Origin of the sequence: Micromonospora luteifusca (assembly GCF_016907275.1) — a bacterium.
Taxonomy (GTDB): Bacteria; Actinomycetota; Actinomycetes; order Mycobacteriales; family Micromonosporaceae; genus Micromonospora; species Micromonospora luteifusca.
The window spans coordinates 2304963-2420305 of the sequence record NZ_JAFBBP010000001.1; the positions used below are offsets into that span (position 1 = coordinate 2304963).

At 71.4% G+C, this 115343-nt stretch carries 104 protein-coding genes and 1 pseudogene (2 of these 105 cut by a window edge); 42 read left to right on the forward strand and 63 right to left on the reverse strand.

Features of this window, described 5'->3' with window-relative positions:
• Positions 1-473 carry the end of an ABC transporter ATP-binding protein gene (locus tag JOD64_RS10045; protein ID WP_204941994.1) on the forward strand. Its footprint begins 562 nt before the window's first position, so 473 of the gene's 1035 nt are visible here — the last part of the coding sequence; its start codon lies off the left edge, out of view; the stop codon is at positions 471-473.
• A 133-nt stretch (positions 474-606) separates the two neighbouring features.
• Here the strand turns inward: JOD64_RS10045 and purH are convergent, their stop codons facing one another.
• From purH to JOD64_RS10060, 3 genes are all read right to left on the reverse strand, one after another.
• Positions 607-2178 (reverse strand): bifunctional phosphoribosylaminoimidazolecarboxamide formyltransferase/IMP cyclohydrolase, encoded by a 1572-nt coding sequence (gene purH / locus JOD64_RS10050; protein WP_204941995.1) that lies wholly within the window; start codon positions 2176-2178, stop codon positions 607-609.
• Entirely contained in the window at positions 2175-2795 is a 621-nt protein-coding gene (gene purN, locus JOD64_RS10055; RefSeq protein WP_204941996.1) for a phosphoribosylglycinamide formyltransferase, read from the reverse strand. Before purN ends, purH begins: the two co-directional genes overlap by 4 nt.
• A gap of 130 nt (positions 2796-2925) precedes the next feature.
• Positions 2926-3114, reverse strand: coding sequence for a hypothetical protein (locus JOD64_RS10060; protein WP_204941997.1), 189 nt, complete (start codon positions 3112-3114; stop codon positions 2926-2928).
• A 12-nt stretch (positions 3115-3126) separates the two neighbouring features.
• Between JOD64_RS10060 and JOD64_RS10065 the strand changes: the two genes are divergently transcribed.
• On the forward strand, positions 3127-3678 hold the full coding sequence (locus JOD64_RS10065) for a DUF4190 domain-containing protein (protein ID WP_204941998.1): 552 nt from the start codon (positions 3127-3129) through the stop codon (positions 3676-3678).
• 55 nt (positions 3679-3733) lie between these two features.
• Here JOD64_RS10065 and JOD64_RS10070 read toward each other — a convergent pair whose 3' ends face one another.
• Positions 3734-5023, reverse strand: a complete 1290-nt coding sequence (locus tag JOD64_RS10070) for a cell division protein PerM (protein WP_204941999.1) — start codon at positions 5021-5023, stop codon at positions 3734-3736.
• Between the two features lie 200 nt (positions 5024-5223).
• Between JOD64_RS10070 and JOD64_RS10075 the strand changes: the two genes are divergently transcribed.
• Positions 5224-5490: a DUF4190 domain-containing protein gene (locus tag JOD64_RS10075; RefSeq protein ID WP_204942000.1), complete on the forward strand. Its 267-nt coding sequence runs from the start codon at positions 5224-5226 to the stop codon at positions 5488-5490.
• A gap of 99 nt (positions 5491-5589) precedes the next feature.
• Here the strand turns inward: JOD64_RS10075 and sucD are convergent, their stop codons facing one another.
• From sucD to icmB, 3 genes are all read right to left on the reverse strand, one after another.
• Positions 5590-6477: a succinate--CoA ligase subunit alpha gene (sucD, locus tag JOD64_RS10080; RefSeq protein WP_204942001.1), complete on the reverse strand. Its 888-nt coding sequence runs from the start codon at positions 6475-6477 to the stop codon at positions 5590-5592.
• A 2-nt stretch (positions 6478-6479) separates the two neighbouring features.
• Positions 6480-7658, reverse strand: a complete 1179-nt coding sequence (gene sucC / locus JOD64_RS10085; protein WP_204942002.1) for an ADP-forming succinate--CoA ligase subunit beta — start codon at positions 7656-7658, stop codon at positions 6480-6482.
• Positions 7659-8119: 461 nt separating this feature from the next.
• Positions 8120-8524, reverse strand: coding sequence for a coenzyme B12-dependent isobutyryl CoA mutase small subunit (icmB, locus tag JOD64_RS10090; RefSeq protein ID WP_030491849.1), 405 nt, complete (start codon positions 8522-8524; stop codon positions 8120-8122).
• Between the two features lie 447 nt (positions 8525-8971).
• Between icmB and JOD64_RS10095 the strand changes: the two genes are divergently transcribed.
• Both JOD64_RS10095 and JOD64_RS10100 read left to right on the forward strand, forming a co-directional pair.
• Positions 8972-9679 carry a M23 family metallopeptidase gene (locus tag JOD64_RS10095; protein ID WP_204942003.1) on the forward strand — a complete coding sequence of 236 codons (708 nt, stop codon included), beginning with the start codon at positions 8972-8974 and terminating at the stop codon, positions 9677-9679.
• Positions 9680-9952: 273 nt separating this feature from the next.
• The gene (locus JOD64_RS10100) at positions 9953-10726 is read left to right on the forward strand and encodes a M23 family metallopeptidase (protein WP_204942004.1); all 774 of its coding nucleotides are present in this window, start codon (positions 9953-9955) and stop codon (positions 10724-10726) included.
• Between the two features lie 145 nt (positions 10727-10871).
• Here the strand turns inward: JOD64_RS10100 and pcrA are convergent, their stop codons facing one another.
• Positions 10872-13277 carry a DNA helicase PcrA gene (gene pcrA / locus JOD64_RS10105; protein ID WP_204942005.1) on the reverse strand — a complete coding sequence of 802 codons (2406 nt, stop codon included), beginning with the start codon at positions 13275-13277 and terminating at the stop codon, positions 10872-10874.
• 266 nt (positions 13278-13543) lie between these two features.
• On the opposite strand from pcrA, the gene JOD64_RS10110 reads away from it, so the two are divergent.
• Complete coding sequence (locus tag JOD64_RS10110) at positions 13544-13939, forward strand: chorismate mutase (RefSeq protein ID WP_204942006.1); 396 nt, start codon at positions 13544-13546, stop codon at positions 13937-13939.
• A 131-nt stretch (positions 13940-14070) separates the two neighbouring features.
• On the opposite strand, the gene JOD64_RS10115 is transcribed toward JOD64_RS10110, so the two are convergent.
• The 7 genes from JOD64_RS10115 to JOD64_RS10145 all read right to left on the reverse strand — a co-directional run bounded on the left by JOD64_RS10115 (position 14071) and on the right by JOD64_RS10145 (position 22321).
• A complete protein-coding gene (locus JOD64_RS10115) occupies positions 14071-15084 on the reverse strand; it encodes an ABC transporter ATP-binding protein (RefSeq protein ID WP_204942007.1) in 1014 nt (337 codons plus the stop codon).
• Entirely contained in the window at positions 15077-16105 is a 1029-nt protein-coding gene (locus JOD64_RS10120) for an ABC transporter ATP-binding protein (RefSeq protein WP_204946003.1), read from the reverse strand. Before JOD64_RS10120 ends, JOD64_RS10115 begins: the two co-directional genes overlap by 8 nt.
• A gap of 25 nt (positions 16106-16130) precedes the next feature.
• Complete coding sequence (locus JOD64_RS10125) at positions 16131-17096, reverse strand: ABC transporter permease (protein WP_204942008.1); 966 nt, start codon at positions 17094-17096, stop codon at positions 16131-16133.
• On the reverse strand, positions 17089-18015 hold the full coding sequence (locus JOD64_RS10130; RefSeq protein WP_204942009.1) for an ABC transporter permease: 927 nt from the start codon (positions 18013-18015) through the stop codon (positions 17089-17091). Before JOD64_RS10130 ends, JOD64_RS10125 begins: the two co-directional genes overlap by 8 nt.
• Before the next feature lie 148 nt (positions 18016-18163).
• Entirely contained in the window at positions 18164-19801 is a 1638-nt protein-coding gene (locus JOD64_RS10135; protein ID WP_204942010.1) for a peptide ABC transporter substrate-binding protein, read from the reverse strand.
• A gap of 592 nt (positions 19802-20393) precedes the next feature.
• Positions 20394-21080, reverse strand: a complete 687-nt coding sequence (locus tag JOD64_RS10140; protein WP_204946004.1) for a response regulator — start codon at positions 21078-21080, stop codon at positions 20394-20396.
• 2 nt (positions 21081-21082) lie between these two features.
• A complete protein-coding gene (locus tag JOD64_RS10145) occupies positions 21083-22321 on the reverse strand; it encodes an ATP-binding protein (RefSeq protein ID WP_204942011.1) in 1239 nt (412 codons plus the stop codon).
• A gap of 182 nt (positions 22322-22503) precedes the next feature.
• Between JOD64_RS10145 and JOD64_RS10150 the strand changes: the two genes are divergently transcribed.
• From JOD64_RS10150 to JOD64_RS10160, 3 genes and pseudogenes are all read left to right on the forward strand, one after another.
• Positions 22504-24330, forward strand: a complete 1827-nt coding sequence (locus tag JOD64_RS10150; protein ID WP_204942012.1) for a PspC domain-containing protein — start codon at positions 22504-22506, stop codon at positions 24328-24330.
• A pseudogene (locus JOD64_RS33755) lies at positions 24327-24584 on the forward strand (hypothetical protein); the annotation flags it as partial. The gene JOD64_RS10150 and the pseudogene JOD64_RS33755, both read left to right, overlap by 4 nt.
• Before the next feature lie 511 nt (positions 24585-25095).
• A complete protein-coding gene (locus JOD64_RS10160; RefSeq protein WP_204942013.1) occupies positions 25096-26355 on the forward strand; it encodes a phosphatidylserine decarboxylase in 1260 nt (419 codons plus the stop codon).
• Between the two features lie 57 nt (positions 26356-26412).
• Here JOD64_RS10160 and JOD64_RS10165 read toward each other — a convergent pair whose 3' ends face one another.
• The 3 genes from JOD64_RS10165 to JOD64_RS10175 form a co-directional block, all read right to left on the reverse strand.
• Positions 26413-27351, reverse strand: coding sequence for a CDP-alcohol phosphatidyltransferase family protein (locus tag JOD64_RS10165; RefSeq protein ID WP_204942014.1), 939 nt, complete (start codon positions 27349-27351; stop codon positions 26413-26415).
• Between the two features lie 349 nt (positions 27352-27700).
• Positions 27701-28768 (reverse strand): NUDIX hydrolase, encoded by a 1068-nt coding sequence (locus JOD64_RS10170; protein ID WP_204942015.1) that lies wholly within the window; start codon positions 28766-28768, stop codon positions 27701-27703.
• Between the two features lie 1023 nt (positions 28769-29791).
• Positions 29792-30742 (reverse strand): NUDIX hydrolase, encoded by a 951-nt coding sequence (locus tag JOD64_RS10175; RefSeq protein ID WP_184178561.1) that lies wholly within the window; start codon positions 30740-30742, stop codon positions 29792-29794.
• Positions 30743-30885: 143 nt separating this feature from the next.
• Here JOD64_RS10175 and JOD64_RS10180 point away from each other — a divergent pair, with 143 nt between their 5' ends.
• Entirely contained in the window at positions 30886-31254 is a 369-nt protein-coding gene (locus tag JOD64_RS10180) for a PspC domain-containing protein (RefSeq protein ID WP_204942016.1), read from the forward strand.
• Between the two features lie 7 nt (positions 31255-31261).
• Here JOD64_RS10180 and guaA read toward each other — a convergent pair whose 3' ends face one another.
• Together guaA and JOD64_RS10190 are read right to left on the reverse strand one after the other, a co-directional pair.
• A complete protein-coding gene (gene guaA, locus JOD64_RS10185) occupies positions 31262-32818 on the reverse strand; it encodes a glutamine-hydrolyzing GMP synthase (protein WP_204942017.1) in 1557 nt (518 codons plus the stop codon).
• Positions 32819-32968: 150 nt separating this feature from the next.
• Positions 32969-34666, reverse strand: coding sequence for an FAD-dependent oxidoreductase (locus tag JOD64_RS10190; protein ID WP_204942018.1), 1698 nt, complete (start codon positions 34664-34666; stop codon positions 32969-32971).
• Positions 34667-34812: 146 nt separating this feature from the next.
• On the opposite strand from JOD64_RS10190, the gene JOD64_RS10195 reads away from it, so the two are divergent.
• Entirely contained in the window at positions 34813-35931 is a 1119-nt protein-coding gene (locus tag JOD64_RS10195) for an LCP family protein (RefSeq protein ID WP_204942019.1), read from the forward strand.
• 6 nt (positions 35932-35937) lie between these two features.
• Here JOD64_RS10195 and JOD64_RS10200 read toward each other — a convergent pair whose 3' ends face one another.
• On the reverse strand, positions 35938-37392 hold the full coding sequence (locus tag JOD64_RS10200) for a M1 family metallopeptidase (RefSeq protein WP_204942020.1): 1455 nt from the start codon (positions 37390-37392) through the stop codon (positions 35938-35940).
• A 109-nt stretch (positions 37393-37501) separates the two neighbouring features.
• Positions 37502-38917 (reverse strand): M1 family metallopeptidase, encoded by a 1416-nt coding sequence (locus JOD64_RS10205; protein ID WP_204942021.1) that lies wholly within the window; start codon positions 38915-38917, stop codon positions 37502-37504.
• Positions 38918-39250: 333 nt separating this feature from the next.
• Here JOD64_RS10205 and JOD64_RS10210 point away from each other — a divergent pair, with 333 nt between their 5' ends.
• Positions 39251-40360 carry a sugar phosphate isomerase/epimerase family protein gene (locus tag JOD64_RS10210; protein ID WP_204942022.1) on the forward strand — a complete coding sequence of 370 codons (1110 nt, stop codon included), beginning with the start codon at positions 39251-39253 and terminating at the stop codon, positions 40358-40360.
• Between the two features lie 222 nt (positions 40361-40582).
• On the opposite strand, the gene JOD64_RS10215 is transcribed toward JOD64_RS10210, so the two are convergent.
• Together JOD64_RS10215 and guaB are read right to left on the reverse strand one after the other, a co-directional pair.
• A complete protein-coding gene (locus JOD64_RS10215; RefSeq protein ID WP_110563027.1) occupies positions 40583-41701 on the reverse strand; it encodes a GuaB3 family IMP dehydrogenase-related protein in 1119 nt (372 codons plus the stop codon).
• Positions 41702-41731: 30 nt separating this feature from the next.
• A complete protein-coding gene (gene guaB, locus JOD64_RS10220; protein WP_204942023.1) occupies positions 41732-43294 on the reverse strand; it encodes an IMP dehydrogenase in 1563 nt (520 codons plus the stop codon).
• Between the two features lie 184 nt (positions 43295-43478).
• Here guaB and JOD64_RS10225 point away from each other — a divergent pair, with 184 nt between their 5' ends.
• Entirely contained in the window at positions 43479-43898 is a 420-nt protein-coding gene (locus tag JOD64_RS10225) for a DUF5319 domain-containing protein (protein ID WP_204942024.1), read from the forward strand.
• A 12-nt stretch (positions 43899-43910) separates the two neighbouring features.
• Here JOD64_RS10225 and JOD64_RS10230 read toward each other — a convergent pair whose 3' ends face one another.
• Positions 43911-44729, reverse strand: coding sequence for a helix-turn-helix transcriptional regulator (locus JOD64_RS10230; protein WP_204942025.1), 819 nt, complete (start codon positions 44727-44729; stop codon positions 43911-43913).
• A gap of 256 nt (positions 44730-44985) precedes the next feature.
• Between JOD64_RS10230 and JOD64_RS10235 the strand changes: the two genes are divergently transcribed.
• The 3 genes from JOD64_RS10235 to JOD64_RS10245 all read left to right on the forward strand — a co-directional run bounded on the left by JOD64_RS10235 (position 44986) and on the right by JOD64_RS10245 (position 47286).
• Entirely contained in the window at positions 44986-45369 is a 384-nt protein-coding gene (locus JOD64_RS10235) for a WhiB family transcriptional regulator (protein ID WP_110563279.1), read from the forward strand.
• A 132-nt stretch (positions 45370-45501) separates the two neighbouring features.
• On the forward strand, positions 45502-46386 hold the full coding sequence (locus JOD64_RS10240) for a LysR family transcriptional regulator (RefSeq protein WP_239559473.1): 885 nt from the start codon (positions 45502-45504) through the stop codon (positions 46384-46386).
• A gap of 156 nt (positions 46387-46542) precedes the next feature.
• Positions 46543-47286: an SDR family NAD(P)-dependent oxidoreductase gene (locus JOD64_RS10245; RefSeq protein ID WP_204942027.1), complete on the forward strand. Its 744-nt coding sequence runs from the start codon at positions 46543-46545 to the stop codon at positions 47284-47286.
• Positions 47287-47404: 118 nt separating this feature from the next.
• On the opposite strand, the gene JOD64_RS10250 is transcribed toward JOD64_RS10245, so the two are convergent.
• From JOD64_RS10250 to groES, 4 genes are all read right to left on the reverse strand, one after another.
• Complete coding sequence (locus tag JOD64_RS10250) at positions 47405-48574, reverse strand: low temperature requirement protein A (RefSeq protein ID WP_204942028.1); 1170 nt, start codon at positions 48572-48574, stop codon at positions 47405-47407.
• A gap of 57 nt (positions 48575-48631) precedes the next feature.
• Entirely contained in the window at positions 48632-50305 is a 1674-nt protein-coding gene (locus JOD64_RS10255) for a molybdopterin-dependent oxidoreductase (RefSeq protein ID WP_204942029.1), read from the reverse strand.
• A gap of 126 nt (positions 50306-50431) precedes the next feature.
• Positions 50432-52072: a chaperonin GroEL gene (groL, locus tag JOD64_RS10260; protein ID WP_204942030.1), complete on the reverse strand. Its 1641-nt coding sequence runs from the start codon at positions 52070-52072 to the stop codon at positions 50432-50434.
• Positions 52073-52142: 70 nt separating this feature from the next.
• The gene (groES, locus tag JOD64_RS10265) at positions 52143-52451 is read right to left on the reverse strand and encodes a co-chaperone GroES (protein WP_007465101.1); all 309 of its coding nucleotides are present in this window, start codon (positions 52449-52451) and stop codon (positions 52143-52145) included.
• A gap of 265 nt (positions 52452-52716) precedes the next feature.
• Between groES and JOD64_RS10270 the strand changes: the two genes are divergently transcribed.
• The 7 genes from JOD64_RS10270 (at position 52717) to JOD64_RS10300 (ending at position 59841) form a co-directional block, all read left to right on the forward strand.
• Positions 52717-53913 (forward strand): THUMP-like domain-containing protein, encoded by a 1197-nt coding sequence (locus JOD64_RS10270; RefSeq protein ID WP_204942031.1) that lies wholly within the window; start codon positions 52717-52719, stop codon positions 53911-53913.
• 251 nt (positions 53914-54164) lie between these two features.
• Positions 54165-55259, forward strand: a complete 1095-nt coding sequence (locus tag JOD64_RS10275) for a sugar ABC transporter substrate-binding protein (protein WP_204942032.1) — start codon at positions 54165-54167, stop codon at positions 55257-55259.
• A 113-nt stretch (positions 55260-55372) separates the two neighbouring features.
• Positions 55373-56191: an ATP-binding cassette domain-containing protein gene (locus JOD64_RS10280; protein ID WP_204942033.1), complete on the forward strand. Its 819-nt coding sequence runs from the start codon at positions 55373-55375 to the stop codon at positions 56189-56191.
• Positions 56188-57450, forward strand: coding sequence for a sugar ABC transporter permease (locus JOD64_RS10285; RefSeq protein WP_204942034.1), 1263 nt, complete (start codon positions 56188-56190; stop codon positions 57448-57450). The genes JOD64_RS10280 and JOD64_RS10285 overlap by 4 nt, the downstream gene beginning before the upstream one ends.
• A 22-nt stretch (positions 57451-57472) precedes the next feature.
• A complete protein-coding gene (locus tag JOD64_RS10290; protein ID WP_204942035.1) occupies positions 57473-58654 on the forward strand; it encodes an ROK family protein in 1182 nt (393 codons plus the stop codon).
• 19 nt (positions 58655-58673) lie between these two features.
• Entirely contained in the window at positions 58674-58973 is a 300-nt protein-coding gene (locus JOD64_RS10295; protein WP_204942036.1) for a DUF1707 SHOCT-like domain-containing protein, read from the forward strand.
• 124 nt (positions 58974-59097) lie between these two features.
• Positions 59098-59841 (forward strand): DUF4142 domain-containing protein, encoded by a 744-nt coding sequence (locus JOD64_RS10300; RefSeq protein WP_204942037.1) that lies wholly within the window; start codon positions 59098-59100, stop codon positions 59839-59841.
• 31 nt (positions 59842-59872) lie between these two features.
• Here JOD64_RS10300 and JOD64_RS10305 read toward each other — a convergent pair whose 3' ends face one another.
• Genes JOD64_RS10305 through tsaB form a run of 4 tightly spaced genes read right to left on the reverse strand, consistent with a single transcriptional unit; the run spans position 59873 to position 62337 of the window.
• Positions 59873-60127, reverse strand: coding sequence for a hypothetical protein (locus JOD64_RS10305; protein ID WP_088987640.1), 255 nt, complete (start codon positions 60125-60127; stop codon positions 59873-59875).
• Between the two features lie 14 nt (positions 60128-60141).
• Positions 60142-61188, reverse strand: a complete 1047-nt coding sequence (gene tsaD, locus JOD64_RS10310) for a tRNA (adenosine(37)-N6)-threonylcarbamoyltransferase complex transferase subunit TsaD (protein WP_204942038.1) — start codon at positions 61186-61188, stop codon at positions 60142-60144.
• Positions 61181-61663, reverse strand: a complete 483-nt coding sequence (gene rimI / locus JOD64_RS10315) for a ribosomal protein S18-alanine N-acetyltransferase (protein WP_204942039.1) — start codon at positions 61661-61663, stop codon at positions 61181-61183. The genes tsaD and rimI overlap by 8 nt, the downstream gene beginning before the upstream one ends.
• Positions 61660-62337: a tRNA (adenosine(37)-N6)-threonylcarbamoyltransferase complex dimerization subunit type 1 TsaB gene (gene tsaB, locus JOD64_RS10320; protein ID WP_204942040.1), complete on the reverse strand. Its 678-nt coding sequence runs from the start codon at positions 62335-62337 to the stop codon at positions 61660-61662. Before tsaB ends, rimI begins: the two co-directional genes overlap by 4 nt.
• 587 nt (positions 62338-62924) lie before the next feature.
• Between tsaB and JOD64_RS10325 the strand changes: the two genes are divergently transcribed.
• Positions 62925-63629 (forward strand): helix-turn-helix domain-containing protein, encoded by a 705-nt coding sequence (locus JOD64_RS10325; protein ID WP_204942041.1) that lies wholly within the window; start codon positions 62925-62927, stop codon positions 63627-63629.
• A gap of 229 nt (positions 63630-63858) precedes the next feature.
• On the opposite strand, the gene JOD64_RS10330 is transcribed toward JOD64_RS10325, so the two are convergent.
• The 6 genes from JOD64_RS10330 to JOD64_RS10355 form a co-directional block, all read right to left on the reverse strand.
• On the reverse strand, positions 63859-64560 hold the full coding sequence (locus tag JOD64_RS10330; protein ID WP_204942042.1) for a uracil-DNA glycosylase: 702 nt from the start codon (positions 64558-64560) through the stop codon (positions 63859-63861).
• Positions 64561-64625: 65 nt separating this feature from the next.
• Positions 64626-65108 (reverse strand): tRNA (adenosine(37)-N6)-threonylcarbamoyltransferase complex ATPase subunit type 1 TsaE, encoded by a 483-nt coding sequence (tsaE, locus tag JOD64_RS10335; RefSeq protein WP_204942043.1) that lies wholly within the window; start codon positions 65106-65108, stop codon positions 64626-64628.
• On the reverse strand, positions 65105-66208 hold the full coding sequence (locus JOD64_RS10340; protein ID WP_204942044.1) for an alpha/beta fold hydrolase: 1104 nt from the start codon (positions 66206-66208) through the stop codon (positions 65105-65107). Before JOD64_RS10340 ends, tsaE begins: the two co-directional genes overlap by 4 nt.
• A 55-nt stretch (positions 66209-66263) precedes the next feature.
• Entirely contained in the window at positions 66264-67382 is a 1119-nt protein-coding gene (alr, locus tag JOD64_RS10345) for an alanine racemase (RefSeq protein WP_204942045.1), read from the reverse strand.
• Positions 67383-67472: 90 nt separating this feature from the next.
• Positions 67473-68942: an NAD(P)H-hydrate dehydratase gene (locus JOD64_RS10350; RefSeq protein ID WP_204942046.1), complete on the reverse strand. Its 1470-nt coding sequence runs from the start codon at positions 68940-68942 to the stop codon at positions 67473-67475.
• 55 nt (positions 68943-68997) lie between these two features.
• Complete coding sequence (locus JOD64_RS10355; RefSeq protein ID WP_204942047.1) at positions 68998-69366, reverse strand: holo-ACP synthase; 369 nt, start codon at positions 69364-69366, stop codon at positions 68998-69000.
• A 174-nt stretch (positions 69367-69540) separates the two neighbouring features.
• Between JOD64_RS10355 and JOD64_RS10360 the strand changes: the two genes are divergently transcribed.
• Both JOD64_RS10360 and JOD64_RS10365 read left to right on the forward strand, forming a co-directional pair.
• On the forward strand, positions 69541-69837 hold the full coding sequence (locus JOD64_RS10360; RefSeq protein WP_204942048.1) for a hypothetical protein: 297 nt from the start codon (positions 69541-69543) through the stop codon (positions 69835-69837).
• Positions 69834-71423 carry an alpha/beta hydrolase gene (locus tag JOD64_RS10365; RefSeq protein WP_204942049.1) on the forward strand — a complete coding sequence of 530 codons (1590 nt, stop codon included), beginning with the start codon at positions 69834-69836 and terminating at the stop codon, positions 71421-71423. Before JOD64_RS10360 ends, JOD64_RS10365 begins: the two co-directional genes overlap by 4 nt.
• A 15-nt stretch (positions 71424-71438) precedes the next feature.
• On the opposite strand, the gene glmS is transcribed toward JOD64_RS10365, so the two are convergent.
• On the reverse strand, positions 71439-73352 hold the full coding sequence (glmS, locus tag JOD64_RS10370) for a glutamine--fructose-6-phosphate transaminase (isomerizing) (RefSeq protein ID WP_204942050.1): 1914 nt from the start codon (positions 73350-73352) through the stop codon (positions 71439-71441).
• Between the two features lie 767 nt (positions 73353-74119).
• Here glmS and JOD64_RS10375 point away from each other — a divergent pair.
• The gene (locus JOD64_RS10375) at positions 74120-74614 is read left to right on the forward strand and encodes an MmpS family transport accessory protein (protein ID WP_204942051.1); all 495 of its coding nucleotides are present in this window, start codon (positions 74120-74122) and stop codon (positions 74612-74614) included.
• 78 nt (positions 74615-74692) lie between these two features.
• Entirely contained in the window at positions 74693-75850 is a 1158-nt protein-coding gene (locus tag JOD64_RS10380) for a pyridoxal phosphate-dependent aminotransferase (protein WP_239560501.1), read from the forward strand.
• On the opposite strand, the gene JOD64_RS10385 is transcribed toward JOD64_RS10380, so the two are convergent.
• Positions 75816-76448, reverse strand: a complete 633-nt coding sequence (locus JOD64_RS10385) for a PadR family transcriptional regulator (protein ID WP_204942053.1) — start codon at positions 76446-76448, stop codon at positions 75816-75818. The two genes, JOD64_RS10380 and JOD64_RS10385, sit on opposite strands and share 35 nt — an antisense overlap.
• Positions 76449-76522: 74 nt before the next feature.
• On the opposite strand from JOD64_RS10385, the gene JOD64_RS10390 reads away from it, so the two are divergent.
• Both JOD64_RS10390 and JOD64_RS10395 read left to right on the forward strand, forming a co-directional pair.
• Positions 76523-79345, forward strand: a complete 2823-nt coding sequence (locus JOD64_RS10390) for an FtsX-like permease family protein (protein WP_204942054.1) — start codon at positions 76523-76525, stop codon at positions 79343-79345.
• A 5-nt stretch (positions 79346-79350) separates the two neighbouring features.
• Positions 79351-80097: an ABC transporter ATP-binding protein gene (locus JOD64_RS10395; protein WP_204942055.1), complete on the forward strand. Its 747-nt coding sequence runs from the start codon at positions 79351-79353 to the stop codon at positions 80095-80097.
• Positions 80098-80143: 46 nt separating this feature from the next.
• Here the strand turns inward: JOD64_RS10395 and glmM are convergent, their stop codons facing one another.
• The 9 genes from glmM to JOD64_RS10440 form a co-directional block, all read right to left on the reverse strand.
• On the reverse strand, positions 80144-81499 hold the full coding sequence (gene glmM / locus JOD64_RS10400) for a phosphoglucosamine mutase (RefSeq protein ID WP_204942056.1): 1356 nt from the start codon (positions 81497-81499) through the stop codon (positions 80144-80146).
• 116 nt (positions 81500-81615) lie between these two features.
• The gene (gene rpsI / locus JOD64_RS10405) at positions 81616-82092 is read right to left on the reverse strand and encodes a 30S ribosomal protein S9 (protein WP_204942057.1); all 477 of its coding nucleotides are present in this window, start codon (positions 82090-82092) and stop codon (positions 81616-81618) included.
• Positions 82093-82112: 20 nt separating this feature from the next.
• Complete coding sequence (gene rplM, locus JOD64_RS10410; RefSeq protein WP_053653864.1) at positions 82113-82556, reverse strand: 50S ribosomal protein L13; 444 nt, start codon at positions 82554-82556, stop codon at positions 82113-82115.
• A gap of 209 nt (positions 82557-82765) precedes the next feature.
• A complete protein-coding gene (locus JOD64_RS10415) occupies positions 82766-84148 on the reverse strand; it encodes an MFS transporter (RefSeq protein ID WP_204942058.1) in 1383 nt (460 codons plus the stop codon).
• Between the two features lie 140 nt (positions 84149-84288).
• Positions 84289-84582: a hypothetical protein gene (locus JOD64_RS10420; RefSeq protein WP_110563057.1), complete on the reverse strand. Its 294-nt coding sequence runs from the start codon at positions 84580-84582 to the stop codon at positions 84289-84291.
• Positions 84572-84859, reverse strand: a complete 288-nt coding sequence (locus JOD64_RS10425) for a DUF6364 family protein (protein ID WP_204942059.1) — start codon at positions 84857-84859, stop codon at positions 84572-84574. Before JOD64_RS10425 ends, JOD64_RS10420 begins: the two co-directional genes overlap by 11 nt.
• A gap of 60 nt (positions 84860-84919) precedes the next feature.
• Positions 84920-85615, reverse strand: coding sequence for a class I SAM-dependent methyltransferase (locus JOD64_RS10430; RefSeq protein WP_204942060.1), 696 nt, complete (start codon positions 85613-85615; stop codon positions 84920-84922).
• Between the two features lie 378 nt (positions 85616-85993).
• Positions 85994-86188: a DUF397 domain-containing protein gene (locus JOD64_RS10435; protein WP_204942061.1), complete on the reverse strand. Its 195-nt coding sequence runs from the start codon at positions 86186-86188 to the stop codon at positions 85994-85996.
• The gene (locus JOD64_RS10440) at positions 86185-86952 is read right to left on the reverse strand and encodes a DUF5753 domain-containing protein (RefSeq protein WP_204942062.1); all 768 of its coding nucleotides are present in this window, start codon (positions 86950-86952) and stop codon (positions 86185-86187) included. Before JOD64_RS10440 ends, JOD64_RS10435 begins: the two co-directional genes overlap by 4 nt.
• Before the next feature lie 339 nt (positions 86953-87291).
• Between JOD64_RS10440 and JOD64_RS10445 the strand changes: the two genes are divergently transcribed.
• From JOD64_RS10445 to JOD64_RS10475, 7 genes are all read left to right on the forward strand, one after another.
• Positions 87292-87588, forward strand: coding sequence for a hypothetical protein (locus tag JOD64_RS10445; protein WP_204942063.1), 297 nt, complete (start codon positions 87292-87294; stop codon positions 87586-87588).
• A complete protein-coding gene (locus JOD64_RS10450) occupies positions 87585-87860 on the forward strand; it encodes a hypothetical protein (RefSeq protein ID WP_204942064.1) in 276 nt (91 codons plus the stop codon). The genes JOD64_RS10445 and JOD64_RS10450 overlap by 4 nt, the downstream gene beginning before the upstream one ends.
• A gap of 144 nt (positions 87861-88004) precedes the next feature.
• Positions 88005-90137, forward strand: a complete 2133-nt coding sequence (locus JOD64_RS10455; RefSeq protein WP_204942065.1) for a molybdopterin oxidoreductase family protein — start codon at positions 88005-88007, stop codon at positions 90135-90137.
• Positions 90134-91573, forward strand: a complete 1440-nt coding sequence (locus JOD64_RS10460) for an FAD-dependent oxidoreductase (RefSeq protein WP_204942066.1) — start codon at positions 90134-90136, stop codon at positions 91571-91573. Before JOD64_RS10455 ends, JOD64_RS10460 begins: the two co-directional genes overlap by 4 nt.
• Positions 91570-94107, forward strand: a complete 2538-nt coding sequence (gene nirB, locus JOD64_RS10465; protein ID WP_204942067.1) for a nitrite reductase large subunit NirB — start codon at positions 91570-91572, stop codon at positions 94105-94107. Before JOD64_RS10460 ends, nirB begins: the two co-directional genes overlap by 4 nt.
• Positions 94104-94451, forward strand: a complete 348-nt coding sequence (gene nirD / locus JOD64_RS10470) for a nitrite reductase small subunit NirD (protein WP_204942068.1) — start codon at positions 94104-94106, stop codon at positions 94449-94451. The genes nirB and nirD overlap by 4 nt, the downstream gene beginning before the upstream one ends.
• Positions 94451-95539, forward strand: coding sequence for a uroporphyrinogen-III synthase (locus JOD64_RS10475; RefSeq protein ID WP_204942069.1), 1089 nt, complete (start codon positions 94451-94453; stop codon positions 95537-95539). The genes nirD and JOD64_RS10475 overlap by 1 nt, the downstream gene beginning before the upstream one ends.
• 45 nt (positions 95540-95584) lie before the next feature.
• On the opposite strand, the gene JOD64_RS10480 is transcribed toward JOD64_RS10475, so the two are convergent.
• The 4 genes from JOD64_RS10480 to JOD64_RS10495 form a co-directional block, all read right to left on the reverse strand.
• The gene (locus JOD64_RS10480) at positions 95585-96208 is read right to left on the reverse strand and encodes a GTP-binding protein (protein WP_204942070.1); all 624 of its coding nucleotides are present in this window, start codon (positions 96206-96208) and stop codon (positions 95585-95587) included.
• On the reverse strand, positions 96189-96554 hold the full coding sequence (locus JOD64_RS10485; protein WP_204942071.1) for a DUF742 domain-containing protein: 366 nt from the start codon (positions 96552-96554) through the stop codon (positions 96189-96191). Before JOD64_RS10485 ends, JOD64_RS10480 begins: the two co-directional genes overlap by 20 nt.
• A gap of 89 nt (positions 96555-96643) precedes the next feature.
• Entirely contained in the window at positions 96644-97051 is a 408-nt protein-coding gene (locus JOD64_RS10490; protein ID WP_007465177.1) for a roadblock/LC7 domain-containing protein, read from the reverse strand.
• Positions 97048-100179, reverse strand: coding sequence for a sensor histidine kinase (locus JOD64_RS10495; RefSeq protein ID WP_204942072.1), 3132 nt, complete (start codon positions 100177-100179; stop codon positions 97048-97050). The genes JOD64_RS10490 and JOD64_RS10495 overlap by 4 nt, the downstream gene beginning before the upstream one ends.
• Before the next feature lie 444 nt (positions 100180-100623).
• Here JOD64_RS10495 and JOD64_RS10500 point away from each other — a divergent pair, with 444 nt between their 5' ends.
• On the forward strand, positions 100624-101802 hold the full coding sequence (locus JOD64_RS10500; protein WP_204942073.1) for an ABC transporter substrate-binding protein: 1179 nt from the start codon (positions 100624-100626) through the stop codon (positions 101800-101802).
• A gap of 200 nt (positions 101803-102002) precedes the next feature.
• Here JOD64_RS10500 and JOD64_RS10505 read toward each other — a convergent pair whose 3' ends face one another.
• Together JOD64_RS10505 and JOD64_RS10510 are read right to left on the reverse strand one after the other, a co-directional pair.
• Positions 102003-102863, reverse strand: a complete 861-nt coding sequence (locus tag JOD64_RS10505) for an ABC transporter permease (RefSeq protein ID WP_204942074.1) — start codon at positions 102861-102863, stop codon at positions 102003-102005.
• A 100-nt stretch (positions 102864-102963) separates the two neighbouring features.
• Complete coding sequence (locus JOD64_RS10510; protein WP_204942075.1) at positions 102964-103995, reverse strand: ABC transporter substrate-binding protein; 1032 nt, start codon at positions 103993-103995, stop codon at positions 102964-102966.
• A gap of 270 nt (positions 103996-104265) precedes the next feature.
• On the opposite strand from JOD64_RS10510, the gene JOD64_RS10515 reads away from it, so the two are divergent.
• The 4 genes from JOD64_RS10515 (at position 104266) to JOD64_RS10530 (ending at position 109272) form a co-directional block, all read left to right on the forward strand.
• Complete coding sequence (locus JOD64_RS10515; RefSeq protein WP_204942076.1) at positions 104266-105051, forward strand: ABC transporter ATP-binding protein; 786 nt, start codon at positions 104266-104268, stop codon at positions 105049-105051.
• A gap of 2 nt (positions 105052-105053) precedes the next feature.
• Positions 105054-106004 carry an LLM class F420-dependent oxidoreductase gene (locus JOD64_RS10520; RefSeq protein WP_204946005.1) on the forward strand — a complete coding sequence of 317 codons (951 nt, stop codon included), beginning with the start codon at positions 105054-105056 and terminating at the stop codon, positions 106002-106004.
• On the forward strand, positions 106001-106312 hold the full coding sequence (locus JOD64_RS10525; protein WP_204942077.1) for a cupin domain-containing protein: 312 nt from the start codon (positions 106001-106003) through the stop codon (positions 106310-106312). Before JOD64_RS10520 ends, JOD64_RS10525 begins: the two co-directional genes overlap by 4 nt.
• Positions 106313-106389: 77 nt before the next feature.
• Complete coding sequence (locus tag JOD64_RS10530) at positions 106390-109272, forward strand: hypothetical protein (protein WP_204942078.1); 2883 nt, start codon at positions 106390-106392, stop codon at positions 109270-109272.
• Positions 109273-109533: 261 nt separating this feature from the next.
• Here JOD64_RS10530 and thiC read toward each other — a convergent pair whose 3' ends face one another.
• The 7 genes in view from thiC to thiE are tightly spaced (at most 17 nt apart) and all read right to left on the reverse strand, a layout consistent with a single transcriptional unit that may run on beyond the window.
• The gene (thiC, locus tag JOD64_RS10535; protein ID WP_204942079.1) at positions 109534-111126 is read right to left on the reverse strand and encodes a phosphomethylpyrimidine synthase ThiC; all 1593 of its coding nucleotides are present in this window, start codon (positions 111124-111126) and stop codon (positions 109534-109536) included.
• Positions 111127-111143: 17 nt separating this feature from the next.
• Entirely contained in the window at positions 111144-111929 is a 786-nt protein-coding gene (gene thiD, locus JOD64_RS10540) for a bifunctional hydroxymethylpyrimidine kinase/phosphomethylpyrimidine kinase (RefSeq protein WP_204942080.1), read from the reverse strand.
• Entirely contained in the window at positions 111926-112669 is a 744-nt protein-coding gene (locus tag JOD64_RS10545; RefSeq protein ID WP_204942081.1) for a thiamine phosphate synthase, read from the reverse strand. Before JOD64_RS10545 ends, thiD begins: the two co-directional genes overlap by 4 nt.
• Positions 112666-113445 carry a thiazole synthase gene (locus tag JOD64_RS10550; protein ID WP_204942082.1) on the reverse strand — a complete coding sequence of 260 codons (780 nt, stop codon included), beginning with the start codon at positions 113443-113445 and terminating at the stop codon, positions 112666-112668. The genes JOD64_RS10545 and JOD64_RS10550 overlap by 4 nt, the downstream gene beginning before the upstream one ends.
• Positions 113442-113642, reverse strand: coding sequence for a sulfur carrier protein ThiS (thiS, locus tag JOD64_RS10555; RefSeq protein WP_204942083.1), 201 nt, complete (start codon positions 113640-113642; stop codon positions 113442-113444). The genes JOD64_RS10550 and thiS overlap by 4 nt, the downstream gene beginning before the upstream one ends.
• On the reverse strand, positions 113633-114793 hold the full coding sequence (thiO, locus tag JOD64_RS10560) for a glycine oxidase ThiO (protein ID WP_372434132.1): 1161 nt from the start codon (positions 114791-114793) through the stop codon (positions 113633-113635). Before thiO ends, thiS begins: the two co-directional genes overlap by 10 nt.
• A protein-coding gene (gene thiE / locus JOD64_RS10565) for a thiamine phosphate synthase (RefSeq protein WP_204942084.1) crosses the window boundary here: on the reverse strand, positions 114787-115343 show its 3' portion. It continues 70 nt past the right edge of the window; the window shows 557 of its 627 coding nt (coding positions 71-627); its start codon lies off the right edge, out of view; its stop codon occupies positions 114787-114789. The genes thiO and thiE overlap by 7 nt, the downstream gene beginning before the upstream one ends.

The window sequence follows — 115343 nt, forward strand, 5'->3', positions numbered from 1 at the left end:
AGATCATCGTCTGTGACGAGCCGGTGTCGGCCCTGGACGTCTCCATCCAGGCCCAGGTGATCAACCTGCTGAAGCAACTGCAGGACGAGCTCGGGCTCTCGTACATCTTCATCGCCCACGACCTGTCCGTGGTGCGGCACATCGCCGACCGGGTCGCGGTGATGTACCTCGGCCGGATCGTGGAGATCGGCACCGATGACGAGATCTACGAGCGGGCCACCCATCCGTACACCCAGGCTCTGCTCTCCGCAGTGCCGGTGCCGGACCCGGAGGCCCGCGAGCAGCGCAACATGATCCGGCTGGTCGGCGACGTGCCCAGCCCGGCCGACCCGCCGAGCGGTTGCCACTTCCGGACCCGCTGCTGGAAGGCCCAGGACATCTGCGCCATCGAGGACCCGGCAACGGTCCCCCGCGCAGCGGATCCGCACCCCTCCGCCTGCCACTTCGCCGAGCTCCGCCCCGCAACCCCCTAACCCCGCCCGCCCCCTGCCGGCCGCACCCCGCCACCCCCGTTGATCATGAGGTTATTGTCCCGACACTCCGAGTGGCCGGGCAATAACCTCATGATCAACGAGGCAGGGTAGGGCAGGGCAGGGCAGGACGCGGTCAGTGGAAGAAGTGCCGGGTCTTCGTCAGGTACATCGTGACGTTGGCCTTCTTGGCTGCTTCGATGACCTCTTCGTCGCGGATTGAGCCACCAGGCTGGACGATGGCGCGGACGCCCGCGTCGATGAGGATCTGCGGACCGTCGGCGAACGGGAAGAACGCGTCCGAAGCGGCGACCGAGCCGCGCGCCCGATCGGCACCCGCGCGGCTGACCGCGAGCTGTGCCGAGTCGACCCGGTTGACCTGACCCATGCCGACGCCGACGGTGGCGCCGTCCTTGGCGAGCAGGATCGCGTTGCTCTTCACCGCGCGGACCGCCCGCCACGCGAACGCGAGGTCGCGCAGCAGCTCCTCATCGGCCGCCTCGCCGGTCGCCAACTGCCAGCTCGCCGGGTCGTCACCGGGTGCGTCCACGCGGTCGGCGACCTGGGTCAGCACGCCACCGGTCACCGGCCGCCACTCGACCTTCGCCGGGCTCCAGGCCGGCGCGCGCAGCAGCCGGATGTTCTTCTTGCCCTGCAGCACCTCGACCGCACCCTCGTCGAAGCCGGGGGCGACCACCACCTCGGTGAAGATGTCGGCGACCTGCCGGGCCAGCTCGACCGAGACCGGCCGGTTGACCGCGATCACGCCCCCGTACGCCGACACCGGGTCGCAGGCGTGCGCCTTGCGGTGCGCCTCGGCCACGTCCGCGCCCACCGCGATGCCGCACGGGTTGGCGTGCTTGATGATCGCCACGGCGGGCTGGTCGGCGAAATCGTTCGCGGCCCGCCACGCGGCGTCCGCGTCGACGTAGTTGTTGTACGACATCTCCTTGCCGTGCAGCTGCTCGGCCTGGGCCAGCCCCGCCGGGGCGTCCGGGTCCGTGTAGAGCGCGGCCGGCTGGTGCGGGTTCTCCCCGTAGCGCAGCACCGTCGACTTGCGCAGCGCCGACCCGGTGAACGCCGGCCACGAGTCGTCGGCCGGGGCCAGCTCCTGGGCGCACCACTGGGCAACCGCCACGTCGTACTCGGCGATGTCGGCGAACGCCCGCGCTGCCAACGCGCGACGCTGGGCCAGGGTGAAGCCGCCCTCGTCGAGCGCGCCGATCAGCGCCGGGTAACCGGTCGGGTCGGTGAGCACGGCGACCGAAGCGTGGTTCTTGGCGGCGGCCCGCACCATGGCCGGGCCACCGATGTCGATCTGCTCCACGCACTCCTCGACACCGGCGCCGGAGGCGACGGTCGCCTGGAAGGGGTAGAGGTTGGAGACCAACAGGTCGAACGCCGCCACCCCCAGCTCGTCGAGCTGCACGACGTGCGTGTCCTTGCGCAGGTCGGCGAGGAGACCCGCGTGCACCTTCGGGTGCAGGGTCTTCACCCGGCCGTCGAGCACCTCGGGGAACCCGGTCACCGTCTCCACCGGCGTCACCGGCACACCGGCGGCGGCGATGGTGCCCGCCGTGCTGCCGGTGGACACGATCTCCACGCCGGCGGCGTGCAGGGCCTGGGCGAGCTCGACCAGCCCGGTCTTGTCGTAGACGCTGACCAGCGCCCGCCTGATCGGGCGACGCCCGTCCTGAGTGGGACTCACGGAACCGTGACCTTCCTTCCGGTGATGGTCCAGCCTTCGCGGACCAGGCGACCGACCTGCTCGACGAGCTGGCGCCGCTCAGCTTCCTTGATGCGCTCGGTGAGCGTGTCCACGTCGTCGTCGTCGAGCACCGGCACCGCGACCTGCGCGACGATCGGCCCGGTGTCCATGCCGGCGTCGACGAAGAAGAGGGTGGCCCCGGTGAGCTTCACGCCGTAGGCGAGGGCGTCACGCGGGCCGTGGATGCCGGGGAACGCCGGCAGCAGGGTGTTGTGGGTGTTCAGGTAGCGGTCGCCGAAGGCAGCGAGGAACTGCGGCCCGACCAGCTTGAGGAAACCGGCGGAGATGACCAGGTCGGGTTGGTGCTTCGCGACGTGCGCGGTGAGCGCGGCGTCCCAGTCCGCCCGGGTGTCGTGGTCACGGACCCGCTCGACGAAGGTCGGCACCCCGGCCGCGGCGGCCCGGTCCAGGCCGGCGATGCCGTCGCGGTCCGCGCCGACCGCGACGACCTGCGCGCCGTACGCGGGATCGACGGAGGCATCCAACAGCGACTGAAGGTTGCTTCCGGAGCCGGAGACGAGGACGACGATGCGGGCGACAGACGCGGGCTCGGTCACCGGGCCACCCTATCGGGCAGGTCAGCCCGCCCTTCGGCTGGGCGGCGCGCCGATCTTGATAGTGCCGACGAGCATCGACCCGGTACGCTGCCGCTCGCCTGGGGCCGAACGCCGCGCCGACCCGCCCCCGTCACTGACCCGGCACGCCAGCCGGTTCGCTGAACTGAGGAGCGCCGATGCCGCCCGGTCCCCACTCCCAACGACAGCCGTCGATCGAGGGCAATATGGCGATGTCGTCGTGTTGCTGTGCTGTCCATTCGGAGGACTGGCAGCGATCATGGTTGGAAACAAACAGCAGCAACTGACGGAACCAGTTCAAGGAGCTTCTCGAATGCAACCCGGTAACCCCGGCCAGGACCCGTACGGCCAGCAGCCCAATCAGGACCCGACCGCTCCCCAGCCGCCGCACGACCCGTACGCCCCGCCGCCCGGCGCCCCGTACGGCCAGCAGCCGGCCGCCCCGTACGGCCAACAGCCGGCGGCCCCGTACGGCCAGCCGCCGGTCTCCGGTCAGCCCTACGGCCAGCAGCAGCCGTACCAGGACCCGTACGGCCAGCAGCAGCCTCCGTACAGCGGCGGCCCGACGTACCCGAACGCCGGATACCCGCAGGCGCAGGGGCAGAACAACACCCTCGGCCTGGTGGCGCTGATCCTCGGTATCGCGTCGATCCCGCTGTCGTGCTGCCCCTTCCTGGGCATCCCGGTCGGCATTGGTGGCCTGGTGACCGGCTACCTCGCCCGCCAGAAGGTCGCCCAGGGTCAGGCCAGCAACGCCGGGCAGGCCAAGGCTGGCCTGATCTGTGGTGCGGTCGGCGTCGCGCTCGGCATCATCGGGATCATCCTGAGCGTCGCGCTGAACGTCGGCCTGCCGACCCAGCCCTGACGGATCCAGCACACCTGGGGCGCTCCGGATTCGTCTGGGGCGCCCCGCGCTCGATCTACTGAGCGGAGGCGCGGGTAAGCGCTCGGGTGGCGGCGGCGCCGAGCAGTGCGCCGACCGCGATGACACCGGCCGCCACCGCCCCGACCTGCCAGCCCACCGGCCCGACCTGCGCCAACCGACCGGCACCGAGCGGCCCGCCGGACACTGCCGCGGCCACGCCGAGCAGCACGCCGGCCACCGGCCCGGCCAGCGCCGCCGACGCCAGCAACTCGGCCCAGCGCTGCGGGGCACGCTCCGGCCCGGCGAGTCGAGCCACCCGGCGTGCGAGCAACCAGCCGGCGATCATCCCGGCCAACACCGGCACCGCGAGCAGCAGGGCGCCGAAGCCGTCCACCGGGCCGCGCGGCAGGCCGGCGAGCAATGGCACGGCCGGCAGCGCGCCAACCGACACCTCACTGGTGCGAACCACGGTGTCGGTGCCGACCGCGAAGCCCGGCCCGAGCAGGTAGCTGGCGGACCAGATCGCCGCGTTCGGCGCGTACGCGACGCTGACCAGGGTGATGCCGGCCTGCCCGGCAACCCCGGTCCGGTACGCGCCGATCATGTCCGCCGCGTCGCCGCCGCCGGTTGCCACGGCCAGGCCGGCCGCGCCGGCGCCCGCGCCGAGCAGCAGCAGCCCAGCCACCAGACCGGTGCGAATGCCGTCGCGCACCGGTCCCGGTATCCGAGTGACGAGTAGCCGGGTCACGGCGGTGATGCGGGTCGCGCCGACCAGCGCGGCGAGTGTGCCGATCACCGCGAAGGTGGCTCCCGCCCGGAGCACGGACGCATCCGGCCCGCCGGTGCCGACCAGCACGGCCGCGAGCGCGCCGAGCAGCGCGTACGCGATGCCGACCGCGCCCGCGGCGAGCAGGGCCCGGCGCGGTGAGCGGGTGTCGCGGGCGCCGATCGCGCGGCTGACGTGCACACCGGCCCGGGTCAGTCGCCAGAGCGCGAGCACGGTCAGCGCCAGCGGGGCGAGCCCGAGTGGGCCGGACTCGGTGTGCAGTGGCACGCCGTGCCCGAGCAGCCAGCCGGCCAGCGCGGTGCGCAGGGTGCTGGTCAGGGTGGTGGAATCCGTGCCGAGCTGGACCAGGCCGAGCACGATGGCGACCGGCAGGTAGGAGGTGAGGGCAGCCCAGCCGGCAGCCACCCCGGCGGCGACGGGCAGCGGTGCACGCCCGCGTGGTGACCCACCCGCGCGGGGCGCGGGCACCCGTCGGGCCGGCGCGGCACGGTCGACCGGCCGGTCGTCGGCGCGCACACCGCCGGGACGGCTGGGACGGTCAGGGGTGACGGGGGACATCCGCTCTACTCTGGCACGTCGTGCGGGCGGTGGCAGTCCGTTAACCCGTCCGGAGGGCGGCGAGTTGACCGAACCTGAGTCCAGACCGCCTGGTCGGGTCTAGCCTCGGCCCTGAAGGGGGCGCGAATCGCCGCCACCGGGTCGGGTCCGCCGGTCACGGTCCGGGTCGGCACGCCGCCCACGACCACCCGGAGGAAGCCGTGACGACGCCATACCCGCCACCACCGCCGCCACCGGCCCAGGGACGGGACCGGACCACGCTCTGGGGCGTGCTGGGCATCGTGTTGGGGCTGATCTGCTGCGGCATCCTCGGCATCATCTTCGGGTACCTGTCCATCCGGGATGCGCGGCGGTACGGGCAGTCACCGTTGCTCGGCTACCTCGCCGTCGTCTTCGGCGTGATCAACATCATCGGCGGGGCGATCCTGCGCGCGACCGGCAACTACCCGTTCTGGAACAACGACTGAGCGGGCTGGCCGACCACCGACGAGACGCGCCGGCAACGCGGGTACGCCGAAGGGGGCCGACCGGCTGCGGTCGACCCCCTTCGGTGTTGCCTGGCCGGCTCAGCTGCCGGACATGATCTCCCGCATGAGGCGGGCGGTCTCGGTCGGCGTCTTGCCGACCTTGACTCCGACCGCCTCCAGCGCCGCCTGCTTCGCCTCGGCGGTGCCGGCCGAGCCGGAGATGATCGCCCCGGCGTGACCCATGGTCTTGCCGGGAGGAGCGGTGAAGCCGGCGATGTAGCCGACCACCGGCTTGGTGACGTTGGCCTTGATGAACTCGGCGGCCCGCTCCTCGGCGTCGCCACCGATCTCACCGATCATGACGATGGCGTCGGTCTCCGGGTCGGCCTCGAACGCCGCGAGCGCGTCGATGTGGGTGGTCCCGATGATCGGGTCACCGCCGATGCCGACGCAGGTGGAGAAGCCGATGTCGCGCAGCTCGTACATCATCTGGTAGGTCAGCGTGCCGCTCTTGCTGACCAGGCCGATCCGGCCGGAGCCGGTGATGTCGGCCGGGATGATGCCGGCGTTGGACGCGCCGGGCGAGGCGATGCCGGGGCAGTTCGGCCCGATGATCCGGGTCTGCTCACCCTTCGCCACGTTGTACGCCCAGAACGACGCGGTGTCGTGCACCGGGACGCCCTCGGTGATCACCACGGCCAGGCCGATCGCGGCGTCGATCGCCTCGACCACGGCGGCCTTGGTGAACTGCGGCGGCACGAAGATGACCGTGACGTCGGCTCCGGTCTCGGCCATCGCGTCCGTGACGGACGCGAAGACCGGCAGCTCGGTGCCGTCGAAGTCGACCTTCTGGCCCGCCTTGCGCGGGTTGACGCCGCCCACCACGTTCGTGCCGGCGGCGAGCATCCGCCGGGTGTGCTTGGAACCCTCGGAACCGGTCATCCCCTGGACGATGACCTTCGAGTCCTTGGTCAGCCAGATAGCCATGATCAGACCCCCGCAGCTGCCAGCTCGGCGGCCCGCTCGGCCGCACCGTCCATGGTGTCCACCCGCTGCACGAGCGGGTTGTTCGCGCTGTCCAGGATCGCCCGGCCAGCCTCGGCGTTGTTGCCGTCGAGACGGACGACGAGCGGCTTGGTGACCTGCTCGCCGCGCTGCTCCAGCAGGGCCAGCGCCTGGATGATCCCGTTGGCGACCTCGTCGCAGGCGGTGATGCCGCCGAAGACGTTGACGAAGACGCTCTTCACGGCCGGGTCGGAGAGCACGATCTCCAGCCCGTTCGCCATCACCGCGGCGCTCGCGCCGCCGCCGATGTCGAGGAAGTTGGCCGGCTTGACGTTGCCGTGCCGCTCACCGGCGTACGCGACCACGTCGAGGGTCGACATGACCAGACCCGCGCCGTTGCCGATGATGCCGACCTCGCCGTCGAGCTTGACGTAGTTGAGGTCCTTGGCCTTGGCGGCCTGCTCCAGCGGATCCACCGCGGCCTGGTCGACCAGCGCCTCGTGGTCCGGGTGCCGGAACGCCGCGTTCTCGTCCAGGCTGATCTTGGCGTCGAGCAGGAGCATCCGGCCGTCGCCGTTCTTGGCGAGCGGGTTGACCTCGACCAGGGTGGCGTCCTCGGCGACGAACGCCTGCCACAGGCCGACGGCGATCTCGACCACCTGGTCGGCGACCTCGGCCGGGAAGCCGGCAGCGGTCACGATCTCGCGGGCCTTGGCCTCGTCCACGCCCTTCACGGCGTCGATCGGGGCCTTCACGACCTTGTCGGGGGTGTCGGCGGCGACCTGCTCGATGTCCATGCCGCCGGCGACGCTGGCGATGCAGAGGAAGGTGCGGTTCGCTCGGTCGAGCAGGTACGAGAAGTAGTACTCCTCGGCCACGTCCGCGGTCACCGTGATCATGACCTTGTGGACGGTGTGGCCCTTGATGTCCATGCCAAGGATGTCGGTGGCGCGGGCCACCGTCTCCTCGGCGCCCTCGGCGAGCTTGACGCCGCCGGCTTTACCTCGGCCGCCGACCTTCACCTGCGCCTTGACGACCACGCGACCGCCGAGGCGTTCGGCGATCGCACGGGCCTCTTCCGGGGTAGTGGCGACGCCGCCGGCCAGCACGGGCAAGCCGTGCCGCTCGAACAGGTCCCGCCCCTGGTACTCGTACAGGTCCACGATTGCGCGTCCCGTCCCGTCTCCGCGGCGCGCCGTCGCGCCGCCACCAGCGTTCAGAAAACAGTTTGACGCCTGTCATCAGTTGAAACAGGCCATTGGCCGCAGCCTAGCGAGGTCGGCACCACCGGCAACCGAGCGGGTGCACGGTGTGCGGTAATGCACAACCGGGCATCGAATGCGACAGGTTTCCGGCCATGACTCGGCCGACATCCACCGTCCGGACGATGTTGACAGGGTTGCGTAACCCGGCCGTGGGGGCGTCGTTGAGTCAGGTGTCGGAGCGCTGAGAAGCGTGACGACGGGAGACGGCCGATGCCCTGTCGGTCGAGGGGTGGCGGCGGGGCATCGTGCATAGAGGGGCCGGACGTGTGAGGGGTGCGTCCGGCCCCTCCCCCGTGCCCGGAACCCGGTCGCCGACGCCCGTTTACGGCCTGCCGTGGCAAAGCCCTTGGCGGCCCGCCTCAGGAAACCGGCTGCGCGACGTTCTGTCGGACCCACTCGACAATCGCCTGGGTGGTGGCGCCCGGCGTGAAGATCTTTGCGACGCCCAGCTTTTCCAACTCGGGAATGTCGCCGTTCGGAATGATGCCGCCACCGAACACGACGATGTCGCGGGCGTCGCGCTCACCGAGCAGTTCCAGCACCCGGCGGAAGAGCGTCATGTGCGCGCCGGAGAGGACGGACAGGCCGACGGCGTCGGCGTCCTCCTGGATGGCGGTTTCCACGATCTGCTCGGGGGTCTGGTGCAGGCCGGTGTAGACGACCTCCATCCCGGCGTCCCGCAGAGCGCGCGCGACCACCTTCGCGCCCCGGTCGTGGCCGTCCAGGCCGGGCTTGGCGACGACGACCCGAATACGAGAGCTCATCAGCGCACACCTTTCACCGGCTTCACGGCCTTCACCTGAACGAACGGTAACCCGGCCGAGCGAGCGCAGGAAATCCGGGCCGGGAAACGGGTCCTCGTGCCGGTCAGTGCGCGGGGCGACCAGCAGGCAGCCGGGGGAGTCCTTGCCGCTGCTCCCGGCACCGCCCGCAGTCAAGCCGGACGACTCCGCCGGACCGGTCACGCTCGGCGACGAACGGGCAGCAACGGGGGCACCGTTCAGCGCCGCGATGCATGACAATCATGGACGCAAACGGACAGATCGACACGCCAATTTGGCGGTCTAGCTTGTGGCTGGCCTGGTGGTTGGCTAACGTGTCCACGGTTGTCATCAGGTCCATGGACGGGTGACGACGCGGTCAGCGGACGTTCATCGCAGCTTCGCGAACGTCCACCGGCCGCTTCGGAACCCCGACAACGGAGGGTGTGCGTGCGCCAGCGCCTGTCGTCTGAGCCCGATAGATATCGCGGTCGTCGCCGCGTGCCCACCCCGCCGCGTAGCCGTTACGCCGCTGTCGTCACCACCGCGTTCGTCGGGGCCGGCATCGTCGCACTCGGCGCGAGCGCCCTGCCGGATGCCAAGGACGTCAGCCCGACGGTGCTCGACGAGCTCAAGCAGGCGTCGGTCACCAGTCAGGAAGCGGCGGAACGCGCGGACCACGCCGACCGCGCCTCCCGGGACAGCCGCAGCAAGGACAGCGCCGAGCCCGAGGTGTGGCTGCTGCCGCTGCAGGGCTACGACTTCAACTCCCCCTACGGGATGCGCTGGGGCAAGCTGCACACCGGCGTGGATCTGGTCGCCGGCGAGGGCACCCCCTATGTGGCGATCCACGACGGCCTGGTCACCAAGGCCGGCTGGTTCGGCGGGTACGGCAACGCCGTGATCGTCCAGCACGCCGACGGCAGTGAGGCCATCTACGGCCACTCCTCCGCGGTGAGCGTCAAGGAAGGCCAGCAGATCAAGGCGGGCGACCAACTCGGCCTGGTGGGCCAGACCGGCCACGCCTACGGCACCCACCTGCACCTGGAGATCCATGTCAAGGGCCAGCCGGTCGACCCGGTGCCTTACCTCCAGCAGCGCGGAGTGGACATCAAGCTGCAAGTCGAGGCAATTTACAGCGAGGTAGCCGCGTCCTGACGCTACGTACCGACCGTTGACCGCCCGGATCTGTCGATCCGGGCGGTTTTTCGTTGCCCGACTCGGCCCGATGTCTGCCAGGTCACAACCGGGATTGTGACCGGCGACACCCAACAGCATGATCGCTTTTCCGGATGGAGCATCGCAGAGCGGGTCATATTCGGGCACGCGGCCCACCGCCCATCGCCCGGCCGCTCGGTCCCCCTACCGGCCTCCGCTCGGCCCGACACCAGTATTTCGAGGTCAAGTGCCCCTCGACTGTGAAGGCCCGCCGTGCAGGAAGACAGCCCCGTCCAGAACGAGAACACCCCCGACACCACCACCCGGATCGAGCAGCTGCAGCGCGCCGGCCGGCGCAACCGCCTCATCGTGCTCGCGGCCGCCGCTCTGGTGGCGCTCGGTATCGGCGGCGTCGCCGTCGCCACCACCGGCAACAACCACCCGGCCCCCACCGCCGTCTCCCTCGACGCGCAGTCCCGGGTCGAGGCCGCCAGCCGGGCAGACCGTTCCGCTCGCGAGTCGAGCACCCCGGTCACCCCCTCGGCGAGCCCGACGACGAGCCCGTCAGCGGCAAGCGCCAGCCCGACACCCACGAAGACGGCCGCCGCGAAGGCCAAGCCGAAGCCGAAGAAGACCACCAAGCCCACGCCCGCCTGGGTCGACCCGATGCCGGGCGCCTCGGTCACCTCCTGCTACGGGCAGCGCTGGGGCGCCCTGCACGCCGGCATCGACCTGGCGCTGCCCTCCGGCACGCCGATCCGCGCCGCAGCCGCCGGCACCGTGACCCAGGCCGGCGACGCCTCCGACGGGTACGGCAACTCCGTCTTCATCGACCACGGCAACGGATACCTGACCCACTACGCCCACCAGAGCCGCATCGCGGTCACCGTCGGCCAGAAGGTCAAGGCCGGCCAGGTCATCGGCTACGAAGGCGCCACCGGCGACGCCACCGGCCCGCACCTGCACTTCGAGGTGCACCAGGGCATGTGGAACCAGATCGACCCCGCCCCGTTCATGCGGTCGCACGGCGTGGATCTGGGCTGCTGAGGCAGAGCGCAACAACGCCGCGCGACCGCCCCCGCGTGGTCCGCGCGCAACATCAAGGTAAGAGTGGCCTCGGCGTTGCCGGAGGCCATTCTTACCTTGATTCAGTGCGATCTCGCGGGCGGCGGCGCCGACCCAGCCGGTCGGGTCAGAGCTTGTCGACCGGGGCGTGCCGCAACACCAGCCACATGGTCTGGTCACCGAAGTCGATCTGCGCGCGGGCGCCCGGGCCGTGCCCCTCGACGGCGAGCACCCGCCCCAGCCCGTACCGCTGGTGATTGACCCGGTCGCCGGCAGACACCTTCGGCCCCTGCGGCAGCTCGCTGGCCGTGGTCAGCCGGCTGGCGTCCACGCCGAGCCGCTGGGCCAACTGGGCCGCCTTCGGCGTGCCCCCGGTGAAGGTGCCCCGCCCGCCGGGCGCCCGGTCCGCACGACCGCCGACGCCGCCGCCTCCGCCGGCCCACGAGGTGTACGACCCTTCGGTGCGCTCCCAGTGCACCAACTCGGTCGGCAGCTCCTCCAGGAACCGCGACGGCGGGTTGTAGGACGGCTGCCCCCAGGCCGAGCGGGTCACCGCCCGGGAGAGGTAGAGCCGCTGCCGGGCGCGGGTGATGCCGACGTACGCCAGCCGGCGCTCCTCCTCCAACTCGCGGGTGTCGCCCAGCGAGCGCAGGTGCGGGAAGACGCCGTCCTCCAGCCCGGTCAGGAAGACCACCGGGAATTCCAGCCCCTTCGCGGTGTGCAACGTCATCAGGGTGACCACGCCCTGGTGGTCGGGGTCGTCGGAGGGGATCTGGTCGGCGTCGGCGACCAGCGCCACCTGCTCCAGGAAGCCGGCCAGGGTGGCCCGCTCCCCCTCCTCGCCCAGTGCCTCGATCCGCTCGGTGTACTCCCGGGCCACACTGACCAGCTCCTGGAGGTTGTCCACGCGGCCGGCGTCCTGCGGGTCCAGGCTCTCCTCCAGCTCGGTGAGGTAGCCCGAGCGGGTCAGCAGCGCCTCCAGCACCTCCTCCGGGGTGCCGGTCTCGGCCAGCTCCCGGGCACCGTCGAGCAGCGCCACGAAGTCGGCGATGCCGTTGGCCGCCCGGCTCGAGATGCCCGGTGCCTCCCGGGCCCGGCGCAGCGCCGCGCCGAACGAGATCCGGTCCCGGCCTGAGAGCGCCTCGACACACGCCTCGGCGCGGTCGCCGATCCCCCGGCGAGGGGTGTTGAGGACCCGCCGCAGGCTCACCGTGTCGTCGTCGTTGACCACCGAACGCAGGTACGCCAGGGCGTCGCGAACCTCCTTGCGCTCGTAGAAGCGCACACCGCCGACCACCTTGTAGGGCAGGCCGACGCGGATGAACACCTCTTCGAAGACACGCGACTGGGCGTTGGTGCGATAGAAGACCGCGACGTCGCCGGGACGGGTCTCGTCGGCGTCGACCAGCCGGTCGATCTCGCGGGCCACCCAGTCGGCCTCGGCGTGCTCGGTGTCGGCCACATAGCCGACGATCTGCTCACCGGCGCCGGCCTCGCTCCACAGCCGCTTGGGCTTGCGGGAGGTGTTCCGGTCGATGACTGCGTTGGCCGCGTTGAGGATGGTCTGCGTGGAGCGGTAGTTCTGCTCCAGCAGAATCGTCCGCGCGTCGGTGAAGTCCCGTTCGAATTCCAGGATGTTGCGGATCGTCGCACCACGGAACGCGTAGATCGACTGGTCGGCGTCGCCGACCACGCACAGCTCGGCGGGGTCCAGCCCGTCGGTGCCGGAGACCAGCTCCTTGATCAGCGTGTACTGCGCGTGGTTGGTGTCCTGGTATTCGTCCACCAGCACGTGCCGGAACCGCCGACGGTAGCTCTCCGCGACGTGCGGGTGGGACTGGAGCAGGTGCACCGTGGTCATGATCAGGTCGTCGAAGTCCAGTGCGTGCGCCTCACGCAGCCGGCGCTGGTAGAGCGTGTAGGCCTCGGCCAACGCCCGCTCGTTGGGCCCGGTGGCCCGCGCCGCGAACTGCTCCGGGTCGACCAGCTCGTTCTTGAGATTGGAGACCTGGGCGGCCAGCCCGCGCGCCGGGTAGCGCTTCGGGTCGAGATCGAGCTCGCGGGTGACCAACTGCATCAGCCGGCGGGAGTCGTCCGCGTCGTAGATCGAGAACGTCGACTTGAGGCCGGCGTGCTCGTGCTCGGCGCGCAGAATCCGGACGCACGCGGAGTGGAACGTCGACACCCACATCAGGCGGGCCCGAGGGCCCACCAGCGCGGCGACACGCTCTTTCATCTCGCCGGCAGCCTTGTTGGTGAAGGTGATCGCGATGATCTCCCCCGGATGAACGTCCCGTGCGGCGAGCAGGTAGGCGATCCGGTGGGTGAGCACCCGGGTCTTGCCGGACCCGGCGCCTGCCACGATCAACAACGGGGAGCCGGCGTGGCTGACGGCGTCGCGCTGTGGCCCGTTCAGCCCAGCGAGCAGCTGCTGCGGATCGAGGCGCGCAGCGGCCGGCCCAGGTCGGTGCGGGCGGGCCGGCGCGGACTCCGGCGCAGGCGGGGACGCGGGAATGTCGAAGAGAGGATGCATCGCCCGACAAGTCTATGCCGCCGGCCAGACACTTCCCCTTTCGCTGCGCCGGGGTATGGGGAAGGCCTTGCGCGCCCGATGCCGACGTGGGCATACTCGACAGCGTGATCGCTGCGCGCTACTACTTTTACTATGGCACCGGGAGTCCGGCTGCCGTAGGTCGCGCCTGATCGATTCAGACCTGCTAAAGCCCCGGGCTCCTGGAGTCCGGGGCTTTTTCCGTCCCGGGTTTCGGGCACCGGGCACCCCAGTGCGAGAGGTACCCGATGATGACAGACGTGATGGAGCAGAGCGGCGGCCCGATCCGACCGAAGGCTGAGCAGCCCGGGGCGAACGGGAGCGAGCCGGCGGTGTCCGCGTCGCCCGCGGTCCAGAACGCGGGGCCGGCCGAGCCACCGACCGGCACCGAGGAGCCAGCCGCGTCCGCGCGGATCCTGCAGATCAGGGAACGGATCAACGAGATCGACCACGCGCTGATCGCGCTGTGGCAGGAGCGGGCCGGGTTGTCCCAGGAGGTCGGGGCCACCCGGATGGCGTCCGGCGGGACACGTCTCGTGCTCTCCCGGGAACGGGAGGTCCTGGAGCGGTTCCGGGTCGCGCTCGGCGCCGACGGTACCCAGTTGGCCCTGCTGCTGCTCCGAGCCGGCCGCGGCCCGCTGTGAGGCTACACCGCTAGCAGTGGGCCGCACGGCCGCTGAAGCCACGTGCGGCCCGCTGTAAGCCCGCTCCAGGTCCTGGACAGACGAAACCGCCTGCCGTCGTCGTGGTGACGGCGGCAGGCGGTTCGGTTGACTCAGGCCTCGTGGCTGGCGACGATCTCGCGCCGCTCCGCGAAGTGGCAGGCGCTCGGGTGGTCCGAGTCCCGCCGGATCTCCAGCAACGGGACCTGCTCGGCGCAGATGTCCTGCGCCTTCCAGCAGCGGGTCCGGAACCGGCAGCCCGAGGGCGGGCTGATCGGCGACGGCACGTCACCCGTGAGCCGGATGATCGTCTTGTTGTTCCGCTGCGTCGGGTCCGGCACCGGCACCGCGGAGAGCAGAGCCTGGGTGTACGGGTGCGTCGGCCGCTCGTAGATCTCGTCCTCGGTGCCGATCTCTACGATCTTGCCGAGGTACATCACCGCGACCCGGTCCGACAGGTGGCGGACCACCGACAGGTCGTGCGCGATGAAGACGTACGAGAGCCCGAACTCGCCCTGCAGCTGCTCCAGCAGGTTCATCACCTGGGCCTGGATGGAGACGTCCAGCGCCGACACCGGCTCGTCACAGACGATGATCTCGGGCCGCAGCGCGAGCGCGCGGGCGATGCCGATGCGCTGACGCTGACCGCCGGAGAACTGGTGCGGGTACCTGTTGATGTGCTCCGGGTTGAGCCCGACCAGGTCGAGCAGCTCCCTGACCTTGGCCCGACGGCTGCCCTTCGGCGCCACCTCCGGGTGAATCTCGAACGGCTCACCAAGCAGGTCACCGACGGTCATCCGCGGGTTCAGCGAGGTGTACGGGTCCTGCATGACCAGCTGGATCTGCCGGCGAAGGCGCCGCAGCGCCCCGCCGGACAGCTTCGAGGTGTCCTGGCCCTTGTAGACCACGCTGCCGGCGGTCGGCTTCTCCAGGTTCATCAGCACCCGGGCGAGGGTCGACTTGCCGCAGCCGGACTCGCCGACCACGCCGAGCGTCTCACCGGCGCGCAGGCCGAACGAGACCCCGTCGACCGCTTTGACCTGACCGACGGTCTTCTTGAACACCACACCCTGGGTGACGGGGTAGTGCTTGACCAGGTCACGGACCTCGAGGATGTTCTCAGTCACGGTTCACCAGCTCCTCGGCGAAGTGGCAGGCGCTGGCCCGGCCGCTGCCCACCTGCAGCAGCGGCGGGACCTTCTCCCGGCACACCGGCTGAGCCATGGGGCAGCGCGGGTTGAACGGGCAGCCCGGTGGGATGTTCATCAGGTTCGGCGGGAGGCCCTTGATCGTCCGGAGCTGCTGCCCCTTCTCATCCATACGCGGGATCGAGTCGATCAAGCCCATCGTGTACGGGTGCGCCGGCTTGGCGTACAGGTCGTAGACGTCGGCTTCCTCGACGATCCGGCCCGCGTACATGACCGCGATCCGGTCCGCGACGTCGGCGACAACACCGAGGTCGTGGGTGATCAGGATCATGCCCATCTGCCGCTCACGCTGAAGCTCCGCCAGCAGGTCCATGATCTGGGCCTGCACGGTGACGTCGAGCGCGGTGGTCGGCTCGTCCGCGATCAGCACCTCCGGGTCGAGCGCCAGCGACATCGCGATCATCGCGCGCTGCCGCATACCGCCGGAGAACTGGTGCGGGTAGTTGTTGAACCGACCCTTGGCGTTCGGGATCTTGACCTGGTCGAGCATGTCGATCGCGCGCTTCTTGGCCTCCGCGCGACCCATGCCCCGCCGGACCCGGAACTGCTCGGCGATCTGGAACCCGACGGTGAAGACCGGGTTCAGCGCGGAGAGCGCGTCCTGGAAGATCATCGCGATGCCCTCACCGCGGATGCGGCGGCGCTCCTCGCTGGACATGCCGAGCATGTCCTTGCCGTGGAAGCGGACCTGCCCACCGGTGACGAAGCCGGGTGGCGTGTCGAGGATGCCCATGATGGTCTGCGCCGTGACGCTCTTACCGGAGCCGGACTCGCCGAGCACGGCGAGGGTCTCCCCCGCGTCGACGTGATACGTGACCCCGTTGATGACCTTTGCGACGCCGTCCCGGGTGCGGAACTCCACCCGCAGGTCGTCGACCTCGAGCAGCCGACCGGAGGGACGTCCGGACCCGCCGGATCCCGGCGCGGACTGCTCAGACACGAGAATGTCGGACACTGGATATCCCCTAGCGGAGTTTCGGATCGAGGGCCTCGCGGACCGCCTCACCGAGCATCACGAAGCTCAGCACTGCGGTGACGAGGAACGCGGCGGGGAAGAAGACCAGCCCTGGCGCAACCCGGATGAAATCCTTACCGCCGCTGATCATGATGCCCCAGGACACCACCGGCGACTTCAGGCCGACGCCCAGGAACGACAGGGTGGCCTCGGCGCCGATGAACGAGCCGACCATGATCGTGCCGTAGACCAGCAGCGGGGCCAGGCAGTTCGGCAGCAGGTGCTTCAGGATGATCCGGCCGGTGCCGGCACCCAGGGCGCGGGCCGCGACGATGTAGTCGGCCTCCTTGGTGGCGAGCACCGAGGAGCGCATCAGCCGCATGACGACCGGCCAGCTCAGCACGATCAGCGAGACGATCACCAGGCTCATGATCTGGGCCTTGCTGTTGCCGGAGCCCGAATTGTTGAACGTGGTCAGGATGACGATCGCGCCGAGCACGAAGGGCAGACCGAAGAAGACATCGGCGATCCGGCTCAGCAGACCGTCCACCCAGCCACCGCGGTAGCCGGCGATGATGCCCATGGCTCCACCGACGAGCAGGGTGCCGATCACGGAGAGCACGGCGACGATGATGGAGGCCCGCGCACCGTAGATGGTCCGGGCGTAGACATCGCGGCCCTGCACGTCGTAGCCGAACCAGCCATCGGCGGACGGCTTCTTGAGGCTGTTCGTCAGCGATCCGTTGACGGCGTCGCCGGGCGCGAACAGCGACGGGAAGGCCGCCATCAGAAGGAAGATCACGATCAGGGTGACCGAGATCCAGAACAGCGGCTTGCGCCGCAGGTCCCGCCAGGCGTCACCGAGCAGGCCACGCGGCTTCTCGTTGCTCTGCGGCTGGCCTGCGGCGGGGGCGGCGGATTCCGTCGGCTGCGCGGCAGGGGTACTGACGATCGATGCGGTACTCGGGTCACTCATAACGAATCCTCGGGTCCAAGGCGGCGTAGAGCAGGTCAACCAGCAGGTTCATCACGAGATAGACCAGCACTAGGACGACCACGATGCCCACCACGGTGGCGCTTTCCTTGGTCACGATCGCGCGATACACCGAGCGGCCGATCCCGTTGATGCCGAAGATCCCCTCGGTGACGATCGCGCCGCCCATCAGGGCGCCGAGGTCGGTGCCGAGCAGGGTCACCACCGGGATGAGCGAGTTGCGCAGCAGGTGAACGCCTACCACCCGGCGCATCGGCAGGCCCTTGGCGATGGCAGTACGCACGTAGTCCGCGCGACGGTTCTCCGCGATGCTCGTACGTGCCACCCGGGCTATGTACGCCACTGACGCGCTGCCGAGCACGAAGCCCGGCACGATCAGCTCGGACCACCGCATCTCGGAGGAGACGGTCGGCTTGACGATGTGCCACTGCACACCCAGCAGCCACTGGAGCACGAAGCCGACCACGAAGACCGGAAGCGCGATCAGGAAGAGGGTGGAGACCAGGACCAGGTTGTCCAGGAAGCCGTTGCGCCGCAGACCGGTCAGCACGCCGGCGCCGAGGCCGATCACGGCCTCGATGGCGAGCGCCACCAGGGCCAGCTTCAGCGTGTTCGGGTACGCGGTCGCGATGATGTCGCTGATCTCTTGCTGCGAGAAGGTCTGACCGAAGTCACCCTGGACCAGGTTCTTCATGTAGTTGGCGTATTGCACGAAGACGTTCTGGTCCAGGTGGTACTTCTCGGTCATGAAGGCGATGTACTGGTCCGGGCAGCGACGCTCGCCGCACTTTCCTGCAAACGGGTCGCCGGGGACAGCCCAGACGAGCCAGTAGATCAGGAACGTCGTACCGATGAAGACCGGCACGAGTTGCAGCAGCCGTCTCAACAGATAACGGCCCATGGGGTGGTCCTCCAGACAGGGGGCGCGTCGGACGGCCGACACGGTGGTGACAACGTGCGAGTGGAGTGTTGTAACACCCCCTCGCGGAACGGCCCCGGGTCGGGCTCACCGGATATGGCGAGCCCGACCCGGGGTCAGACCGTTCGGATCAGAGCTCGACCGAGGTGATGTCGAGCTCGCCGACGTTGTTCAGCTCGAGCTTCTTGATCTTCTCCGAGTGGCCAGACTGCTGACCGTAGAAGTAGATCGGGATGCTCGGAACGTCCTGGTCGACCTTCTCGACGGCCTTGGAGAACGCCTCGTGCGAGGCCTCCAGGCTCGGCGCGGCGCTGGCTTCCTTCGCCAGGGCGTCGACCTCCTTGTTGCTGTACAGGCCGTCGTTCGAGGAGCCACCCGTGACGTAGAGCGGGTTGATCCAGTTCTCGACGTCCGGGTAGTCCTGCTGCCAGGCAGCGCGGTACGGGCCCTTCATCGCGTGGGCGTTGACGTTCTGGCGGAAGACCGCGAAGGTCGGCACACCCTCGGCCCGAGCGTTGATGTTGAGGTTGGTCTTGATCTGCTGCGCAACGGCGTCCATCCAGTCCCCGTGGCTGGAGTCGGCGTTGTAGTAGAAGACCATCTCACCGGTGAAGCCGCCGGCCTCGGCCAGCAGCGTCTTGGCCGTGGCCGGGTCGAACTTGCAGGCGGTGCAGTTGCCCGGCTTGGCGCCCGGGGTCAGCGGGTTCGCCCAGCTGTCGGCCGGCTTGCGGGTGCCGAAGAAGATCTTGTCCGAGATCTCCTGCCGGTTGATCGCCAGCGACACGGCACGACGCAGCTTCGCGTTCTGGAAGCGCTTGTCGTAGAACGGGAACGCGATCAGCGCGGTCGACGGCGTGACGGTCGACAGGCCCCGCTCACCGAGGTCGGTCTTCCACTTGTCACCGGCGAGCGCCGAGGTGGGGACAACCTCCATGAAGTCGAGGTTGTTCGCCAGCAGGTCGGCGTAGGCGGCCGTCTCGTCCTGGTACAGCTTGAGGTCGACGTCCTTGATCTTCATCTTGTCGCGCAGGTTGTAGTCGTCGAAGCGCGTCAGCTTGATGAGGACGTTGTCGCTCCACGACACGAACTTCACCGGGCCGTTGCCGATCGGCTTCTTGCCGAACTCCTCGGGCTTCATGGTGAAGAAGGCGTCCGGCAGCGGCATGAAGGCGCTGTAGCCGAGCTTGGTCGGGAAGACCGCGGTCGGCGCTGCCAGGGTGACCTCGAAGGTCTGGTCGTCGACGACCTTCAGGCCGGACAGCTTCTCAGCCGTCGGCGCCGGGGCCTTCTTCGGGCCGTCCGGGCCGTCCGGGTCAGACGTGTAGGTCTGGTCGAAGCCCGCGATGTCCGCGAAGAAGGTGCCGTTCTGCGCGCCGTTCGGCGAGTAGGCGGCCCAGTTCCAGGCGTCGACGAAGTTCTTCGCCTTCACCTCGGTACCGTCGTGGAACTTGGTACCCTTCTTGATCTTGATGGTGAAGACCTTGGAGTCCGTCGTGGTGATGGACTCGGCCAGCGCGTTGCGCGGGGCCCCACCGTCGTTCGGGTACTCGACCAGGCCGGTCCACAGCCAGTCGACGACCTTGCCACCGCCGGTCTCCGTGGTGTTCGACGGAACCAGCGGGTTCTCCGGCTGGACACCGTGGACGACAATCGCGCCGTCCGCGCCGGCGCCAGTTTCGCCGTCGCCACCGCTCGAGCAACCGCTCGCGACAAGCGCGGCAGCCGCGCTGAGCGCGATCGCGCTCGTCGCCCGCTTCGAGACTCTCATTCCGAGGGGCCTCCTCTTTCTAACCAGGTTCCGTCGTGGGTTTCACGCACGTTTGGGGGTGACACCGCCCGACCACCCCGGGGCGCGGGTCGCCGGGACCACAGGGAAGTTGGGGACACCCCTGATGTTCCGATCCGCCGGGCTCCCCCGCCAACGAGGCGCGACACGACGCAGAAGGCACGGCCACGAACCGTCGTGATCGACGAGGACATGGGCATGGGCCGTACGGAGTGCCACACACCGATGGTGAGGTGCTGCCACTGTGACACCCACTGGCCGCTTCCGTGAAGGTGCCGTTATCAAGCCGTTAGTTGCCCGCCACGTTGCCGATACTTGAAAAATGATCATAAAGCGGTCGAGGTGGGCAGCTCTGACCAGGAAATACGTTTGCGCACCCGAGCACCCAGGCTCCGCCCGGACTCAAGCCCGGTGCGCCACCCGGGTCCCACTCCTGTCCAATAAGACGTCCGTCAGCGTTCGCGTTTCGACCCATCCGGACAGGTCGACTACGGCCCTACGGGCACGATCACCGACTGGGTGGGGGAGGGTGCGGAGATCACTTGTCTGATCACTCAGCCAGCGCGACGCGACGTCACACGAGCCGGCGATCGGCCGCCCAGCGGGAAAGCTCGTAACGGTTGGACATCTGAAGCTTGCGCAGGACGTTCGACACGTGCGTCTCCACCGTCTTGATGGAGATGAACAGCTCCTTGGCGATCTCCTTGTACGCGTACCCCCGGGCCAGCAGCCGCAGCACCTCCCGCTCACGGTTGGTGAGCTGATCCAGCTCGGGGTCTGCCACCGGGGCGTCCGGTCGGGCTGCGAAGGCGTCCAACACGAACCCGGCCAGCCGTGGGCTGAACACCGCGTCCCCGTCCGCCACCCGGCGGATCGCCGCGGCGAGCTCATCCGGGGAAATGGTCTTGGTGACGTAACCCCGGGCACCGGCACGGATCAACCCGATCACGTCCTCGGCCGCATCGGAGACGCTCAGCGCCAGGAACTTGACCTGCGGGTGGGTACGCCGCATCGCCTCCAGCACCGCGCGTCCGCCGCCGTCGGGCATGTGCACGTCGAGCAGCACCACGTCGGGTCCGACAGCGGCGATCCGGGTGACCGCCTCGGCCACGGTGCTCGCCTCGCCCACCACCTCGACGTGGGCGCCCAACTCCGCGCGCACCCCCGCCCGGAACATGGCGTGATCGTCCACCAGGAACACCCGCAGCCGCTCGGGGCGGGCATCCGCCTGGTCGAGGTGCTCGGTCGACTGCTCGGCCATGGTCATCTGTTCCTCTCCGCTGCGGACGAGTCCCGGGAGATCGGCAGGATCAACCGGACCTCGGTCCCCTCCCCCGGGCCGGACCGGATTTCGGCCCGTCCGCCGTGCCGCTTCATCCGCCCGATGATCGAGCCGCGTACGCCGTGCCGGTGGTCCTCCACGGTATCCGGATCGAAGCCCTTCCCCCGGTCCCGGACGAAGACGCTGACCTGATCGGGCTCCACCTCGGCGTAGAGCGACACGGTCTGCACGCCGGCATGGCGTGCCGCGTTCACCAGTGCCTCCCGCGCGGCCGCGACCAACGCCCCGACCTTCTCGTCGGTCTCCCGGTCTCCCACCACCACCGCCTCCACCGTGATGGCGTAGGTGTCCTCGACCTCGGCGGCGGCCTGCTCCAGCGCGGCGGCGAAACGTTCGCTCGGCGACGCGGTGGGCTTGTAGAGCCAGTTGCGCAGCGACCGTTCCTGCCCTCGGGCCAGCCGCTGCACCATCTTGACGTCGCCAGCGTTGCGTTGGATCAGTGCCAACGTGTGCAGCACCTGGTCGTGCACCATCGCGGCCAACTCGGCGCGCTCCTGCTCACGGATGCGCCCCTCGCGCTCCGAGCGGAGCTGGCTGTACGTCCGCCAGAGCACTGGCGCGGCGACCACGCCGACGCCTGCCAGCCCGACCAGCGCGAAGATCACGCCGTTGATCACCGCATCGAAGTTCTGCGCTGGCGAGTAGACGGCCGCGACGCCGATGATGCCGACCGCGACCAGCACTCCCCCGCCGATGAAGCGGAGCACGAACGCCCGCCGGTCGCTCTCCTCGACGACCGCGCCGAGCCAGGGCACCGGCATCGCCTCACCCCACTGCCGCCGCCGCTCCGGCGCGGACTGGTGCCAGATGACCCCGGCGCCGACCGCGATGATGGCCACCAGCCAACCCGCGGTGCCGGCCGCACCCACCGAATCGAAGACCATCACCTGGATCAACAGGACACCGAGCCCGATCCCGACGAACGGCAGGAGTTGGGCGACGTCACGCCGGGGCGGCACCCCGGTGTCACCGGGCCGCAGCGGCACCACCGCCCAGAAGGCCGCGTAGAGCAGCAGGCCGAGCCCGCTCAGACCGAGCAGCACCATGAACGCGACGCGCACCCGCAGCACCGAAATGCCGAGATGGTCGGCGATGCCGGCGGCGACGCCGGCGGCCATCCGGTGCTCGGGGGCGCGGTAGAGGCGCGGGGGCGGAGTCACGGTGCTGATCGGAGGCTCCCAGGTGACGGTGGCGGGTTGGTCGAGGTCGGTGATCCGATCGTCACACGCTGCGCCGCCCACGACCACGGGGAGGCCCCCGACATTCCGGCCGCCGTATCTCAGGGTGGGGTCAGGGTCGGGTCCTGAGGTCGCTCGGGTTCACCTGGCAGCAGTATCGAAGCATGACCGAGGAAGCTGCCCCGCCGCCCCGACCGGGGTCGGCACAGTCGGGCGGTTCGACACCGCCCCCGCCAGCCGCGACGCCCACCCAATGGACCGAGCCCACCACGTTCGGCCCGCACACCGGCCCCGGCCCGGCCGCCGACGGCACACCAGCCGCCGGCTACGGTCCGCCCGCCCACGGCCCGGCTGCGGGATTCGCGGCCGGCACCGGCTACGGCGCCGGCGGGGCTGGGGGCACACCACCTGGGCAGGGTGGTCCCGGTCCGTCCGTGCCGCCACCGCCGCTGGGCGGCGCTGGTTTCACCTCGCGGTACGGGCTGGTCCGACCGCGTGAGGGGCGGTATCTGGCCGGCGTCTGCGCGGCGATCGGACGAGCCACCAACACCGATCCGGTCCTCTGGCGGGTGCTGCTCGCGGTGCTCGGGTTCTTCGGGGGCATCGGCATCCTGGTGTACGTCGCCGCCTGGTTGATCATCCCGAACGAGGGCGACACCGCGTCCCCGGTCGAGTCCATGCTCGGGCGAGGCCGCTCCAGCATGTCGCCGGTGACCGTGATCGTGCTCGGCATCCTGGTCGCGGCCAGCTTCGGCTACATCGTCACCGACGCCTTCCGCGCGGTGCTGCTCGGCGCGGCCATCCTGGTCGCCGGCGCGCTGCTGCTCAACCGGGACAGCCGCAACAACCCACAGGCGGGCCCCCCGGGTGGGCCGGCACCGTCCGCACCGTCCGGCACCCCGCCGGGTCCGGTACCGCCGGTGACCTGGCCCGCACCGTCGTACGGCGCGGTCCCATCGACCGGTCCGCTGCCGACCGCGCCGATGGCCAGCGGTGGTCCGGCGTACGCCACCGCGACGACGGGGGCGCCGCCCACCCTCACCACCCCGGCGTACGACGTGCCGCCGACCGCCGTGCCGCAACCGTCCGCCACGACGCAGCCGATGTCCGACATGGGCCGGGTGTCCGGGCAACCGGCCGGCTCGACGACTGTCGGGGCAGGCTGGCCGGCACCCACCACGGGCTGGCCGAGCACCAACACGCCCAGCGCCGGGTGGCCGTCGGCACCGGTGACCGGTCCACCCGCTGCCCCGCCCAGCTATCCGACCGCCGCGCCGTCATCCGGATACCGTCCCCCGTTCGCGCCGCACGGCCCGTACGCCTCGCCGGCCCCGGCCGCCGCCCCGCCGCCCAAGCCACCGAAGCCGCCGAAGCGCCCCCGGGAGCGTTCGCCACTCGGCGCGGTGACCTTCTCGCTGATCTTCCTGGTCCTCGGTGTGGTCGCCCTGCTCGACCTGCTGGACGTCTTCGCCATCAGCGCCTCGGCGTACTTCGCGGCCGCGTTGGCCACGATCGGGCTGGGACTGCTGGTCGGCACCTGGTTCGGGCGGGCCCGCTGGCTCATCGCGCTTGGCCTGGTGACCGCAGCGGCGCTGGGCACGGCCACGGTCGCCGAGTCCTACGACCGGATCCGCGGGGTCGACGGCGCGGTGACCTGGGCACCGACGGACTACCGCGACCTCGCCGACCGGTACGAGAACAGCTTCGGTGACGCCGTGCTCGACCTGCGGGGGATCGACTTCGCGAAGCGGGAGAGCCAGGTGACGGTCGCGGTCAACTTCGGCAAGGCGACCGTGGTCGTGCCGCCGAACGTGGACGTCACCACGGTGGCCGACGTCAACGCTGGCGACGCCACCATCTTCGGCAACCGATCCGGCGGGCTGGACGGCCGCCTGCAGGAGAGCACCGACCTCGGCGTCGACGGTGCCGGCGGCGGGAAGCTGCGCCTGTACATCCATGTCAATGCTGGCAACCTGGAGGTGACCCGGTGAAGGCTCACCGCACGGATCTGGTGTCGTTCGCCTTCGGGCTCGTGTTCCTGGCGCTGTCCGCCTGGTGGTTGCTCGGCCAGATACTCGGGCTCGCGCTACCTGCGGTCGGCTGGTTCCTGGCCAGCGCACTGATCCTGATCGGCGTCTTCGGGCTGGTCGGTGCGCTGCGCTCCGGTCGATCGGGCCGGCCGGAGCAGACCGCCGAGGCCGGCGCCGCCGAGGCCGTCACGCCGGTTTCCGCTGCGTCCGCGCCGACCTCCGGTGCCGCCGCGCCGACCTCCGGTGCGGCTCTGCCAGCCTGGGAGGCCCAACAGTCCACCTGGGACGCTCCCCTGCCGGGATCGACACCCGAGACGTCGACCACGGAGGTACGAGCGCCGGAGGCACCGACCGACGTGATCCACCCGGCCTGGCTCGCTCACCCGCCGTCGGAGCCGCAGACCGCCCCGGTCCCCGGCCAGCCCGACGAGCCGACCATCGGAACTTTCCGAGCGACGCCGGTGGAGGGGGATGAACCGACCCGGTCCGATCATCCGGTCGAGGCGGTCGACGACGAACCGGGCAACGAGCGGGAGGGTCGGCGCGGGGAGGTCTGACGTCGAGCGCCCGGCCCGCGTCGGCCTACTCCACCGCCACGGCGGTGCGGCTGGCGCGGACGGGCGCATATGCTGGCCGGTGGAGATCTCGCCTCCGCCGGCCGGTCCGTCCCGCCATGGCGGTCCCGCCGCGATTCCCGTCTCTACCCCCGTCAGGAGCCCGCCCGACATGACCCAGTCCCCCGCCGTGCGTACCACCGGTCGGTCCGGTCCGGTCCGCATCGGCGAGCGAGCCGCCCGTACCCTCGTCTCCGAACTGGCCCGGATCAACGACCCCAAGGCCGCCCTGCTGGTCGGGGTGGGCCCGGAGTCCGCGGTGCTGGCCGCGGCGATCGAGGCGCTGCTCCCCGGTGACCGGCTCACCGTGGTGCCCGCCGAGCCGCTCGGCGCTGCCGCGCTCCGCGCGCACGTCACCGCCCAGGGCGGCTGGGTGGCCGACCGGGTGAGCGTCATCGACTCCCTGGCCGAGGCCAAGGCCGAGGCCGCCGAGGTCGTCATCGCCGGCGAGGTGTTCAGCGGCACCACCGAGGAGACCCGCAGCGGCATCGAGGGCCTGGCCAAACACCTGTCCGACGGTGCCGTGCTGAGCGTGGCGACCATCGCCACGCCCGGCCGGACCACCGGTGCCGCCGCCGAGCTGGCCCGGCAGGACGCCCTCTACGGCGTGGGCGCCGACCTGGTGCTGCGCAACAACCCACCGGTACGGGTCTACCGACTGCGCTTCACCCCCGCCAGCCCCGCCACGGCCGACAGGTTGACCCCCGCGCACCGGCCGTCGAGCGTGCCGCTGACCCGCGGCATGCACATCGACTCCAACGGCGTGGCCGCCGCCGGCATCGCGCTGGGCCTCGCGGCACTGACTCGGGTGGCGCGTCCCTCCTCCAAGCTCTGGCTACTGCCGGCGCTGGCCGCCGGGCCGGTCGCCGCGTTCTTCCGGGATCCAGAGCGGGACGTGCCGGAAGACCCGACCGCCGTCGTCGCCAGCGCGGACGGAAAGGTCCTGTCGGTGCAGCGCCTGCACGACGAGCGTTTCGGCGACGGCGAGTGGCTGCGGGTCGCGGTCTTCCTGTCGGTGCTGGACGTGCACGTCAACCGTGCCCCGGTCGCCGGCAAGGTGGTGGACTACTTCGTCGCCGACGGCGGATTCGTCAACGCCATGAAGCCGGACGCCGAGCACAACGTGGCGGCGTACACCGTGCTGGACACCGCTCGTGGCACCGTGGTGGTCGCGCAGCGCACCGGGCTGATCGCCCGCCGGATCGTCCAGCGCGCGCCGATAGGCGCACTGCTGGCCAAAGGCGAGCGCTTCGGGTTGATCCGATTCGGCTCACGGACCGACGTCTACCTCCCGGCCGAGGCTGCGGACCCGCTGGTCGGGCCGGGCGACAAGGTGGTCGGCGGGTCCACGGTCATCGCCCGCTGGCGCTGACCCACAAACGCAGAACGGGGCGCCGCTGTCCGCGACGCCCCGTTCTGACTGCTGAAATCAGGCGGTACGACGCTGCCGCAGCCAGAGCACCGGCCCGCTGACGAGGTAGCCCACCACGATCAGTGCGAACGTGAGCCGGATGTCGACCAGCGCGCCGATCACCGGGGCCAGCCACAGCCACGGCGGCAGCTTCACCAGGCGGGCGAGCTTGGCGTACGGGAAACTCGAGACCATCGCGAAGGCGAGCAGCGCGACCCCGGCGACCAGCACGGCACCGGGAACGGGCAGGCCGATCGCCACGGTCACGGCGAGCACCGCGGCGGCCATGGTGGTGGGCACGCCGCAGAAGAAGCGGCCGTCCTTCGGCGAGACGTTGAAGCGGGCCAGTCGAATCGCGGCACACGCCGCGACCAGGGCGCACGCCACCGCCGCGGCGGCCGTGGAGACGGAGCCAGCGAGCGAGGCGTAGACCACGACCGGTGCCGCGAGGCCGAAAGAGCACATGTCGGCCAGTGAGTCCATCTGCGCGCCGAACGGGCTGGCCACGCCGAGCCGGCGGGCCAGTGCGCCGTCCAGCCCGTCGAAGCCGACGCAGGCGATCAGGCAGAGCGCGGCGATCCGCACCTCGCCCTGCATGGCCAGGAAGATGGCCAGCATGCCGAGCATCAGGCTGGCCAGCGTGCAGGCGTTGACCAGGCCGAACTTCATCCGGCGGGCGATGGTCCGCTCGCCGGGGAGCAGCGGGATCGACCGCGATGAAGCCTCGTCGGCATGCGCCATCGGCGGCATCGCCGGGCTGATCGGCATGACCGCCTCGATCTCCGTTCGGCCGACGCCCAGTGTCGGTCGGCTGAGCCGGTCCAGGCCGTAGCGACGGCGCTGCCGGTCGGCGTACCGACGCTCGGGCTGGGCCACGTCGGTCGCGTGCAGGTCGCCGTCACGGCGACCGACCCGGACCAACAGCACCTGGCGGGCGAACGTGCTGCTGCGGCGCAACCGGCCCGCCCAGCGTCGCCCTGCGGGGCGCGGACTGTCAGTAGTACGACGCCGGCGCCATGGGGCTCTCGGCACGTTTCCTCCATCACCGGATCGGCTGGCCGCCGTGGGGCGGGGTGTCCGGCTGTCTCGTGCCGGACCCTGCGTGGCCCGGCAGCCGTTTTGCGGAGTACACCATCGCATAGGGGAACGTGGCTTGGCGATAGCTGCCGGCGGTACTTCCAACTGGTTGAAACCGCTCGAACCGCTCGCTTATTCCCATCCCGGGCTTCATCGCCCGTTTCCTCCATCATTCCCGCCTTTGACTGTACCGGAGGGTCACCATCCCGGCTCGTCGGGCGACGTGCTATCAACCACTCTGTCCGATTGCCAAGGCAGCGATGTCGCTCAACGGCAGGTCAAGCGCCTGGGCGCGGGTGAACCAGCCAGCCCGCGCCGTCGAACCCCCGGCGGATTCGGTGACCACCGCATCCGTAGGTACGTCCACCAGCATCCGATAGATCACCCGAACGCCATGCCAGTCCAACGGCCGACCCTCCGGGCCCAACGCGGCCGGATTGTGCAGATTGTCCACACCGAGAAGCTCCACCACCCGGCCCAGTTGCCCACCCTCCTCGACCAACTCTCGGAGCAGCCCAACCGTCGGCTGCTCGCCATGATCGGTGCCACCGCCGGGGAGGTGCCACTGGCCCGCACCCGGATAACCGGCCGCGATCTGCGTGAGCAGGATCCGCCCGGCCGGGTCGGTCACCAGCCCGTACGCCCCGAAGCGCAGCCTGCGGTCGGGATGCGGCGGCGGAAACGGCTCGTACGACCGGTGCGTACCGGAGGGTAGCGGGGTGACCGGCAGGCCGAGCGCCTCGGCACTGAACGGCGCCAACGGCAGCCGCGCCACCTCCGGCAGGGTGAGCCATTGAGCCTGGTCCACCGAGCCACCGCCACCCTTGCCCGACGCGCCGTCACCCAGTGCGCCGCCCCCCAGTGCGCCGTCCCCCACTACGCCATCGCCCGACGCGCCGTGGCGCAATGCACCGTCGCCCGATGCGCCGTCCCCCTGCGCGCCGTCCCCCGATGCGCCGTCCCCCTGTGCGTCGTCCCCCTGTGCGCCATCGCCCGATGCGCCGTCGCGGGCGCTGAGTTCGAAGAGCAGCCGGTCGGTGTGCTGCGCGACATCGTCCTCCGGGTAGGTGGTCACGTCGGCTAGCACTGCCCGCAGCGGGCCCACGGTCACAATCAGCCCGGCCTGTCTGGCGACCTCACGGACCACAGCGCGCTCCGGGTGCTCGGCGTGCGCGACGGCACCACCTGGCAGCCGCCAAACCCCCGGGAACTCACCCTCGACCCCGTCCCGAACCACCAGAACCCGGCCCGATTCCCACAAGATCCCGTAAGCCCCGACGCGCCGCACAAGTTCCATCCCAGCCCACTCCGCTTCCCCCGTCGAACTGCCCGTCGACCTGCCCGTCGACCTGCCCGTCGACCTGCCCTGTCGAACTGCCCGTCGATCATGAAGTTATCGCCGTCCATCTCGGCGTGTCCTGACAATAACTTCATGATCAACCCCGAGTGGGGAGCGGGCGGGCCGAGGAGGGAGGCGGAAGGGGGACGGGAAGGCAGGGGCCGGGGCCGGGCGGAGGACCAAGCGGGGCGGGGCGAGGACCAAGCGGGGCGGGGCGGGGCGAGGACCAGGCGGGGCGGGGCGGGGCGAGGACCAGGCGGGGCGGGGCGGAGGCCGGGCGGGGGCGAGGCGGAGGCCGGACGGGGGCGGAGCGGGGGCGGGGGCGGGGCGGGGCTGACTTGGCCGGCCGGCCGACCTGGTTGGGTTCGGCTCGTGCCAGACGAAGGCGCAAGGAACGTTGATCGACTCCATTTCGCCGATGTTGCGGTATGCCGGCGCTGGGATACCGCAATGTCGGCGAAATGGAGTGGATCAGTCGGCCGCGCCGCTTTTCCGCGGGCTTCCTGCCGATCGCACCCCCGATAGGCCACGACCCAGACCGTCCGGGAGCGCGACCGCCCGCACATCGGCACCCCAGCGCACGACCACACGCGCGGATCACCGCCCGCTGAACGACACCCCGACGCACGGCCGCCCGCATGCACGAGCCCCGACAACCAACGCAAGACCACACGCAGCCACGACCACACACAGCCACGACCAACACACAGCCACGACCAACACAGCCACGACCACACACAGCCACGACCACACACAGCCACGACCACACGCAGCCACGACCACACACAGCCACGACCAACACACAGCCACGACCAACACAGCCACGACCACACACAGCCACGACCACACACAGCCACGACCGCACGCAGGCAGGGGCACCCCGACCATCGACCCGTCCACGCACCAACGCCGGGCCGCCCGCCCGGGCCCGCCCCCATTCGGAGCCGAGCGGCCGAGCGGCGAAGCGGGGAACGGCCCGGGTCAGGTGAGCTGGGCGGCTTGGACTGCTTCGGCGGTCACCTCGGTGAGGTGATGGGTGGGTAGTGCACCCAACTCCTCGCGGGCGAACCAGCGGGCTTCGCAGGTGGACCCGCCCACGTCGGCCACGGTCAGCGGGTTGGGCTGGTCGACCACGACCCGGTAGAAGGCGCGGACGCCGTGCCAGTCGATCGGGTAGCCCTCTGGGCCGAGCGAGGCGGCGTCGCGGTGGCTGGCCACCCCGAGCAGTTCGACGAGGCGACCAGCTTGGCCGGTCTCCTCGATCAGTTCCCGGATCAGCGCGGCGCCGGGCTGCTCGCCGTAGTCGGTGCCGCCGCCGGGCAGGTGCCAGCAGCCGGCGCCCGGGTAGCCGTCGGAGATTCGGGTGAGCAGCACGCGACCGGCCGGGTCGGTGCACACCGCGTACGCGGCGAATCGCTGTGCGCGGTGCAGCCCGTCGGGGCCGGGCACCGCGTAGAAGGAGGGGAATTCGGGTGCTTCGTCGGGCACCACGTCGGCCGAGGAGGCGGGTAACCCGAGGGCGCGTGCGGTGAACGAGCGCAGCGGCAGCTCGCGCGCCTCGTCGAGGGTGTACCAGCGGGCCAGGTCGGTGGGGCGCTCGCCGACCCGGTCTGCGAGGGTGCCGCCGCGCACCGCCACGCGGTAGATCAGCCGGTCGGTGTGGATGGTGATGCCGCGCTCCGGCAGCGCCCGCATGTCGGCGAGCACGTCGGCCAGGCCGGAGACGGCGACGGAGAGGCCGGTTTCGGCGGCGGTTTCGCGGACCACTGTGTGGTTCGGGTCCTCGCCGTGGTCGACCGCCCCGCCGGGCAGGGACCACGTGCCGGGGGTGCCGGAGCGCTCGGACGCGCGGACCAGCAAGACTCGGCCCTTTGAATCAGCACAGACTGCGTATGCCGCGATCCTGCGGAGCGGCTCCAGCAAGGTGGTCACGGAAGCAAATTCTCCCCGCGCCGCGTTACCGGAACGGAAAAGAGTCGGATTCCTGACTATCTGACCCTGCTCAGGGATTGGTCAGGGTAAGGATCCGGGCGGTCACCGAGGGCGGGCCGGGCCCCGGCGCGGACCGTGGACGTATGACATCCACCACCGCTTCCCACGCCCCGTACCGGCAGCTCCGCCGACCCACCACCGACCGCATGGTGGCGGGGGTCGCCAGCGGCGTCGGCCGTTACTTCGCCATCGATCCCACCCTGGTCCGGGTGATCTTCGCGGTCAGCGGCCTGCTCACCGGCGGGCTCGCGCTGTTCGCGTACCCGATCATGTGGTTCCTGATGCCGGAGGAGCCCACCGGCGCGCCGGCCTGGCCGCACGCGGCGGGCGTCGCGCCGCAGGCGGGCCCGCCGCCCACCGCCGGGCCCGCGCCGGGTGGGCCGGAGCCGGGGTACGCCCCGACGCCGCCCTACCCGCCGACAAGCCCGTCCAGCACTCCGCCGGCTGCCTGAGCCGCGCTCACTCCCACTCGATGGTGCCCGGCGGCTTGCTGGTCACGTCCAGTACCACCCGGTTCACGTCGGCCACCTCGTTGGTGATCCGGGTGGAGATCCGGGCGACCACCTCGTAGGGCAGCCGGGACCAGTCCGCCGTCATCGCGTCTTCGCTGGAGACGGGGCGCAGCACCACGGGGTGCCCGTAGCTGCGCCCGTCTCCCTGTACGCCGACGCTGCGCACGTCGGCGAGCAGCACCACCGGGAACTGCCACACGCCCCGGTCGAGGCCGGCGGCGGTCAACTCCTCGCGGGCGATCAGGTCGGCCTCGCGGAGCAGGTCGAGGCGCTGCTGGTCGACCGCGCCGATGATCCGGATGGCCAGGCCGGGGCCCGGGAACGGGTGCCGCCAGACCATCGCCTCGGGCAGGCCCAACTGCAGGCCGAGCGCGCGGACCTCGTCCTTGAAGAGCGTGCGCAGCGGCTCGACCAGTGCGAACTTCAGGTCCTCCGGCAGGCCGCCGACGTTGTGGTGGCTCTTGATGTTGGCGGTGCCGGTGCCGCCGCCGGACTCGACCACGTCCGGGTAGAGGGTGCCCTGGACCAGGAACTCCACGTCGCCGTGTAAGGCGATCTCGCGGGCCGCGGCCTCGAAGACCCGGATGAACTCCCGACCAATGATCTTGCGCTTCTGCTCCGGGTCGGTCACCCCGGCCAGCGCGCCGAGGAACCGGTCGGCCGCGTCGACCACCTTCAGCTTGATGCCGGTGGCGGCCACGTAGTCCTTCTCGACCTGCTCGGCCTCGCCGGCACGCAGCAGGCCGTGGTCGACGAAGACGCAGGTGAGCTGGTCACCGACCGCCTTGTGCACCAGCGCGGCGGCGACTGCGGAGTCCACCCCGCCGGACAGGCCGCAGATGACCTCCTTGTCGCCGACCTGGGCGCGGATCCGGGCAACCTGCTCGTCGATGATGTTCTCGGGCGTCCAGGTCGGCTCGATGCCGGCGATGTCGTAGAGGAAGCGGGTCAGCATCTCCTGACCGTGTGCGGTGTGCCCGACCTCCGGGTGGAACTGCACGCCGGCCCGACGCCCGGCCAGGTCCTCGAAGGCCGCCACCGGCGCACCCGCCGACTCGGCGGTCACCGTGAAGCCCGCGGGCGCCTCGGTGACGCAGTCGCCGTGGCTCATCCAGACCGGCAGGTCCGCCGGCAGGTCGCGCAGCAGCACGCCGGGGTCGAGGAGGCGGGGGCGCAGCGGCGTGCCGCCGTACTCTCGGTTGCCGGTCTTCGTGACCGTGCCGCCGAGCGCCTGGGCCATCGCCTGGAAGCCGTAGCAGATGCCGAAGACCGGCACGTCGGCGCTGAACACGCCCGCGTCGATCTGCGGCGCGTCCGGCGCGTAGACGCTGGCTGGGCCGCCGGAGAGGATGATCGCGGCGGGGTTCTTCGCCAGCATCTCGGCGATCGGCATCGAGTGCGGCACGATTTCGGAGTAGACCTTCGCCTCGCGAACCCGGCGCGCGATGAGCTGGGCGTACTGGGCTCCGAAGTCCACCACGAGGACGGGGCGAGGCAGGCTCATGTGCACAAAGCCTACCGACAGTCACGACCACCCCCGGCACCGGCTCGCCGCCCAACCCCCGCCTTCCGCGATCTTGCACCTACGGTCCCGCCAAAAGCCGCATCTGCCACATAACGACGACCGAAACTGCAAGATCGCCGCAGGGGGCGTTCAGGGACGCAGCGCCCCCGGGGCGTTTGCCGGCACCGCCGGGTGGTTCGGGGGTACGGGGGCCAGCCGGCGGTACGGGGAGCCGAGCGGGGGGCGGGGGTCCTCCGCGCCCTTGTTGGGCCAGAAGGACATCGCCCGTTCCGCCTGTGCGGTGATCGTCAACGACGGGTTCACGCCGAGGTTGGCCGAGACCGCCGCGCCGTCGACCACGTGCAGCCCCGGGTGGCCGTACACCCGGTGCCAGGGGTCGATCACCCCGTCGGCTTCGGTGGCGCCGATCACCGCCCCGCCCAGGATGTGCGCAGTGATCGGGATGTCGAACGGCTCGGTGAGCGAGCCGCCGGGCGTACCGCCGATCTCCTCGGCGAGCAGCCGGGTGGCGGTGTTGCCGGCCGGGATCCAGGTCGGGCTCGGGGTGCCGTGGCCGGGCCCGGTGACCAGCCGACGACCGAAGACCCCGCGCCGCCAGCGGGTGGTCAGCGAGTTGTCCACCGACTGCATCACCAGGGCGATCACCGTCCGCTCCGACCAACCGCGCACGGACAGCATCCGGGCGGCCAGCCCCGGCTGTCGCACGATGCTGCCCAGCCAGCGCCGCACACGGTGCGGGCCGCCGTCGACGAGCAGCGACTGGAGCAGCCCCATGGCGTTGGAGCCGCGCCCGTAGCGGACCGGCTCGATGTGGGTCTGCGGGTCGGGGTGGAACGAGCTGGTGATCGCCACCCCCTCGGTGAAGTCCAGCCGCTCGGACCGGGCTCGTTGCCGCGGCACCGAGGCGCCCAGGATCGCCTCCGAGTTGGTGCGGGTCAGCTCGCCGAGTCGGGGCGAGAGCCCGGGCAACACGTCGTCGGCCTTCATCTCGTGCAGCAGCCGTTGGGTGCCGAGCGCCCCGGCGGCGAAGACCACCTGGTCGGCGTGGACCACCTGCCGTCCCCTGCGCAGCCAGCTGCCGGTGCGGACGGTGTGCACCTCGTACCCGCCGTCGAGGGCCGGCCGGACGGCCGTGACCGTGGTCAGCGGGCGCACCGTGACGCCGAGCCGCTCCGCGAGCCAGAGGTAGTTCTTGACCAACGTGTTCTTCGCCCCGTGCCGGCAGCCGGTCATGCACGAGCCGCAGTGCAGGCAGCCGGTGCGCTCCGGGCCGGCACCACCGAAGTACGGGTCGGCGACCCGCTGCCCAGGACGGCCGATGTGCACGCCCACCGGGGTGGCGTGGAAGGTGTGCCCCACCCCCATCCGCTCGGCCACCGCCCGCATGGCGCGGTCCGCGGCGGTGTCCAGGGGGTACGTGGTGACGCCGAGCATCCGCTTCGCCTGGTCGTAGTGGCGGGCCAGTTCGTCGCGCCAGTCGGTGATGTCGCGCCACTGCGGGTCGGTGTAGAAGGCCGGCAGCGGCTCGTAGAGGGTGTTCGCGTAGACCAGGGAGCCGCCGCCCACCCCGGCGCCGGAGAGCACCAGCACCCCGGTGCCCGAACGCCGGCCGGCCGGGCGGAGCAGGGTGAGCCGTTGAATGCCGTAGCAGCCCAGCTTCGGCGCCCAGAGGAACCGACGGGCCCGCCAGGACGTCTGCGGGAACTCGTCGTCGGCGAAGCGCCGGCCCGCTTCCAGCACAGCTACCGAATAGCCCTTCTCGGCCAGCCGGAGCGCCGTGACGCTGCCGCCGAAGCCCGACCCGATGACGACCACGTCGTACCGCATGGACGCATCATTACTCGCGAGTAGCGCTCGCGCCAGCGACCGTTTTTGCGCGATCATGCACCGGCCTACCGACCCGACGCCCCTCCGGCCGCAACCCGGAGCACCCGTCGGAGCGTTGTTCACCAGACGGGTGGAAGGAATCCAAGATGACCATCGGGTCGATGGCACCGCGCCGGCGGTGGCTGCTGCTGGGCCTGGTGGCCCTCGCCGCCGTCGCGTTGATCGCGGCTGGTGCGGCGGTGATCACCCGGCTGACCGGCGACAGTAAGCCCGGCGGCCCCCCGCTCGCCGGCTCACCGACCCCGTCGCCGATCGTCACGCCCACCCCGAGCCCGAGCGGCCCACCGCCGGGCGCGGACATCACCGGCCCACTCAACCTGCTGCTGGTCGGTGTGGACACCCGGGTCAGCGTGCCCGGCTGGGAGCCGCACGCGGACGCCGTGCTGGTGTTGCACGTACCCAAGGGGTTGGGTCGGGCGTACCTCTTCTCCCTCCCCCGCGACCTGCTGGTGGACATCCCGGCGTTTCCGAAGGCTGACTACAAGGGCGGCAAGACCAAGCTCACGCACGCGATGAGCTTCGGCAGCCGGGTGCCGGGCAAGCCCAAACAACCAAGCACCGCCCAGGGGTACGAGCTGCTGCGCAGCACGGTCAGCGGATACACCGGGCTGCGCATCGACGCCGGCGCGGTGCTCACGTTCAACGGGTTCGACAAGCTGGTCGACACCCTCGGCGGGGTGGACATCTACGTCGACCAGCGGGTCGCCTCGCTGCACCGCCGGCCGGACGGCAAGTATCGGGAGAGCGCGCCCGGCGGCTACAAGGGGCCGCAGCAGGTCTACGAGAAGGGCAACCAGCACCTCAACGGGTGGCAGGCGCTCGACTACGCGCGGCAGCGCTACATCACCGGCGGCGACTACGCCCGGCAGCGTCACCAGCAGCAGCTGGTCCGGGCGCTGACCCGCAAGATCCTGGACGAGGGCCTGGCCCGGCAACCGGAGCGGGTCGACCAGGTGGTCGCGGCGTTGGGTGACACCCTCGTCTACGCGGGTGGTCCCCGGATCGTCGACGTGGCGTACGCCCTGGGTGGGGTGCCGGAGAACCGCTTCACGCTGGTCGGCCTGCCCGGTTCCGGCGTCGGCAAGGGCAGCGCCTACCGCGGCGAACAGCTCACCAACGACGGCCGGAAGTTCATCACCGAACTTCGCGCCGGCCGCGCGGATGCCTACCTGGCAGCCCACCCCACCCTGATCGTCAAGAACTGACCCCGGTCAGAGCCGCTTGGGCGTTGAAGGCTTCCTGGTGCCGTAGAGCCAGGCATCGAAGAGCGCGTCGAGCTGCTTGCCGGAGATGCGCTCGGCGAAAGCCACGAACTCGGCCGTGGTGGCGGTGCCGTTGCGCTTCTCCGCCGCCCAGGTCTTGACGATCTCGAAGAACGCCTTGTCGCCAACGGCCACCCGCAGGGCGTGCAGGGTCATGCCACCACGCTGGTAGACCGACTCGCTGAACAGCTCCTTCACCCCCGGCTTGCCCGGCGGCGTCTTCCACACCTGCGCGGATGCCCTCGCGTACGCGGTCTCGAACGCCTCTTCGGCGGTGTACTTCCTGGTGTGCTCGGCCCACAGCCACTCCGCGTACGTGGCGAAACCCTCGTTGAGCCAGATGTCCTCCCACTTGGCCAGCGCGACGCTGTCGCCGAACCACTGGTGCGCCAGCTCGTGGGCGACCACCTCGGTGTTCGCGCCCTGCCGGAAGAAGCTGGCGGCGTAGACCGGACGGCTCTGCGTCTCCAGGGCGTAGGAGATCCGGCTGTCGGTGACCACCACACCGCCGTACGCGTCGAACGGGTACGGCCCGAACACGGTCTCCAGGTAGTCGGCGACCTTGGTGGTCTCGGCGATCGACGAATCCGCGGAGCCGTTGGCCGCGATCGCGACCGCGCTGTAGACCGGCTTTCCCCGGTGGGTGGCCGTGGTGATCCGGAACTCGCCGATCACCACCGTGCTCAGGTAACTCGCCATCGGCGACTTCTCCGACCACTTCCAGGTGGTCCAGCCGTCCTTGCTGGCCTTCCCGCCCGGCACGCCGTTGCTGACCGCGGTCAGACCGTCCGGAACGGTGATCTCGAAGTCGTAGGCCGCCTTGTCGGACGGGTGGTCGTTGACCGGGAACCAGGTGCTGGCCGACTCGGGCTGCCCCAGCGCGATGGCACCGTCCGAGGTGTGCAGGAACCCGCCGTCACCGAGCGTCTCGTTCTTCAACGGCTTCGGCACACCCTCGTAGGTGATCTCCGCGACGAACCCGTTGCCGTTGATCAGGCCGGAGGCCGGCTTGATCACCAACTCGTTCCGCTCCCGGCGGTGGGTTGCCGGTGCGCCGTCCACGGTGACCGCGGTGACGGTCAGGCCGGCCAGGTCGAGGTTGAACGTCGACAGGTCGGCCGTCGCGGAGGCCTGCACGGTGGTCGTACCGGTGAGCTGGTCCTTCTCCGGGTCGTAGCGCACCTTGACCGTGTACCGGTCGACGTCGTAACCGCCGTTGCCGTAGCTCGGAAAGTAGGCGTCCCCGATCCCCGCGGCACCCGCCGTGAAGGTCCGCGACGGCGTGGGGGACGCGCTCGGTGCCGGCTCCGCCTCCGTGCCCGTCGAGTCGCATCCGGACAGTGCGAGTGCCCCGGTCACCAGCAAGGCGGTACCCATCCGCAGTCTTTGCCGCGTCACCCGCATCCCACACCCTCCCGCATACGGTGGCGGTGGCGGCCCAGGCCGCTCCGCGCGAGCGGGCGTCTCCCCGCCGTCCCCGGCGGCAGCATATCGACCGACCATCGCGGCGTCGTCAGGGCAGTGTGGGCGCCGACCCACCCACCAACCAGGCGTCGAAGAGGGGTCGCAACTGTCGACCCGCCACCCGTTCGGCCAGCGCGACGAGGTCCGAGGTGCGCGCGTTGCCCGCCGCCCGCTCGGTGGTCCAGGTACGCAGGATCCGGAAGAACATCTCGTCACCGACGGTCCGTCGCAACGCGTGCACGGCGAGCGCCCCGCGCTTGTAGACGGCCGTGCCGAACATCCGCTCCCGGCCCGGCTCGACCGACGGCTGCGACCAGTCGGTCGTCGCGTACTGAAGTTCGAAGTTGCGCTGGGCGGTCCGGCCGCCGTCGTGCTCCTCCCACAGCCACTCGGCGTAACTGGCGAAGCCCTCGTTGAGCCAGATGTCGCTCCACCTGCCTACCGACACGCTGTCGCCGAACCACTGGTGGGCCAACTCGTGCGCGACGACGCTCAGGTTGGGCTTGTCGTCGCTGAAGAAGGCCGGCCCGTAGACCGGGCGCGACTGGGTCTCCAGCGCGTACCCGATCCGATCGTCGGCGATCGCGATCCCGCCGTACGAGTCGAACGGGTACGGGCCGAAGCGGCTGGCCAGGAAGTCGGCGATCGCACCGGTGCGGGCCAGTGAGGTGGCCGCGCCACCGGCCGGCGGCAGGCTCGCCGCCACCGCGGTGACCATCGGCCGGCCGGCGTGCGTGCCGACCACCACCCGGTAGTCACCTATCACCAGTGTGCTCAGGTAGCTGGCCATCGGGGCGCGCTCCGACCAGCGCCAGGTGGTCCAGCCGCTGGCGCTGCTCTTCGGCCCGGGCACCCCGTTGCTCAGCGCGGCCAGGCCGTCCGGGACGGTCACCGCCAGGTCGTAGGTCGCCTTGTCCGAGGGGTGGTCGTTGACCGGGAACCAGGTGGCCGCCGAGTCGGGTTGGCCGATCGCGACCGCGCCGTCGGCGGTGTGCAGGAAGCCGCCGCTGCCCAACTCCCCATCGACGACGGGGGTCGGCACACCCCCGTAGTCGACAGTCACGGTGAACTGCCGACCACGCGCAAGCCCGTCGCGCGGGGTCACCACCAACTCGCCGTCGCCGCGACGGTGGTCGGCCTGCGCGTCCCCCACGGTGACAGCGCCGACGTCCAGGCCGGCCAGGTCCAGATTGAACCGGGACAGGTCCTGAGTGGCCGTGGCGGTGATGACAGCTCGGCCGGTCAACCGGTCCGACGACGGGTCGTAGCGGACGTCCAGGCCATAGTGCGTAACGTCGTAACCGCCGTTGCCGCGCCCCGGCACGTACGGGTCGCCAGCGTCGGCCGCACCGGGCCGGAAACCGGCACCGTCGTCACCCGTACAACCGGTCGCGACCAACCCGATGACACAGGTCAGCGCGACGGCGAGCCGACGGCCAGCCGGTCCCCGTCGGGTCAGGACCATGCACACTCCTCCTGCGGCGATCCGGCCTCTTGCGGCATCCGGTCAGGACGAGCGTAGTCAGCGCGGCCGGCCGCGCGACCCGTATTGAGGGTCATCAGCATCTTTCGTTGAAACCTGCAAAAGTTGTCATCGATCGACACTTTCTTTTGACTTAGACCGTCGTTAGTGTCTGTTTCCAAGATGTAACGAGCTCGGAACATTCACGCCGATCACGGCTGGGACGGCACACCCGTCTCCTGGCCTCACGGGCGCTCGGCGGCGCCCAGCGACCAGACCTCGTCGCGTCTCTGCTGATCGTGATCGACGGCAACCGCCGTCGCGAAAGGTGGAACCATGCCCGACCACACCACCCCCGATGCCTCCCCCACCGGCCGGCTCAGCCGCCGGTCCCTGCTCGCGGCCTCGGCCGGCGCCGCCGCCGCGATCGGCGCGGCCGGCCTGCCGGTTCTCGCCACCGGCACCCCCGCGCTCGCCAACCCGAAGAGCAAGCTGCGGGTCGAGCCGCTGATCCCGGCCAAGAACCGCGGCATCATCCTCTACAGCGTCCGCGACCGGATCACGGCCGCGCCCGACGACAGCGGGGTGCCCTACGGCTTCGAGCGCGTCCTCGCACGGCTCGCCGAGATCGGCTACAAGGAGATCGAGTTCGCCGGCTACACCCAGAGCACCGAGATCCTCGGCCGGCAGATCACCCCCGCCGAGATTCGCAAGATCCTCGACGACAACGGGCTGGTGGCCAACGGCACCCACGCCTCGATCCAGCCGGCCACCTTCCAGCAGCAGCTGGACATCGCCGAGGAACTCGGCATGAAGAACATCGGCACCGGCAGCGACCCGACCAACAGCGCGTACAAGGCCGAGTGGGACGCCGCCGCGGACATCTGGAACGAGCTGGGCCGACAGGCCCGAGCCCGGGGCATGCGGCTTTACACGCACAACCACGACACCGCGTACAGCTTCCTGATCGACCGTGGCCCGCGCGACGCGCAGGGCCGGCAGACCCGGTCCTCCGGCGTCCGCCGCCTGGAGTACTTCTTCGAGATCACCGACCCGCGGTACGTCTTCTTCGAACTCGACATCTACTGGGCCTACGTTGCCCGCTACCGGCACCAGAAGTACGTCAACCCGGCCGGCCAGGAGGTGACCGACCTGTTCGACCCGATCCTCACCGTGGCCGACCGGACCACCCGGTTCCCGCTCTTCCACGCCAAGGACGGCGACCGGGACACCAGCGTGCCCAACGGTTACCAGATGACCCCGCTGGGCGAGGGCGACCTCAACTTCCAGCAGTTCTTCCAGACCATCGGCGAGCGCAACTTCCACCACGCCAACTGGGAGATGGACACCGCCCCCGGTGGCACCGAGAACAGGGGACAGTCGCTCGACTTCGCGGCGACCAGCTACCGCAACATGTCCGACCTGACCATCTACCTCGACAAGTGATCCCGGCGCGACCGGTGTCCAGCGGGCACCGGTCGCGCCCTCTCCGCCGGGCCACCGCGCCGGTTTGCACAGACGGACCGTACGACAGCGGCCCGGTCACCCGCGATCAGCGGCCTCGTCAACCTGAACTGGGTCGAGGTTCACCGAGGGCTGACACCCCCGGTGCGCCAAAGGCCGGCCCCGCAGCGTGGGGGCCGGCCTTTCGGCGTTTGACGGGATTGGTCAGCGGTCGAGGACCAGGCCGACCTTCTGGAACTCCTTCAGGTCGCGGTAGCCGCACTTGGCCATGGCCCGACGCAGCCCCCCGAACAGGTTGAGCTGACCGTCGGCCTCGTCCGCCGGGCCGAAGAGCAGCTGCTCCATCGACCCGAGCGGCTCACCGGCAACCTCGAAGGCACCCCGGGGCAGCGACGGGTGGCTCGCCGCCGAGTGCCACCAGGCACCACCGGCGGGTGCCTCGTCGCAGAGCGACAGCGGCTCGCCGAGCATCACCGCGTCCGCGCCGCAACCGAGCGCCTTGGCGATGTCGCCCGAGGTCTGGATGTCGCCGTCGGCGATCAGGTGCACGTACCGGCCGCCGGTCTCGTCGAGATAGTCGCGGCGGGCCGCCGCCGCGTCGGCGATCGCGGAGGCCATCGGCACCCGGATGCCCAGCACCGACTCGGTGGTCGACCACTCGTCGCCACCGATGCCCACGATCACGCCGGCTGCACCGGTACGCATCAGGTGCAGAGCGGTCTTGTAGTCCGTGCAACCGCCGACGATCACCGGCAGGTCGAGGTCGGCGATGAACTCCTTGAGGTTCAACGGCTCGTCGGTGGTCGACACGTGCTCGGCCGAGACGATGGTGCCCTGGATGACCAGGATGTCCACCCCGGCGTCCAGGATCACCGGCGCCAGCGCGAGGGTGTGCTGCGGAGAGACCCGCACCGCCACCGTCCCGCCACCGGCGCGCAGCTCGCGGACCCGCTCGGCGATGAGGTCCGGGCGGATCGGCTCCGCGTACACCTCCTGGAGCCGCTTGGTGGCGCGGGCGTCCTCACCGAGGCCAGCCAGTTCGTCCAGCACCTTGGTCGGGTTCTCGTAGCGGGTCCAGAGCCCCTCGACGTTGAGCACGCCGAGACCGCCGAGCTGACCGAGCCGCACCGCCGACGAAGGGCTCATGGTGGCGTCGGAGGGGTGGCCGACGCACGGGATGCCGAACGGGTACGCGTCGAGCTGCCACGAGGTCGAGACGTCATCGACGTCCCGGGTACGGCGGCTCGGCACGATGGCGATGTCGTCCAGGTGGTAGCCGCGCTGCGCGGTCTTGCCCAGCCCGATCTCGACCACGTCACGCATGGGGGACTCCAGGTGGTTGGGGGTGGTGGGTCAGCGGGAGTGGTAGTTGGGCGCCTCGACGGTCATCTGGACGTCGTGCGGGTGGCTCTCCTTCAAGCCCGCCGCGGTGATCCGGATCAGCTGGCCGCGCCGGTGCAGCTCGGGGATGGTCGGGGCGCCACTGTAGAACATGCCCTGTCGCAGGCCGCCGACAAGCTGGTGGGCGACGGTGGCGAGCGGGCCACGGTAGGGGACCTGCCCCTCGATGCCCTCCGGGATCAGCTTCTCGTCGGAGATCACGTCGTCCTGGAAGTAGCGGTCCTTGGAGTAGGACTTCTGCACGCCTCGGCTCTGCATGGCGCCGAGCGAGCCCATCCCCCGGTAGGACTTGTACTGCTTGCCGTTGATGAAGATCAGCTCACCCGGGCTCTCCTCGCAGCCCGCGAGCAGGCTGCCCAGCATCACCGAGTCGGCACCGGCGACGAGGGCCTTGGCGATGTCGCCGGAATACTGCATCCCGCCGTCGCCGATCACCGGCACACCCAGCGGCCGGCATGCCCGGGCCGCCTCCATGATCGCGGTGATCTGCGGTACGCCGACCCCGGCGACGACCCGGGTCGTGCAGATCGACCCGGGGCCGACCCCGACCTTGACGGCATCCGCACCGGCCTCGGCCAGGGCGCGGGCCCCGGCGTAGGTGGCCGAGTTGCCACCGATCACCTGCACGTCGGTCTCGCGCTTCAGGCGCTGGATCATCTCCACGATGGCCCGGCTGTGGCCGTGCGCCACGTCCACCACGACCACGTCCACCCCGGCGTCGACGAGGGTTCGAGCCCGCTTGTACGACTCCTCGCCGAAGCCGATCGCGGCGGCGACCCGCAGCCGACCCGACGAGTCCTTCGTCGCCAGCGGGAACTGCTCGCTCTTGGTGAAGTCCTTCACGGTGATCAGGCCGCGCAGCCGGCCGCCCTCGTCGACCAGCGGCAGCTTCTCGACCTTGTGCTTGCGCAGCAGGTCGAGCGCGTCGGCCTTACTGACTCCGACCGGCGCGGTGATCAGCGGGAGCTTGGTCATGACCTCGTGGACCGGGGTGGACGGGTCGGACACGAACCGCATGTCGCGGTTGGTGATGATCCCCACCAGGGCGCCGTTGGCGTCGGTCACCGGCAGCCCGGAAATTCGGAACTTCGCGCAGAGCCGGTCGACATCGCGCACCGTGTCCTCCGGCGAGCAGGTCACCGGGTTGGTGATCATGCCCGACTCCGAGCGCTTCACCAGGTCGACCTGCTGGGCCTGGTCCTCCATCGAGAGGTTGCGGTGCAGCACGCCGATGCCGCCGTTGCGGGCCATCGCGATCGCCATGCGCGCCTCGGTCACCGTGTCCATCGCGCTGGAGACCAGCGGGATGGCGATCTCGATCTCCCGGGTCAGCCGGGTGCGGGTGACCACCTCGCTGGGGGCCACGTCCGACTCGCCCGGCTGCAACAGCACGTCGTCGAAGGTGAGACCGAGTGGAACCACCCGGGCAGAGCCGGTCGGCAACTCGGGCAGGTGGCCGCCCAGGTCGGCGTACTCGGCGCCGGCCGCAAAGTTGGCGCTGGGCGAATTTTCCACGATTGCTCCCCTGAGCTGCTCGGATGGGCTTCAGCGAGGTGGCGCGGGTGGGCACCGGAGCGCGCCACGGTACCGGCGCGTCGCTTCATCGTACCCAGTGAGCTGGGCGACTCGTCCGTGGCGGGCCGGCCCGGCGCGAGCCCGGGGGCGGACGTCCCCGCCGCGTTGGGTCTACGGTGAGGGGGTGCACGACGAGCCCATCGACCCGTTCAACGGCGACCCGGCCGATCCGACAGCGGGTCTGGAGGACCCGGGCGACGACGCGACGCCGGATCCACTGACCGACGTCGAGCGGCAGGATGTGTTGGAAGACCTCGCCGACCTGGAGATCTACCAGGCCCTGCTGGCCCCGATCGGGGTCCGTGGCCTGGTGATCGAATGCGAGGACTGCCGGGAGCCGCACTACTTCGACTGGGACCTGCTCCGGGGCAACCTGCGGCACCTGCTCAACTCGGGTCGCCCCCGGGTGCACGAGCCCGCGTACGACCCCGACCCGGACCACTACGTGACCTGGGACTACGCCCGCGGGTACGCGGACGGGGTGCACGACACCCTGACCGAGGGCACCGAGGACGAGCCGGACACCCCGACCGTCACCGAGTGACGGTGGCGTGCCTCAGGCGACCAGGCCAGCCCGGAAACCGGCTGCCACCGCGTGCGCCCGATCCCGGGCACCAAGCTTGCGGAACAACCGGCGGGCGTGCGTCTTGACGGTGTCCTCCGAGACGAACAGCTCCCGACCGATCTCCGCGTTGCTCTTGCCCTCGGCCATGCCCAGCAGCACCTGAAGCTCACGCTCGGTGAGGCCGATCGACGCGCGGGCGGACCGGGCGTTCGGGGTGGGCCGGGTCGAGTCGCTCTGATCGGTCGCCGACTCGCCCGTCGCAGGTTCAGGCTCGTCGTCACCCCGCTGCACCGGCACCGACGGCACACCCGCCTGCCCCTCGCCGGGCGCGGCGCCCCAGCCGGGCTCACCGGAGCCACGCGGCGACGGCCCGGAGCGACCCGAGCCACCCACCGCCGCGGTGTCCCGGGCCGGATCGGTGATCCGCTGCCGGGAGGCCCGGCCGGGCGCGGTGAGCAGCAGCAGAGCCTTGGCCACCGCACTGGTCAGGTCGTGGTCGACATTCTGGATGAGACCCCGGGCGCCGGCGCTGATGGTGGCCGCCGCGGCCTCGGACTCTTCGGTGCCGAGCAGCACCACCGCGGCCTGCGGCGCGCGGGCCAGCACCCGACGGACGAAGCCGGCGCTGTCCGGCCGGGTGAGGGCCGTGTCGGCCAGCACCACGTCGGCAGGTCGCTCAGCCAACCGCAGCATCACCTCAGGATCGGAGACGGCGGTACGGACGATCGCGGACAACCCCAGCCGCGCGGCAGCAGAAGTAAGGTGCTGGGCCGCGAGTGGTGTCCGAACGCACACAAGAACGGTACGCACTGTGGTCTCCTCTCCGCCAACGAGCAGACCATGACGGGGTCGGCTGGGGAGCGGGTTCCCGGCAATCGTTCGAACTTTTCCGACAAATAGGGCGGAAGCCGCAATTTCCAGGACGTTTTCGATCACAGAAGTGTGAGGAGACGACGGTCCGGGTACCGGGAGAGCCAGGCCGGGAACGGTGCGCCTGCGCGGCCCGCCGCCCGGACGCCGGCCACAAAAAGGATTCTCGCGGAGCCGCGCGGGAGGAGGGGTGCTGATGTCGAACGTACGTAGACTGCCCGGACCCATCGTCGATCTCTGGGACTGGCAGCGGCTCGGTGCCTGCCGAGGGCGGGACAGCGCCCAGTTCTTCCACCCCGACGGTGAGCGAGGCTCATCCCGACTGCGTCGCGAGTCCGCCGCCAAGTCGGTCTGCCGCACCTGCCCGGTGCGGGCCGAGTGCGCCGCGCACGCGCTGTCCGTCCGCGAGCCGTACGGCGTGTGGGGTGGCTTCAGCGAGTCCGAGCGACTGCGGCTGCTCGCCGTCGGCTGGGAGGACCTCGCTGACCGCCGGCACGCCCGGGTCGACGTCGCACGGCTGGAGGCCCGCCTGGGCCGCCCACACAAGTCGACTGTCCCGGCCCAGCGCAACGTCGCCTGAGCAGCCCCCTCCGCGACACCGTCACTCGACGCCGCGCCCCGTTACCGGGCGCGGCGTCGACGGGCGCCGGGAGCTTGCCGCGAGAGAGGGCATCGGCCCGCGTGGTGTGATGGACGGGTGGAAATACGGGAAATGCGGGCATTCGTTGCGGTCGCTGAGGAGGGGAGCCTGTCTGCGGCCGCGCGCAGACTGCACGTGAGCCAGCCCGCCCTGTCGCAGAGCATGAACACCCTGGAGCGACAGCTCGGCGTGCAGCTGCTAATTCGTGGCAGCACCGGAGTGCAGGCCACCGAGGCGGGCACCACGTTGCTCGACGAGGCTCGCGCGGTGCTCGCCCGACACGACCAGGCGGTCACCGCCGTCGCCCGGCACACCTCCGTTGGCGACAGCGTGCTCAGGCTCGGAATTCCGCTGGAACTCCCCACCGACCTGCTCTCCCGGCCGCTGACCGACCTCGCCGCGGCGTACCCGGGCATCAAGGTGCAGGCCCGCCACATGTCCACCGCCGCCCAGGTCGCCGCACTGCGGGCCGGTGACATCGATGTCGGACTGGTCCGGGAACGCCCGATCGGGCCGGACCTGGATGCCGTGCTGGTCGTGGAGGAACGACTGGGTGTGCTCCTGTCCAGCGAACAGGCCGCGAAGATCACCGGGCCGGACGGGATCCGGCTCGATGCGCTGGCCGGGCTGAGCTGGGTGGGCTTCCCCCGCTCCGGGAGCCCCGCCTGGTACGACGAACTCACCGCGATCCTGCGAAGCCACGGGCTGGATCTCGGCCCGGCCGCGCCGGAAGGACAGGAACTCATCCCCGCGGTGAAGCTCGCCGCGGTGACCGCCGGCGCGGCCTTCGCTCTGGCGCCCCCCAACTGGTCCCCACCGATACCCGACCTGGTCACGTGGTCACCGCTGGTCGGGCATCCCCTGGTCCGGCGTACCTGGGCGGCCTGGCCGGCCGACTCCCACCGGCGCGACCTCGGCCGTTTCGTCGCCGCACTGGAACTGCGGGGCCCGGAGTAACTCCGGCAGCCGCACGAACCGGTGCTTATGGTGGCTATAACCAGCGCTCAGAGGGCGATGGGAAACGCTGAGCCCGTGGACGACTTGCACCCACTGGTCGGGACAGCCCCGACGGAAGCCGCCGCCTGGCGAAACTGAATGTGGGTGGAAATGACGATGACAGACCTTCGAGGAAAGTCGGCGCTGGTAACCGGTGGCAACAGCGGTATCGGCCGGGCGACTGCGCTGGCGTTGGCCACGCTCGGTGCCCATGTGGTGATCTCCGGGCGGGACGAGACCCGGGGTGGCGACGTGGTCCGGGAAATCCGTGCGGCGGGCGGACAGGCGGACTTCCTGGTCGCCGATCTGCGTGACGAGGCCTCGGCCCGGTCCCTGGCCGCACAGACCAGGCAACTCGTCGGGCAGGTGGACGTACTGGTCAACAACGCCGGTATCTACCCGTTCGGCCCCACCGAGCAGACCACCGAGCAGGACTTCGACTCGGTGTTCGCGCTGAACGTGAAGGCCCCGTACTTCCTGGTCGCCGAACTCGCGCCGGAGATGGCGAAGCGCGGCCATGGCACGATCATCAACCTGACGACCATGGTCGCCGAGTTCGGTCAGGCGGGGATGAGCCTCTACGGGTCGAGCAAGGCCGCGCTGGTCCTGCTCACGAAGTCCTGGGCCGCCGAGTACGGGCCTCAGGGCGTTCGGGTGAACGCGGTAAGCCCCGGCCCGACCCGCACCGAGGGCACCGCCGGCATGGGCGAGAACCTCGACCAGCTGGCCGCCATGGCGCCGGCCGGCCGGCCCGGTTCGGCCGAGGAGATCGCCGAGGCGGTCGCCTTCCTGGCAACCGAGCGGTCGAGCTTCGTGCACGGCGCGGTGCTGCCCGTCGATGGTGGACGAATCGCCGTCTGAGGTGCGGCACCACCCCGCAGCCCGCCCCACGCTGCCTCAGCCGTGGGGCGGGCCGCGGTCGGCCGAGTCGGGCCACCTGTGCGTGACCGACGGCCGCGGCACCACGGCGGAAGGGCCGTCAACGGGACCGGCCCGAAGCGGCACGTTGTTCGACGACCGCCAGCACCACCCACGCCGCAGCCACGAGCCACACCGCCGCAAGCGGCGGCAGTCCCCCCAGCGCGACCACCAGCGCGACGAGTCCCACCCCGGCCTGAGCCAGCGCGACCCAGCGGCTGACCGGCAGGCTGATTCCCCGGTAGATGATGACGCAACCGACGATCATCACCAGCTGACTGCCGCCCAGCAGTCGCCCGGCCACATCATGTCCGGGACCTCGGTTGGCCGCCTCCTCCGCCGCCAACTCGACGGCGACACCAGCGGTGACGATCGCGGCGTAGACCAACAGGTGCCCGTAGGCGTAGAGGTAGCTCCGGACCACCGCCTGCCGCCCGCCGCGCAGGGCCCTGTTTCCCGCTTCGCTGTCGAACGTGGCGACGAAGTACACCCACCAGACCCCGCTGGCGATGACGAACCCGCCGATCCCGATCGCCACCGAGACACCGTGCCAACCCGTGGCGTCGATCCCGTTCGCGACCGACAGGACCGCCTCTCCGAGCACGACGATGGTGAAGAGACCGAACCGCTCGGGCATGTGGGACGTCTGGGTCGGCGCCCGGCGTACCAGGGCGTAGGCCAGTGGTCCGGCGATCGTGGCGTTGACGACGAGTGCGGCGCTCCAGACCCCGTACCGCGTCGGTGGGGACACCAGGAGCGAACCACACCAGAGCCCGGCGGCGAGCAGGAAGCCGGTGGCGTTCCACCAGCAGAATTCCCGTGCCTCGACATCGAGCCAGCCCACGAACGCATACATCACGGTGAGCAGCGCCAGCAGCAGGCCGTAGATCACCGCGAAGCGGCTGGCGTCGGCAGCGGCGCCACCGGGGAGGGAAGCCGCCAACGCCAGCACCCCCAGCATCGCGGTCAGCTGCGCCAGGCGGCTCGGTGGGCGGTCATCGTCGAAGAGGTCAGCGAAATAGGAGAAGCTGAACCAGAGCCACCAGATCACGCTGATCAGGCCGGCGAAAACCAGCACTCCGCGGGCCGACGGATCCTCCACCAGCCGCTGACCGAGCCGGAGCACCGCGACCACGAACACCAGGTCGAAGAAGAGCTCCAGCCAGCTGGCCCGGCGCGCCACGCCGTAGCCATGGATCAGGGAGCGCCTGCCGGGACGCCGGGCCTCCACGGGCTGAGGTTAGCGAGGATCGGGCACCGATTGGCCTCGGTTGGCCAGTATCGGGACTCAGCGGACGGTGACGGTGACCGAGTGCCAGCCAGTGGCGCCGTCCGGGACCACGCCCTGCGTACGCTCGGTCTGGGTCTCGCCGGTTGCGTCCGTCGCCCGGACCTGGAGCCGGTGCTCGCCCGGCGTGGCGTCCCAGCGCCAGGACCACTGGACCCAGGTGTCCACCGACACGGTCGGTGCCAGCTCTGCCTGCTGCCACTCTCCGCCGTCGACGCGTACCTCGACTTGGCGGATGCCCCGGTGTTGCGCCCAGGCCACCCCAGCGACGGTCACCGGCCCGGTGGTCAGGCGGTTGCGCCGCCGGGGCGTGTCGATCCGCGACTGAGTCTTGATCGGCCCTTGGGCGGACCAGCCACGCGGCACCCAGTACGCGTCGAAGTCGGCGAACCGGGTCAGCTCCAGCTCGGTCACCCACTTGCAGGCTGACACGTACCCGTAGAGGCCGGGCACCACCATCCGGACCGGGAAGCCGTGCTCGACCGGCAGCGGCTCGCCGTTCATGCCGACCGCCAACAGCGCGTCCCGCCCGTCGCGCAGCGCGGCGGTGGGGGTGCCGCAGGTCCAGCCGTCGACCGACCGGCCGACGACCTGGTCGGCGTCCGCGTCCGGCTCGACTTCGTCCAGCAATTCGCGAAGGGGTACGCCGAGCCAGCGGGCGTTGCCGATCAGGTCCCCGCCCACCTCGTTGGAGACGCAGGCCAGCGTCACGTACCGCTCGACGAGCGGCCGGGCCAGCAGGTCCGCGTAGCTGTAGGTGCGCTCGGTGCCGACCCGTCCGTGGATTCGCAGCCGCCAGGTGTCCGGGTCCACCTGGGGCACCACGAGCGCGGTGTCGATCCGGTAGAACCCGAAGTTCGAACTGACGTAGGGCGCTACCTGTGCCAGCGAGAGGTCCGCGCCGGCCGGCACGGCCGGCGCGGGGGAGGCCGGCGCGGGCAACCGGATCGCGTCCCGGGCGGCGGACACTCCGCGTCGGCCGGCGAGCCAACGTCCACCGAGACCGCCGACCAGGGCCGTGCCGAGCAGCACCCCACTGCCGGTGAGGAACCGTCGCCTCGACTCCGGGTCGACGACCGGCGACAGCGCGCTCGACCCGGCCACCACCGCAGGCTCAGCCGAGGGCTCGGCCGAGGGCCCAGACGGAGGCCCAACCGTGGGCCCACCTGGAGGCCCAGAGGACGGGTCGGCTGGCGACGCCTGTGCGATCGGGGTGGGTGGTGACCAGGGCCAGGGGTCCAGCTCGAACGGGCCTTCGATGAACAGCCAGAGCACCAGGGCGCCCAGGCCGGCACCGACCAGTGACGGCAGGGCGTCGGCGGCATCCGCACCGGGGCGGGTCAGCGCGGCGGCCACACCGATGGCACCGAACGCGCCGATGCCGGCCAGGCCGAGCGCGACCCGGCGGACCGCCAGTACACCGAACAGCGCGGCGAACCCTCCGAGCAACAGGCCCGTGAGGACCAGCAGTGCGATCTTGTCGGCGGTGCCGAAGACGTCGATGGCGAACTGCTTCAGCGACTCGGGGACGGCGTCGACGACCACCCCGCCGACCGCGACCAGGGGCGCCGACCGGGGACCCGTCAACACTGCCACCGGTTCGGCGATCCCGATCGCGACAGCGGCGGCGGTCACTCCGGCCAGCGCGGCGTACCGCCGCGACGTGGTGCTCATCGGCCCAGTGTGCGCGATCATCTCACCCGGTCGCCAACAACGTCAGCGTCCGGTAATGATCCGCGAAGACGAACCGGGGCGCACCGTCGTACGACGGTGCGCCCCGGACGGGTGTCGCTTACCGGGTCAGAAGCCCGGGCCGTGCTGGTGGCCGTGGCCGTGGCCGTGCCCACCGGCGGCGGCCGGCTCGGCCTGCTCCGGCTTCTCCACCACGAGGCTCTCCGTGGTGAGCAGCAGACCGGCGATCGAGGCGGCGTTGGTGACCGCGTTGCGGGTCACCTTCACCGGGTCGATGATGCCGGCCTTGACCAGGTCGACGTACTCGCCCTTGGCAGCGTCGAGGCCGTTGCCCCACTCCAGGTCGGCGACCTTCTGCGTCACGACGTAGCCGTCGTGACCGGCGTTCTGCGCGATCCAGCGCAGCGGCTCGACGAGCGACTTGCGCACGACCGAGACGCCGACCTTCTCGTCACCGGTGAAGCCCAGGTCGTCATCGAGCACCGACAGGATCTGCACCAGCGCGGCGCCGCCACCGGGCACGGTGCCCTCCTCGACCGCAGCCTTGGTCGCCGCGATGGCGTCCTCGATGCGGTGCTTGCGCTCCTTCATCTCGACCTCGGTCGCCGCACCAGCCTTGATGACGGCGATGCCACCGGAGAGCTTTGCCAGCCGCTCGGCCAGCTTCTCCCGGTCCCAGTCGGAGTCGGAGGCCTCGATCTCCTTGCGGATCTGGGACACCCGGTCGGCGACGTCGGCCTTCTGGCCACCGCCGTCGACGATCGTGGTGTTCTCCTTGTCGACCACGACGCGCCGAGCGGTGCCGAGCACCTCGAGGCCGACCTGGTCAAGCTTGTAGCCCAGTTCCGGGGCGACCAGCTCGGCGCCCGTGGAGATCGCGATGTCCTGGAGCATCGCCTTGCGCCGGTCACCGAAGCCGGGGGCCTTGACCGCGCAGACCTTGAGGGTCTTGCGCAGCGAGTTGACCACCAGGGTGGAGAGCGCCTGGCCGTCCACGTCCTCGGCGATGATCAGCAGGGGCTTGCTGTTCTGCAGGACCTTCTCCAGCAGCGGCAGCAGCTCCTCGATCGCCGAGATCTTCTGGGTGGTGACCAGGATGTACGCGTCCTCAAGGACGGACTCCTGACCCTCCAGGTCGGTGACGAAGTTCGGCGAGATGAAACCTTTGTCGAACTGGAGACCCTCGGTCACGTCCAGTTCGGTGGTGAGCATCGAGCCTTCCTCGACGGTGATGACACCGTCGCGGCCGACCCGCTCCATCGCCTCGGCGATCAGATCGCCGATCGTGGCGTCCTGCGCGGAGATCGTCGCCACGTTCGCGATCGACTCCTTGCTGGTGACCTCCGCGGCACGGCCGAGCAGCGCCTCGGAGATCTTGGTGGCCGCCGCGTCGATGCCCCGCTTGAGACCGGCCGGGTTGGTCCCGGCGGTCACGTTGCGCAGGCCCTCACGAACCATCGCCTGGGCCAGCACGGTCGCAGTGGTGGTCCCGTCGCCGGCGACGTCGTTGGTCTTGGTCGCCACCTCCTTGACCAGCTGCGCGCCAAGGTTCTCGTACGGGTTGGTGAGCTCGATCTCCTTGGCGATGGTCACACCATCGTTGGTGATCGTCGGCGCACCGAATTTCTTGTCCAGGACGACGTTGCGCCCGCGCGGGCCGAGGGTGACCTTGACCGCGTCCGCGAGGGCGTTGACACCGTGCTCCAGCAGGTGTCGGGCGTCGTCCGAGAAGCTCAGGATCTTCGCCATGAATGTCCCTTCGAAGCGCCATTGCCCCGGCCCGGCGAGCCGGACCGGGGCAATTGCACTGATCGGTTGCTTACTTCTCGATGACCGCGAGGACGTCGCGGGCGGAGAGCACCAGGTACTCCTCGCCGGCGTACTTGACCTCGGTGCCGCCGTACTTCGAGTAGAGGACGGTGTCGCCGACCTGAACGTCAACCGGAACCCGGTTGCCGTTGTCGTCGACGCGCCCCGGGCCCACAGCGAGGACAGTGCCCTCCTGCGGCTTCTCCTTGGCGGTGTCGGGGATCACGATGCCCGACGCCGTGGTGGTCTCAGCCTCGTTCGCCTGGACCACGATGCGGTCCTCGAGCGGCTTGATCGCAACCTTGGTCGCGGTAGTCACGGGCATACCCTCCTGGGGTACTGGTTTCGTTGCTGGCCGGCGGGGCCGACCAGCGTCAATCTGCCTCATGCCACCGGGCGGGGCCGTCGTCGCGGGTGCCGGTCCGCCTGGCGTGCGCACCCGGGTCGCGAGACCCGGAAGCTGGCACCCTCAGGGTGAGAGTGCTAATCGCAGGTTATTCCGTGGCTAGCACTCCGTCAAGGAGAGTGCCAGCGCGTCGCGCCCCGCCAGCCAGGATTTTCGAGTCGACCAGGACAATGACCGGGTGGATCTCGACCAGCTGGCGGCGCTGCGTACCCCCGAGGGGTCGGCCGCGCTCGCGGCGGCGGCCGGGCTGGCCGGCGGTGATCCGCTGGCCGCGGCGTCGGCGCTGCGCGCTGGCGGGGTGCCGCCGACGCTGGCCGCGGCGGCGCTCACCCAGGCCGAACTCCGCCACCGGGCGGTCGGCAAGTTCGGCCCGGCCGCCGCTGGGATGTTCCTCACCCGCCCTGGCCTGGAGCAGGCCACCCGCCGGGTGGTCGCCGACCGTCGGGCCGCCAGGCTGCACGCGGCCGGCGTCCGCACCCTGGCCGACCTCGGCTGCGGCCTCGGCGCGGACGCGCTGGCCGCCGCCCGCGCCGGCATCCGGGTGTACGGGGTGGAGGCCGACCCGGTGACCGCCGCGATGGCCGCCGCCAACGCCGCAGCGGCCGGACTGGCCGACCTGTTCACGGTCGAGTGCGGCGATGCCACCGCGTTCGACGTCTCCCGCGTCGACGGGGTCTTCTGTGACCCGGCCCGCCGCACCACCGGCACCGGACGGCGGATCTTCGACCCGCGCGCCTACTCGCCACCGTGGGACTTCGTCACCGGGCTGGCCGAGCGGGTGCCGCGCACCGTGGTGAAGGTGGCGCCGGGTCTGGACCACGCGCTCATTCCGGCCGGCGCGGAGGCGGAGTGGGTCGGCGTGGACGGCGACCTGGTCGAGGCCGCGCTCTGGTGCGGCGAACTGGCGGAGGTGCCCCGCCGCGCCACTCTCTACCGCCAGCGGGGTGCCGAGGCCCACCGCCACCAGCTCACCGGCTCGGGTGCCGACGAGGCCGCGGTCGGGCCGCCCCGCCGCTACCTGTACGACCCGGACCCGGCGGTGGTACGCGCACACCTCGTCGCCGAACTGGCCGTCGAACTGGACGCCACCCTCGGCGACCCGAGCATCGCCTACCTCTACGCCGACCGCCCGACCCGCACCCCGTACGCGCGCTGTCTGGAGATCACCGACGTGCTGCCGTTCTCACTGAAGCGTCTGCGGGCGCTGCTGCGGGACCGCCGGGTGGGCCGGGTCGAGATCCTCAAGCGGGGTTCGGCGCTCACTCCGGAACAGCTCCGGCGGGATCTGCGGCTGGCCGGCGATGCGGCGGCGAGTCTGGTGCTCACCCGGGTCGGCGGGGCGCCGACAGTGCTCGTCGGTCGGCCGGTCGACTAGGTCCCCCGGTGTGGCGGGGGCGGATCCGGTGGCGCTGACCAGCGTTCGCACCGGGCCTTCGCAGACCCGCTGAAGACTTTCATGACGATCAACTCCCCCTGGATACCCGGGGAGTAACAGTCGCGTTGCTGAATTGTTATCGCTGCCAACAAACTTGGCACCTGCGCGGTCTTGTGGAGCTGGTGTGACCCGAAATACGTTGCCGGACACAACAAAACAACACCTCCCCCACCTCCGAAAGGACCCTGCACATGCGTAAGGGGATCCTCACCATCGCCGCCGTGGGCCTGCTCGCGACCGGCGGATTGACCGCCTGCAGCGACGACTCCGGCGGCGACAAGGCCGCCTCGGCCAAGACTCCCAAGATCGGCGTGATCCTCCCGGACAGCAAGTCGTCCGTCCGCTGGGAGACCGCGGACCGCCGATTCCTGGAGGAGGCGTTCAAGGCCGCAGGCGTCCAGTACGACATTCAGAACGCGCAGAACGACAAGACCGCCTTCCAGACGATCGCCGACCAGATGATCACCGGCGGCGTGACCGCCCTGATGATCGTCAACCTGGACTCCGGCACCGGCAAGGCCGTGCTCGACAAGGCCAAGTCGCAGGGCGTCGCCACCATCGACTACGACCGGCTCACCCTCGGCGGCTCCGCCCAGTACTACGTCAGCTTCGACAACGAGACCGTCGGCAAGCTTCAGGGCGAGGGTCTGGCGAAGTGCCTGACCGAGAAGGGCGCCAAGAACCCCGTCGTGGCGTACCTCAACGGCTCCCCCACCGACAACAACGCCACCCTGTTCAAGGCCGGCTACGACTCGGTGCTCAAGCCGAAGTTCGACGCCAAGGAATACGTCAAGGGCCCCGAGGACGCGGTGCCGGCGTGGGACAACGCGCAGGCCGCGACGATCTTCGAGCAGCAGCTCACCAAGGCCAACGGCAAGATCGACGGCGTGCTGGCCGCCAACGACGGTCTCGGCAACGCGGCCATCTCGATCCTGAAGAAGAACAAGCTCAACGGCAAGGTGCCGGTGACCGGACAGGACGCCAGCGTCGAGGGCCTGCAGAACATCCTCGTCGGTGACCAGTGCATGACCGTCTACAAGGCAGTCCGGGAAGAGGCCAAGGCCGCCTCCGACCTCGCCATCGCGCTCGCCAAGGGCGAGAAGAAGGACACCGGCCAGACGGTGAAGGACCCGGAGGGTGGCCGTGACGTCCCCTCGGTGCTGCTCACTCCGAAGGCGATCTACAAGGAGACCGTCAAGGACGTCATCGCCGACGGCTACGTGACCAAGGAGCAGGTCTGCTCCGGGACGTACGCCAAGCTCTGCGCCGACGCCGGCATCAGCTGACCGACGCCGCAGTACCCGCCGGGACGACCTCGCCGCCCGGCACGGGAGAACCCCTCCCGTGCCGGGCGGCGCCCGCCGGACGGGCCCCGACCTCCCTTGAGAAGGAGACCCCCGTGTCCGCGACCCCCCTGCTGGAACTCCGCGGGATCGACAAGAGCTTCGGTCCCGTCCAGGTGCTCCGCGACGTCGCCCTGACCGTCCACCCGGGTGAAGTGACCGCACTGGTCGGTGACAACGGCGCCGGCAAGTCGACCCTGGTGAAGTGCATCAGCGGCATCTACCCCACCGACGCCGGCGAGATCCTGTTCAACGGTGAACCGGTGCACGTCGGCAGCCCTCGCGACGCCGCCGCGCTGGGCATCGAGGTCGTCTACCAGGACCTCGCGCTCTGCGACAACCTGGACATCGTGCAGAACATGTTCCTCGGCCGGGAGAAGCGCAGCGGCATCGTCCTGGACGAGCCGACCATGGAACAGCTCGCCGCCGAGACGCTGGCCGGGCTCTCCGTCCGCACCGTCACCTCACTGCGTCAACACGTGTCCAGCCTCTCCGGCGGCCAACGCCAGACCGTGGCCATCGCCAAGGCGGTGCTGTGGAACAGCAAGCTCGTCATCCTGGACGAGCCGACCGCGGCGCTCGGCGTGGCACAGACCGCCCAGGTGCTCGAACTGGTCCGCCGCCTCGCCGACAACGGCCTGGCCGTGGTGCTCATCTCGCACAACATGAACGACGTCTTCGCCGTCTCCGACCGGATCGCCGCGCTGTACCTCGGCCAGATGGTCGCCCAGGTGAAGACCACCGACATCACCCATGCCCAGGTGGTCGAGCTGATCACCGCCGGGCGTTCGGGCGGGCTCGGCCTCACCACCGACCCGGGCAGCAACGGCGACGGCTCGCAGCCGGCCGACTCGATCTCAGGAGGCCTCCGATGACCACCACCGCCGTGCGGAAGGACGGCCCGGCGGCCGTCACACCGGCGCCGACCGTCGGGGGCCACGTCCGCAACTACCTGAGCCGGGTACGCGGTGGCGACGTCGGCGCGTTACCAGCCGTACTCGGCCTGATCGTGCTCTGCACCGTCTTCGCGGTCATGCGGCCGTCGTCGTTCCTGTCGGCCGGCAACTTCGCCAACCTCTTCACCCAGGGCGCGGCGGTCACGCTGATCGCGATGGGCCTGGTCTTCGTGCTGCTGCTCGGCGAGATCGACCTCTCCGCCGGCTTCGCCAGCGGCGTCTGCGCGGCCGTGCTGGCCAACCTGGTCACCGTGCTCGGCTACCCCTGGTGGGTCGCCGTGCTCGCCGCGGTCGCCACCGGTCTGGTCATCGGCACCAGCCTCGGCCTGCTGGTCGCGAAGATCGGCATTCCGTCCTTCGTGGTCACCCTTGCCGGCTTCCTCGCCTTCCAGGGCATCGTGCTGATGCTCGTGAAGGACGGCACCAACATCTCCGTCCGCGACGAGGTGCTGGTCGCCATCGCCAACCGCAACCTCGCCCCCACCCTCGGCTGGACGCTGGCCGCCCTCGCGGTCGTCGGCTACGCGGCGGTGCAACTGCTGCGCCACCGCAACCGGCTTGCCCGCGGTCTGATCACCGACCCGATCGCCGTGGTGGCGCTGCGGATCGGCGGGCTCGCCGTCATCCTCGGCGCGGCGGTGTACGTCCTCAACCTGGAGCGCAGCCGCAACGTACTGGTCGTCTCCCTCAAGGGTGTGCCGATCGTGGTGCCGGTCATCGCGGTGCTGCTGATCATCTGGACCTTCGTGCTTCAGCGCACCAGCTACGGCCGGCACATCTACGCCGTGGGCGGCAACCGGGAAGCGGCCCGCCGGGCCGGTATCGGAGTCGACCGGATCCGGATCTCGGTCTTCATGATCTGCTCGTCCATGGCCGCCGTCGGTGGCATCGTGGCGGCCAGCCGAGCCAACTCGGTCGACCCGAACACGGGGGGCAGTAACGTACTGCTCTACGCGGTCGGCGCAGCGGTGATCGGCGGCACCAGCCTCTTCGGCGGCAAGGGCCGCGTCCTCGACGCCGTGCTCGGCGGCGCGGTGGTCGCGGTCATCGAAAATGGAATGGGCCTGATGGGATACAGCGCGGGAGTCAAGTACGTGGTCACCGGCGTCGTGCTGCTGCTCGCCGCCAGCGTCGACGCGCTTTCCCGCCGCCGCGCGGCAGCCACCGGCACCCGCTGACCGCGCGGGAGGTAGCACCACAATGCGCCCAGGACCGAGCCAGGACGACGTCCGACGGCAGAACCTCGGGGCCCTGCTGCGGCACGTGCACGTTCACGGGGCGACCACACGCGCCGAACTGACCACCACGCTGGGCCTCAACCGCAGCACCATCGGCGCGCTCACCGCCGACCTGTCCGCGGTGGGGCTGGTCAGCGAAGGCGCGCCGAAGGAGACCGGCCGGGCCGGCCGACCGTCACTGGTCGTCCGGCCCGAGTCGGCCCGGGTCTACGCGTACGCGTACTCAGTGGAGGTGGACCGGCTGCGCGCGGCCCGGATCGGGCTGGGTGGGGCGGTCCTGGACCGCCGGAGTCTGGACCGACCCCGTGGCCTGCTGGCCGCGGAGGCCGCGCCGCTCCTGGCCGGTGCGGTGAAGGAGATGCAGCAGGTCGTGCCCACCGACGCGATCTGCGTCGGTGCCGGCGTCGCGGTTTGTGGCATGGTCCGCCGCGACGACGGCCTGGTGCGGCTCGGGCCGACCACCGGCTGGGTGGACGAGCCGATCGGCGCCGCACTCGGTGCCGAGTTGGGCGTCAACGTGCCGGTCACCGTGGGCAACGTGGCGGACGTGGCAGCGTTCGCCGAACACGCACGGGGGGTGGCGGCCGGCTGCGACAACGTCCTCTACCTGTACGGCGACGTCGGCGTGGGTGCCGGCATCATCGCCGGTGGGCGCCGGCTGACCGGGCACGGCGGGTACGGCGGCGAGGTCGGCCACATGAAGGTGGTCCTCGACGGCAAGCCCTGTGAGTGCGGCGCCCGGGGCTGTTGGGAGACCGAGATCGGTGAGCACGCTCTCCTGCGCGCTGCCGGCCGCTCCGGCGCCCGAGGTCGTGACGCGCTGCTCGCCGTCTTCGACGCCGCCGACCGGGGTGACGCCCGCGCCCAGACAGCCGTCCGCCAGGCCGGCGACTGGCTCGGCTTCGGGGTGGCCAACCTGGTGAACGTCTTCAACCCGGAGATGGTCATCTTCGGCGGGACCATGCGCGACCTCTACCTTGCGGCGGCAGCCCAGATCCGCAGCCGGCTCAACTCCAACGCGCTCGGCGCCTGCCTGGAGCACGTCCGGCTGCGTACGCCGAAGCTGGGCGAGGACGCACCTCTGATCGGGGCAGCCGAGTTGGCTTTCGAACGACTCCTCGCCGACCCCCTCGACGTGGGCTGATCCGCGTACGCTGTTCGGCGTGGATGTCGAGCTGCGCGCTTCCGACGACGACCGCCACCGGGTGGTCGCCGAGCTGCACCGGCACACCACGGCGGGCCGGCTGACCCTTGACGAGTTCTCCGATCGGGCCGGTGCGGTGTGGACAGCGCGCACCCTCGGTGACCTGGCCGCGCTGACCCGCGACCTGCCAGCCCTGCCCGACCCGGCCAACGACGGTGACGATCCCGTCGGGCACGGGCGCCGGGAGTTGCTGATGCTCTTCGCCGCCGCCGCACTCACCCTGCTGCTGCTCGGCGGCTTCCTCGCCGTCACCCGCTGATCCGCGTCGCCCTCCGATGAACTGATCGCGCGATCAGTCCGTATCAGTGGGCGGACGGGCAGCCGGCAGGTATGGCTGCCCGGTCCAGACGCGTTTCGGTCCGGACCGAGGAGGCACCACAGACATGGCACCGCTCAGATCCGCCCGTCGCCGGCTGGGCATCCGGACCCATCGAGCGGCGATGCTGCTCATCGCGATCATCGCGGGGATGGGTGTCCTGCCCGGCGTCGCCGTCGCCGCACCCGCCGGCGGCGGCCAGCAGCTCAATGCCGCCGACATGACGCTGCTCAACGGGGTGCGGCTGGCCGGGTTGTGGGAGATGCCGGCCGGCCAGATGGCCGCCGAGAAGGGCCAGTCGGCCAAGGTCCGGGAGATCGGCGCCGGCATCGCCAACGAGCACCAGCGGCTCGACCAGCTCACGGTGGACGCCGCGAACAAGTTGGGCGCGAGCATCCCCAGCGAGCCGACGGCCGAGCAGAAGGGCTGGCTGGCTGAGATGCAGAAGGCCTCCGGCGCCCGGTTCGACCAGATCTTCGTCACCCGGCTCCGGGTCGCCCACGGCAAGATCTTCCCGGTGATCGGCGCGGTCCGCGCCAGCACCCGCGACGCCACCGTCCGTAAGCTCTGCGACGATGCCAACGGCTTCGTCATGCATCACATGCAGATGCTGGAGAGCACCGGGCTGGTCCGCTGGCCGGAGCTGCCGCCCGCGGCGCTGCCCGCTCCCGGTGAGGACGGGCTGTTGGCCGCCGCCGCCGCCAACACCGGACCACAGGTCGGGGTCAGCAGCACCGTCGTCTGGCTGGTCTTCCTTGCCGCGCTGGGCACCGGCGGAATCGCCACCTACCGGATGCTGCGCCGCAACTGACCGTCGACAGTGGACTCGTTGGTGGCTCGCGTCACCGGTCGACCTGGGTGAAGTCCCAGGAGTGCGGAGCGCGGGCCACCAGCAGTGCGGGCGGATCCGGCAGCGGCCGGGGGTTGCTGCGCCACTTGGAGATGACCACGACACGGTGGTCGGTGGAGGAGAAGACCTCGCTGGAGACGTACAGCGGGTCGTGCTCCAGCTCGGGCAGGGCGGTGTCGCACACCCAGGTGATCAGGTCAGCGACACCGTACGCCTCGGCACGCGCCTCCCACATCCGCACGATCATGTCCGCCGCCCCCGTCACACGCTGACCGTGGTCAACGGCAGTGCCGAGTCGGCCGGCAGGTCCAGTCGGCTCGGTGCGACCCCAGCGGCGACCAGGTGCGAACCGAGCGCGGCCACCATCGCACCGTTGTCGGTGCACAGCTTCGGCCGGGGCACGCGGACCCGGATGCCGTACTTCTCGGCCCGCTGCTCGGCCATCGCCCTCAGCCGCGAATTCGCCGCCACTCCCCCGCCGATCACCAACGTCTCGATCCCGCTCGCCCGGCAGGCGGCGAGCGCCTTGCTGGTCAGGACGTCACAGACCGCCTCCTGGAAGGACGCGGCCACGTCGGCCACCGGCACCGGCTCGCCGGCACGCTGACGCGCCTCGACCCACCGGGCCACCGCCGTCTTCAGCCCCGAGAACGAGAAGTCGTACCGGTGGGCGGCGAGATCCTTCGCGGCGGTCAGACCACGTGGGAAGGCGATCGCGGCGGCGTCGCCGGCCCGGGCCTCCCGGTCGATGGGCGGGCCGCCCGGAAACGGCAGCCCGAGCAGCCGGGCGACCTTGTCGAACGCCTCGCCGGCCGCGTCGTCGATGGTGGCTCCCAGCGGGGTGACGCCCCGGGCCAGGTCGTCGATGAGCAGGAGGGACGAGTGGCCGCCGGACACCAGGAGCGCGATGGCGGGTTCGGGCAGTGGGCCGTGTTCGAGGGTGTCCACCGCGACGTGGGCGGCGAGGTGGTTGACGCCGTACACCGGCTTCTCGGCGGCGAGCGCGTAGCCCTTCGCGGCGGCGACGCCGACCAGCAGCGCGCCGGCCAGCCCCGGCCCGGAGGTGACCGCGATCGCGTCGATGTCGGCCAGGGTGACACCGGCCTCGGTCAGCGCCCGGTCCATGGTCGGCACGATGGCCTCCAGGTGGGCCCGGCTGGCCACCTCGGGGACCACACCTCCGAACCGGGCGTGCTCCTCGACGCTGGAGGCGAGCGCGTCGGCCAGCAGGGTGTGCCCCCGCACGATGCCGACGCCGGTCTCGTCGCAGGAGGTCTCGATACCCAGGATCAGCGGTTCGTCAGCCATGGTCGTTTGGTCCGTCCCCGGTCGGCTCGGCGTCGCGCCGCATGACCAGCGCGTCGGTGTTGCTCGGTTGGTAGTAGCCGCGCCGCACCCCGATCGGCTCGAACCCGTACGTCGCGTAGAGCCGCTGGGCGGCGGCGTTGTCCACGGCGACCTCCAGCAGGGTGCTGCGGGAGTCGCGCCGGGCCGCCTCGGCGAGCAGTTCCTCCAGCAGGGCACGGCCAACGCCGCGCCGCTGGGCGTCCCGGCGGACGGCGATGTTCTGCACCCACACCTCGCCCGGCGGAACACCGGCGAGCCCGGCGTAACCGAGCACCGAACCGTCTGCGTCGACGGCGACCCGGTAGTGGTGCCCGTTGGCCAACTCGTTCCAGAACATGGCCGGCGACCACTGCTCGGCGCCGAAGAGGTCAGCCTCGATCGGCAGCACGTCGTCGATGTGCCACCAGCGGAACGGGTCGAGCCGTACCGCCGTCACGGCAGGACCGGTTTGCGGCCGGTCGCCACCACGGCGTCCGGGCGGCGCAGGTAGAGCGGGGTGAGGCGCTCGCTGGGCGCGCCCGCCCGGATCCGCTCGGCTGCCAGCAGGGCCAGCACGGTGGCGTCCGGGTACCGCGGCTCGACCCGAACGGGCAGGTCCAGGATTTCGGCGTACCGGTGCGCCCCGTCGCCGACCGCGATCGTCGCCCCCAACTCGCGAGCGCGCGCGGCGGCGACCACCGGCGTGGACACCTCAGGCCCGACGACCCGCTCGCCAGCGCCGTCGTAGACGGCCCAGTAGAGCTCCTTGCGCCGGGCGTCGCTGGCGGCCAACACCGGCTCGCCGGACGCCGCCGGGTAACCGATGGCATCCAACGAGCAGACACCGTACGTCGGGATGCCGAGCACCTGACCCATCGTCGCGGCGGTGACCAGGCCGACCCGCAGCCCGGTGAACGGCCCCGGGCCGAGCCCGGCGACGATGGCGGCCAGGTCACGCGGGCGCGCGTCGGCATCGGCGAGGACCGCGTCCACCTGGGGCGCGAGCAGTTCGCCGTGGGCGCGGGCGTCGACGGTGCACCGGTGCGCCCGGGACACCACGCCGTCCGCCGAGACCTCCACCAGCGCCGCGGTCACCGCGGGGGTCGAGCTGTCCACCACGAGTACGAGCACGGTAAGCCAGCCTAGCCGGCCCGCCAAAAGCCCCCGGTCACGCCCCGCCACCTCTCCTACCCATGCACGCCCGCCTCGGTCGGCACACGGCGCCGGCACTCCCCTGCCCCGCCACCCGCGCCGCCCCGGCCGCACGCGGCGGAGGGCTGCACGCCTTGGCCTCATGGCGGGGGCGGCGCACCCAGCCCCACCGGGGCGGCGCACCTGGCCACACCGGGGGCGGCGCACCCAGCCCCACCCGGGGGCGGCGCACCCAGCCACACCGGGGGCGGCGCACCCAGCCCCACCCGGGGGCGGCGCACCCAGCCACACCCGGGGGCGGCGGCCCCAGCCACACCGGGGGCGGCGCACCTGGCCACACCCGGGGGGCGGCGCACCTGGCCAGACGGTGGCGCTAGGCCGCGCGCACCTTGGTGAGCGGTATACCTGTGGGTCATAAATATGACTCACAGGTATACCGCTCATTAGGGCAAGTCCAGGTGGCAGGAGCAGTTCACTCGCCCGCCGCGGCCTCGGGCAGAGGCTGGCCAGTCGTCAATCCGCCTCAGCGGTATCCGCCACGGGTCGGGCTGGTCCACCATCCCGACATGCCAACCACGCGCCTCGTCACCCTGCTCGGCAGCACCGTTCGACAGCAGCGGCACCTACGCGACCTGACCCAGGTTGAACTGGCCGAGTTGGCCGGGGTCAGCCAGGCGGCGGTGGCCCGGATCGAGAGCGGCAACCGCGCGCCCAGCATCGCCGTGCTCGAGGCACTGCTCGCCGCGATGGACGTCCAACTGGTCGTCGGGGTCGAGCCGCTGGACGCGCACCTCGACGCACGGATCGACGACCTGGCCTCCCGCCCGATCGGCGAGCGGATCGACGGGTTGGGCCTGGATCGGATGCTGGACCGGCTCTCCGACTTTCCTCAGGTGATCACCGGGAGCACGGCGGCGTTGCTGCAGGGCGCGCCGGTGCCGGTCGAGGCCCTGGAGATCGCCGTGCGATGGCAGGACTCGAAGAGGTTCACCCGCTGGCTGGAGGCGGCATACGGCCAGCGGTGGAACGCCAGCTGGGGTGAGTTCGGCGGAGTGTGGGTGGAGCCCGAGGAGCCGGGTGAGCATCGTTGGTCGACCCGGTACGGCGAGGTCAGGGCAACAATGTGCGACGAGCTGCCCGAGACGATCGAGGTGCAGCACGGTGGGCGGATCTACCGGGTGGTGCCACTGGTCGAGCTGGAGTTGACCGAGCCACGCGCGGGCGAACTGTTGCGCCGCTACCGCGATCGGCAGGCGGCCAGCGGCGGCTGAGCCACCGCCGACGCTCGACCAGCAGGAGCGCGACGGCGGGCTCAGCCGGCAGCGCAGCCTCAGCCGACGGCGGGCTCAGCCGGCAGCGCAGCCTCAGCCGACGGCAGGCTCAGCCGGCAGCGCAGCCTCAGCCGACGGCGGGCTCAGCCGGCAGCGCAGCCTCAGCCGACGGCAGGCTCAGCCGGCAGCGCAGCCTCAGCCAATGGCCCGGTCCCGGCGGACGGCGGGCTCAGCCGGCGGTGCGCTCCCAGTCGATGGTGGGCAGGCCAGCGTCGGCGAGCGCCTTGTTGGCCGCGCTGAACGGGCGGCTGCCGAGGAAGCCGCGTGGGTTCATCGGGCTGGGATGCCCGGCCTCCAACACCACGTGCTGCGGGTTGGTGACCAGGGCAGCCTTCTTGCGGGCGTAGCCGCCCCAGAGCAGGAAGACCACCCGGTCCGGCGACGCGTCCAGTGCCCTGATGGTCGCGTCGGTGAACTCCTCCCAGCCGGAGTTGGCGTGCGAGCCCGGGGTGGCCTGGCGGACGGTCAGCACTGCGTTGAGCAGCAGCACGCCCTGGGCGGCCCAACCATCGAGGTTGCCGCTGCGCGGCTTGGGGACGGCGACGTCCTCACCCAACTCCTTGAAGACGTTGCGCAACGACGGCGGCACCGTCACACCGTCTCGGACGCTGAAGCTCAGCCCGTGCGCCTGCCCGGCCCGGTGGTAAGGGTCCTGCCCGAGGATCAGCACCCGGGTGCCCTGCGGCGGGCAGAGCCGGTATGCCGAGAACAGGTCCTCCAGGGGCGGGAAGACGGTCTGCGTCGCGTATTCCCGGGCGACGAACTCGGCCAGCGCGGCGGTGCGGACCGCATCCAGGTGCGGGGTGAGCACGGCACGCCACTGCTCCGGCAGCAGGGCCAGCAGGTCAAGGGCGGGGGCGTCGTCGGGCATCAGAAACCTCTCACAGCGCGGGTCGGTCCCCCGCACTCTAGGCATCGGGTACGACAGCCGCCGACCTAACCCAGGTCGGCGAGCCGCCGCGCCCAGTCGCCACCGATCGGGTCCAGCTCGATGATCCGGGTGTCGTCGTCGCGGCGGTCGATGCGGACCCGCAGGTGCGCGTCGACCAACTGCTCCACCAGGCCCTCGCCCCACTCCACCACGGTCACCGAATCGTCCACCGAGGCGTCGAGGTCCAGGTCGTCGATCTCGGCGCGGGGATCGGTGGCGGCACCCAACCGGTACGCGTCGGCGTGCACCAGGGCCACCCGGCCGCCCCGGGACGGATCGGGTCGGTGCACCCGGGCGATCACGAAAGTCGGCGAGGTGACGTCCCCGAGGACACCGAGCCCGGCACCGATGCCCTGGGTGAGCGCGGTCTTGCCGGCGCCCAGCGGGCCCGTCAACAACACCAGGTCACCTGCTCGCAGCAGCCCGGCGAGACGCCGGCCGAACTCCCGAGTGTCCTCGACGGTCGGCAGCTTGACGACGTGACTCACCGTTCCTCCGGCTCTGGAAGTGATTCGAGGAACCGCGCGAGCGCGGCATCGACCTCGTCAGCGTGCTCCAACATCACCACGTGACCGCTGTCCTTGATCTTGACGAACTCGGCGTGCGGCAGGCGCCGGACGATCTCCTCGGAGTGGGTCACCGGGGTAATCATGTCCTTGTCGCCGACCACCACCAGCACCGGAGTCGCGGCCAGCGCCGCCAGCGCCGGGAAGCGCGAGTGGGTGGCCAGGGTCCGCAGGTAGCGGGTCACTGTGTCCGCCGACGTCCGGGAGTTCATCGTCTCCACGTAGGACACCAGCGACGGGCTGGGTTTGCGGGTGCCGAAGCCGTACTTGCGGGTCAGCAGCCAGGCCACGTTCGACGTCGACTTGCGGGCCTTGTCGATCACCGGCCCGCCGTACCGGGTGGCGTTGCTGACCATGTACAGCACCGGGCCGCCGACCCGGCCGAGCAGCGCGGGCGCGACCAGCTTGGTCTCGGCGATGAGCCCGCCCGAGGTGGCCATCAGGACCGTGCCCACCACCCGGTCACCGAACAGCTCCGGGAACAACTCGGCGAACGCCATGATGGTCATGCCGCCCATCGAGTGACCGACCAGCACCAGCGGCCCGTCCGGGGCGGTGCGGTCGATCACCTGGCGCAGCGTCCGGCCGAGCACCGCGAGGTCGTACTCCCCGGTCTCCAACCGGCCGGACCGACCATGACCGGGCTGGTCGTACGCCACGACCCGGTAGTCACCTCGGGCCGCGAGCATCTGGCGCTGAAAGTGGAACGTCCCCATGTCCAGGCAGAAGCCGTGCACCAGCACCACCGTCGGATGCCCCGGCACCGGCCTGGTCGGCTCGACCACCTCGACGTGGATGTCCGTGCCGTCCGGCAGCTCCAGACGGAACGCCTCGTCGTACCGTTGCTCGCCGAACGTCTCGTGCGCGTAGCGGTCGGCCGGGTCGGCCTTGAGCCGGCGGACCAGGGTGCGCTCGGTCGCGACGCCGGCCGCCAGACCCGCCGCCGCGACCCCGACCGCAGCCCCGAGGATCCCCGCGACCCGGCCCGCCGCGGTCCGCGGACGCGGAATGCGATAGCTCACGGCGCCACCCTGGTTCGCGACTGCGGGGCTCGCAACCCCGGCTCAATCCTCACGCTCACGGCCGCTCGCCGTCATAGACCCGCGGCACACGGGTGCTGCCGAACCGGGTGACGATCTCGTAGTTGATCGTGCCGACCGCCTCGGCCCAGTCGTCGGCCGTGGGCTCGCCGTCGATACCGCTCCCGAAGAGGGTCGCCACGTCGCCGTCAGCCACCGGGTCGTCGCCGCAGTCGAGCACGAACTGGTCCATGCAGACCCGCCCCGAGATCGTCCGCCGTACGCCGCCGAGCTGCACCGGCCCGGTGTTGGAGGCGTGCCGGGGAACCCCGTCGGCGTACCCCAGTGGCACCACGGCCAGGTTCGCCTCGCTCGCAGTGGTGTAGGTGTGCCCGTAGGAGACGCCGGTGCCGGCGGGCACCCGCTTGCTGAGCATCACCCGGGCGCGCGCGGTCATCGCCGGCCGCAGCCCGTAGGTCTCACCGGCCACCGGGGAGAGCCCGTAGATGGCCAGACCGGGGCGGACCAGGTCGAAGTGGGTGTCCGGGCGGGTCAGAGTCGCCGCCGAGTTGGCCAGGTGCCGCCAGCGCGGGCGCAGCCCGGCCCGCTCGACCATGGCCAGCCCCTCGTGGAAGACGGCCACCTGACGGTCGGTGGTGGGGTGGCCGGGCATGTCCGCGTACACGAAGTGGCTCCACACGCCGACCACCTCGACCAGGCCGTCGGCCTGCGCCTTCGCGGCGGCGTCCAGCAGCGCCGGCCAGTCGGCGACGGTCGCCCCGCCCCGGGACAGCCCGGTGTCGATCTTCAGGTGCAGGCGGGCGGGGCGCCCGGCGAGCCGGCTCGCCTCGATCATCTCGTTCAGCTGCGGCAGGCTGGCGGCACCCAGGTCCACCCCGGCGCTGACCCCCTCGTGCAGCGGCAGCCCCGGCGCGAGCAGCCAGGCCAGCACCGGCACGGTCACCCCGGCCCGACGCAGGGTGAGCGCCTCGTCGAGGGTGCAGACACCGAGCCAGTCCGCCCCGGCGTCGAGCGCCGCGCGGGCGGCCGGAAGCATCCCGTGGCCGTATCCGTCAGCCTTCACCACGGCCATCAGCTCGGCCGTGGTGCCGGAGCGGAGCGTGCTCACGTTCTCGCGGATCGCGTCAAGATCGACGCGTACCTCGGCCTGCCACATGCGCCCAGCCTACTTTCCGCCGAGATCACCGCGGGCGGCGACGCATGTCCCGGACAGTCGATCCGGTCGTCCCACCTGGAACCGGCCCGATCAGCCCAGCCGGGCGACGACCGGGCGCAGGGCGGTCATCACGTCGGGCGCGGTCACCGGCCCACCCCGGGCCGCCTCCCGGCCGGCGAGCCCGTGCAGGTACGCAGCCGAGGCCGCAGCCCGTTCGGCGGGCACTCCGGCCGCCAGCAGTGAGCCGAGCAGCCCGGCCAGCACGTCGCCGGTGCCTCCGGTGGCCAGTGCCGGGGTGCCGGTCGGGTTGACGTACGCCCGACCGTCTGGCGTGCCGATCACCGTGCGGTCCCCCTTGAGCAGCACCACCGCGTTCATCCAGGCGGCCAGCCGCAACGCGGCGCCGACCCGGTCGGCGCCGGGCTCCTCCCCGCAGAGTCGGGTGAACTCCCGGTCGTGTGGGGTGACCACGATCGGCGCGTCCCGCCCGCGCAGCCGGTCGGCGAGCGAGCCGTCCACCAGCAGGGTCAACGCGTCGGCGTCGAGCACCACCGGCACCGGGGCGGCCAGCACGGCGCGCAGTTCGGCGGCCGCGTCCGCACCGGTGCCCAGCCCGGAGCCGCAGACCCAGGCCTGCACCCGGCCCGCGTCGCCGACCCGCCCACTGGCGATCACCGAGGGGTGCTGGTGCAGCACCTCTGTGCGGGCGCTGCCGGCGTAGCGGACCAGGCCGGTCGGCCCGGCCAGAGCGCCACCCACGGAGAGCACCGCCGCACCCGGGTAGGTCGCCGAGCCGGTCGCCACGCCCACCACGCCCCGGGTGTACTTCTCCGAGGCCGGGGACAGCTGTGGCCACCAGTCGACCAGGTCGGACCACTCGGTGACCCGCAGCGCCGGGGTGCCGCGCAGCCACGGGCGCAGCCCGATGTCGACCAGCTCCACCTGCCCGGCCAGGACCGCGGCCGGCCCGACCACCAGTGCGGGCTTCAACGCGCCGAAGGCCACCGTCACGTCGGCGCGGACCGCGGTGGGCCGGCCGGACGCGGACAGCGGCACGTCGCCGGTGTCCACCGCGACCCCGCTCGGCACGTCCACCGCCAGCACCGTGGAGCGGTTGCCATCGCGCCCACGCAGCTCGCCGAGGCGCTGGACCACCTCGTCCGCGTTCGCCCGCAGACCTCCGGTGCCGCCGATGCCGATGATGCCGTCGAGGACCAGGTCCACCGGGCCGGTCGGACGGTCCACCAGTCGCCCGCCGGCAGCGCGCAGCGCGGCCAGCCCGGCGGCGTGCGCACGCCCGGGGGTGAGGAGCAGGGCGGACACGTCGACACCCCGGCGGGCCAGTCGCTCACCGGCGTACAGCGCGTCGCCACCGTTGTCGCCGGAGCCGACCAGCAGCAGCACCCGGCCGCCGTAGACCCCGCCCCGCTCGGCGAGCAGCAGCGCGGACCGGCGGGCCAGCCCGGCTGCGGCCCGCTGCATCAGCGTCCCCTCCGGCAGCGTGCCCATCAGCCCCGCCTCGGCCGCCCGTACGTCGGCCACCCGCCACACCGATCTCATGCCACCGTGTCCCATTCCGTTCGCGGGTGGACCCGATCGGCCCGCCCGGCCGACGTCACCGTTCCGCGACCACCATCGCCGACGCGATTCCCCCGTCGTGCGACAACGAGAGGTGCCAGTGGTTGACCCCCCGCGCGTCGGCCGCCGCCGCGACGGTGCCGGCGACGGCCAGCCAGGGACGGCCGTCCGGGTCGGACACGATCTCGCAGTCGTGCCAGTGCAGCCCGGTCGGAGCGCCGAGCGCCTTGGCGACGGCCTCCTTCGCGGCGAACCGACCGGCGAGCGACTCCGGTGAGCGCGGGTTGCCGGAGCGGGTCTGCCGCTCGGCTGGGGTGAAGAGTCGGTCGGCGAGCAGCGGCGTCCGTGCCAGGGCCCGGGCGAACCGGTCGACCAGGACGACGTCGATGCCGACAGCGACGATCACCACACCACCCTACCGGTGGCCGGGGCCGCAGATTAGCCGTCGGGACCGCCGTGGGCAACGCCTGTGGACACACCGGGGTACGGCCCATCGCCGGCTGTCCACAGGGCACCGCGGGGTCGCCGGGGCCCGCTTAGCGTCAGCTCGTCGATGCCGATCGTCCACGGGGGTGTGGTCATGAGCGATGGGTCGTTCAGTGTCAGGCCGGAGGAGCTGCGGGCGGTTGCCGTCACCCTCGACGACGAGGCGCACCGGCTGGCGGTGGGTCTCGCGGGGGTGCCCGGGTTGCTGGTGGCGGCGCCCGAGTGGCGAGCTGGCGCGGCTCTGGCCGGGCTGGAGGCAGCCGGGCATGCCTGGTTCTGCCGGCTGGGTGCCCAGGTCGCGGTGACCTCCGCTGCGGTCCGGGAGGCGGCCGAGGCGTACGAGGCGGTGGACGACCGAGCCGCTGACCGCCTCGCCGCTCTGCCCCGGTGAGCGTCGGCTACCGGCAGCTGTGGGCAGCCGATCCGGGCGGGTGGCGGGTCGCCGGGGCGGCCTGGGCGGGGATGGTCGGGCCGGTCGACCGACGCGTCGGCGAGCTGCGTGGGGCTGGTGGGCGGTTGCGGGGCGGTTGGTCCGGTGCGGCCGCCACAGCGGCCGACGCCCGGCTCGCCGGCCTGTCCGACGAGCTGATCTCGGTCGCGCCCGCGTTGATCGAGGTCGACCAGGTGCTGGCCGACCTGGCCGGCCGGCTGACGGTGGCGAAGGCGCGGCTCTCTGCCACGGTCGCTCAGGCGGACGCGGCCGGGCTGCTGGTGGACCGCGCGGGCAGGGTGCACATCGATCCCACCCGGGTCCGGCCCACCGAGCAGGCCGGCGTGGCGGCGGCTCGGGTGGCGGCGGCCCTGCGCGACGCGCTCGACGGGGCCGAGGCGGCGGATCGGGCCGCCGCCGACCGGTTGGAGGAGTTGGCCCGGGCCGCCGGCTCCGGCTGGGCGTGCCCGCCACCGCCGGGCCGGCCGGCAGCCGGTGCCGCACCGACACTGGTCCGCGCCTGGTGGTCGGGGTTGACACCGGCGCAGCGACGGTGGCTGATCGGGCGCGAGCCGGCCCTGGTCGGCCGGTTGGACGGGGTGCCGGTGGCCGCCCGTGACCAGGCCAATCGGCTGCGGCTCGGGTTCTGGCGCGAGGAATTGCTGGCTGAGCGGCGACGCTTGCTGGGCCGGGTGCCGCCGGGGCCACTCGCGGCGGTCCGGCTGCACGCGGTGGCCGGACGATTGGCTGGCCTGGAGGCGCTGGCTGGGCGGCTGGCGGCCGGCGGGGAGCCACGGGCGTACCTGCTCGGATTGGACCCGGCTGGTGAGGGTCGGGTGGTGGTGGCGCTCGGCGATCCGGACCATGCCGACCGGGTGCTGACCTACGTGCCGGGGATGACCGCCGGCCTGGACGACGCCCCCGGTGAGCTGGGCAGGGCGGCGCGCGTGCTGGACCGATGCGTCGCGCTCGCCCCGGGTGAGCGCAGCGCGGCGGTGCTCTGGTTGGACTACGACGCTCCGGACTTCCTACCCGAGGCGGCCTCGGCCGGCCAGGCCCGGGACGCCGGCCCGGCGCTGCACCGCTTTCAGGAGGGGCTGCGGGCCAGCCACGAGGGGCCACCGGCCCGGCAGACCGTGCTCGGGCACAGCTACGGGTCACTGGTGGTGGGAGTGGCCGCCCGGGAGCACGGGCTGGCCGCCGACGCGCTGGTCTTCGTCGGCTCGCCCGGGGTCGGCGCGTCGCACGCCGCCGAGTTGGGCGTGCCACCCGAGGAGGTCTGGGCGAGCAGCGCCCCCGACGACGTGATCCGTGCTGCCCGCCCAGCGGATGAGCTGGGCCGACGGGCCCTGCTGGGTGCCGCTCCGCTGGCGGCCGTGCTGGGTTGGCCCAACCGGACCGGGCACGAGCTGTGGTTTGGTCACGACCCGTCGGATCCCGGCTTCGGTGGCCGGGTCTTCGGCAGCGGGCGGGGCGGGCACACCGGCTACTGGGACCCGGGCAATCCCGCGTTGGACGGGATGGCCCGGGTCGTGCTGGGCCGCTGAGGGTTACGGGATGCCCTACTCGACGGTGACCGACTTGGCCAGGTTGCGGGGCTGGTCCACGTCGTGCCCACGGGCGGCGGCGATCTCGGCGGCGAGCACCTGCAGCGGCACCGTGGTGACGAGCGGGGCCAGCAGGGTCGGCGTACGCGGCACGTAGATCAGGTGGTCGGCGTACCGGACGACGGCCTCGTCACCCTCCTCCGCGATCACGATGGTCCGCGCGCCGCGCGCCCGGACCTCCTGGATGTTGGAGACGACCTTGTCGTGCAGCATGCCCCGGCCAACCGGCGAGGGCACCACGCAGATCACCGGGGTGCCCTTGTCGATCAGGGCGATCGGGCCGTGCTTCAGCTCACCGGCGGCGAAGCCCTCGGCGTGCATGTACGCCAGTTCCTTGAGCTTCAGCGCGCCCTCCAGGGCGACCGGGTAGCCGACGTGCCGGCCGATGAACAGCACGGTTGGCTCGGACTTCAGGTCCCGGGCCAGCTCACGGACGGGCTCGATCCGGTCGAGCAGCTCACGCAGCTTGCCCGGGATCTCCTGCAACTGCGCGACCACCGCGCCCACCTCGTCGGCGAACTTGATTCCGCGCACCTGTGCCAGGTGCAGGCCGATCAGATAGCAGGCGACGACCTGGGTGAGGAACGCCTTGGTGGAGGCGACGGCGATCTCCGGCCCACCGTGGGTGTAGAGCACCGCGTCCGACTCGCGCGGGATGGTCGAGCCGTTGGTGTTGCAGATCGCCAGCACCCGGGCCTTCTGCTCCTTGGCGTGGCGAAGCGCCATCAGGGTGTCCATCGTTTCGCCGGACTGGGAGATCACCACGATCAGCGTGGACCGGTCGAGGACGGGGTCGCGGTAGCGGAACTCGCTGGCCAGCTCCACCTCGCAGGGGATCCGCGTCCAGTGCTCGATGGCGTACTTGGCGACCATGCCGGCGTGGTACGCCGTGCCGCAGGCCACGATGAAGATCTTGTCGACGTCGCGCAGATCCTGGTCGCTGAGGCGGACCTCGTCCAGGGCGATCTCGCCGGTCTCGGTGAGCCGGCCGAGCAGTGTGTCGGCGATGGCCTGCGGCTGCTCCTCGATCTCCTTGAGCATGAACCAGTCGTAGCCGCCCTTTTCGGCCGACGAGGAGTCCCAGTCGATGTGGAAGTCCTTGCCGGCGGCGGGCTGGCCGTCGAAGTCGGTGATCTCGATGCTGTCACCGGTGATCAGCACGATCTGGTCCTGGCCCAGCTCCACCGCTTCCCGGGTGTGCTCGATGAACGCGGCGACGTCGCTGGCCAGGTAGTTTTCCCCGTCGCCCCGGCCGACCACCAGCGGCGAGTTGCGCCGGGCGCCGACGACCGCGCCGGGCACCGAGGCGTCGACGGCGAGCAGGGTGAAGGCACCTTCCAGCCGTTGGCAGACCACGCGCATCCCGGCGGCGAGCAACTGCGGGCTGTTCGGCTGGCCGGCGGCGCGCAGGTTGGCCAGCGCGGCGGCGAGCAGGTGGGCGGCGCACTCGGTGTCGGTGTCGCTGGTGAACTGAACGCCGTCGGCCTCCAGTTCGGCGCGGAGTTTGGCGAAGTTTTCGATGATGCCGTTGTGGATCACCGCGACCCGTCCGTCGCCGGCGACGTGCGGGTGGGCGTTGCGGTCGGTCGGGCCGCCGTGGGTGGCCCACCGGGTGTGCCCGATGCCGGTGGTGCCGTCACCGATGCCGATCGGGCTGGCCGCGCAGGAGGTCGGGTCTTCGGCGGCCCGCTCGGAGAGCACCTTCTCCAGGTTGGCCAGTTTGCCGGCCTTCTTCTCGGTCAGCAGCTGGTCGTCGCAGACGATCGCGACGCCCGCCGAGTCGTAGCCGCGGTATTCCAGCCGCCGCAGCCCGTCGAGGACGATGCCGAGTGCGGGGCGCGCGCCCGCGTATCCCACGATTCCACACATGGCCCGCAGCCTAACCCAGTTTCACTCACCATGGGTGCTCGAAAGTCGGGTTATCAATCACGGAATCTGAGCGATCGGTGGCTGACGGGCCACAACGGGACGAGCTTCCCGGCGCGCTCAGCGCCCAACCTCGGCGGACGGGGTTGCGGCGGGCCTTGGGAGTACGAAAGTCTCTCGACGGGTTCGGCGCGCCCGCCCACGGCCCTTCGTCCCCATACCCACTCCCGCCCGGAGCAGCCATGTCCGACGCGCCCCCGCCCGAGCCGTCCCCCGCCTCCCCTCCGGACCCGCCACCGCCCCCACCACCGCCGGACCCGACGGCGCAGCCCTCCTCGGCTCCGCTGCCAGCGCCCGACCCGCTGGCCCCGGGCCAGCCGTGGGCACCGCCGGCACCCTGGACACCGACCCCGTGGACGCCGCCTCCACCGGCCACGACCTGGTCGCCGGCCCCGTGGGGCCCGTCTCCGCCGGCCACGCCCTGGTCGCCGTCGCCACCTGCGGCCCAGTGGACACCCCAACCGTCGGCGTCCCCCTGGCCGCCGCCCCCGCCCGCCGCCTCGGGCCCGCCCCCCGCCGGATCGTCGCCGCAGGCAGGGTGGCCCACACCCGCCGAACAGCCACCGTCCGCGGCCTGGTCGCCGCCGGCCGGCGGATGGCCGCCGCCCGGCTATCCACCGCCGTACGCCTACCCCGGGCACCCGCACGTCAGCGGCAGACCGACGACGGACAGCGGCCGGATCGTCGGGATCATCGTCGCGGTCCTCGCGGTGCTGGTTCTGATCATCTGCGGCTGCCTGTGCGCCGGTGGCCTGCTGTTCAACAGGACCAGCCCGGACCCGGTCGCCGACGGCCCCTACGTCGCCCCCGACGACAGTTGGACGGCACCCACCGCCGGGCCGCCCAGCACGGAGCGACCCACCGCGCGGCCGCCCACCCCGGCACCCACCCCCACCAAACAGCCGATCACCGCACCGACCTCGGGGCCGGCCCCGGTGACCGTCGTCTACGAGGTCGCCGGGTCGGGCACGGCGGACATCGCGTACTTCGACGCCGAAAGCGACCTCATCCACGTCGACGACGCGAAGCTGCCCTGGCGCACCACCATCAGGACCAACGGCCAGAGCAGGGTGATGGTGGAGGCCACCTGGCCCGACATCGACTACCACGGACCACTCGACTGCACCCTCACCGTCACCGGTGTCGGCAAGCCGGTCGTCGACAAGACGCGGGGATACTGGCGGACCACCTGCTCGGTGGAGTGAGGCTGGGGTTCACCCCGGGGGCACCCGTAGGCTGGCGCGGTGACGACGAGCACCGATGTCGACCCGCTGGTGGCCCGGATGCGGCCGTTCGGCACGACGATCTTCGCCGAGATGTCCGCCCTCGCCACGCGGACCGGCGCGGTCAACCTCGGCCAGGGCTTCCCCGACACCGACGGCCCACCGGAGATGCTGGCCGCCGCCGCCGAGGCGTTGCGCGGCGGGCAGAACCAGTACCCGCCCGGCCCGGGGATTCCCGTCCTGCGCGCGGCGGTCGCGGCGCATCAGCAGCGGTTTTACGATCTGGCGTACGACCCGGACAGCGAGATCGTGATCACCGCGGGCGCGACCGAGGCGGTCGCGGCGAGCATCCTCGCCCTCTGCGAGCCGGGTGACGAGGTGGTCTGCTTCGAGCCGTACTACGACTCGTACGCCGCCTCGATCGCGCTGGCCGGCGCGGTCCGGCGGCCGGTGACCCTGCGTCCTGCGGCGGACGGCCGGTACGCCTTCGACCCGGCGGCGTTGCGTGCGGCGTTCGGCCCACGCACCCGGCTGGCGCTGTTCAACTCACCGCACAACCCGACCGGGAAGGTCTTCACCCCGGCCGAGCTGACGCTGATCGCCGAGCTGTGCCAGGAGCACGGCGCGTACGCGGTCACCGACGAGGTGTACGAACACCTGGTCTTCACGGACGCGGCGAGCCCGCACGTGCCACTGGCGGCCCTGCCGGGGATGCGGGAGCGGACGCTGCGCATCTCGTCGGCGGGCAAGACGTTCTCCTGCACGGGGTGGAAGGTCGGCTGGGCGAGCGGCCCGGCGGCGCTGGTCTCGGCGGTGCTCCGGGTCAAGCAGTTCCTCACCTACGTCAACGCCGCGCCGCTGCAACCGGCGGTGGCCGTGGCGCTGGCCCTGCCGGACGACTACTACACCGGCTTCCGGGACGGTCTCCAGCAGCGGCGTGACCAGCTCGTCGGTGGTCTCACCGACGCCGGGTTCGAGGTGCTCGACTCGGAGGGGACGTACTTCGTCACCGCCGACATCACCGCCCTCGGCGGCCGGGACGGGGTGGAGTTCTGCCGCTCACTGCCGGAGCGCTGTGGCGTGGTGGCGGTGCCCACCCAGGTCTTCTACGACGACGCCGACGCGGGCCGGCGGCTGGTCCGCTTCGCCTTCTGCAAGCGCCCCGAGGTGCTGACCGACGCGGTCACCCGGCTGCGCGCTCTGCGCCCGAGCCGCTGACCGGCGGGGAGCCGGCCGAGCCTGCCTCGTTCGACGACTGATCCGAGGTCGACGCCGCGAGCCCGGCGAGCAGTTGACCCCCGTCACCGAGCAGCACCGCCTCGGCATCGTCCACGAACGACAGGTCCGCCGTCACGTGCCGGCTGGCTGCGGTGAGCAGCAGCCCGACCACGGGGTCGTCGGCGGCACGGCGAAGGCCGTCCAGGTTGCGCAGCTCGCGCAGCAGGTGCCCGCGCTGGTTGCTGAGCACCGCACGCACGGTGGCCGTCGAACCGGACCGGGCGGCGGCCGTGACCTTGAGGAAGAAGTCGTCCCGGAATCCACCGCTGCGCGGGCTCGGCTCGGCCAACCACCGGGCCAACTCGGCGCGGCCGTCCGGGGTGATCTCGTAGACCACCCGGTCCGGCTTGATCGGCTGTGGTTGTCGTTCGGCGACGACCAGCTCGTCCCGGGAGAGCCGGTCGAGGATCTGATAGAGGTGGCCGATGTTGAGCGGGCCCCACTGCGGGCCGACGGCGGCCTCGAAAGCGCCCTTCAGCTGGTAGCCGTGGCTGGGGCCGCCGGCGAGCAGGGCGAGGACGGCGTGCTGGATCGCCATGTCACCTCCGGTTCGAGTCTTGCATTGTCACAATGTATCGCGCAGAGTGGGGACAGCACACGGGGAGGCGCGACATGTTCGGCTTCATCTGGCGACAACTGCGCGGCCGTGCGGGACGGTCGGTGGCACTGCTGGTCGGCGTGCTGGTGGCAACCACCGGCTTCGTCGTCCTGACTGGCGCCACCACCACCTCCCACCTGGACGTCATCGGCACGGTCGAGCGCAACACCCAGGTCGCCTACGAGATCCTGGTCCGCCCCCACGGGACCCGCGCGCCGCTGGAAGCCGAACGCGGCCTGGTCCGCCCCAACTATCTTTCCGGGCTCTTCGGCGGCATCACCACCCAGCAGTACGAGCAGGTGAAGTCGGTCCCCGGCATCGAGGTGGCGGCACCGATCGCGATGCTCGGCTATTCCACCACCCTGCTACCGACACCGATCGACCTCACCGACGCCGTCGACCGCTCGCTGGATAGTCAGGTGATCCGGGTCGACCCGACCTTCCACGCCGAACGGGGTCTCTCCAGCGCGCCGGGCAAGCCCCGGTACGTGTACGTGACCAAGAAGCCGCTGATCTATCCCCGGATCAACGGGGAGTTCGACAGCGATGCCACCCCGTACTCCGATGGACGGTCGTATCCCTGGTCGGACACCTGTGGGCCCGCTATCCGGGAGGTGCAGCCGGACGGGCGCAGCCTTCTCGTCTGTGATCCGCAATTCGCCCTGCTCGGAAACCCGGGCACCTACTCCGAGCGCGACGACTGGTCCCTGGACGCGGTGCAACTGCTGCCCGACGGCCGGTTCCAAGGCCCGCCCCACGTGCTGGCGACCGATCGGGACGGCACGTCGGCACCCGCCGACCACCTGGTGATGGCGTACGACCTGACCGTGCCGTTCCTCCTGGCGGCGGTGGACCCGGCGGCCGAGGAACAACTCGTCGGCCTCAACGGTGCCGTCATCACCGGCCGGGCCCTCCGCCCGGACGACACGGTCACCGTCGAACGGCGCGGCACCGCGGACAACCTGTCGGTGCCGGTCGTCGTCACCAACCGCCCCTTCATCGACGAGTCGCTGTCGGCCACATTCACGCGGCGAGCGATCAGTCCCGCCGGCGTGGAGGCGATCGACCTGGAGAAGACGTTGAGCCGCCCCGGCGGAACGCCGGCCGGGTCCGGCCGGTACGACCTCACCGCTGGGCACCAGGCGATGCTGACCGAGAAGCTCTCCCCCGCCGGGTGCTGTGGCGGTCAACTGCAGACCGTCGTGCAGTCGGCCGAAGTGCAGTACGAGCGCCTGCCCGACGGCAGCCTCCGCGCCCGCCCGCAGCCGCCGGTGAACCCCAAGGTGTACGGCGACAAGGAAACGTTCAACCCACTGCCCCGACCGTGGCTCGCCGACGACAGTGGTTCGCGATCGGTACGGGCGCTGCCACTACCCACCGGCGCAAACGCCGCCAATCGCTTCTGGCAGGCCACCGGCGTCTTCGACCCGAGCCGCCTGACCGGGTTCAGCGACCTCGGCCAGGTGCCGTTGGAGACCTACCAGGCGCCGCTGGCGCAGGGTGCCGACGACCGCAGCCGAGCAGCCCTGGGCGGCCAGCCACTGGCACCGAGCGGCAACCCCGCCGGCTACCTCTCCGCCCCACCGCTGCTGCTCACCAACCTCGGCAGCCTGCCGAAACTCCTGGAGGGTGGCGGGCCACAGGCCGAGGCCCCGATCAGCGCGATCCGGGTACGGGTGGCCGACGTGGGCGGCTACAGCGAGCGGTCGGCCGAGCGGGTCCGGCTGGTCGCCGAGCAGATCGCGGCGCGCACCGGGCTGGACGTCGACATCACCCTCGGCTCGTCGGCCGCACCGCAGACCGTGGAGCTGCCCGCCGGCTCGTTCGGTCGGCCGATGCTGCGGCTGACCGAGAACTGGTCGGCACTCGGCGTGGCCTCGATCATCACCCAGGCGGTGGACCGCAAGAGCCTGGTGCTCTTCGTGCTGGTGCTGGTGGTCTGCGTGCTCTTCCTCGGCAACGCGGTCAGCGCCGCCGTCCGGGACCGGCGCTCCGAGTTGGCGGTGCTCTCCTGTCTCGGCTGGCCGGTCCGGCGCATCGCGGCGCTGATCCTGGGCGAGGTCGCCCTGCTCGGGCTCGTCGCCGGTCTGCTCTCGCTGATCCTCGCGGTGCCGCTCGGGATCGCCCTCGGCATCGACGTCGACTGGCGGCGGTCGGCCCTGGCCGTACCCATCGCCTTGTTGCTCGCGCTCGCCGCGGGCCTGGTGCCGGCGCTGCGGGCGGCGCGCACCCACCCGGCCGCCGCCCTCCGCCCGATGGTGGCTGCCGCCGGCTGGGTACGCCGACCGCGCACCCTGTTCGGGCTGGCCCTGGTCAACCTTGCCCGGACGCCCGGTCGCACGTTCCTCGGCGCCGGTGCGCTGGCGATCGGGGTGGCCGCGCTGACGCTGGTCGCCGCCGCCGCGTGGGCCTTTCGGGGCGCGCTCGTCGGCAGCCTGCTCGGTGACGTGGTGTCGCTCAGCGTGCGCGGCGCGGACACGATGGCCGCCGCCGCCACGGTGCTGCTCGGTGCCGCGGCGGTCGCGGACGTGCTCTACCTGAACATCCGCGACCGAGCCGCCGAGCTAGCCACCCTGCGGGCGATCGGCTGGACCGACACCGAGCTGGGCCGGTTGGTCGGCTACGAAGGGCTGGCGCTGGGGATCGCGGGGGCGACGACCGGAGCGGCCGTCGGCCTGGCCAGCGCGGGCTGGTTGATCGGCGATCTGCCCGGCGCGCTGGTCCTGGTGGCCGCGCTGGCGGCGTTGGCAGGCGCGCTGGTCAGCGCCGTGGCCGCGCTGGTGCCGGCCGCTCTGTTGCCACGCCTACGGCCCGCCCGACTTCTGGCAGAGGAGTAGCAGTCATGAGCGAGCAGATCGGCAGCGCCGTCTCGGTCGACCACCTGGTACGACGATTCGGCACCGGCCCGGACCGGTTGACGGCGGTCGACGAGGTGTCCCTGACCATCCCGGCCGGTTCGGTGGTGGCGCTGACCGGGCCGAGCGGGTCGGGGAAGTCGACGCTGCTGCACCTGATCGGTGCGATCGAGCAGCCCGACGAGGGCACCGTCACCGTCGACGGCGTGGTCGTCAGCGGCCTGCGCCGTGCCGCGCTGGCCCGCTTCCGGCAAGGCGTCGGTTTCGTGTTCCAGCGTTACCACCTGCTGCCCGCGCTCACCGTGCTGGACAACGTGATCGCGCCGGTCCTCCCTCGCCGGGGCCGGGCCGACCACGCGTCGCGAGCCCGGGAGTTGCTCGACGCGGTCGGCCTGGCCGGGCGGGAGCGGGCCCTGCCCGCGCAGCTCTCCGGCGGCCAGCAGCAGCGGGTCGCCATCGCCCGCGCGCTGATGGGCGCACCGGGCCTGCTGCTGGCCGACGAGCCCACCGGCAACCTCGACTCCACCACCGGCGGGCAGATCCTCGACCTGCTGCTCGACCTTCGTGACCGGCACGGCATGACCATCCTGCTCGCGACACACGAGCAGGCCATCGCCGCCCGCTGCGACCGGCTGGTCCGACTGACCGACGGACGCGTCACCGAGGACCTCGACCTCACCGACGGCGAGGACCCGGCCGACACGTACGAGCGGGCGGCCCGACTGCGGCTGTAGGGCCGCAGGCAGGCGGATCAGCCGACCGGGCCGCCCGAAGACCGTCTCAGGCGACCGGGCTCGCGGTGCGGACCAGCTCGGCGATCCGCTCGGCGACCTCACGGGCGGTCGCCTCGGTGGCCGCCTCGACCATCACCCGGACCAGCGGCTCGGTGCCCGACGGGCGCAGCAGCACCCGGCCGGTCTCGCCCAGTTCCGCCTCGGCCCGTTCGACCTCGGCGCGGACGGCCGGTGCGGCGGCGCCGACGGTCCGGTCGCCGACCGGCACGTTGATCAGCACCTGGGGCAGCTTGGTGACGACCGAGGCCAACTCGGCGAGAGACTTGCCGGTGGCCGCCATCCGGGCCATCAGGTGCAGGCCGGTGAGCACACCGTCGCCGGTGGTGGCGTGCGCGGGCATCACGATGTGGCCGCTCTGCTCACCGCCGAGCGCCAGCCCGGAGGCACGCAGAGCCTCCAGGACGTACCGGTCGCCGACCTTGGTCTCGATCAGCCGGATGCCCTGCGCGGACATGGCCAGCCGCAGGCCGAGGTTGCTCATCACGGTCGCGACAAGCGTGTCCTGGGTGAGCGTGCCGGCATCCCGCATGGCCAGCGCGAGGATCGCCATCACCTGGTCGCCGTCGACCTCGTCGCCGTCGGCGGTGACCGCCACGATGCGGTCGGCGTCGCCGTCGTGGGCGATGCCCAGGTGCGCGCCGTGCTCGACCACGGCCTCGCGCAGCCCCTCGATGTGGTTGGAGCCACAGTCGTCGTTGATGTTCAGCCCGTTGGGCTCGGCGTGGATCGCGATGACCTCCGCGCCAGCTTCCCGGTAGGCGACCGGGGCCACCTCGGCGGCGGCGCCGTTGGCGCAGTCGACCACGACCTTGATCCCCTCCAGCCGGTGCGGCACGGCGCCGACGAGGTGCTGGACGTAGTGGTCCGCGCCGTCGAGCAGGTCGTGCACACGACCGATGCCGGCGCCGGTCGGCCGATCCCAGGCGGTGGTGGCGTTCGTCTCCACGGCCGCCTCGATCTGCATCTCGATCTCGTCGGGCAGCTTGTGTCCGCCGGCGGCGAAGAGCTTGATGCCGTTGTCCGGCATGGGGTTGTGCGATGCGGAGAGCACCACGCCGAGGTCTGCCTTGGCCTCGGCCGTGAGGAACGCCACCGCCGGGGTGGGCAGCACGCCGACCCGTACCACGTTGGCGCCGGCGCTGGTCAGCCCGGCGACCACGGCGGCCTCCAGCATCTCGCCACTGGCCCGGGTGTCGCGACCCACGACGGCCAGCGGCGGATGGCTGCGGTCCGTCTCAGCGAGTGTGTGCGCAGCGGCCACCGCGAGCGCCAGCGCCAACTCAGGCGTGAGATCCGCGTTTGCCCGCCCGCGTACGCCGTCCGTGCCGAACAACCGACCCATACCCGCCAACCTCCGATGCGCACTGCCGATGTGGAGAAAGCGGAACGGCCGGCCACCTCCCCGATCGAGGGGAGGCGGACCGGCCGTCCGTCAGAAGTACAACGCGCTGGTGAAGATCAGCGCTTCGAGTACTGGGGAGCCTTACGGGCCTTCTTGAGGCCGTACTTCTTGCTTTCCTTGACCCGGGCGTCCCGGGTGAGGAAGCCGGCCTTCTTCAGGGCCGGGCGGTCGTCCGGGTCGTTGATGATCAGCGCGCGGGCGATGCCCAGCCGAAGCGCGCCGGCCTGGCCGGTGGTGCCGCCGCCACGCAGGTTCGCGATGATGTCGAACTGCTCGGGCTTCTCGGCGGTGACCAGCGGGTCCTTGATGAGCTGCTGGTGCACCTTGCTCGGGAAGTACGCCTCGAGGTCCTGGCCGTTGCAGGTGATCTTGCCGGTGCCCGGGACGATACGGACCCGGACGATGGCCTCCTTGCGGCGGCCCACGGTCTGGATCGGCCGGTCACCACGAGGCGCGCGGGCGACGGGCGCCGGCGCCTCGGTGGCCTCGGGGACTTCCGGGGCAACCTCGGTCTCGGTGGTGATGTCGGTCATGCTGCTTCCTTCGCCCGCGCTCACTGCGCGATCTGCTTGATCTCGAACGGCACCGGCTGCTGCGCGAGGTGCGGGTGCTCGGCACCGGCGTAAACCTTCAGCTTCTTGATCAGCTGACGGCCGAGCTTGTTGTGCGGGAGCATCCCCTTCACAGCCAGCTCGATGGCGCGCTCGGGCCGCTTGGTCAGCAGCTCGTCGTAGCCGATCTGCTTCAGACCACCCGGGTAACCGGAGTGGCGGTAAGCAACCTTGGTCTGGCGCTTGTTGCCGGTCAACGCAACCTTGCCCGCGTTCACGATGACGACAAAGTCGCCCGTGTCAACGTGCGGCGCGAAAGTCGGCTTGTGCTTACCACGCAGCAACGTGGCGGCGTGGGTGGCCAGGCGGCCCAGCACGACATCAGAGGCGTCGATGACGTGCCACTGACGCTCGATCTCACCCGGCTTCGGGCTGTACGTACGCACAGGTCTACCTTGTCTCGTCGTCGGTCTGGGGTCGCGCGCCGAGGTGACCAGATCTTGCAGGCCGGACCAGCGCGCACGAACGACCAAGCGTACCTGATGGGGCACGCCTCTGGATGTCGTACAACAGCAGGCAACGATACCCGGCGCGGTGTCCGCAGGTCAAAACGGGGGTGGGGTCACGCGCGGCGACGCGCGGGCCGTGGCCCAGCTCACACGCCGACGAGGCGATTTGCCCCCGGACGGCGGTAGACGACCCAGGTGACCGCGAAACACAACGCGTACCAGCCGATGAAGGCCAGGTAGGCGGCGTCGGCGTTGCCGGAGCCGAGGAACGACTGGCGGAACGCGATGTTGACCAGCACCCCGCCGGAGGCCCCGATCGCACCCGCGATGCCGATCAACGCCCCGGTCATCCGCCGGGCCCAGCGCGCGGCCGCCTCCGGGTCGCGCAGGCCCGCGGCCACCGCGTCGGCCGCTCGGGCCCGGAAGATCGCCGGGATCATCTTGTACGTGGAGCCGTTGCCGATGCCGGAGAAGACGAAGAGGGCGAGGAACCCCGCCAGGTAGAGCCCGAACGAACGCTCCCGGGCCGCGTACAGCACGGCGCCCGCGCCGGCCGCCATCGCCACGAAGTTCCAGAAGGTCACCCGGGCCCCGCCCAACCGGTCGGCCAGGTGACCGCCCAGCGGCCGGATCAACGAGCCGACCAGCGGGCCGAGGAAGGTCAACCAGGCGGCGTCGACCGGAGTGGGGAACCGCTCGGCGAACTGGAGCTGGAGCACCTGGCCGAAGGCGAAACCGAACCCGATGAACGAGCCGAAGGTGCCGATGTAGAGCACCGACATGACCCAGGTGTGGGGGTCACGGGCCGCCTCACGCAACGCGCCCGGCTCATTGCGCGCCCCGGGCACGGTGTCCAACCAGCGGGCCGCGGCCAGCGCGGCCAGCACGATCAGCGGCAGGTAGACCGCCGGCACCAGCCGGGGGTACGCGGCACCGGCGGTGGCGAGGACCGCCAGCCCGACCAACTGCACCGCGGGTACGCCCAGGTTGCCGCCGCCGGCGTTGAGCCCGAGGGCCCGGCCCTTGAGCCGAGCCGGATAGAACAGGTTGATGTTCGCCATCGAGGAGGCGAAGTTGCCGCCACCGACCCCGGTGATGCAGGCGAGCACCATCAGGGTGGTGTAGGACACCCCGGGCTCCAGCAGCACCGTCATCGGCACCGTGGGCACCAGCAGCAGCAGTGCGCTGATGATCGTCCAGCGCCGCCCGCCGAAGCGGGCCACCGCCAGCGTGTACGGCAGCCTCAACACCGCGCCCAATGCCGCCGGCACGGCGGTGAGCAGGAACTTCCCGGCCGGGTCGATGCCGTACGCGGGGCCGAGGAAGAGCACGGTGACCGACCAGAGGCTCCACACCGAGAAGCCGACGTGCTCCGCGAAGATCGAGACCCAGAGGTTGCGCCGGGCGATCGGCGCGCCCGTCGCCTGCCAGAAGTCGGGGTCCTCGGGACGCCAGTCGTCGAGCTGACGCCCACGCCCGGTGGCGACCGACGGCGCGGCGGTGACTGCGGTGCTGGTGAGCGTGCTCACGGCGGCTCCTCCTCGTCGATGTGACGAGCAGAAACGCTAGGAACGCCGGGTTACCTGGCAGTGCCCGTCCCGGGTCGGCCCGGAAACGGGGACCGCACCACGGGCCGGTGGCGATGGTGAGCGCGCCACCAGGCCCGCCGTCAGAGCTGCTGAAGGATGCGCAGCGCCCGGCCGACCCGGAGCATGGTGTCGGTGTCGGCGACGTCCACGCAGTCGGTGAACCACTTCTTCATCGGCGAGGAGATGCGGTCGGGCATCACCACGTACCGGCCCATCGTCACGGCGAGCGGCGAGTCACGCAGCAGTGACTCCTCGACGACCTCGACCACGATCACGATGGGCACGTCGGTGGAGTTGTAGACGTCTGAGCTGATCACGAGGCCGAGGCGTTCCCGGGCGCCCTCGATGCGCCAGACCTCTCCCCTACGCAGCACGCGGTCGTCCGCCGGAGAGCAGGTCGTTGACCATGCCCACCTCGCGGGCGTCGGCGAGAGCCGCGGACTCCAGGTCCAGACCGGCGCGGCCCACGGCGGCGGCGTGCGCGGTGAAGACCTCGCGCAGCGCTTTCTCCCGGGCGGCCTGGTCCATCCATGCGGAGAGCGACAGCCCTTCGCGCTTGGCGAACCGCCGGGCCTCCTCGATCGTCTCGTCCGTGAACGACAGAGTCACCTTGGCAGTCATGCGGATGAGACTACCCAGCGGTATGACCATCAGTCATCCACGCGCTCACCAGCTCGTCCACCAGCGTCGAAAGGCACATTCTGGCGGCTCTCACCTGGCCCGGCCGCCGAACACCGCGAAGCGCCACTCCTTGAAGTAGCAGTCGACGTCGACCAGGCCGGCCTCGGCGAGCCACCGGCACTGGTCGGTGACGGTCGCCGGGCGGTCGTGTCGCATCCGCTCCCGGGAAGCGGCGATCTCCTCGGGGGACGCGCCCAGCTCGGTGATCCGCTCCAGCCACACCTCGTCGTAGCGCCGGTCCAACTCCGCGCTCGGGCCGGCGACCTGCTCGGCGTTGACGAACACCCCGCCGGGTGCCAGCGCGGCGGCGGCCCGTCGGTAGAGCGCCCGCTTGCCGTCGTCGTCCAGGTGGTGGATCGCCAACGCGCTGACCACCGCGTCGTACCGGCCCGGCGGCAGCTCGTCGGACAGGTCGGCCCGGACCACCCGGTGCGGCACGGACCGGGCGTCCAACTGGCCGGCGGCCCGGGCGAGCATCGCCGACGCCCCGTCCACCAGGGTCAGCCGGACACCGGGCACCGCCGCGGCCAGCAGCAGCGAGAGCAGGCCGGTGCCAGCGCCCAGGTCCAGAACCTCCGGTGTACGTCCGGCGGCGAGCGCCGCCCGCAGCGCTGGCGCGGCCACCTGGACGGCGGTGCCGTAGAAGGCGTCGAAGCAGGGCACCAGTCGCCGCCGGGACTGGTCGTAGGTGCCGGCAACCGCGTCGAAGACGTCCACCACACTCATCGTGCCTCCCATTGACTGAGACGGTTTTCCCACATTATAAGCGCGCCGTGCGGGCATCCGATCGAAGCCTGCGCCAACGCTCCTGACCCCGGACGCGCGAAAGGCCCCCGGCGCGAACCGGGGGCCTCTGCGTCATCAGCTTGTGTCGTCGCGACCACCATGGAGGCGCTGGCGGCCTCGGCACTCTGCAGGGGTGGGAGTGTTGCTGATGAGCCGTATACCAGGGAGTCATATTCATACCTGAGAGGTATAGGGACTACCGGGGTGACAGCGCCCGGCGGCGGGATGGCACGACCTCGCCGAGGGGCCACCCTGGACAAGCGAAAGGCCCCGGCCTCCTGGGATCCAGGGTGCCGCGGGCCTTCCGTGCTGCGTTGGTCAGCCGACGGGGCCGATCGCCTTCGCCAGGTCGACGAAGCTGGCCCATGCCGCCGGTCCGAAGGTCAGCGTTCCGCCGTCGCGGTCCTTGGTGTCGCGGACGAGGACGACGCCGGGGAGGTTGTCGGCGACCTCGACGCACGAGCCCCCGTTGTTTCCGCTCTTCGTGCTCTTACGCCACTGCGCGCCGGTCATGTCCATGATCCTGCCGCTTTCCTGATCAGGTCTAGGGACTGGTGACGGGAAAGAGCTTCGCTTCTGATGCGTTCCCATCTGCGATTCAGCGTAGCAACGTCCGCAGCTCCATTAACGATCTGCGCCCGCGCCTGGCTGTCGATGTGTGCGACCTGCTCGCCGCTTGGCAACTCGGCCACGATGAATCCCCCGCCAAGGCCTGGATACATCCCGACGTCTTGCGGCACTACGAGCACCCGCACAGCGGGCAGCGCCGCGCACTCCGCGAGGTGGACGAGCTGCTCACGCATCAGTGATCGGTCGCCGTACGCCGATTGGTACAGGACCAGTTCGTGCACGACTGCGATCAGCAGGGGCGGGCGTTCACGGCGGAGGATGGCCTGACGGTCGATGCGGGAGGCGACCACGTCGTCAACCTCGCCCCCCGTCAACGCTTCGCCTGTCAATGTCGCCCGCGCATACGCCTCGGTCTGCAAGAGGCCGGGCACCCATGTGTGCTCGAACCAACGAATCGCAACGGCTTCGCGTTCCCAGTCGACCCACTCGCGCAACCATTGCGGCTCGCGCCGTTTGAGGACATCCGGCCAGAGGTCCCCAACGTCCCTCGCAAGGATCGCAGCCAGCTTCGCGCGCCGACGGGGCTGCGGCACGCGTCCCGGGCTTATCCACCGAGCCGCCGTCTTCGGATCGACACCCGTCTGAGCTGCCAAGCTTTCGGCCGTCTCGCCAGCTTCGGCCATGGCCGCCTGAAGTGCATGATTCATCCTGCCTCCAGAGGAACGTCCCGAACGTCCCCCGAGAATAGAGCAACGTCGTGTACTGATCCTGTCGCTCTCGGCAATGTGACCGGTAGACGGCGCGACCGGTAGAGACCCCGAAACCCGGCGGACGCGTTCGTTCCAGGGCCGCGACGACGAGGGGAGCACCGTGCCGAAAGAGCCACCCGATCGGAAGCCGAAGCCCAAGCCGGAACCGGAACCGGAACCGGAACCGGACCCGACCCCACCGTCGTCGCCGGGCGTGCCCTTTCCGCCGGGGACCATCGTTCCGCCCTGGCCGGTGAACCGACTCAACCGCGTCGCCGAGCACGGCCGGGTGAACGCATGAGCGGGTCCGTGCAGAAGCCACGCACGGGTGACGTCCTGCACCTGACCCGCACCGCGAGTGTGCAGTTCCTGCGTCCGATCTTCGTCCGCGTGATTCGGGTTCTCGACTGGCCGACGTACGACGGGTGGCTGTGGATTGACGCATACGAGCTGGCCGCGAACGGCGATGCGGTCGCGCGCCGGACCCTGTTCGTGATGCCCGCAGGCCTGATCTGGCCGGCCACTCCCGCCCCGGCGGCCCGTCGCCCACCCACCCGCACGCCCGTCAAGCGAGGCCCGGTGAGGGTCGGATGACCCGCCGCCCTCGTCCGCACCATCCGATGCGTCCGGCGTGGCTCTGCCGTAACTGCGCCGCTCCCTGGCCGTGTGCGCCGGCCCAGCTTCACCTCGCGACCGAGTTCTACGGCCATTCGATCGCCCTGGCGTTCTATCTGGCAGCGAACATGCAGGACGCGGTCGACGACCTGTACTCCCTGGGCGTTCGCCCTGACCCGCGCGCACTTCACGCCCGGTTCCTGGGCTGGCTGTCCCTGACCCGCCGACCACACCGCGCCGACTTGCGCTGACCGCGAGATGAAGGCCGCTACCGCCGCGGCAATCGACCAGTCACCCGACACACCCGCTGCCCCGGTGCAGTGTGAGCCCCACTTGACAGGACCGAAACAGAAGGGACCCGGACTGGAAACTGCCCGGCGGCACGCTTTCCCGACATGACAGACGGTGCACGGTCGGCAACTCGACCGGGGCGGACGCCCCGGGACGTGGCGACGCACTGCCCGTACTGCGCGCTCCAGTGCGGGATGGTGCTGCGCGAGGACGACGCCGGCGTGACGGTCCACCCCCGCCAGTTCCCCACCAATCGCGGCGGGCTCTGCCAGAAGGGTTGGACCGCCGCCGAACTGCTCGACCACCCGGAACGACTCACCACTCCCCTGGTCCGCGACCCGGCCACCGGTGCGCTGCAGCCGACAAGCTGGGACGCCGCCCTCGATCGGATCGTCGCCGGCATCCGCGCCATCCAGGACGACGCCGGCCCGGACGCGGTCGCCGTCTTCGGCGGCGGTGGCCTGACCAACGAGAAGGCGTACGCGTTGGGAAAGTTCGCCCGGATCGGGCTGCGCACCCGGCACATCGACTACAACGGACGGTTCTGCATGTCTTCGGCGGCAGCCGCCGGGATGCGTGCCTTCGGCATCGACCGAGGGCTGCCGTTCCCGCTCGCCGACCTGGGCCGGGCCGACACCCTGCTGCTGGTCGGCGCGAACCCGGCGGAGACCATGCCGCCGCTGGTGCGGTGGCTCACCGAGCAACGCGGCAACGGCGGCCAGTTGATCGTCGTCGACCCCCGGGTCACCGCCACCGCCCGCCAGGCCGATCTGCATCTGCAACCGCTGCCCGGCACCGACCTCGCGGTGGCCAACGCACTGCTGCACATCGCGCTCACCCAGGGTTGGGTCGACCGGGCGTACGTGGCCGAACGCACCGCCGGATTCGAGGCGGTGCGCCGCAGCGTCGCGGCCTGGTGGCCAGCCCGTGCCGAACAGATCTCCGGCGTGCCGGTGGCCGACCTGGAGGCGACCGCCCGCGCGCTGGGCACCGGCGGTCGAGTGGTCATCCTCACCGCGCGCGGCGCCGAGCAGCACGCCAAGGGCGTCGACACGGTCTCCGCGTACGTCAATCTCGCCCTTGCCCTCGGCCTGCCCGGCCGGGCCGGCTCGGGGTACGGCTGCCTCACCGGCCAGGGCAACGGCCAGGGCGGACGCGAGCACGGGCAGAAGGCCGACCAACTCCCCGGCTACCGGCGGATCGACGACCCGGCGGCCCGCGAGCACGTGGCCCGGGTCTGGGGGGTGCCGGCCGACGAACTGCCCGGCCCGGGCGTGCCGGCGTACCAACTGCTCGACTCGCTCGGCACCCCGGACGGCCCGCGCGCGTTGCTGGTGTTCGGCTCGAACCCGGTGATCTCCGCGCCGCGGGCGGGGCGGATCGAGCGCCGGTTGCGCGACCTGGACCTGCTGGTCGTCGCCGACCTGCTGCTCTCCGAGACGGCCGCGCTGGCGGACGTGGTGCTGCCCACCGCGCAGTGGGCCGAGGAGGACGGCACCATGACCAACCTGGAGGGTCGGGTGCTGCGTCGGCGCGCACTGCGCCCACCCCCGCCGGGTGTCCGGACCGACCTGGCCATCATCTCCGACCTCGCGGCGAGGCTGGCCCCGGACGACGCCGCGGCCACCGACGCGGCGGCCCGGTTCCCGGCCGACCCGGCCACCGTCTTCGCCGAGCTGCGCCGCGCATCGGCCGGTGGGGCCGCCGACTACGCCGGCATCAGCTGGGCCCGGATCGACGCCGCCGACGGCGTCTACTGGCCCTGCCCGACCGAGGAGGGACCGGACACGCCGCGCCTCTTCGCCGACCGGTTCGCCACCCCGGACGGTCGGGCCCGGTTCCACCCCGTCGACCACCGGCCGGCGGCCGAGGAGGTCTGCGCCACGTACCCGCTGCACTTCACCACCGGCCGGGTGCTGGCGCAGTACCAGTCCGGCACCCAGACCCGCCGGGTCGCCGCGCTGCGCCGCGCCGCCGCTGAGGCATTCGTCGAGCTGCACCCGGACCTGGCCGCGCGGCTGGGCATCGACGACGGAGACCCGGTGCGGGTCACCTCGCGCCGAGGTGAGTTCAGCGCCCCGGCCCGCCTCAGCGCCGGGATCCGGCCGGACACCGTCTTCGCCCCGTTCCACTACGCGGGTGCGGGACGGGCCAACTCGGTGACCAACGACGCGGTCGACCCGGTCTCCGGGATGCCCGAATTCAAGATCTGCGCGGTCCGGGTGGAGAAGGCATGACCGCCCGGGTGGTGATCGTCGGCAACGGGATGGCGGGTGCCCGCCTCGCCGGTGAGCTGCATGCCCGGGAGGGAGACCGGAAGGTCACCGTGCTCGGGGCCGAGCCGCACCGGGCGTACAACCGGATCCTGCTCTCCACCCTGCTGGCCGGCCGGGTCGACGAGCCGGACATCGAGCTGACCGAGGCCGCCGGGCACGGCATCGACCTGCGCACCGGCGTACCGGTGGCCGCGATCGACCGATCCGCCCGAGAGGTTCGGACCGACGACGGCGAACGCATCTCCTACGACCATCTGGTGCTGGCCACCGGCGCCCGGGCGGTGCTGCCACCACTGCCCGGCCTCGACCCGGCAGACCTGCCGGAGCGGGTGGTCCCCTTCCGGACCCTGGACGACTGCCGACGAATCCTGGCCGCAGCGGCCGGCGCTCGCAGCGCGCTGGTGCTCGGCGGCGGGTTGCTCGGGCTGGAGGCAGCCCGAGGGCTGGCCATCCGAGGGCTGACCACGACCGTGGTGCACCCGCGGGGGCACCTGATGGAACGGCAACTCGACCCGGCAGCCGGGGCGGTGCTCGCCGGCACGCTCGACAGTCTCGGCGTCACCATCCAACTGGCGGTGCCGGCAACCGGCGTGGCCGCGGACGCCACCGGTGTACGCCTCGACCTGGCCGACGGCCGAACGCTGCGCGCCGACCTGCTGCTGCTCTCCTGCGGCGTACGTCCGGACACCGCGCTCGCACAGGCAGCCGGGCTGACCGTCCGCCGTGGCGTGGTGGTGGACGACCGTCTCCGCACCGACGACCGGTCCATCTCGGCGATCGGCGACTGCGCCGAGCACGACGGCGTGCTCACCGGGCTGGTCGCACCCGCCTGGGCTCAGGCCCGGGTGCTCGCCGACGTGCTGACCGGGACGGACCCGCTGGCCCGGTACCGGCCCCGGCCGGTGGTGACCCGGCTCAAGGCCGCCGGGATCGACCTGGCCTCGATGGGCGACGCGGTCGGCGGCGGGCCGGGCGAGGAGCTGACCTTCACCGACCCGACCCGGGGCACATACGCCCGGCTGCGGATCAGGGACGAGCGACTGGTCGGCGCGATCCTGCTGGGCGACAACCCGGCCGTCGGCACGGTGATCCAGCTCTTCGATCGTGGCCACCCGGTGCCGACCGATCGGCGGGCGTTGCTGCTGGGCCGGGCACTCGGCACAGCGGGTGCGGCCCCGGCCCCGTCACCGGCACTGATGCCGGACGCCGCCACGGTCTGCCAGTGCAACACGGTGAGCAAGGGCGCGCTGATCCGCAGTTGGCGCTCCGGGGCCCGGACGGTCGACGCGGTGGTGGCGGCGACCCGGGCCGGCACCGGATGCGGCGGATGCCGGGACGCGGTGGGCGGCATCGTCGATTGGCTGAGTCAAGCGGAATCGGTGGAGGTGACGCGATGAACGGCGGCGATCTGGTCGTCATCGGCAACGGCATGGTCGGGCAGCGCTTCGTCGACGCGCTGCGCGCCCGTGACCCACAGGGCCGTTGGCGGGTGACGGTGCTGGCCGAGGAGGGACGTCCGGCGTACGACCGGGTGCGGCTCTCGGCGTACTTCGACGGGGTGAGTGAGAGCGAGCTCAACCTGCACACGCCGCACGACGGGGTGCGGCTGCGACTCGGTGAGCCGGCCACCGCCATCGACCGGGTCAGACGGGTGGTGACCACCGCCGTCGGCGAGTACCGCTACGACATGCTGGTGCTGGCCACCGGGTCGTACGCGTTCGTGCCGCCGGTGCCCGGAGTGGAGCTGCCCGGGGTCTTCGTCTACCGGACCCTGGACGATCTGGCGGCGATCCGGGCTTATGCGCAGGGTCGGCGGGCCGGTGCGGTGATCGGCGGTGGGCTGCTCGGTCTGGAGGCGGCGAACGCCCTGCGGTTGCTGGGCCTCAGCACCGACGTGGTCGAATTCGCGCCCCGGCTGATGCCGGTGCAGGTGGATCAGGCCGGCGGCGCGATGCTCCGTCGCTACGTCGACGACCTGGGCGTACGGACCCATCTCGGGGTGGCGACCACCGCCATCCGATCCGGCCCGGACGGCGGCGTCGCAGCCCTGGCCCTCTCCGACGGTGGTGCCATCGACGCCGAACTGGTGGTGGTCGCCGCCGGGATCCGGCCTCGGGACCAGTTGGCTCGGGACGCCGGCCTGCCCCTGGGTCCACGCGGCGGGGTGCTGGTCGACGCGACCTGCCGCAGCGCCGACGAGCGGATCTGGGCGGTCGGTGAGTGCGCGGCGGTCGACGGCACCTGCCACGGTCTGGTCGCCCCGGGGTACGCGACGGCCGAGGTGGTGGCCGACCGGCTCGTCGGCGGCGCGGCGACCTTCCCGGGTGCCGACACCGCCACCAAGCTCAAGCTGCTCGGCGTCGACGTTGCCTCGTTCGGTGACGCGCACGGCACGACCCCGGGCTGCCTGGACGTCACGTTCACCGACCCGGCCACCCGGGTCTACGCGAAGCTGGTGCTCTCCGACGACGCGCACACCCTGCTCGGCGGGGTGCTGGTCGGTGATGCCAGCGCGTACCCGACGTTGCGGGCCAGCGTGGGTGGCCCGCTGCCGGCCGCGCCACTGGCGCTGCTCGCCCCGGACGGCGGCGGGGCGGACGCCGGTGCGTTGCCCACCACCGCCCAGGTCTGCTCCTGCAACGCGGTGACCCGGGGCGACGTGGACGCCGCCATCGCCGACGGCTGCACCGACGTGCCGGCGTTGAAGGCGTGCACCAGGGCCGGCACCAGCTGCGGTTCCTGTGTTCCGACCCTGAAGCAGCTCCTGGACGCGGCCGGGGTGGCGCAGTCCAGCGCGCTCTGCGAGCACTTCGACGTGAGCCGGCGGGAGCTGTTCGAGATCGTCCGCGTACGCGGCATCCGCACCTTCTCCCGGCTGGTCGCCGAGCACGGTCGGGGGCGTGGCTGCGACATCTGCAAGCCGGTGGTGGCGTCGATCCTCGCGTCGCTGGGCAGCGGTCACGTGCTCGACGGTGAACAGGCGTCGTTGCAGGACACCAACGACCACTTCCTGGCCAACCTGCAACGCGACGGCAGCTACTCGGTGGTGCCCCGGATCCCGGGCGGCGAGATCACCCCGGAGAAGCTGATCGTGATCGGCGAGGTCGCCCGGGACTTCCAGCTCTACACCAAAATCACCGGCGGGCAGCGGATCGACCTGTTCGGGGCGCGGGTCGAGCAGCTACCGCAGATCTGGCGGCGGCTGGTCGATGCCGGCTTCGAGTCCGGCCACGCGTACGGCAAGGCGCTGCGGACGGTGAAGTCCTGTGTGGGCGAGACCTGGTGCCGGTACGGAGTGCAGGACTCGGTGGGGCTGGCCATCGCGCTGGAGTTGCGCTATCGAGGGCTGCGCGCCCCACACAAGATCAAGTCTGCGGTCTCCGGTTGCGCCCGCGAGTGCGCCGAGGCGCGCAGCAAGGACTTCGGCATCATCGCCACCGAGACCGGCTGGAATCTCTACGTCGGTGGCAACGGCGGCTTCCGGCCCCGACACGCCGACCTGTTCGCCACCGACCTGTCCACGGAAGCGCTGATCACGCTGATCGACAGATTCTTGATCTACTACATTCGCACCGCCGACCGGCTGCAACGCACCGCGGGCTGGGTCGAGGCGCTGGACGGCGGTCTGGACCATCTGCGCTCGGTGATCGTGGACGACTCGTTGGGGCTCTGCGCCGAGTTGGACGCCGCGATGGCCCGGCACGTGGCGACGTACTCCGACGAGTGGCGCGACGTGCTCGACGACCCGGACCGGCTACGCCGCTACACCTCCTTCGTCAACGCTCCCGACGTGCCCGACCCGTCGATCACCTTCAGCCAGGAACGCGGCCAGCCGGTGCCAGCCGGCGACTCTCAACCGGCCCGACCACTGCCGACCGACGGTCACCGTCGGCAGCCGGTCACGCTGGGACTACCGGAGGTACGGCGATGACTCAGACCATCACGCTGAGCTGGACCACCATCTGCCCGCTCGACCGCCTCGAACCGGACCGGGGCGTCGCCGCCCTGGTCGACGGGGCACAGGTCGCCCTCTTCCGCACCCCGGACGGGCTGTTCGCGATCGACAACCGCGACCCGGTCTCCGGGGCGTACGTGCTGTCGCGGGGCATCGTCGGCAGCCGTGGCGGAGTGCCGACGGTCGCCTCACCGCTGCACAAGCAGGTGTACGACCTGCGCAGCGGGCACTGCCTCGATCTGCCCGGGGTGGCCGTGGCCCGGCACGACGCGCGTTGCCGCGACGGGCTGGTCGAGGTGCGGTTACGACAGGAGGGCTGATGCGGGAAGAACTGGCGGGCTTCACCATCGGGGTGACCGCCGACCGGCGGCGCGACGAGTTGGCCGCGCTGCTCGAACGGCGGGGTGCCCGCGTCGTGCTCGCCCCGGCGTTGCGGATCGTGCCGTTGTCCGACGACACCGAGCTGCGCGAGGCGACCCGCGCCTGCCTCGAACAGCCGCCGGACATCCTGATGGCCAACACCGGCATCGGCATGCGCGGGTGGCTGGAGGCGGCCGAGGGTTGGGGGCTGGCCGAGCCGTTGCGCTCGGTGCTGGCCAGCTCGTACGTGGTGGCCCGCGGCCCGAAGGCGCGCGGCGCGATCCGTGCGGCTGGGCTGCACGACCAGTGGTCGCCCGCGTCGGAGAGCTGCGACGAGGTGGTCAACCACCTGCGCCGGCGCGGCGTGGCCGGGCAGGTGATCGCCATGCAGCTGCACGGTGAGCGGCAGCCCGAATGCACGCTCGCACTGGAGGCTGCCGGTGCCACGGTGATCGAGGTGCCGGTCTACCGCTGGGCCCCGCCGAGCGACCCGGCACCGCTGCACCGGTTGATCGACCTGATCGCCGGCCGGCTGGTGGACGCGGTGACCTTCACCTCGGCGCCGGCCGCCGAGGCGCTGCTGCGGGCGGCCGGGGACCGTACCGACGCGGTGTTGTCCGCGTTCCGCGGCGACGTACTGGCCAGCTGCGTCGGCGCGGTGACGGCCGAGCCGCTGCTGCGGCACGGGGTGCCGGTGAGCGCCCCGGGTCGGGCCCGGCTGGGGGCGCTGGTGCGGACCATCGTCGACGAGTTGCCCCGCAGGACCGTGACGTTCAAGGCCGGCGGGCACCTGCTCACGCTGCGCGGGCACGCCGCGGTCATCGACGGCGAGTTGCGACCACTCGCTCCCGCCCCGATGGCGGTGTTGCGGGCGCTGGCGCAGTCCCCCGGCCGGGTGCTGTCCCGCACGGCGCTGCTGCGGACGCTGCCGCGGGGTGCGGATGAGCACGCGGTGGAGATGGCCGTGGCCCGCCTACGGGCCGGCCTCCGCGCGCCCCGCGTGGTGCAGACCATCGTGAAGCGCGGCTACCGGCTCCAGGTCGACTGACGCGTCACGGCCGGCTGGTGTGTGTGCCGGCCGTGACGCGGCGGTTCAGCCGACCGGCGTGGGGAAGCCCCGACCGTGCTCGGACTGGAGCCGAAGCATGGCGTGCTCCACGACCGTCACCAGCACCTGCTTGACCGAATCCCGGTGCCGGGCGTCGGTCATCACCAGCGGCACCTGTGGCGAGATGGCCAGTGCCTCGCGGACCTCCTCCAGCTCGTACTGGGGAGCGCCGTCGAAATGGTTCAGGGCCACCACGTACGGCAGGTTGCGGTTCTCGAAGTAGTCGAGCGGGGCGAACGCGTCGGTGATCCGGCGCGTGTCCACCAGCACGGCGGCACCCACCGCACCTCGGATGATCTCGTCCCACATGAACCAGAACCGGGTCTGACCAGGTGTACCGAAGAGGTACAGGATCAGATCCTGAGCCATGGTGATTCGGCCGAAGTCCATGGCGACCGTGGTGGTCTCCTTGCCCGGCACCTTGGACGGGTCGTCGATGCCGACACCCGCCGCGGTCATCAACGCCTCGGTGGTCAGCGGCGTGATCTCGGAGATCGCCCCGACCAGTGTCGTCTTACCGACGCCGAAGCCGCCCGCGACGACGATCTTCGCGGAGACGATTCCCCGGCCCGGCCGCCCCCCAGCGGGGTCATAGCCTGCGAAGTCCACTTAGCACCCTTCCAAGCAGTTCCATCCGCTCCTCGAACCCCTCGGCGGGAGCAGCAGTGTGTAACATCAGCAGGCTCTCGGCCACCATGTCGGCGACCAACACCCGGGCGACGCCCAGCGGCATCCGGGTGTACGCGGCGATCTCCGCCAGCGACTGTGCTCGGCCCTCACAGACCGTGGCGATGCGGTGCTTGTCATGCCCGGCGAAGCGGGACTCGGCGACCTGGGTGGGAGACGCGGTGAGGACGGCTTCCAGGGCGATGTCCTGGCGAGGTTCGGTACGACCACGGGTGACCGCGTACGGACGTACCAGTGCGCCGCGCGGGTCAGCGCGTCGTTGGTCCATTCCCGGTCACCTCCTCGTCCATTGTGGAGCCGGACCTCGCCGCCTCCCGTCCCTGCCTCGGCGCGCGGTCCGAGCGCCGTCCTACCCTGCTACGAGCGCACCGCGTCCCGCGGAAGAGGCACCAGCGCGGCACCCACCCGCTCGACCAGCAGCGCCATTTCGTAGCCCACCTGGCCGACGTCGCAACTGCGCGCGGCCAGGACGGCCATCGACGAGCCGTCACTGATCGACATCAGGAAGAGATACCCGCTGTCCATCTCGATGACTGTCTGCAACACCCCACCCGCGCTGAACATCCGGGCCGCGCCCTCGGTCAGGCTCACTACGCCGGAGGTGATCGCGGCGAGCTGGTCCGCCCGGTCCCCCGGCAGATCCCGGGAGGAGGCGAGCAGCAGCCCGTCGGCGGACACCGCCACCACGTGGGCGATGCCCGCCACGCTGTCGGCGAAGTTGGTGAGCAGCCAACCCATGTCCTGCATGGCAGCTGGCCTGTTCATCGGCTCTCCTTGGTCGAGGTGCTGTTCAGGTCCGTTCCGGCCGTCCGACCGCGCTGCACACCGCGGTGGTAGGCCGACAACAGACCGCGTACTTCATCGGGGGTCCGCCGGCTGCGGTCCCGGCCGCTCTTCGGTTCGATGCCGCCCGGTACGAGCTGCTGCTGCGGCACCCGCTTGGGCAGCCCGGAGCGGGTGGTCCCGGCGGGAGCCGGCTCGGCGGCCTGGCTGGCCCGCGACCAGCCCTCGTCCGCCGCCGTCCGCCAGGCGTGCGGGTCCGCGGCGGGGGCGGTGGGAGCCGCCGGTGCCGTGGGGGCAGCCGGCGCCGTCCGGGCGGCAGGCGGTGGGGAGTACGACGGCGGCGTGCCGAGCCCGCCGGTGGTCGCGCTGCCGCGCCCCCCGGTGGCCGGCGCGGTGCTGCCGTCGGTGTTGGAGTTACCCGGGGTGCGGGTCGGCAGTGGCGGTCGGGCCGGCGCGGCGGCCGGCACGGACGCGGCACTCGGCTGACGGCCGTTGCCCGTGCGCAGCCCGGCATCGGCCGGAGCTGCGGCGGGCGCTGGCGGCTCGTCGAACTTGGGCCGGGTGAAGATCGCGGTGGCGTCGTCGCCGTGCGACCGGAACCAGACCGCCTCCATCTCCCGGAAGATCGGTGCCTCGGCGGGGAATTCGGGCCGGGAGCTGACCGGAGCGGCGGGCACCGACGGCGCGGCGGGCGGTGCCACCGCTCCGGGGCCGGCGACCGGCCCGACCGGCAGACCCTGGGCGCTGCGCCCGTCCGCGGCATCCGCGGTCGAACCACGCCGGGGCAGCGAATCGATGGTCGGGTAGGCCACGGTCGGGCTGCCCATCGAGGCGCCCCCGCCGTTGCTGTACGCGGGCCGTGCCGGCGGGAGTGGGGCGACGGGAGCCGGGGCGGCCGGCGCCGTCGAACGCGTGCCCGTGTAGCCACCCGCCTGGACGGCCGGGGTGGTGTCCCGGGAGTCCAGCGGGGACTGCCACTGGGCGGGAGCCGGCGCGTTGGTCCGCCACTGGTCGGGCAGCGTGGCCGCCGACGTCGCGGCACCGGCGAGCTGCTCGGTGTGACCGACCGGAGTGAGCGGAGTCTGCTCCACGGCCATCGGCTGACGTGGCCGGCTGAGCACCTGCTCGCGGCCCCGGTTGGTGGGCAGCACCACGGTGGCGGCCGGCAACGTCACCTGGGCGACGGTGCCGCCCTCGACGTTGCGGCGCAGCTCGACCCGGATGCCGTAGCGGGCGGCGAGCCGACTCACCACGGCCAGACCCATCAGCCGGAACGCGGCGACATCGACGCTCGGCGGAGCGGCCAACCGGCGGTTGAGCGAGTCGAGCTGCTCGTCGGTGAGGCCGAGCCCGCGGTCCTCGATCTGGATCAGGACGTAGTCACGGATCCGACGACCGTCGGCGACCACAGTGGTGTTCGGCGGTGAGAACCGGGTCGCGTTGTCGAGCAGCTCGGCGACGAGGCGTACCACGTCGTTGACCGCGTTCGCGGCCACCGAGATGTCGGTGTCCACCGTCCCGAACTCGATGCGGTTGTACAGCTCGACCTCGGACTGGGCGGCGCGCAGCACGTCGACCACCAGCGCGTCGTCGCGGCGCGGCACGGCCGAGTCGGCGCCGGCCAGGACCAGCAGGTTCTCGTCGTTGCGGCGCATTCGAGTGGCCAGGTGGTCAAGCTCGAAGAGCTGCGCGAGCCGCTTCGGGTCCTCCTCGCCACGCTCGATCGCGTCCAGTTCGCCGATCATCCGGTCGACCAGGGTCTGACTACGACGTGCCAGGTTGAGGAACATCGCCGAGACGCTGGTACGCAACGCGGCCTGCTCGGCTGCGACCCGTACCGCCTCCCGGTGGACGACGTTGAAGGCCAACGCCACCTGACCGACCTCGTCGCGGCTGTTCAGCTGGATCGGGTCCCGGACCTGGCGGACGATCTCGTCCACTCCGCCGTCGCCGACGCTGCCCATGTTCTGCAGCCGCTGCACCGCGTCGGGCAGGTCGTGGTTGGCCACCGAGAGCGCACCCTCACGCAGCCGGCGCAACGAGTGGTTGAGCGAACGGGCCAGCACCACGGCCAGCGACACGGCGATGATCAGCGTCAGCAGCACCAGGACCGACTCGATCACGGCCTGCCGGATGACGTCCGCGCGTGCCTGATCGGCCTGCTGGAACAGGCGGTCCTGCAGTTGGATCTCGGCCCAGCGCATCAGGTCGTTCACGGCGCCGATGGCGGCGGTGGCGTCCTGCGCGGTGACCAGCGGGCGCTGCCCGACCGAGCGGGTGATGTCGGTGGCCACCCGGTCGGCCAGGCCGACCGCGTCACCGGAGACGGTGCTGTCGACAAGTGCTCGCTGCACCGGGTCGGCGGCCAGGGAGAAGGCGACCAGGGCCTCCTGCTGGCTGGTCAGGGTGGCCACGAACGAGGAGAACTGCTCCGAGTCGAGCTGGCCCGCCGTCAGCGCGGTGAAGGCGACCGCCTCCTCCTCGGCGACCGAAGCCTTGGCGCGGGCGAAGGCGGAGACCGCGCGGCGGCTGTCCGACAGGCTCTCGTCGCCGGGCAACTGGGCCAGGCCGTCGCCGTAGGCAACCAGGTCGGTGAGGATGACCCCGTAGCGGAGCACCGCCTCGGCCACCGCCATCTGCCGGCGGTCCAGCACCTCCTGGCGAGTGCCATCCAGAGTGGACAGATGACTGTCGATGGCGGCCAGGCGGTCCCGCAGGGCCGTCGGCACCTCGCCGACCCGGCCTCGCTCGGCGCGGTACTCGTCCACCTGCCGCTGGGTCTCACGGACCCGCAGGTTGTACGCGTCGGCCGGCTGCTGCGGAGTGGCCAGGTAGGCGGCTGCGGCCATCCGTTCGGCCTGGAGGTCCTGCGTGAGAGCGCTGACGTCGATGGAGAGGGCCGTCAGGGACCGGGCCTGGGTGGCGTCGAAGGCGCCCTCGCCAACGGAGATCAGGCGGACCGTGGCCAGCGCGATCACCGCCGCCACCGGGACGACAAGAATCAACGCCAGCTTGGACCGGATCCGGGCGTCCCGCAGGCGCGGCAACCGTCGGCGCGTAGGCCGACCGCTGTCACCGAGCGCGGGCAGGGTCGTCGGTCCGGTGCTCACGACATCGCCTCCGTCGTTTCTTCCCCGCCTGAGCCGCCGAGCCATGCCGTAAGCGGAGGGGACCACGCGCGGCACGGCCGCGATTTCATCAGAGAAGATCCTGTTTGGGAAGCCGCAGTGAGGTAGGAAACGGTCGGACGGAGCGCATCCCGTGATCCGGGCAACTGATACCTTCATTTCCGCAAGCCCCTGAACAGGGCATGTAACTCCTGAGTGGTCACGCGTGTATGCAAAGTGAGCTTTTGCAAACATTGCGTTACCCCAGCATGTGGGATGGCCGTCCCGAAAATGCTGGCGGGGTCCGCGCTTGACCACAGCGCCGGCCATTGGCAAGGTTTTGCAGGCTTCGCGCACACCGTACGGCAGAGGAGATCCCGTCTTCCACTGAGGACGGATTAGCGGCGGTGACCGGGCAGCGCCCGCGCCCGCACCTGGAGGACTGAGTTGAGCCCCATCCGCTCCGCGACCATCGCGGCGCTCGCATCGGCCGTAGTGGCCACCACGCTCACCGGCTGCCAGTTTGGCGGGGCGGAGCAGGACACGAGTCCGATCGTGATCGCCGCCGACCTCGAACTCTCCGGCGCCGCCGCCCCGGTTGGGCGCGCATACCAGCGCGCGCTGGAACTCAAGAGGGACCAGTTGAACTCCTCCGGCGCACTGAACGGCCGGAAGATCGAGCTGAAGGTGAAGGACAACCGTTCCGACTCGGCCGAGTCACTTCGCAACATCGCCGACTTCAGCAGCGATTCACGCGTCAGCGCCATCATCATGGGTGGCTGCAACGAATGCGCGGTCGGTGCGGTCGGAACCATCAACGAGAAGCGGATTCCCACCATTGCGCTCGCCGCTTCCGGCGCGATCGCCAGCCCGGTCGCCGAACGGCGCTACATGTTCAAGCTGGGCCCCAACGCCCCGGACAGCGCGGCCGCACTGACCACCGAACTGCGCCGCAACAACATCCGCAAGGTGGGGATGCTCGTCAGCGACGACGACTATGGCCGGGAGGGCGCGACCGCACTCAAGAGCGAGCTGGACAAGGCCAACATCACGCTCCGCGAGCAGAAGGTCAAGACGACCGACACCGTCGTCAGCCAGCAAATCCAACTGCTCGCGTCGGGCAAGCCCGACGCGCTGGTCTTCTGGACCCCTCCGGAGCAGGCGACACTGGCCGCCACCAGCGCCCAGCAGACCACCTTCCGAGGGTCGCTCTTCTTCGACGCGAGTGCCGCCGGTGACCTCTTCCTCGGCGCGGCGGCCAGGGCGACCGAGCGGGCCACGATGATCTTCACCCAGACGATGGTGATCGACGACGTGATCGCGACCACACCGGCCAAAGCGGCGCGGCGGCAGTGGTTCCAGGACTACACCGCGCGCTTCGGCGGCTACAACGGTTCCTCGTCCTTCGCCGCGGACGCCGTCCAACTGATCGCCGACGCCGAACGTCGCGCCGGTGGCGAGGTCGGGAAGGTGAACCGCAACGGCATTCGGGACGTGCTCGAAACATCCCAGATGGACGGCCTGTCCGGCCCGATCCGGATGACGCCCGACAACCACAGCGGGCTGATGCCGCAGGCGCTCACCACGTTGGTCGCCCGCAATGGTCGTTGGCGGTTGGCGGGGTAGACGCTCCGCCTTTCATCTGGCGGGTTCGTCGGGTGCCGGGTGGGGGTGTGGCCGACCGTACCCGGCTCCGGGCGGTCAGGCTTGATCCCTCCGCCGGGCACGGTCGGCCACACCTCCGCGCGTGACTCTTGGACGAAAGGGCCGGCCTCCTGGTGGGAGGCCGGCCCTGCGCGTTCTTGGTGTTGATCTCTTCTGTTGGGTTAGCGGCTGCTGGTGGTTTCTCTCACCCAGGGCAGCGCGATCCGCTCGATCAGCAGGAGCGCCGAGTAGAGCAGGATGCTCACCAACGCCACCAACATGATCGCCGCCCACGCGGTGGCGGTGTCGCCCACTCCGGCGTACTGGAGGATCAGGTAGCCGAGGCCGCTCTCGCCGGCCTGGAACTCGCCGATCACCGCGCCGATCGCGGCCAGTGGCATGGCCACCTTGAGCCCGACGAAGATCTGCGGCAGCGCCGCCGGGAAGCGCACCTTGCGGAACGCCTGCCAACGGGAGGCGTTCCAGGAGCGCACCAACTCCGCCAGGTCCGCCGGCGTGGTGGTCAGCCCGGTCGCGGTGGAGAGCACGATCGGGAAGAAGCAGAGAAGGAACACCATGGTCAGGATCGGCTTCTGACCCCAGCCGAGCGCCACCACCAACAGCGGGCCCAACGTGATCTTCGGTACGGCGTTCACCGCGACCAGCAGCGGGGTGAACATCCGCTCGACCGTGCGGGAGCTGGCCAGGGAGAGTCCGATGAGAACACCGGCGGCCGCCGAGAGGGCGAAGCCGTAGAGGATCTCCAGCAGGGTGTCCCAGGTGTGCTCCAGCATCTGGGCGGGCTTGTCGATGAACGCGGCGAGCACGTCGCCGGGCGGTGGCAGAGCGGCCGGGTGGACCAGCTCCAGCCGGGCGATCAGCCACCACGCCGCCAGGGCGACCAGGAGGCCGGCCGCGGGCAGCAGCGCCGCCCCGGCCCCGGCGCGAAGACCGGCACCTCGACCCGCCCGTCCCGCCTCGCGGCCACTACCCGCGGGTGGAGGTGCCACCAGCGCCGGATCCGCCGACCGGACGTCGGTCATCTTGTCCTCCTCGAATTCCATGGCCCCCGGGGGCCGACGAGCGACGGGGGTACGTCCCACCGGAATCGGCGGGACGTACCCCCTGGTGACGACCGGACGATCAGGCCTTCGGCGCGAGGCTGAAGTCGATGATCTGCTCGGGGGTGATGTTCTGCTTGAGCGAGCCAGCGCCCTGCAGGATGGCGATGCTCTTGGCGACCCGACCGCTGTCCAGGGTGCCGATCGCGGTGCCGGTGTTGCCGGAACGGACGTACGCGGCCATCAGGTCCAGCTCCGCGGCAGCGGCAGCCGGGTTGGCGGCGTCGACGTTCTTCTTCAGGATCTCGCCGGCCTCCTTGGAGTTGGCCAGGCTGTACTCCAGGCCCTTGAGCAGCGCCGCGGTGAACCGCTTCACCATCTCGGGCTTCTCCTTGGCGATCTTCGAGGACGTGATCAGCACGTTGCCGTAGAGGTCCTGCATCACGTTGCTGTACGGCAGCATGACGGCCTTCTTCTTGGCCACCGACTCGATGGTCGGCTGACCGACGACGAACTGGCCGATGCCGTCGACCGAGCCCGAGGCCAGCGTGCCGATCAGGGCCTGCGCATCACCGTTGACCCAGGTCACCTTGCTCGCGTCCACACCGGCGAGCCGGGCGTACGTCGGGAAGAGGTTGCGGACCACGGAGCCGGGGGTGTCGGCGAGCTTCTTGCCCTCCAGGTCCTTCGGCGAGGCGATGCTCCTGCCCTCGAGCGTGGCGATGCCCGCCATGGTGCGCTGCTGGATGGCGGCCACCACGGTGAAGTCCTTCGCCTGGCCGTTGCCGACCTGGAGCAGGCTGCCGGTGAGGTCGACCGGGCCGAAGTCGGCCTGACCACCGACGATGGTCTGGATCACACCACCGGTGCCCTGACCGGCCTTGATCTCGACGTCGAAGCCGGCGTCCTTGAAGAAGCCCTTGTCCTTCGCCACCCAGGCGTAGGCGTCACGGCCGAACTGGCCGAAGGAGGTCAGGTAGGTCACCTTCTCCAGCGCCTTGCCGTCACCGCCCTTGGCATCGTCGGCCGAATCCGACCCGCTGCTGCAGGCGGAGACAAGGGCGAGGGCGGTGGCCAGCGCGGCCGTAGCGACCGTACGGGTCAGCCTTCTCATCAGTGCACCATGTCCTTTCCGACCGGGGCCGGCAGGCCACCGGAGGGGGTTGTCTTGACGGGCCGGCAGGAGGGGTGGAAGCCGGGCGTCGCTGTCGTGAGGGGACTCATCGCGCGCACAGCGTACGAGAAACCCACACTTGCGACGCCAGGCGTATCGGGTTGCGGAACGGGAACAACCTCATGACCACCCCGGACGGTGCGATACGTGGACAGGCCAGCTAGCCTTTGTCCGATTCCTGACCGTCCACTCAGCGGAGGTCCGCCGGAGATGATCCAACTGGCCGGGGTGTCGCGTACCTTCGAGGGCCGATCTGGCCGGGTGGAGGCGTTGCGTGGCATCAACCTCGACGTCGCCGAGGGCGAGTTCGTCGCCGTGCTCGGCCGTTCCGGCTGCGGCAAGTCCACCCTGCTGCGGCTGATCGCCGGGCTGCTCCCGCTGAGCGCCGGCGAGATCACCGTGGCCGGTACGCCGATCGCCCGCCCGCGCCAGGACATCGCCATGCTGTTCCAGAAGCCGGCGCTGCTGCCCTGGCGCACCGTGCTGGACAACGTCATGCTGCCGGTGGAGATCTTCGGCTGGAGCCGCGCCAAGCACCGCGAGCGGGCTCGGCAGCTGCTCGACGTGGCCGGGTTGGCCGGCTTCGAGAAGAGGCTGCCGCACGAACTCTCTGGCGGCATGCAACAGCGGGTGTCGCTGTGCCGGTCGTTGATCGGTGAGCCCCGGGTGATGCTGATGGACGAGCCGTTCTCGGCGCTTGACGCGCTCACCCGCGAGGAGCTCTCCGGCGAACTCCAGCGGGTGCACATGGAGAACAAGCCGACAATCGTCTTCGTCACCCACTCGATCGACGAGGCGGTGCTGCTCGCCGACCGGGTAGTCGTGCTGAGCCCCCGCCCCGGCCGGATCCGCAAGGTGGTCGACGTCAACATCCCCCGGCCCCGCACCCTGGGCCGCAACGCACACCTGGCCGATGTCGCCCAGGTCAGCGCCGACCTCCACGAGCTGTTGATGGAACGAGACCAACCGGCCCCGGCCGGTGCGGAAGGACGATGAGCATGCGGGTTTCGGTCTTCACCGAGCCCAACCGGGGCGCCAGCTACGACACACAGCTCCGCTTCGCCCGGCTGGTCGAGGCCTGTGGGTACGAGGGTTTCCTCCGTGCCGACCACTACCAGTCGATGGGCGCCGACCCGGGCCTACCCGGTCCGACGGACGCCTGGCTGACCCTCGCCGCACTGGCCCGGGAGACCGAGCGGATCCGGCTCGGCACCCTGGTGACGTCCGCCACCTTCCGACTGCCCGGCCCTCTCGCGGTGATGGTGGCGCAGGTCGACCAGATGAGCGGCGGACGGGTCGACCTCGGCATCGGCGCCGGCTGGTACGAGCGCGAGCACACCTCGTACGGCATTCCGTTCCCGCCGGTCGCGGAGCGCTTCGACCGGCTGGCCGAGCAGCTCGAAGTGATCACCGGGTTGTGGCGGACCCCGTCCGGCGAGACCTACAGCTTCACCGGCGACCACTACCGGCTGGTCGACGCCCCGGCCCTGCCCAAGCCGGTGCAGGTGCCCGGGCCACCGATCATCGTGGGCGGGCGCGGCCCCAAGCGCACCCCCGAGCTGGCCGCCCGGTACGCCGACGAGTTCAACATGCCGTTCAAGTCCGTGGCGGACACGGCCAAGGCGTTCGACCGGGTACGTGAGGCGTGCGAGCACCACGGCCGGGCGGAGTCCGGGCGCGAGCCGTTGGTGCTCTCCGCCGGGATCGTCGTGGCCATCGGCCGGACCGACGCGGAGGCCCAGCGGCGTGCCGCACCCCTGCACGAGAAGAGCGCGCTGCCGCCGGAGGACCCGGTGGTCGGCTCACCCGCGCAGCTCGCGCAGCGGATCGGCGAGTTCGCCGCGATCGGCGCCACCCGGGTCCACCTGCGCCTGATCGACTTCGGTGATCTCGACCACCTCGAGCTGATCGCCGCCGAGGTGCTCCCTCAACTGGACGGAGAACGATGAGCGACGTGACCGTCGACGGAACCGAACTCGGGCCGGTGGGCCAGGAGATCGTGTTCGAGAACGACCGGGTCCGGGTCTGGCACATCCGCCTTGAGCCGGGCGAGCGGCAACCGCTGCATCGGCATGATCACCCCTACCTGGTGGTGGCGATCGAGGGCGCCAAGAACGTCGTGCAGACCATCGACGGCACCCGGATCGACGCCGACGAACCCACCGGTGGGGTGGTCTACCGGGACCCGGGTGCGGTGCACATGCTCACCAATGTCGGAGACACGACTTACCTCGCTCGGCTGGTCGAACTCAAGTAGACCCGCCGGGCGTGGGCCGGCGCGCCGCGCGGCGCGCCGGTGGCGATCGGGTGTACCGGGTGCGTAACGTGCCGGTCATGGCCTTTCGGACCTGGGGCAGACTGCTGCTCACGGCGCTCGGGGTGAGCGTGCTGGCCGGGGCCGGCCAGCTCGGCGTCGCGTACGGTTTCGGCATCGTCCGGCTGACCGGCGCATTCACCGGCACGACCGTCAACCAGTGGCCGGCCCAGCTCGTCTGGGTGGGCTGGTTCGCCGCGAACGCCGCCGTCGCCGGTGCCGTCCTCACCGGACGCATCGCTCGCCGCGACGCTCCGGCTGCCAGCACCGGTCGGCAGTTGGCAATCGGTGGCGCGGCGGCACTCGGTGCGACAGTCATCGCCCCGCTCTGCATGCAGCCCGCCCGCGCCGCGGAGTTGATCTCCATCGACCCGGTCTGGGCGGTGGGGATCTGCGCCGTACTCGGTGCGGTGATCGGTGCGGGCGCGGCGACCGCTGTCCTGCTCCGGCCCGAGCTGGGCTGGAACATGGCGGCTGTGGGCGGCGCGGTCTGGCTGCTGGCGCTGATCTCCGTCCTGCCGTCACTCGGCATGGCCGGCCCACTGCCGACCGTCCGACTCGGGGTGCTGGAGCCGAGCTGGCTGAACGACGCCGCCGCGCAGCAGCTGGCGCTGCTCCTGCTGCCCACCGTGGCACTGCTGGCCGGTGCCGCGACCGCCGGGTTCGCCCGCTGGCGGGGCCAGGCTCCACTGGTCAGCGGGGCTACCGGCGTGGCCGGTCCGGTGCTGGTGGCGTTCGCCTACCTGACTGCCGGCCCGGGCGACGCGGTGGACCGCTACCAGGCCAGCCCCTACTACGGCTCGCTGATCGCGATCCTCGCCGGTGCGCTCGGCGCGGCCGCCGCGGCGCTGCTGCGCTGGCCGGCGACCGCCCGCGCCGCGGACCCGCAGGCGATCGAGCCCAGCGACATCCTGCGCCCGCTGCCCGCCAGCCCCGCCCTGCCCGGCACCGCGTCGGCAGGTTCGACGAACGACCGGGACACCGTCGCACGCACCGACGCGCGGCTCGTCACCACAGAGCCGCCGGTCGGGCAGCCGACCGGCGCGGAGCTGGCCGGTGCCAACCCAGGTCCGCGTGCCGCAGGCGGCTCCGATGGCGTACGCACAGTCCCAGCGCACTGGGACTGGCCGGCGACCACCGCGAGCGGCCAGCACGGTCCAGCTCCCGCCGCTCCGGCGACACCCGCGGCCTGGCGGACCGATCCGACCACCGCCTTCTCCACCGAAGCGCTGACGCGCAGGTCGAACCGGGACGATGTCACCTCCCCGGCCGACGCCGCACCCCCGGCCTCCGACGTCAGCAACTCGACCGAGGCCACCCCGACCAGCACCACCGCCGGACCCGCCGACGCCGCCACTCCGGCAGCCGGCCCTGACGACGCGCCGACGGGCAGCGCCACGACGGGTACCGGTGACCGACCGGCCGGCGACACCAGCAAGGACACCCCCACTACCGAGCCGACAAGCGCGGGCCCGACCAGCGCGGTCCCACCCAGCTCCGCCACGACGAGCGCAAGCACGACCAGCGCGGGCCCGACAAGCGCGGCCCCGACCAGCGCGGGCCCGACCAGCGCGGGCACGGCCGGCGCGGGCGCGGGGGACGCCGGCACGGCCGACGCACCGGTGACGCTCAAGCCGCGGCGTACCCGTAAGCCGAAGGCCAGCCCGGACGTCACCACCTCCCCCACCCCGGACGACACGCCGTCAGCTGAGTCGGCGGCCACCGACGAGACGACCACCGGTCGGGCCAGAAAGGTCACCCGGCCCACGAAGTCGGCCGACCGGACCACCCCTGGCAAAGCGACCGGCACTCCCGCACGCAGCACGGAGAACCAGGACTCCAGGTCCGGTCTGACCACCGAAGCCGATCCGATCGCTGGCTCCGCCGCGTCAGCGGAGGCAGCCGCGCCGGCCAGCCCGATCGCCGCAACCAGCTCGACCGGGACACCGGCCACCCCGACCGCCGCAACCGACGCCAAGGCACGAGCCGCCGAGCCGCCGCGCACCCCGGCCACCACTGCCACCACTTCCACCGGTCCCGCCGCGTCGTCGCCGGCCGAACCGGCCAGTGGATCCGCAGCCGCCGGGGCCGATGAGACCGGCAGCGCGCGGCCCGCCATCGAGGACGGTTCCACCGCCGGGTTGTTCGGGATCACCGCCGACAGCGACCCGGGCCGGTGGACGCCGACAGCACCGGCCTGGCCGGCCACCTCGGCGTGGCCGGTGCCGCCGCAGGCCGCCGAGCCGGGGCCAGCACCATCGGAGACAGCGGCCGGACCGGATGAGCCGACGCCGAGGCCCCGGCACCGGGCGCCGCTGCCGGATCTGAGTCGGGCCAGCACCTGGGACGCCTTCAACACCGCCCGCCGTGCTGGGCCGGCGCGGTCGCCGAACACCGCCCGGTCGACCTCGGCTGGCTCCACCGCGGCCAGCGAATCGGCCGCCCCCGCCGAACCTGCGAGCACAACAACGTCGCCGGTCGTCCAGGGTCAGGCAGCTCCCGCCGAACCGGTCGCCCCCACGCGGCGATCGAGCCCGACAGCGGCACCAGTCGTCCCGGGGCAGGCTGGCGCGCCCTCCGATACCCGCACCGCCGACCCCACGACCACCGGCGACCCGACGACTACCACCGACCCGGCGACCACCGACGACGAGCCGGCCGCCGGGGCGGTGGCGGAGCAGCCCTCCCGGCGAGGACGGTTGGGCGGTCTGTTCCGCCGCAACCGGTCCCGCGCCGAAGAGGCGAGCCAGGAGCCGTCGGCCGAGACGGAGCCGCTGCCGACCCAGGACGAGGAGTTCGTCGACTGGGTCGCCGGTCTGAGCAAGCCGGTGTCGGACAATGAGCCGGAGCAGGAGAGTGGCCGCCGGTCGCTGCGCTCCACCGGTCGGCACTACCGCGACTGACCCACCAGATCGCGCATCGGAACGCCCGACCGATCAGCCCAGTTGATTGATCACCTACGAGTAGGTCCTGATTCAAGACGGGCTGCGGGCGCAGCGAAGGGCTCTCGCCATCGACTTGGCTGCCTGCCATGCCGATGTGCTGTTGAGCGGTATACCAGAGAGGTATAAATATGACTCTGAGGTATACCGCTCATTACCGCATCCGCCCCCAACGGAAGTGACCGACAGTCACCGCCGGCCGCCGGCCAGAGTGCGGGACAGTCAGGCGAGCGGCAGGTAGACCCGTCCGCCGCCGGAGACGAACTCCTCCGACTTGTCCTTCATGCCGCGGGCGGCGTACTCCTTGAGCTCCTGGGTGATCTTCATGGAGCAGAACTTCGGGCCGCACATCGAGCAGAAGTGCGCCGTCTTCGCCGGTTCCGCGGGCAGCGTCGCGTCGTGGTACGAACGCGCCGTCTCCGGGTCCAGCGAGAGGTTGAACTGGTCCTCCCACCGGAACTCGAACCGTGCCTTCGACAGCGCGTCGTCCCAGTCCTGCGCGCCGGGGTGCCCCTTCGCCAGGTCCGCCGCGTGTGCCGCGATCTTGTACGCGATCACGCCGGCCTTCACATCGTCACGGTCCGGCAGGCCGAGGTGCTCCTTGGGCGTGACGTAGCAGAGCATCGCGGTGCCGAACATTCCGATCATCGCGGCGCCGATCGCCGAGGTGATGTGGTCGTACGCCGGAGCGATGTCGGTGGTCAACGGGCCGAGCGTGTAGAAGGGCGCTTCGTGGCACCACTCCTGCTGCAGGTCCACGTTCTCCTTGATCTTGTGCATGGGCACGTGGCCGGGGCCCTCGATCATCACCTGCACGTCGTACGCCCAGGCGACAGTCGTCAGCTCGCCAAGGGTGCGCAGCTCGGCGAACTGCGCCTCGTCGTTGGCGTCGGCAATCGAGCCGGGCCGCAGCCCGTCGCCGAGGGAGAACGTCACGTCGTACTTCGCGAGCAGCGCACACAGCTCCTCGAAGTTCGTGTAGAGGAAGTTCTCCTCGTGGTGCGCCAGGCACCACGCCGCCATGATCGAGCCGCCTCGGGACACGATCCCGGTCACCCGGTCCACGGCCAGCGGCACGTACGGCAGGAGCACCCCGGCGTGCACCGTCATGTAGTCCACGCCCTGCTCAGCCTGCTCGATCACGGTCTCCCGGAACACCTCCCAGCTCAACTTCACCGGGTCGCCGCCGACCTTCTCCAACGCCTGGTAGATCGGGACCGTCCCGATCGGCACCGACGAATTCCGCACGATCGCCTCGCGGGTCTCGTGGATCCGCTTGCCGGTGGACAGGTCCATCACGGTGTCCGCACCCCACCGGGTGGCCCAGGTCAGCTTCTCCACCTCCTCGGCGACCGACGAGCTGACCGCCGAGGTGCCGATGTTGGCGTTCACCTTGACCAGGAACGCCTTACCGATGATCGCCGGCTCGCACTCCGGGTGGTTCACGTTGAGCGGCAGCACCGCCCGACCGGCGGCGATCTCGGCCCGCACCAACTCCGGGTCGACGTTCTCCCGGATCGCCACGAACTCCATCTCCGGCGTCACCACGCCGGCCCGCGCGTACGCCAGCTGCGTGGGCCGGCGACCGTCCACCCCGGCGAGCGGCGTGCCCGCACCCCGCACCGGCGCCACATCACCCCGCTCGGCGATCCACGGTCCGCGCAGCGGCGGCAGCCCCACCTCAGGATCAGATCCGGGACCCGACGTGTCGTAGAGCCGCACCGGCGGATGGTCACCGGTCAGCTCCACCTCCGCGAACGGCACCCGGACGTCCGGCCGTGAACCCTCGACGTACACCTTGCCTCGTGCCTGCATGACAGCCTCCCTGGTGATCAAGCGGACCAGCCGAAGTGGTCCAGCGGCCCACGTCCCGCGCCCAGCTCCCAACCCCGCGCGCCGGTCAGCGCGCGGAGCACGTACTCCTTGGCGGCCCCCACCGCCGCCGGCACCGGATCGCCCAACGCGAGCCGCACGGCGATCGCCGCCGAGAACGAACATCCGGTGCCGTGGGTGTGCCGGGTGGTCACCCGGGGCGCGCGCAGCAGGGTGGTGACGCCGCCGCCGTGCAGCACGTCGACCGCTTCGCCCCCGTCCAGGTCACCGCCCGTGACCACCACGTATTCCGAGCCGCCCGCCACGAGGGCTTCGGCGGCCACGACCATCCCGGCCACGTCGTCCACCGGGCGCCCGGTGATGGCCGCGGCCTCCGCACAGTTCGGTGTCGCCACCCTGGCGTACGGCAGCAGCCGCTCCACCGCGCCCACCACACCGAGCCGATGACCACTGGTGGCTACCAGCACCGGATCGACGACGAGTTGGGGCAGCCGACCGTCCCTCGCGACGTCGGCCACCACGTCGGCGACCGCCGGAGTGCCGAGCATCCCCGTCTTGACCGCGCCGATGGTGAAGTCACCGAGGACGCTCTCCAGTTGCTCAGTGACGGTGCGCGGCGGCAACGGCAGCACGGCGTCGACACCCCGGGTGTTCTGCGCGGTGACCGCCGTGAGGATGCTGGTGCCGTACGCGCCCAGCGCGGCGAAGACCTTGAGATCAGCCTGGATGCCAGCACCGCCGCCGGAGTCCGAGCCGGCGATGGTCAGCAGTGTTCGCGGGGTCATTTTTCCTCGTGTTTGGTTGCGGTTTGGGGCTGCGGCCGACCGTGCCCACTCCGGGCGGTCAGGCTTGATCCCTGCGTGGGCACGGTCGGCCGCAGCCCCGCGCGTGGGGACCTGGTGCCTCCGTGCCGGGTTTGGGTCAGCTCAGGGGTTACCGCCTCGACATAGGCGCTGGTCAGGATGGTGGCTGTTTCGGCGGGGTCTTTGGCTCGCATTAGTGCGCCCAGTACTGCTACTCCGGTGGCTCCTGCTTGGACGCAGGCGGTTACCTGTTGTGGGGTTTCCACTCCGCCTAGGGCCAGCAGCGGCACGGGGCTGGCGTCGACCAGCTTTCGCAGGCCTTCCGGTCCTAGTGGTGGGCCGTAACCCGGCTTTGTTCTGCTGTGGTAGACCGGGGAGATGGTGGCGTAGTGCTCGGTGGTCAGGCGGTCCAGTTCCGTGTCGTTGTGGCAGGAGCGGCCGACCAGCCGGTGGGGCGGCGGCGGGTACGGGCCGGCGGCCGGCAGGTGGACGGCATCGCCGTCGAGCGGGTCGGGGCCGGCCACGATGAGGGTTCCGTCGACCTCGGCGAGGATCGCGCGCAGGTCGGTGGCGAGGGCGGCGCGCTCGGTGCGGGGCAGGTCCTTCTCCCGCAGCACCACCCAGCGCACTCCCCCGGCCACCGCCCCCGCCACGACCCGGGCGAGCCCGCCCCGCGCGACAAGCCGGTCGGTCAACACGACAACACCGGACGGCGGGGTCACAGGTCGGGTCTTCCCTCATCGGAGGTGGAGGGGAGGGCGTGGAAACGGCGGGCGATCCGGCCGGCGCTGGCCGCCAGGCGGCCGGCCTCCACCGCGTACCGCATCGCGGTGGCCATCGCCACCGGGTCGGCGGCTCGGGTGACGGCGCTGGCCAGCAGCACTGCGTCGCAGCCCAACTCCATGGCCAGGGCGGCGTCGGAGGCGGTGCCGATGCCGGCATCGAGGATCACCGGCACGTCGACACCCTGGCGGATGAGCCGGATGTGGTGCGGGTTGCCGATGCCGAGCCCCGAACCGATCGGCGAGCCGGCCGGCATCACCGCGGCACAGCCCACGTCGGCGAGCCGGCGGGCGAGCACCGGGTCGTCACTGGTGTACGGCAGCACGGTGAAACCATCGGCGACCAACTCCTCGGCGGCGCGGAGCAGTTCCACCCCGTCGGGCAGCAGCGTCCGCTCGTCGCCGATCACCTCCAGCTTGATCCAATCGGTGTCGAACGCGTCCCGGGCCAGTCGGGCCACCTTCACCGCCTCGGTCGCGGTGTGGCAGCCGGCCGTGTTCGGCAGCAGCCGTACCCCGCACCGGTCCAGCAGCTCCAGCAGCCCGCCGGAGGAGCCCGGCGCCGTGCCCACCCGGCGCAGCGCCAGGGTGACCAGCTCGGTGCCGGACGCCCGGATCGCCTGCTCCAGCACCTGCAGGTTCGCGGCGCCGCCGGTGCCGAGGATCAGCCGCGAGGTGAACGTCTCCCCACCCAACTCGAATGGCACCCCGCTCACCCGCCCTGCGCCGCGGTGAGCACCTCGACCCGGTCACCGTCGCGCAGCGCCGTGGTCGTCCAGCCGGCGCGGGGCACCACCTCACCGTTCACCGCGACCGCCACCCCACGTTGCTGAGGCACGACGTCGCGGACCAGGTCCGCCACCGACGCACCGCCGGGGACGCTGCGCCCAGCCCCGTTCACCGTCAACTCCACAGGTCCCCCACCATCGTCGGTTCAGGTGCGCCACCGTCGGCCGCGCCGACGAACCGGTCCGGCAGGAAGGGAGCGAGCAGCGGATCGGGTACGCCGGTGAGCACCAGGTCGGTGATCAGGTCGGCGGTGATCGGGGTGAGCACGACGCCGTGTCGGTGGTGCCCGGTGGCGGCCAGGACGTCCGGCCGGCCGGGCAGTGGCCCGAGGATCGGTGCGTTGTCCGGGGTGCCCGGGCGCAGCCCGGCGACCGCTTCGACCAGGTCGTACTCGGCCAACTCGGGCAGCAGGTCGACGCCGGCGCGGAGCAGGCGTTGCACGGCGCCGGCGGTGACCGTGGTGTCGGACCGTTCCTCGACCGTCGCGCCGAGCACGACCTCGCCGTCGGCTCGGGGCACCAGGTAGACGGGCTCGCCGTCGGCGTACCCCCGGATCACGTGCCGGAAGCCCGGCGCGACGCCATCGGGCGCGCGGAGCCGGAGGATCTGGCCTTTCACCGGTCGGACGGGCAGGCCGGTGAGTGCGGCGGCCCCACAGCCGGCGGCGACCACGGTGACCCGGGCGTCCAGATCGGACACGGCCCGGACGGCTTGCGGCACGAGCACCGCGCCGGCCCGCTGCGCGGCCGTGCGCAGCGCCGGCAGCAGCAACCGGGGGTCGACCTGGTGGTCGGTGGGCGCGAGCGCGCCGCCGCGCACCCGCGGGGCGAGCGCCGGCTCGCGGTCGCGCAGCTCGGTGGGGCGCAGCAGGGTCACGGGCAGACCCAACCCCTGCTGGTACGCCCAGAGCCGCCCCGCCTCGGCCAGGTCGTCGCCGGTCAGCCCGACCATCAGGGTGCCCTCGGTCCGGTAGCCGATGTCGGCGCCGGTCGCTTCGGTCAGCTCGGCGGCGAACGTCGCCCAGCGGGCGGCGGACGCCAGCAGCAGCTCGGTCAACTGCCGCTCACCGAAGTACGCCTCGGCGACCGGGGCGAGCATGCCGGCGGCCACCGCCGACGCCCCCGAGCCGGGTGCCGGATCGTGCACCACCACCCGCAGTCCTCGGGCGGCGCAGCGCCAGGCGATCGCCAGCCCGATCGGCCCGGCCCCCACCACCGCCACGTCCGGCCGGACCCGGTCGCTCGACGGCGCTGACTCCGACCGGCCGGTCAGCACGTCAGGGCCTCGATCAGTTCGGCGGTCGCCCGCGCCGGGTCGGCGGCGCCGGACACCGCACCGACCACCGCCACCCCGTACGCCCCGGCGGCCCGCAGCGCCGGCACCCGGGCTGCGGTCACTCCCCCGATCGCGATGACCGGTACGTCGACGGCGTCGACGACAGCGCGTACCCCCGCGGCTCCGATGGGGTCCGGCAGGCCGGACTTGGTGCTGGTGGGGTGGCACGGTCCGACACCCAGGTAGCTGGCTCCCGCCGCGACGGCCGAGGTCGCTGGTCCCGGCGCGCGAGCGGTGGCTCCGAGCACCCCGGTCGGGCCGAGCACCCGGCGGGCGGCGGCGACCGGCAGGTCGTCGGCTCCGACGTGCCCGCCGGCGGCGCCCACCGCCAGCGCCACGTGCAACCTGTCGTTGACCAGGCAGGTCGCCTGGTACGGCGCGCAGAGCGCCAGCACCCGCCGGGCCAGGTCGTACGCCTCGCGGTCGGTGGCGGAATCCTCGACCCGGACCTGCACCACCAGGTCCGCGCGGGCCGCCGTGAGGGCGGCCC

What these genes read in the sequence shown, in the direction of transcription:
- JOD64_RS10065 (WP_204941998.1), top strand. Translation starts at nt 3,127, where the DNA reads ATGCAACCCGGTAACCCCGGCCAGGACCCGTACGGCCAGCAGCCCAAT.
- JOD64_RS10070 (WP_204941999.1), bottom strand. Translation starts at nt 5,023, where the DNA reads ATGTCCCCCGTCACCCCTGACCGTCCCAGCCGTCCCGGCGGTGTGCGC.
- sucD (WP_204942001.1), bottom strand. Translation starts at nt 6,477, where the DNA reads ATGGCTATCTGGCTGACCAAGGACTCGAAGGTCATCGTCCAGGGGATG.
- icmB (WP_030491849.1), bottom strand. Translation starts at nt 8,524, where the DNA reads ATGAGCTCTCGTATTCGGGTCGTCGTCGCCAAGCCCGGCCTGGACGGC.
- pcrA (WP_204942005.1), bottom strand. Translation starts at nt 13,277, where the DNA reads ATGCATCCTCTCTTCGACATTCCCGCGTCCCCGCCTGCGCCGGAGTCC.
- JOD64_RS10110 (WP_204942006.1), top strand. Translation starts at nt 13,544, where the DNA reads ATGATGACAGACGTGATGGAGCAGAGCGGCGGCCCGATCCGACCGAAG.
- JOD64_RS10125 (WP_204942008.1), bottom strand. Translation starts at nt 17,096, where the DNA reads ATGAGTGACCCGAGTACCGCATCGATCGTCAGTACCCCTGCCGCGCAG.
- JOD64_RS10130 (WP_204942009.1), bottom strand. Translation starts at nt 18,015, where the DNA reads ATGGGCCGTTATCTGTTGAGACGGCTGCTGCAACTCGTGCCGGTCTTC.
- JOD64_RS10135 (WP_204942010.1), bottom strand. Translation starts at nt 19,801, where the DNA reads ATGAGAGTCTCGAAGCGGGCGACGAGCGCGATCGCGCTCAGCGCGGCT.
- JOD64_RS10140 (WP_204946004.1), bottom strand. Translation starts at nt 21,080, where the DNA reads ATGGCCGAGCAGTCGACCGAGCACCTCGACCAGGCGGATGCCCGCCCC.
- JOD64_RS10150 (WP_204942012.1), top strand. Translation starts at nt 22,504, where the DNA reads ATGACCGAGGAAGCTGCCCCGCCGCCCCGACCGGGGTCGGCACAGTCG.
- JOD64_RS10160 (WP_204942013.1), top strand. Translation starts at nt 25,096, where the DNA reads ATGACCCAGTCCCCCGCCGTGCGTACCACCGGTCGGTCCGGTCCGGTC.
- JOD64_RS10170 (WP_204942015.1), bottom strand. Translation starts at nt 28,768, where the DNA reads ATGGAACTTGTGCGGCGCGTCGGGGCTTACGGGATCTTGTGGGAATCG.
- JOD64_RS10180 (WP_204942016.1), top strand. Translation starts at nt 30,886, where the DNA reads ATGACATCCACCACCGCTTCCCACGCCCCGTACCGGCAGCTCCGCCGA.
- guaA (WP_204942017.1), bottom strand. Translation starts at nt 32,818, where the DNA reads ATGAGCCTGCCTCGCCCCGTCCTCGTGGTGGACTTCGGAGCCCAGTAC.
- JOD64_RS10190 (WP_204942018.1), bottom strand. Translation starts at nt 34,666, where the DNA reads ATGCGGTACGACGTGGTCGTCATCGGGTCGGGCTTCGGCGGCAGCGTC.
- JOD64_RS10195 (WP_204942019.1), top strand. Translation starts at nt 34,813, where the DNA reads ATGACCATCGGGTCGATGGCACCGCGCCGGCGGTGGCTGCTGCTGGGC.
- JOD64_RS10200 (WP_204942020.1), bottom strand. Translation starts at nt 37,392, where the DNA reads ATGCGGGTGACGCGGCAAAGACTGCGGATGGGTACCGCCTTGCTGGTG.
- JOD64_RS10205 (WP_204942021.1), bottom strand. Translation starts at nt 38,917, where the DNA reads ATGGTCCTGACCCGACGGGGACCGGCTGGCCGTCGGCTCGCCGTCGCG.
- JOD64_RS10210 (WP_204942022.1), top strand. Translation starts at nt 39,251, where the DNA reads ATGCCCGACCACACCACCCCCGATGCCTCCCCCACCGGCCGGCTCAGC.
- JOD64_RS10215 (WP_110563027.1), bottom strand. Translation starts at nt 41,701, where the DNA reads ATGCGTGACGTGGTCGAGATCGGGCTGGGCAAGACCGCGCAGCGCGGC.
- JOD64_RS10235 (WP_110563279.1), top strand. Translation starts at nt 44,986, where the DNA reads ATGTCGAACGTACGTAGACTGCCCGGACCCATCGTCGATCTCTGGGAC.
- JOD64_RS10240 (WP_239559473.1), top strand. Translation starts at nt 45,502, where the DNA reads ATGCGGGCATTCGTTGCGGTCGCTGAGGAGGGGAGCCTGTCTGCGGCC.
- JOD64_RS10245 (WP_204942027.1), top strand. Translation starts at nt 46,543, where the DNA reads ATGACAGACCTTCGAGGAAAGTCGGCGCTGGTAACCGGTGGCAACAGC.
- JOD64_RS10255 (WP_204942029.1), bottom strand. Translation starts at nt 50,305, where the DNA reads ATGAGCACCACGTCGCGGCGGTACGCCGCGCTGGCCGGAGTGACCGCC.
- groL (WP_204942030.1), bottom strand. Translation starts at nt 52,072, where the DNA reads ATGGCGAAGATCCTGAGCTTCTCGGACGACGCCCGACACCTGCTGGAG.
- JOD64_RS10275 (WP_204942032.1), top strand. Translation starts at nt 54,165, where the DNA reads ATGCGTAAGGGGATCCTCACCATCGCCGCCGTGGGCCTGCTCGCGACC.
- JOD64_RS10285 (WP_204942034.1), top strand. Translation starts at nt 56,188, where the DNA reads ATGACCACCACCGCCGTGCGGAAGGACGGCCCGGCGGCCGTCACACCG.
- JOD64_RS10290 (WP_204942035.1), top strand. Translation starts at nt 57,473, where the DNA reads ATGCGCCCAGGACCGAGCCAGGACGACGTCCGACGGCAGAACCTCGGG.
- JOD64_RS10300 (WP_204942037.1), top strand. Translation starts at nt 59,098, where the DNA reads ATGGCACCGCTCAGATCCGCCCGTCGCCGGCTGGGCATCCGGACCCAT.
- JOD64_RS10305 (WP_088987640.1), bottom strand. Translation starts at nt 60,127, where the DNA reads ATGATCGTGCGGATGTGGGAGGCGCGTGCCGAGGCGTACGGTGTCGCT.
- tsaD (WP_204942038.1), bottom strand. Translation starts at nt 61,188, where the DNA reads ATGGCTGACGAACCGCTGATCCTGGGTATCGAGACCTCCTGCGACGAG.
- JOD64_RS10325 (WP_204942041.1), top strand. Translation starts at nt 62,925, where the DNA reads ATGCCAACCACGCGCCTCGTCACCCTGCTCGGCAGCACCGTTCGACAG.
- JOD64_RS10330 (WP_204942042.1), bottom strand. Translation starts at nt 64,560, where the DNA reads ATGCCCGACGACGCCCCCGCCCTTGACCTGCTGGCCCTGCTGCCGGAG.
- alr (WP_204942045.1), bottom strand. Translation starts at nt 67,382, where the DNA reads ATGTGGCAGGCCGAGGTACGCGTCGATCTTGACGCGATCCGCGAGAAC.
- JOD64_RS10350 (WP_204942046.1), bottom strand. Translation starts at nt 68,942, where the DNA reads ATGAGATCGGTGTGGCGGGTGGCCGACGTACGGGCGGCCGAGGCGGGG.
- JOD64_RS10360 (WP_204942048.1), top strand. Translation starts at nt 69,541, where the DNA reads ATGAGCGATGGGTCGTTCAGTGTCAGGCCGGAGGAGCTGCGGGCGGTT.
- glmS (WP_204942050.1), bottom strand. Translation starts at nt 73,352, where the DNA reads ATGTGTGGAATCGTGGGATACGCGGGCGCGCGCCCCGCACTCGGCATC.
- JOD64_RS10380 (WP_239560501.1), top strand. Translation starts at nt 74,693, where the DNA reads ATGCGGCCGTTCGGCACGACGATCTTCGCCGAGATGTCCGCCCTCGCC.
- JOD64_RS10385 (WP_204942053.1), bottom strand. Translation starts at nt 76,448, where the DNA reads ATGGCGATCCAGCACGCCGTCCTCGCCCTGCTCGCCGGCGGCCCCAGC.
- JOD64_RS10390 (WP_204942054.1), top strand. Translation starts at nt 76,523, where the DNA reads ATGTTCGGCTTCATCTGGCGACAACTGCGCGGCCGTGCGGGACGGTCG.
- JOD64_RS10395 (WP_204942055.1), top strand. Translation starts at nt 79,351, where the DNA reads ATGAGCGAGCAGATCGGCAGCGCCGTCTCGGTCGACCACCTGGTACGA.
- glmM (WP_204942056.1), bottom strand. Translation starts at nt 81,499, where the DNA reads ATGGGTCGGTTGTTCGGCACGGACGGCGTACGCGGGCGGGCAAACGCG.
- rpsI (WP_204942057.1), bottom strand. Translation starts at nt 82,092, where the DNA reads ATGACCGACATCACCACCGAGACCGAGGTTGCCCCGGAAGTCCCCGAG.
- JOD64_RS10425 (WP_204942059.1), bottom strand. Translation starts at nt 84,859, where the DNA reads ATGGTCATACCGCTGGGTAGTCTCATCCGCATGACTGCCAAGGTGACT.
- JOD64_RS10430 (WP_204942060.1), bottom strand. Translation starts at nt 85,615, where the DNA reads ATGAGTGTGGTGGACGTCTTCGACGCGGTTGCCGGCACCTACGACCAG.
- JOD64_RS10435 (WP_204942061.1), bottom strand. Translation starts at nt 86,188, where the DNA reads ATGACCGGCGCGCAGTGGCGTAAGAGCACGAAGAGCGGAAACAACGGG.
- JOD64_RS10440 (WP_204942062.1), bottom strand. Translation starts at nt 86,952, where the DNA reads ATGAATCATGCACTTCAGGCGGCCATGGCCGAAGCTGGCGAGACGGCC.
- JOD64_RS10445 (WP_204942063.1), top strand. Translation starts at nt 87,292, where the DNA reads ATGAGCGGGTCCGTGCAGAAGCCACGCACGGGTGACGTCCTGCACCTG.
- JOD64_RS10450 (WP_204942064.1), top strand. Translation starts at nt 87,585, where the DNA reads ATGACCCGCCGCCCTCGTCCGCACCATCCGATGCGTCCGGCGTGGCTC.
- JOD64_RS10455 (WP_204942065.1), top strand. Translation starts at nt 88,005, where the DNA reads ATGACAGACGGTGCACGGTCGGCAACTCGACCGGGGCGGACGCCCCGG.
- JOD64_RS10460 (WP_204942066.1), top strand. Translation starts at nt 90,134, where the DNA reads ATGACCGCCCGGGTGGTGATCGTCGGCAACGGGATGGCGGGTGCCCGC.
- nirB (WP_204942067.1), top strand. Translation starts at nt 91,570, where the DNA reads ATGAACGGCGGCGATCTGGTCGTCATCGGCAACGGCATGGTCGGGCAG.
- nirD (WP_204942068.1), top strand. Translation starts at nt 94,104, where the DNA reads ATGACTCAGACCATCACGCTGAGCTGGACCACCATCTGCCCGCTCGAC.
- JOD64_RS10475 (WP_204942069.1), top strand. Translation starts at nt 94,451, where the DNA reads ATGCGGGAAGAACTGGCGGGCTTCACCATCGGGGTGACCGCCGACCGG.
- JOD64_RS10485 (WP_204942071.1), bottom strand. Translation starts at nt 96,554, where the DNA reads ATGGACCAACGACGCGCTGACCCGCGCGGCGCACTGGTACGTCCGTAC.
- JOD64_RS10490 (WP_007465177.1), bottom strand. Translation starts at nt 97,051, where the DNA reads ATGAACAGGCCAGCTGCCATGCAGGACATGGGTTGGCTGCTCACCAAC.
- JOD64_RS10505 (WP_204942074.1), bottom strand. Translation starts at nt 102,863, where the DNA reads ATGACCGACGTCCGGTCGGCGGATCCGGCGCTGGTGGCACCTCCACCC.
- JOD64_RS10510 (WP_204942075.1), bottom strand. Translation starts at nt 103,995, where the DNA reads ATGAGAAGGCTGACCCGTACGGTCGCTACGGCCGCGCTGGCCACCGCC.
- JOD64_RS10515 (WP_204942076.1), top strand. Translation starts at nt 104,266, where the DNA reads ATGATCCAACTGGCCGGGGTGTCGCGTACCTTCGAGGGCCGATCTGGC.
- JOD64_RS10520 (WP_204946005.1), top strand. Translation starts at nt 105,054, where the DNA reads ATGCGGGTTTCGGTCTTCACCGAGCCCAACCGGGGCGCCAGCTACGAC.
- JOD64_RS10525 (WP_204942077.1), top strand. Translation starts at nt 106,001, where the DNA reads ATGAGCGACGTGACCGTCGACGGAACCGAACTCGGGCCGGTGGGCCAG.
- JOD64_RS10530 (WP_204942078.1), top strand. Translation starts at nt 106,390, where the DNA reads ATGGCCTTTCGGACCTGGGGCAGACTGCTGCTCACGGCGCTCGGGGTG.
- thiC (WP_204942079.1), bottom strand. Translation starts at nt 111,126, where the DNA reads ATGCAGGCACGAGGCAAGGTGTACGTCGAGGGTTCACGGCCGGACGTC.
- thiD (WP_204942080.1), bottom strand. Translation starts at nt 111,929, where the DNA reads ATGACCCCGCGAACACTGCTGACCATCGCCGGCTCGGACTCCGGCGGC.